The organism is Enterococcus sp. S53 (assembly GCF_016516865.1).
Taxonomy (GTDB): domain Bacteria; phylum Bacillota; class Bacilli; order Lactobacillales; family Enterococcaceae; genus Enterococcus_D; species Enterococcus_D innesii.
Genome location: NZ_JACVUH010000005.1, coordinates 1 through 115,343 on the forward strand (window position 1 = coordinate 1; position 115,343 = coordinate 115,343).

Genomic DNA, 115,343 nt, shown 5'->3' on the forward strand with positions numbered 1-115,343 from the left:
TTCTCGTCATTTCTTGCGGTTTTCTTCTATGGACTTATGTCACAGTCCCTTTAAGATTTTAGTGGAAGAAATGACTTTCTTTGGAAATGTCACTTAGTTTCTTCGTAGAGTTGACTAGATAAGGATACGCGTACGTACCGACGATCCCAAAGACTAGGAACAAAATCGTTAAAATGATCAACTGCGGGATAGCATTTGGCCAATAGATCCCACCGGCTGATTCTCTTAACAGATTGACCGCATGGGTAAATGGCAGTAGCGGATTAATGAATTGGAAGAACTTCCCAGAGACTTGGATTGGGTAGTTTCCTCCCCCACCTGAAATGGAGAGAACCAAAATAATGATGGCGATCCCTTTCCCGAGGTTGCCGAACAGTCCCGCCAGTACGTAGACGATCATCATAAAGGCGAGTCCAACGAGTAATGCGAAGAAGACACTGTACACTGGATTGTGGACATCAACGCCTAATAAAAACATATTTCCTAGGGTCACGATCAAACTTTGGGCGACTGCCATCGTCAAGAACGTCAGCATTCGTGCCACAAAGGTTTCACGTTGTGTAAAGCGTTTTTTGTCTTTCTTCTCTAAATGATACTCCGTTGTAGCGACACTTGACAACAATAATGCCCCTACCCACAAACACAATGCGGTATAAAATGGCGTGCTAGCTGAACCATTGTTGGCGATTGGATAGATTTCATTGCTTTTTAATTCCACTGGTTGTTTGAAGAAGTCAGCTTCATCCGTAGCATCAAGTTTCAATAATTTGATGACTTCCCCGAGATCGACTTCATTTTCTCCTGCTCGGATCGCATCAGCGGCTTTGTGGATACCTGCTTTGATACTTGGCCAATCGTTATTGATCAAATCAACGGCCGCATCCAAGGCTTTTTCAACTTCTGGCAGTTTTTCATCCACCATCGCCATCGTAGAACTGATTTCTGATTTGATGGTTGGCCAATCGTTTTGCAAGAAGTCTACGGCCAGCCCTAATTTTTCTTCGACAACTGGCAATTCGTTGTTGTAAAGGTCGGCTCCTTTGTTGATGGCATTGACGATCTCATCCATATGGCCATTCAGCATCGTATTGGCATCGTGCAATTCTTGTTTGATGGCAGGCAATTCTTTTTGGTATTTTTCCAAAATCGTCACGGCATTGCTGACCACTGATTTGGTGGAAGACAGCAACGAGTCAAAATCGATCTCTTGGGCTTTTTTCAAGACATCTTCGGCGGTGGTGATGGTTTTGATTAGTTCAGTTAGAATGTTGTTGATGGTTGCAGTGATTGAATCAACATTGATGCTGTTCATAAGATCAGCGATGTTTTGAGCAGCTGCGGTAACTTGATCGAGATACGCTGTAATTTCATCAACAGACCCATTTTGAACAAGGTTATTCAATTGCGATAAGCGGTCAGATAAAACTCCTAGCGATGTTTTAGCATTGCTTAGTTGCGTAATGATACCTTCTAAATCGGCGTTACTACCGGAATTCTGAATATTGGTTAAAAAGGCAATCAAGGAATCCAAGGCTGCTTGTTGTTGCTGGATGTTCTTTTGAAAGTCAGTGATCGTTGCACTGATCGCTTGACGCTCTTCATCCGTTAGTTCATTGTCAGCGAGTGCTTGACGAATCGTACTTGTCAGCCCAGCAGTGGTGGTTGCCACTTGACTGATCGACTGAATCGTCACCTTCACACTGCTAGAAATACTTGGCAGGGCATCTTGCAACTGTTGCGCCCCATCTTTGGTCGCTGTGGCGAAGCTAGCGGCTTGGTCGCCTAGTTGTTCGATCTGTGGTAACGCGGCTTGAACTTGTTCGATGACTTGCAGTCCTTGTTTGGCGGTATCGATACCGTCCGTCATGGTGCTGGCAATGTCATCAAAATCATCATCGATCATCTTCAATTGTTTGCCGGCATTTTGGATCTCTGGGATCTTTTCTTGCAAGGTCAAAATGATGCTGGCTTCTTTCTTCAATGTCGGTAGCTTATCGTTTAGGCCAATCAGTTTTTCCCCCATGGCATCCACTTGCGGGATATAATCGGTAAATTCTTCGGCTTTTGCGATCTTTTCTTTGATTTCTGGAAACTTATCGTGCAAGGTGACGATCTCTTTCGTATAACCGTCGATCGTAGCCAAATTGTCATCGGTATCTAAGATCATGGATTTGACTTTGTTGATGCTAACTAAGTTGGAATCAATGTCATAGCCGATTTCATTGAAGACTTTTATTAACGTGGAGCTGGCAGTCTCAATAAAGTTTTGTGAGATTTCTTCTTGAAGACTGCTGGCTCCTTTTTCGGTGATTTTTGGTGCGATGGCGTTGATTTTTTGGTTACTGTAATACTCGATCGTCGGTTTTTCAATTGTCCCGCTGGTAAAGCTGATCAGATCATCTGAAAAATCAGCTGGCAGATAAATACCGGCGTAATATTTTCCTGATTTGACCCCTTCTACCAAGTCCTCTTTTGAATCCACGAAACGCCAGCCTAACTGTTTGTTATCATGGAGGGTGTCGATGACTTCATCACCGATATCGATATGCTTGCCTTGAAATTCTGCCCCTTTATCCGCACTATACACGGCGATTGGCAATTCACTGGTGTTGCCATATGGATCCCAAAGTGCTTTGATATTGAACCACGCATAAAGCGAGGGCAAGATCATTAAGGCAATGATCAAAAATGCAGAGATTGGATTGCTGAAAATTCGTTTCCAGTCCAGTTTATATAAATAGAAAACATCCTTTAGTTTATTCATTTTTTTCTTCCCCCACTAGTTCTTCGTCGAAGGATAATTTACCATGTTTTTCCCCCGCCGCCAACGGCTACGATCGACCAAGAAAAGTCCTTTTGACAAATGGACGTTTTTGTCAAAATGAAACCCCTTTACTTTTTGTTTTTTTTCGCTTATTGTTAAACTTTCTTTAACTTTACCATGATGGCGAAAAACAAACCACTCATATCCTTTGAACTGTTTTTTTACCGGTCTTTTCTTCACAAAAAAAACTTCCTTTTTCTGCAACGAAAAAGGAAGCTTTTTTAGGTGTTATTTCAGTTGATCCTTTGCCAATAAATCATACACATACTTCAATGAGGTGGCTTCGCCATATAACTGAAGTCCGGCCTTCTCTTCTGGGGAGTAGACTTGATCAAAGCTTTGATCGGGAATCAGCACAACATCGATCTCCGCACGTGTCGCAGCTGTTGCTCCCACAAGAGAATCTTCCATGACTAATGCTTTTTCTGCTGCGACTTGCGCTTTTTCTAAAGTCAGCAAGTAAGGTGCTGGATCAGGTTTATGGGCGGAGACATCATCGCCAAAGGTCTGATAGTCAAAGGCCTGCAACAAATCGAAATGCGCCAACAATTCAGAGGCTCTTTTTTTCATCGTCGAGGTGGCTAGTGCCGTTTGGAAGCCTTTCTCCCGAGCCAATGCGATGGTTTCTTTCGCATAGGGTTTTGTTTTGAAGGTGCCATCGGTTATTTGCTGGGCAATATAGACTTCCCGTTCTGCTCGTAATTCCTGCACCCGCTGCTGACCACCTACGAGGTCGGCTAGTTTACTAGCCGTCTGTTGCCAACTTTGACCACGCCAACCAAAAATATCAGCGGCTGTAATCGGAAGCTGATACTTTTTAAATAGCGCCAACCACCCATCAAAATAGACTCTTTCAGTATCGACTAACAATCCATCAAAATCAAAAATCAAAAGTTCTTTCATAAACGCTCCTTCGTTTTGCTAAGATTTTCCCCTCACTCACTGGGGATCAAGACATTTCCCGACTTTTGTCAGCAGCTGCTTGCACTGCTTTGATGACAGCCGCACGAAAGCCATTTTCCTCTAAGGCTTTGACTGCTTGGATCGTTGTGCCCCCAGGCGAGCTGACACGATCTTTTAAGACACCTGGGTGTTCCTTCGTCTCTAGTACCATCTTCGCTGCGCCTAATACCGCTTGAGCAGCAAATTCATACGCCATCGGCCGCGGCATACCTTCTGCCACTGCTCCATCTGCCAAAGCTTCAATGAATAAATACGTGTAGGCTGGCGAAGAACCACTGACACCAATGACTGCATCGATCATGCTTTCTGGTACTTGCTCGGCTTTCCCAAGGCTTTCAAAAAGTTGTTTGACTTCGTTGGCTTCGGCTTCCGTTACTTGACCGTTGGGGCTGATAGAAGACATCCCTTCGCCGACAAGTGCGGGGGTATTTGGCATGACCCGCACGATTTTGTGCGCACCGATGATTTCTTCCATTTGCGCAATCGTCACACCCGCGGCAATGGAAACTAGCAAGTGTTCCTCAGTCAATCCTGCTTTTAAATCAGCAAGCAAGCGGGGAAAGACAAAAGGTTTGACTGCTAAGACGAAGATCTCTGCTTTTTCTGTGACATCCGCCAGCTTAGTTGTCCCAGTGATCCCGGTTTCTTTTTCTAATTGTGCCAAAGTCGGCTCGTAGCGATGGTTATAAACCAAGATCTCTGCTGGTTCATACAGCTTTGCTGCAATCAAGCCGTTGATGATGGCTTTTGCCATGTTACCGGCTCCTAAAAAGGCGATTTTTCTCATGTATTTCACGCTCCACTTCTGATTTTGGTACCACTTTTTGCTAAAAAAGCCTAATCAATGACTAGGCTTCAAATTCGATCATATACGGATGCAAGGCAGTGTTATAGATCCCTTCTGTATATTCTACCACTTCTCCTTGTAGATCATACGAATAACGGGTTCGTTTCAAGGCAGCGACCTCCGGCGTGATCATAAACTTCTGTTGCTCTTCAGTCAACGTCGTTGCCACAAACGCATCTTGAAAGCGATCGATGATCATTCGATGTTCATCCAATAGGCGATACAATGATTTTTCTTCAAAGACCTCGATGGAGGTTCCCTTTAGTTGCTTTGGCAAATGGTACTCATAGTAAATAAAAGGTTGGTGGTCAAAATAGTACATGCGACGTAAACGCATGACTTCTTTGCCCATTAAAGAATACGCAGGGTGTTCAGGCGCAAGTTCGACTAATTCATAGCTGAGGTTTTTCTTTGTGTATTCCTTGCCGGTCTTTTCAAGCAATTGGCTAAACGTCGTGCCTTTTGACAGCTTGTTGTAGGGGCGATTGCTTAAAACCGTCGTCCCACGTCCGCTGCGTTTTTCCACATACTCATCTGCCGCTAACAATTCGATGGCTTTGCGGACAGTGATCTTGCTGACATTGAAGGTAGCTTCCAATTCTGTTTCCGTCGGTAAAAATGAACCAATCGGGTAGCGACCCGACATGATGTCTTCTTTGAGCTTATCGGCAACATCACGGTAAAGAATGTGTTTGCGTTTCATTGCTATCTCGCCTTTCTCTCATTGGATTGATCTGGTGTTCTCCTTATTCATCAAAGGTAGGAATGTCTTCTGGTTGCGGCTCAATCAAGACTTTCCGTGGCTTGCTGCCTTCAGAAGGTCCTACGACGCCTTGATCTTCTAATTCATCCACTAACCGAGCTGCTCGGTTATAGCCGATACGAAAACGTCGCTGCAAGAGAGAAACGCTGGCGGTCTGCATTTCCACCACAAGAGCTTTGGCATCTTCGAATAGCTCATCTTGCGGTTGTCCGCTGCTGCCAGCACTCGTTTCTTCCTCAGTGACCATCATTTTTTCTTCATAATTGGCTTCTTGCTGATCTGTCACGAATTCAACCACTCGTTCGACTTCTTGGTCGGAAATAAAGGCCCCTTGGACCCGAATCGGTTTGTTCTCACCCATCGGCAGATACAGCATGTCGCCGCGTCCCAGCAGTTTTTCGGCTCCGTTCCCATCAATGATGGTCCGCGAATCAACACCGCTGGAAACAGCAAAGGCCATCCGTGATGGAACATTGGCTTTGATGATCCCTGTAATGACATCCACACTTGGTCGTTGCGTTGCTAAGATCATATGGATACCAGCTGCCCGCGCCATTTGCGCCAAACGAATGATGGCATCTTCGACTTCGTTGCTAGCAACCATCATCAAGTCAGCTAACTCATCGACGATCACCACAATGAATGGCAAGATCGGACGATTTTCGCCATCTTCTAAATTCTTATTGATTACTAAATCATTGTAGCCAGTAATGTTTCGGACCCCAGTTGCCGCAAATTTTTCGTAGCGTTCTTCCATTTCTTTGACCACTTTTTGCAACGCTTGCGCCGCTTTGCGGGGATTGGTCACAACGGGTGTCAAGAGATGGGGAATCCCATTGTAAACATTTAATTCAACCATTTTCGGGTCGATCATCATCAATTTGACTTCATGGGGTTTTGCCCGCATCAAAATACTGGTGATGATGCCGTTGATGGCTACGGACTTCCCGCTCCCAGTCGATCCGGCAATCAAGAGATGGGGCATTTTCGTTAAGTCTGCCGTTTGGACACGGCCAGAAATATCGCGTCCTAAAGGTACTTCTAATAGTTTATCTGGATGATCTGGTTGGGCTTCGATCACTTCTCGGAATGAAACCATGCTGACTGCGCTGTTTGGAACTTCGATCCCAATCAATGATTTCCCTGGGATCGGCGCTTCCATCCGGACGTCTTTGGCGGCCAAGGCTAAGGCGATATCATCGGTCAACCCGACGATTTTGCTGACTTTGACCCCTACTGCTGGTTGAACTTCGAATTTGGTTACTGCTGGTCCTAAGCTGGCTTTGACGACTTTTGCGTCAACACCGAAGCTTTGGAAGGTAGTTTCTAACACACCGATATTTTGTTCGATCTTTTTGTACTCGCTGCTTTGATCCGTTGAAGGGATCGAATCGAGTAATTGCGCTGAAGGCAATTCATAATCACGATTTTCAGCTTCTTCCGAAATCTCAAATTCCAATACTTCACCATCATCATCGAGGATCTCCCCGTCTTCATTGACCTTTTTGCTTGGTGCCGGTTTGTTTCCTGCTGGATGTGGTGCTTGAGCGGCCTCTGGTCCCGCCGCTTGCGGCAATTCCTGGAAGTGGTCGATGGGTACAAAGCTCAGCTGCTCTGGTTCAAAATCAGCTGGGGCTTGCATCTGCTGTTCTTTTGCTGATTTTTCGTCTTCTGTCATTGGTCGGACTTGATTCTTTTCTTTGATTTCCGCCATGACTGCTGCTCGCTCGGCTTCTTTTTTGGCTTCTTTCGCCGCTTGTTTCTCTGCTGCTCGTTCCGCTTTGCGGGCTTCTCGTTCGGCTTGCTTTTCTGGAGAGCCTTCTAACAACCGCTGTAGCTTGTCACCAGCTGCTTGCAGGTGCTCGACTAACTCGTGGCTGCTCATTTGGCTGAACAAGAACGCCCCGATCAGCATGAGTAAAACAGCGATGATGTAGCTGCCGATCTGGGAAACAAGAAAATAGGTCGCCCCATAAAGCATGGCGCCAATCATTCCGCCCCCGACATTTTGGGTCACTTGGCTGCGCCGAATATCGCCTAACAGCGTCATCCACGTCGTTTGGAAGATATTGGCTGGTTCTCCCACCACATTACTAAAGATTTGCGCATGGAGGATAATTAGTAAACCAAAATACACCAATACACAGCCAATCACTCGCCGAATACTCTTAAAGCGAGCATCGGTCGTTTTGATCGCTAACCAGACACCATAAGCGGCTAGGGCAACACTCAAAAATTGGTACGTGTTTCCGCCAACGATCCGAAACCCGTTGGCAATCAAGGTTCCTAAAAAACCTAAATGGAAAAAGCCAAATATCGAAAACAAGACAAAGAGCAGGCCGACGCCGACCAGCATTAATTTCTCTTGCTGTTTTTGTTGTTTTTTTGTTTTGCGTTTCTTTGCGCGTTTTTTTTGCGCCATTTCTATCCCTCTTTTCATCTTTCCCTATTATAACGAAAAAAGAAGGCGAACAAAAGTTTTCCTGTGAGAAATTTTGGTTAGGTGCTGGAATTTAAGCGAAAATTTCTTAAATGATGAAAAAAACACCAGCCGCTAAGCAGCCAGTGCCTCTTGTTGACTTGTTTTAGTTTGGTGTGACGTCTTCGCCAAACCACTTTTCAGAGATTTCAGCAAAGGTACCATTGTCTTGCAATTCTTTCAAACCATCATTGATTTTATCTGCCATGGCTTGATCGTCTTTCCGCACACCTACAGCAAAATCTTCTGCTTCAAAGGGGCTTTCGATTTCGTTGAAGTCATCGGTTTTGCCTGTTTGAGTCAAATAATATTCTGCGTAGACGCGGTCGATCAAAAGACCGTCGATCCGACCGTTTTCTAGATCGATAAAGGCTTCATTAAAGCTGGCATACAAGGTTGCGTCATTGCCGTCTACGAGATCCTTCAAAACTTCCGGTTGGTTATTGAAGGTCTCATAACCAGAAGAACCTTCTTGGGCACCTAAGACTTTGCCCTCCATATCATCAAAGCTAGTAATGCCGCTGGCTTTTGCTGTGACCAAGACTTGTTTGTTTTCCATATAAGTATCTGTAAACAATACTTTTTCTTCACGAGCTGCGGTTTTGGTATACCCGTTCCAGATCATATCGATGGTGCCATTGCTTAGTTCGGTTTCTTTCATGGACCAATCGATTGGTTGAAATTTGACTTTGGTTCCTGTTAGATCCAAGATCGCTGTGGCTAAATCCACATCAAACCCAACGATGTTGCCTTGGTCGTCTTTAAAGCCCATCGGTACGAAGGTATCGTCTAGGCCGACGATCACTTCTTCTTTGTCAGCGGCACTGGTTGTGGTGTCATTGCTGCTGCCACACGCCCCTAATAAAAATACACTTGCTGCTGCGATTCCCGTCAATAGTAATTTTTTCATTTTGTTCTCCCCCTTATTCTCCTGCTACTTTTAATAATTGATCGCCGATATTTTCGGCAAAAACCAAATCATGGGTCACCACGATCTGGGTCACTCCTTCTTTTTTCAGATCCAAGATCAGCTGTTCGACTTGCTGTCTCAAGCCTGGATCTAAGGCACTGGTAGGCTCGTCATAGGCCAACACTTTGGGATTCATCGCCATCGCTCGTGCGATAGCCACTCGTTGCCGCTGTCCCCCGGACAATTGGAAGGGATATTGGGCTAGTAGGTCACTTAACCCTAGTTTTTCTGCCAACTGTTCGGCTTTTGCTGTATACGCGGCCTTGTCTTGTTTTAGCACCATTTTTGGTGCCAAAGTGATGTTTTCAAAAACTGACAAGTGGGGAAACAATTGGAAGTCTTGGAAGACGACACCGACGACTTGTTCTTGTTCCTTTGTGTCGGTGGGATCAAAAGCTTTGCCATCCAGTAAAAAGCTTCCAGAATCGATCGTTTCTAACCCAGCCAGTGTCCGAAGCAAAGTGGTTTTCCCGCCACCGGAAGGACCGACCACCGCTAAGATACTGCCGTCTTCGATCGTCAAGTCTAGCTGATCGATGACTTTTTTAGCGCCAAATGATTTTGATACTTGTTTTAGTTCTAACATACGTGGTTCCTCCTAACGGTAATAGTCCAGTTTGGTCTCGATTTGTTTTAACAATAACGTGAAGACGCCCGTCATCACCAAGTAGATCAAGCCGACCCCAACTAACGGAAGTAAGGTACTGTCTCGCTCCATGGCGATTTTCCCGATTCGCATCACGTCTGACAAGCCTAAGATGTAAACGAGGGATGTGTCTTTGACAAGATTGATGACTTCATTGCCGACAGATGGCAGGGTGATCTTGACGACTTGTGGGATGATGATTTTTTGGATCGTTTGGATCGGGGACAAACGCAAGACTTTCGCGGCTTCGTACTGTCCGGCTGGAATCGATTGGATCCCCCCACGGAAAATCTCAGCAAAATAAGCAGCGTAATTGATAATAAAGGCGATCAAGGCTGCTTCAAAGCGGTCAAAGACGATCCCTAAGATCGGCAGACCGTAGAATACGAAGATCAACTGTAGCAATAAAGGCGTTCCTCGCATCAACCAAACGTAGACTTGCACGATCAATTTCAAAATACGCAGGCGACTGGCTAAAACAAAGGCCAACAAAATGCCTAAGGGAATGGACCCGATTAAGGTCAGTGCGAACAATTTAACGGTGATTCCAGTTCCTGAAATCAGTTGGGGCATAACATTGACTAAATACTCAAACATGGTGACTTCCTCCTTGATAGGTTTCAATTTCGATTAGCAGCGATACAGCTTAGCGACGGCTTCTCCGACGCTTATGTGGCGCTGTGCGTTGGCTGGTGAGGGGCAACTGGCAAGTTTCATTTTTCTAAAAAAGAAAAACAAAAAAAGCGCACACTGGCATTTGCCAGAGGACGCTAGATACGTGGTTCCACCTCAATTTGCCTTTCCTTCACAGGAAAAGGCCTCGTGCAGTCCTTGTGACCCTTCCACTTTCGGTTTTCGGTGAGCCGCAAAAAAAGAGAAAAAAAACGTCCCCTAGCCATTACAGCTAAAGGACGTTATCAACGCGGTTCCACCTTTGTTTATCAGTGCTTCACAGCAACTGAACTCAGAAAGTCATCAATCAATGACTGCTGCTGTAACGGGCAAACCCGGTCTCTCCTACTTTTCTTTCGGAAAAACGACTCCAAGATGTGTTTCACAACCATGCGTTATCTCTTTGCACCAACCAGAGACTCTCTTCAAACAGCAAGCCTTGCTACTCTTCTTTTCGATGTCTGTTTCATTAAGTTGTGTCTTACTTTACTCGCTCTTAAAGAAAATGTCAAACATTTTTTCTGAAATTTTCGAAACTTTGTCGCATGCACCGATTTCGAGGGGAAGATTTAGGGAAAAGAAGACGCAGCAGCTTAACCGAAGTACGCTTCAGCTAAGGCTTGTCCTTGCTTGATTTTTGCCCATTGCTGTTCAGTCGAAAGCTCATTGCCGCAGTCACAAGAGGCAAAGCCGCATTGATGAGAAAGATAAAGCCGCTCCTTAGGAATGATTTGACTAGCTTTATCTAATAAAGCGATCACTCGCTCTTCATCGTCTAATGTGGCGGTTTTGCTGGATAATAAGCCTAAGACAACCTCCACTTCTGGACGATCTTTCAGCGCTTCTAAAGCCGAGATATCACCGGCACGGTCATCGTCCCACTCTAGGAAAAAGCGGTCATAATGCTGATCACGCAAGAATTTTTCGGCGATCGCTTTGTAGGTACCACTGGCTGCCGCGCGGCTTTGGTAATTGCCGCGACAATTGTGGGTCCAGACTTTTAATCCTAATTCGTGGGCGTAATCAGCGACTTCGTTGTTGATCGCCACGAATTCATCAGCTAACGCTTCTAAGCCGTCATTGCCTTGGGTGAAGAAGCTCTTGTCATTGTCTTCGGCAAATAGTTCCCATAAACAATCATCGAACTGAACGATCTCACCACCGGCTTCTCGGTATTCCTGTAAGAATTCCTTGTAGGCGTTAAGCAGCCCTTTCCGCAAGGCCTCTTTCGTTGGATACACCTGACCTTCACCAACGAGGTCGTTAAAGACAGTCAGCTCGGTAAAGGCGTGGGCAGCCCCCCAGACGGTGATTTTGACTGGCAGGTCGCCAGCTTGGCGTTTGGTTTCTTTAAACAACGTCAAGTAATGATGGTTTTTGCCAGATAATGGTTCTGTGATTCGGATGCCGATGTCTTTACGCGTTTCAAAATGTCCACCGTCCAAATCTTCAAAGGCATACCCATGATCGGAGATATAGCGCTCAACGCCTTTTAATCCCCAGAGAAAATCCAGGTGCCACATCGAACGGCCGTGTTCGCCGTCTGTGATGACTGTGATGCCGTGTTCTTTTTGCGCTGCAATGATGTCAGCGATCGCTTTTGCTTCCGTTTCTTGGTAGCCAGGAAACGCATCATAAAACGGGTAGCGGATATCCTCCCGATGCTCGATTTGATTTTTGTAGTCCAATAAATCTTGTGGTCGTAACAATGACCCCACAAGTTGAAATTTGTCTGTTGCCATATCCATTCCTCCTATACAAAGTTTTCAAAATTGTTAGATTTATTCTAGCAAACATCTTATACTATAGATAATACTTATAAACTTATATATTCCATAGGCAATACCTATAACATAAAAAGGAGGTTGCATCCCATGCGTATCCAGCAGCTTGAATATTTGGAAAAAATCGTAGAAACTGGCTCTTTCAATGAAGCCGCTAAACAGCTTTTCATCAGTCAGCCCTCCCTCTCTCAAGCCATGAAAGAGTTGGAAAAAGAGTATGATCTGCAGCTGTTTTACCGCAGTAAATTAGGGGTGACCTTGACCGATGATGGCCGTTCCTTTCTCAACTATGCTCGAAATGTTTTAGACCAAGTCAATCTCTTGGACGAACGCTTTCGCAAAGACAGCCATCGCAAGCATGTTTTCAGTGTTTCCGCACAACACTATGCCTTCGTCGTCCACGCCTTCGTGGAGCTGGTCAAACAGTTAGGGGAAGATGAATTTCAATTCACCTTGCGAGAGACCCAGACTCAAAATGTACTGGATGATATCCAGACGTTTAAGAGCGAATTGGGGGTCATTTATCTGAATGATTTCAACACGACAGTCTTGACCCGTTTGATCCACGAAAAAGACCTGCAATTCATCCCTTTATTTGAAGCCAAACCCCACGTCTTCATCGGCCGAGAAAATCCCCTGACTCAGAAGAAAAGCATCACATTAGCTGATTTGGAACCATATACCTATTTGTCGTACGAACAAGGGGAAACCAATTCCTTCTACTTTTCTGAAGAGATCTTAAGCACTTTACAGCGCAAAAAACACATTCGCATCAGCGATCGTGCCACGATTTTCAATTTGATGGTGGGTCTCAACGGCTATACCATCAGCTCTGGGATCATCAGCAGTGAGCTGAATGATGAAAAAATCGTTGCGATTCCTTTGGAAGTCGATGATGCGATGACACTAGGTTACCTCAAACACAAGAAAATGGAACTGAGCGAGATGGCTTTGGACTATCTCGCCTTGTTGAAACAGCATATCAAAAATTACGGTTTCGACGTCTTTTAAAAAAAACGATCCGCAGACAGTCGATCGGGCTTCCTTAGGTAGGCGTCCCGACCCTGTTGCGGATCGTTTTGTTTCTTTTGTGCTTTTTTGTTCTTAAATTATCTTTCGCTGATGTTGTGGAGAATAAATCAACGCAATGGTTTCCATTCCCACTCTTCGACTTCGGCGATATCATAGCCGTTTTCTCGAATAAAGTCATGGTGATACGCAACGGTGTCTGCCATTTTTTTGGCAAAGTCCGCTGCTTTTTCTCCATAGACCCATTCGGCGGCGTCTTTGGCTAAGTGGAAGCGATCCAATTCAGAAAGGATCCGCATATCAAACGGTGTCGTGATGTCGCCATTTTCTCGGTACCCATGAATATGAAGCTGTTGGTTGCGACGGCCAAAGAAGATGTCGCGAATCAGTCCTTCATACCCGTGGAAAGCAAACACGATCGGTTTGTCTTTCGTAAAGTAGGCTTCGAATGCTTCATCGCTCAATCCACGAGGATCGACTTCTGGACGACGCAATTTCAATAGATCGACCACATTGATGAAGCGGACCTTCAACTCTGGGAAGGCTTCAATCAGCAACGAAACAGCAGCTAAAGCTTCCAAATTCGGTTCCGTCCCAGCAGCTGCGATCACAATATCGGGTTCTTGTCCTTCATCTGTCGATGCCCAGTCGATGACTTTCAAGCCATCTTTGACAAGCACTTTCGCTTCATCCGCCGAATAAAACTGCGGACGTGGGTGTTTTGAAGAGACCACTAGATTGATCTTTTCTTCAGAAGCGAGCGTTTCTGCCATGACAGCCATCAAGCTATTGGCATCGGCTGGCAAGTAGACCCGCACAAAGTCGGCTTTTTTCTCTGCAATATGGGTCATGATCCCTGGATCTTGGTGGGTGTACCCATTATGGTCTTGTTGGAAGACCGTTGATGAAGCAATCAAATTCAATGAGGGGTACGGGTTGCGCCAGTCCAGATCATGGGCTTTTCGTAACCATTTGAAGTGTTGCGTGATCATAGAATCAACGACTCTTAAGAATGACTCGTAGCTGGCAAAGAAGCCATGACGACCCGTCAGCACATAGCCTTCCAAGAAGCCTTCTGCTTGATGTTCTGATAATTGTGAATCAATCACACGGCCCACTGAAGACAGCCATTCATCATAATCAGGATGTTTTGGCTCCAACCATTGGCGGTCCGTGACTTCAAACACATGGTTCAACCGATTGGATTTGGCTTCATCTGGGCCAAAGATGCGGAAGTTGTCGGGATTTTCTTTGATGATGTCACGGGCAAATTTCCCAAAGACCATCATATCTTGGGCCGTCGTTTCCCCTGGTGTCTCAATCGCAATGGCATGTGCTTGCCAATCTGGTAAGCTTAGCGGTTGCGGATCGATCCCCCCGTTAGTGATTGGGTTGACAGCCATCCGCTGCTCCCCTTTTGGCGCCAATTCTTGAATCTCAGCTTTGATGCGGCCGTTTTCGTCAAAAAGCTCTTCTGGACGATAAGACTGCAGCCAATCCGTCAAAGCATCCACGTGTTCCATATGTTTCGCATTGACCGGGATCGGCACTTGGTGGGCACGGAAGCCCCCTTCAATCGGCTCGCCATCCCAGACTTTCGGTCCAGTCCACCCTTTTGGTGTGCGAACGATCAAAACAGGCCAATGAAGCATAGCGGCTTCTTCAGCAGAACCTTTGCGGGCTTCTGCTTGGATCGCGTGGATCTGTTCGATGGCTTGATCCATCTTCTGTGCCAATTGCGGATGAACGGCTTCTGGATCGTCCCCTTCTACGAAATAAGGGGTCCAACCCATGCCTTCAAAATATTTCGTGAGATCTTGGTCGCTTTTACGAGCCAAAATCGTTGGGTTGGCAATTTTGGCGCCATTCAAATGCAAGATAGGCAAAATTGCGCCATCATTGACTGGATTGATAAAGGTGTTTGAAAACCAGCTGCCCGCTAATGGTCCGGTTTCGGCTTCGCCATCACCGACCACTACTGCTGCAATGACATCGGGATTGTCTAAAATAGCTCCGGTAGCGTGGGCGATGGAATAGCCTAACTCGCCGCCTTCATGGATCGAACCTGGCGTTTCAGGTGCCGCATGAGAAGCGATCCCACCTGGGAAAGAGAAAGTTTTGAATAAATGTTTCATCCCTGCTTCGTCTTGGGTGGCTTTTGGATAGATCTCGCTGTAGCTGCCGTCTAAATAAGCATTCGCAACCATGACTTGTCCGCCATGGCCCGGTCCTTCGATATAAAACATGTTTAAGTCGTACTTATTGATGACGCGATTAAGATGGGTGTAAATAAAATTTTGTCCGGCGATCGTTCCCCAGTGACCAATTGGATTCACTTTCAAATCTTTTTCTTCGATGGGGCGGCGCAATAAGGGATTGTCTTTCAAATAGATCTGACCAACGGAAAGGTAGTTGGCTGCTCGCCACCAAGCGTTCATTTTCTGATAATACTCTGGTGTATCGTAGGTTGTCTTCATTGTTCTCCTCCTTTTAGTCCATTGTTCCACTCTTACATAAAAGTCTATGCCCCCTATATTTAAAAGTCAATTTTGCTGATTGCTGGTGCTTTCAGGGGTCTGCTTATCCGCACTTTGCAGCCAGAAGGCAAGAAAGCTTAAGAAAAACGCAAAGAAACCGCCGACTATCGCCAACGATTTCTTTTGTGATCGGGTACTTATTTGATCGTTACGTATTCTAATCCTACAAGCTTCGCCCATGTTTCGATCTGATCAGAATTTAAGACAAGTGAGACAACGGTGTGATGGCCACCGCCTGTTTCGATCCATTGTTTGACGCCATCGTGGAAGTTTGGTTTTGGTGTCCACATTACTCGTGCAACCGGTAGTTTTGGTGCTTCTTCAGTTGGCTCAAAGGCATCGACTTCATTGATCAATAATTTGTAGTGGGTGCCAAAGTCGGCCATCGAAACCACGACACCTTCGCCGCCTTGGCCGTCAAAGACGAGGCGAGCCGGGTCTTCACGATCCCCCATTGACAGTGGTGAAACCACGATTTTTGGTTTATTGGCTGCTAATACTGGATCGACTTCCATCATATGGGATTGCAAGATGGCTTCTTTTCCTGGTGTCAGCTCATAGGTATAGTCTTCCATAAAACCAGTCGCTTTATTGTGAGCCATGATTTTCATCAAGCGATCAATAGCGGCGGTTTTCCAGTCCCCTTCACCGGCAAACCCGTAGCCTTCTGCCATCAAGCGTTGTACAGCTAAACCAGGCAACTGCTGCATACCATACAGGTCTTCAAAGTTCGTGGTAAATGCCGTATAGCCGCCTGCTTCAAGGAAGCGGCGCAGACCGATTTCTTGTTTGGCTTGGGCTTTGACATGACGTCCCCACTCTTCTTTGTCGTAATCGCCATAATCGAAATCATACAGCTGGCTGTATTCTTCAAAGAGTGCATCGATTTCTTCGTCAGTCACCGCATCGACAACTTGTACCAAATCGCCGATCCCAAAATAATCAACGGTCCAACCAAATTGGATCTGTGCTTCGACTTTGTCGCCTTCCGTCACCCCAACGTTACGCATGTTGTCGCCAAAACGAGCGACTTTGATTTGGAAGCTTTCATTGTAACCAACTGCCACGTCCATCCAAGCAGCGATTTCTTTTTGGATGGCTTCATTTTTCCAATAACCGACAACGATTTTGTTTTGTTTTTTCAAACGGGCATTGATAAATCCATATTCTCGGTCACCATGAGCCGCTTGGTTCAAGTTCATAAAGTCCATATCGATGGTTTCCCATGGAATTTGTTCATTGTATTGAGTGGCAAGGTGCAGCAATGGTTTTTGTAATAATTTCGTGCCGCGAATCCACATTTTTGCTGGTGAGAAGGTGTGCATCCAGGTGATCACCCCAGCGACTTCATCCCGATAGTTGACTTCTTTCATGATTTTCGTAATCGTATCGGCAGTAACAGCGAGTTCTTGTAAAACGACTGGATAAGGCAGCTTTGAGCTGTCATTTAAGCTTTTGACCATTTCTTCTGCATGGTCCCGTACTTCTTGTAATGCTTCTTCTCCATATAAGTGCTGTGATCCTACGACGAACCAAAATTCTTTTTTCCCGATTTCTAACATTCTGCTTGCTCCTTTTTCGTTATTTTTGCCCGTAATAGGCATTTTCTCCATGTTTGCGTAAATAATGTTTGTCTAAGACCCGCTGCGGCAATTCGGGTGCGTAACTGTTCAGCTGGCGCGTGATAAAATTCATCTTGGCGACTTCTTCTAAGACCACTGCGTTCATCACCGCCGCATCCGCCGTTTTGCCCCAGGTAAACGGTCCATGACCGTGAAGCAAGACACCAGGAATTTCTTCTGGCGTGATGCCGCGTTCCTTAAAGGTTTCGACGATCACCTGTCCTGTTTGTGCTTCATAGCCTTCATCGATCTCGGCTTGCGTCAAAAAGCGGGCACAGGGGACTGCTCCATAAAACGTATCGGCATGGGTCGTGCCCATCGCTGGCAGATCGAGTCCTGCCTGAGCCCAGCTCGTCGCCCAAGTAGAATGGGTATGGACGATCCCACCAATTTCTGGAAATGCTTTGTATAAAACGGCATGCGTTGGCGTATCGGAGGAAGGATTTTTCGCTCCTTCCACTACGTTGCCCTCAAAATCACAAACCACCATATCACTGGCTTGCATGGTTTCATAGTCAACACCGCTAGGTTTGATGACAAACAACTGCTGTTGGCGATCCACTGCTGACACATTGCCCCAGGTGTATTTGATCAATCCTTGCTTCGGCAATGCCAAATTGGCCTGAAAGACTTCTTCTTTTAATCCTTCTAACACAAAATTCCCTTCTTTCTTTTTAAATCAACGCATCGATTGCCGCTTGCTCGATCGGCAACCCTGCTTGGTAACGTTGAGTAAAGACGGTGAACCCCTGAATGTCGGCTTCTGTCGGGGCTAACGTCACGCCGTGGTCATTTTTAAATACTTGATCTGCTAAGAATGCTGCCAAGGATTGTTCTGGCGTGTGACGGCGAAGGTATGCTGCTAAAAGGGCGATCCCCCAGGCGCCGCCTTCACCAGCCGTTTCCATGACCGTGACTGGGGCTTCCATGACAGCTGCCAAGACACGTTGGGCAACTTCTGGCGTTTTGAAGATCCCCCCGTGACCAACGATTCGATCAATGGCGACGTCTTCGGCTTCCAGAATCTTCATCCCGATCTTCATCGCACCAAAGGCACTAAACAGATGTAAGCGCATGAAATTTGCTAAAGTAAAAGAACTCTCTGGCGATCGGACGAAAAGCGGCCGTCCTTCAGGGATCTTAGTGATATTTTCACCAGAATAATAGCCATAAGAAAGCATCCCGCCACATTCTGAATCCCCTTTCAATGCTTCGTTGAATAAGGTCGCAAACAATTCTTCCGTGGAAAGTTTCATTCCAGCTGCGTCGGCAAATTCGCGGAAAATTTTGACCCAGGCATTGATCTCCGAGGTACAGTTATTCGTATGGACCATCCCCACCAAATCTCCAGAAGGCGTCGTGACCAAATCGATCTCTGGATACACTTTAGTTAAGGGTTCTTCTAAGACGATCATGGCAAAAGCCGACGTCCCGGCTGAAACATTCCCGCTTCGCTGTGCCACACTATTCGTGGCAACCATGCCAGTGCCCGCATCGCCTTCTGGCGGACATAACGGGATGCCAGCTTGCAAAGTACCAGTTGGGTCGAGTTTTTTTGCGCCTTCTGCCGTCAATGTGCCGGCTGGTTCGCCTGCTGTCAACACTTGTGGCAAAAGGTCTTTGATCTGCCAAGGATACCCCTGACTGCTGATTTGTGCATCAAATTGCTGCAGCATATTCGCATCATAGTTTTTTGTCGTACTGTCGATTGGGAACATCCCAGATGCATCGCCGATTCCGATAACTTTTTCCCCTGTCAGCTGCCAATGGACATAGCCGGCTAAGGTAGTGAAAAAAGCGACCTCTGGGACGTGGGCTTCTTGATTCAAAATCGCTTGATACAAGTGCGCGATACTCCACCGCTGTGGGATGTTGTATTGGAACAATGCCGTCAAGGCTTTTTCTGCTTCTTCCGTGATCGCATTGCGCCACGTCCGAAAAGGTACCAACAGCGTGCCTTGTTGATCAAAAGCCATATAGCCGTGCATCATTGCAGAAAAACCGATACTGCCGATCGTCGTCAAAGGTACCTCGAATTGCTGCTGGATGTTGTGCGCTAACTCTTGATAGCTGGCTTGCAGTCCTTGCCAAATCGCCTCTAGCGAGTAGGTCCAAATCCCTTGTTCCAATTGATTTTCCCATTCAAAGCTGCCGGAAGCGATCGTCTGAAACTGCTCATCGATCAAGACAGCTTTGATCCGTGTCGAGCCTAGCTCGATCCCAAGAGACGTGCGCCCGTCAATAATTGCTTGCCTTACTTGTTGCGTCATCTTCTTACTCTCCTTTTTGGTTATTGACTGAACCGCGAACGATCAGCTCCGGTTCAAAATAAAAGCGTTGCGCTTCTGTTGCCTTACCTGTAGTGATCCATTGTGCTGCCAATTCCCCCATCGCTTCTTTCGGGTGAGTCAGTGTGGTGATCGCCGGTGTGGACAAGGTGCTAAGGGGCGAGTCATCGTTACCCACGATCGAAAAATCAGTAGGAACGTTCTTCCCCGAAGCCGTCAATGCTTGAATCAAGCGATGCGCGATCTCATCGTTGTAACAAACGATGCCTGTGACTTGATTATCGGCAGCCGTCAAGCGCTGGATCGCTTGTTCAATAACGGCTTCTTTTGACTCCGTCGTATACGTCAAGACGTCTTCTGCTGCAAACGTCCGCTTGGCTTGGGTCAACGCTTTGACAAACCCTTTCATCCGATATTTCCCTTGTAAGTCATCGATTTTCGTGATCATCATCAACTGCTGATGCTGTTGCTCTAATAGATAATTGGTTGCTAAAAACCCAGAACGTGTATCGTTGACACAAATATGCGGCAAGTCTAGTTCTTCGTAATAGGCATTGATCATGACGAGAGGAATCCCAGCTTCTTGAAGGGCGACATAATAGGCAAGATTCGGGTTGTACTGGCTGCTCTTCGTTGGTTCAACGATCAACCCGTCTACCCCTTGATCCATCATTTGCTGCAAGCACGCTCTTTCTTGCTCATGATCATTGTTGGTTGAGCCTAAAAGCAGTGAGTAGCCTTGCTCCCGCAATGTCTGCTCTACGCCGCGCATGATCGAAGGGAAAATATAATCAGACAAATAGGTCATGATGATCCCGATTGTTTTGCGGTTTTTATGATTGACAGTCTCAGGTTTTGAAACGTAGGTGCCTGAGCCCCGTTCTTTTCTTAAATAGCCTTCATTGACCAAAACAGCGATCGCTTGGCGCACCGTGTGGCGGCTATAATGAAATTCTTCCTGTAAGGTTGCTTCTGAAGGGATCGCATCGCCTTCTTGATAGGTGCCTAAGCGGATCTTTTCTCTTAAGATATCCGCAAGTTGTTCGTACTTATTCGCCATTTTAATCCCATCTTTCAAAAGTTGTCCGTACATCTAAGATACCAAGAAACCGCTTCCGTGTCAATTGCTGCTATGGCTTTTTTTCTAAAAAAACCTAACGAAAAGAAGGTAAATGATAAATTCTCCTTATTTTCATCAGAATAAAACGAATCAAAACACTATTTGTTGTATAATTGAATAAAATGTTGCTTATTACGTTTAAGGAGGTAAGTATTTTGACGAGAACACCTAATGAAACCTACGAGGAACCCATTATTTTGTATTCAAAAAAATATCGAGAAAATCGCAGACATGATGCCAGCTGTCGTTGGCTTATTACGAAAAAAGGCGTCTGGATAAACAACACCCATCCAAAAATCCCAGATGAAAAAATCCCCATGGCAAAAATTGCCGATGTGGAATTACATATAGGCAAAGGTCTCTTAGTGGACTACCTCCGACTGCAGATACCAGGTAATTCTCAATTGCTCTATTTCACCAATCGAATCGATGCCCAAAAAGCCTATGAATTTTTAACCACTCGCCTTGCAGCACTTGGCGGGCAATCAGCCAAAAGTTACGTGGATGAAGAGGCTGGAAAAATCAAATTACTTTCCTATCATTATCGTGAGGCTTGGGTCATTTCAGAAGATACCCTCACAATCATCGATTACAAGAAGAAAGCGAAACAGGTTCTGCAGATTCCCCAAATTACCAGTGTCAATTTGAAAGAAGTTGCCGAATCTGGTCTTTGGAAAGGCAATGGCTTCTTGGAACTGTATATTGGCGGCGGGGCAATCAGAGAAACCCATTCTCGCAGAAGGACGGAACCAAACCACTCCCTTTGCTTTGCCGAAAAAGACCTGCTGATTGCTCGGATCATACAGCGCTATCTCACTAACTTCCCCCGTGAGCATGCGATACTGCCCCCGCAACCAACTGTAAACCCGACGGCACAGGTCATTGCTGAACTACGTGAACTAAAAGTATTGGTTGACGAAGGAATTCTGACTGAAGAAGAATTTGTGTTGAAGAAAAAGCAACGATTAGGATTATAGAAGCAATCGCTTCGGGAAAAAAGCCGCCCTCCTGCCATGCGAAGGCAGAGATTTCGGTGAAGGGCTGTGTTTTTTTCCTGAGAAAATTTTGAACGGTTTTTTTAGAACATGCTATACTAAATGAAGAATACGTAGAGCATCTCAAAGGAGGTCTTTCTCATTTTTTCTTTTAATGACATCAAAGCGCGTTTCCCCCAGGCAACGCTGCATGACAAAGTATCCACAACGAAGGACATCGAATCCATCGCTTTCGGCAAAAAATATATTTGGCTGCCAACTGACCAATTAAGTGACAGTGAAAAACTGCTGATCCAACTGGGAAACGGCTCTTTGCAACCAGAAATCGATAACCGAAACCATCCATGGTATTCGATTTTATTTGAACATCAGCCCGTTCAAGAGCCAGAGTGGATTCGCCTGCTGCAAGTTCATTTCACCCGAACCATCGACTCCTTACAATCCGAATGGCTCACAGAGATCCAGCAAATGCTCCCTAGCGTAGTGGATCTTTTTTTCCTCACCGAAAACCATGCGGTGATCGTAGAAAAACAAGATAGTGCCAATTTGCCCATCGAAGATCTTGACGGCTTATTCGTGGCTTTGGATATGGATTTCGACTGCTATTCTCAGCTATTCGTCGGTCCCTTCCATCACCCACGCCACGACTTCACTACCTTATGGACGAGTGAATCTACCCTGTTCAAAAATGAGTTAAAAACGAAAACTACCAGTAAAAGTATGGATCTGCCCAAAGTGGTCTTCTCTCTTTTTCGCAATGGCTTTTCCGAGTATATTTCCTTGTTCCGTACCTTGTATCTAGATTGGTTTGAAGAAGAGACCGAAACGATCATTCAATCCCTGTGGCGCAATCAAGGCAATGCGAGTTCTACTGCCAAAGAACTGTTTATGCATCGGAATTCTCTCCTATATAAGATCGATAAGTTTCAAACACTGACGCGCTTGAATTTAAAAAATATGGATGATCTTTTGCTTTGCTATTTACTGATCGACCAATTCACCCATCAGAGCAATTAAACAACCTGCACAAGAAAACGTTTTTTTCTTGTGCAGGTTTCCGTTGCGCATTCGAAGCGTTTTCATTTATGCTATTCATGTAAACTAAATGGAAAGAGGTAATCCCAATGGTAGAAATGGCCTTAAAAAATATCCACAAAAAATATGACAATAATGATGCATATTCGGTAACTGATTTTAATTTAGATATCGCTGATCGCGAATTCATCGTTTTCGTCGGACCTTCTGGTTGCGGAAAATCCACAACCCTTCGAATGATCGCTGGTTTAGAAGATATTTCTGAAGGCGAATTGAGCATCGGTGGAAAAGTAATGAACGATGTGGCACCAAAAGACCGCGACATCGCAATGGTTTTCCAGAACTACGCATTGTATCCCCATATGACTGTTTTCAACAACATGGCATTTGGTTTGAAATTGCGTAAATACGACAAAGAAGAAATCAAAAAACGGGTAGAAAATGCCGCTGAGATCTTAGGATTAACAGAATACTTAGATCGTAAACCAGCTGCCCTTTCAGGTGGTCAGCGTCAACGGGTTGCCTTAGGCCGTGCCATCGTTCGTGATGCCAAAGTCTTCTTGATGGATGAGCCGTTGTCAAACTTAGATGCGAAATTGCGGGTTGCCATGCGTGCGGAAATCGCAAAATTACACCAACGTTTAGAAACAACGACGATCTATGTAACCCATGACCAAACAGAAGCGATGACCATGGCTGACCGGATCGTTATCATGAAAGATGGCTTCATTCAACAAATTGGTTCACCAAAAGAAGTCTACAACACGCCGAAAAATATTTTCGTTGCCGGCTTTATCGGTTCACCAGCAATGAACTTCTTCAATGTTACGTTGAAAAACGGCATGATCTCTGATGGACAAAGCTTGAACTTACGTATTCCTGAAGGCAAGAACAAGGTTCTTGTGGAAAAAGGCTACGAAGGCAAACAATTAGTCTTTGGTATTCGTCCAGAAGATATCCACAGTGAACAAATCGCATTGGAAGCTTCTCCTGAAGCAACTGTACGTGCTGAAGTGGTCGTATCTGAACTATTAGGTGCAGAAACAATGCTTTATACACGTGTAGGTGCGACTGAATTTATCTCGAAAGTTGATGCCCGCGACTTCCATCGTCCAGGTGAAACAGTTGATTTGGCTTTCAACATCAACAAAGCACACTTCTTCGATAAAGATTCAGAAAATGTCATCACACTTCCTTAATTTGTAGTTACCATGCACTGTTCTCGGATTTGCCCCCTAGGCAGTCGCATTTAACTAATATCCACTTTTATTCCTTATTTGTATCCCCCAAAAACAGACAGTCAGCCGACTGTCTGTTTTTGGGTTGCTTTTTTATTCTTCCTGAGGCACATAACGAGCGGCCATGGTTTGAATGATCGGTGTTTGCCGAACTTGAGTAAAAACGATTTTGACAGCAGACACGCCGACTGCTTCAAAGCTGATGATTTTTTGATAGCCGATCGTCACTATTTCGGTCAGCAACTGTTGTCCTTCTGCCGTTTGCAGAAAAATTTTTGCTTTTTCTACCCGTTGCCCATATTGAATCGCTTCTTTCAGTACAAGTGTATTGATGACGACCGGTTCTGCAAAATGTAGGGTCAGCCATGGCCGTTTGTCTTCCAAGTCCGGTTTCCAATACTGGCCAAACGCTTGAGATAGTTGGAGCTTATCCATTCTGCTGGACACACTGGTTGAAGAGCTCGCAAACGTGCCGTTCCTTTCAGTCGTCACCTCTTTCAATTGTTTAATCGAGTGACCTAATTGCTGCAATGCCTTTTGATCCATTGGATGGATCATACCATCCGGCATCGGCGGCACATTAAGTAGAAAAGAACTATTGCCCCCAACGCTCTGCTTGTAAAAGGACCAGAGCTCAGCGCCGCTTTTTACTTGTTGGTCTTCTGATGGATGATAAAACCAGCCGGGGCGAATTGATAAGTTGACCTCAGCAGGGTACCAAGCCAATTCAGCAGCTTCTTTAATGCCGTACTTTTTCAGCGCTTGTCGGCTTCCTAAATCCATTTCCATACTGGAGATTGATTGCCGAAACGCTGCGCTATCGGCTTTTTGCGAATGACTCGCTGTTTTTTCAGCATCCTTTAATGCTGCTGGCACCACACTCCATTCTTGAAGCCTGGTTTGCCCCGCTTCGTTTCCTACCCAACGGACATCCGGTCCGCAAATCGCAATCACCGCATTGGGTTGCAGCTCTCGAATCACTTGATAATACCGTTCCCAATCATAGTTTTGGCGTTTTCCATTGGGCCCTTCACCATTGGCGCCATCTAACCATATTTCGAATATATCACCATAATTGGTTAAAAGTTCTGTCAACTGCGCTGTATAAAAATCATCATAGGCTTGCCCCATTCCATAACAAGCTTCATGCTGATCCCAAGGCGATAAATAAATGCCGAATTTCAGGTCTGCTTGACGGCAAGCATCAGAAAGTTCTTTCACTAAATCACCTTGACCATTGCGCCAGGGCGTTGAAGCGACTGTGAAAGCAGTGTGCTGGCTTGGCCATAAGCAAAAGCCATCATGGTGTTTGCAGGTCAAAATGATTCCCTGCATACCGCTTTGCTTCATTGTGGAAACCCATTGATGACAGTCTAAATTTTGCGGGTCAAATACCGTTGGCGACTCATTGCCGAGCCCCCATTCACGATTGGTCATCGTATTGAGACCAAAGTGGATAAAGCCATAAAATTCCAACTGCTGCCACTGTAGTTGTCGTTTACTGGGGCGAATCTGGGTAAGGTCTGCTGGTTTGATAATCTGTTCCTCCATTCTATGAGTTGTTTGCTGCTTTAAGGAAACAGATACAAGATCGATTCTTGACTATTTCCTTATTGGAAAAGATCCGCCGCCTTTACTGTACTTTTGCCACCTGTCCACTCACTGGCAAACGAAGTACAAGAACTGACCGAAGCAGCATTCAATCGGCGGTTCTTCCCTATCAGGTGATCAAACTACTTTACGATAAAAAGAGTAGTGCTTGCTTGGGGGATTCGCAAGGCACTACTCTAAACAACATATTCAAACGCTGAAACACATAGCTCTTTTTTGAGCCTAGCGATCGTTTTGTAAGAGGGTCAGGCTGTCTGTAAGGACAGCTTCGCCATCTAACAGCTCATAATCTGTTTCTTTGATTAATTTATATGGCACCGCTTTGACCATGAGAAAGTCTTTTAATCGATTGACTTCGTACTTCGACTGCGGACCGATCAGCAAGGCATCGACTGTTTGTTGCTGCAGGATCTGTTCAGCAATGATGGCTGGTGCCGAATAGATATGCACAGCTAGCCCTTTTTCATCTGCGGCCCGCTGCATATTTTTTACTAAGAGTCCCGTAGTGATGCCGGCGGTACAAATCAATAAAATCGTCTTTTGTGCTTGGTCCTCCATAAACAGGCCCTCCTACGAAATTTTCTTTTTCTTATTGTAGATATCCAACACGACAGCCAGCAGCAAAATCAACCCTTTGATGGCTTGCTGCCAATCGACACCGACTCCTAAGATCGACATCCCATTGTTTAAGACACCCATCACGAGACCACCGACGATCGCCCCCATCACGGTACCAATACCGCCTGAGGTGGAAGCACCGCCGAAATACACTGCGGCCATCGCATCTAATTCCATTGACGTTCCCGCTTGCGGTGTGGCTGCATTCAACCGAGCGGCTAAAACCAAGCCCGCCAAAGCTGCCATCATCCCCATGTTCACGAAGACCCAGAAGGTGATTTTCTTCGTCTTGATCCCAGAAAGTTCGGCTGCTTTTTTGTTGCCGCCGGTTGCATAGATTTGACGACCAGCGACGGTTTTGTTAGTCAAAAAGCCATAGGCAGCCACGATCACTCCTAAGACGATCAAAATGATCGGATACCCTTGATAAGAGGCAAAGATATAGGTAGCACCGAGAAATACGACCGCAGTAAAGACGGCTTTAAAGGCAAAGGCTGCCATTGATTCCACTTCAAAAAGATTTTTTTTGTGACGCTCACGGGTCCGCCATTGGCCTAAAATCAGGACGCCCGTGATCACTACACCTAAAATCATGGAAAGTAAATGGATCTGACCGCCTGCAATATCTGGCAAATACCCAGTAGAAATTTGTTGGAATGCCTTGGGAAAAGGCGCCAAGGACTGACCGCCTAAGACGACTTGGGTCAGTCCTCGAAACATCAGTAAACCAGACAAGGTCACAATAAATGCTGGGATACCGACATACGCGACCCAGAAGCCTTGCCAGGCACCGATCACTGCCCCCATCAGTAAGCAAAGAGGCACTGCCAGCCAAGGACTGATGCCGTTATTGACCATTAAAACGCCTGCAATCGCACCGACAAACGCCATCACGGACCCTACGGATAGATCGACGTGTCCTAACAAGACGACCAAAAGCATACCAGCTGCCAAAACGAGAATATGACTGTTTTGCAACACGAGGTTGGTGATATTCAGCGGCCGCCAGAAAATCCCATCGGTCATGAGCTGAAAGGCCACCAATAATACTGCTAAGATAATGATCATACTGTATTTACTAAAGATTTCCAGTGCCTTTTCTTTCAGCGAATGGCTGCGTTCTTTTTTTAATTTATTGGTTGTTTCCATCTCAAACCCCACTCTCTTCTAATGTCATTAGATTCATCAATCGTTCTTGATCCGCCTCTTCCCGCAGGACCTCGCCAGTGAAGCGTCCTTCGTTCATCGTATAGATTCGGTCACACATGCCTAATAGTTCTGGCAGCTCCGAGGAGATGATGCAAATGGCTTTGCCAGCTGCTGCCATCTCTTCGATGATCGTATAGATTTCGTATTTCGCCCCGACATCGATCCCACGGGTCGGTTCATCTAAAAATAAGATGTCTGGTGTGGTCATCAGCCATTTTGCCAAAACAACTTTTTGCTGATTCCCACCACTCAAACTGCCGACGTTTTGATAGATTGAATTGGTTTTGGTCCGCATTTTTTTGCGGAATTCTTCTGCCATCGTGACTTCTTTTTCTTTATCGATGACCCCTTGGCGGCTGATTTTGGCAAGACTAGCAATGGTGGTATTCTCGCGAATATCCATCAGCAGATTCAAGCCCAGCGCTTTTCTGTCTTCCGACACATAGGCTAGCCCATTTTTGATGGCGGTTGGCACGTCTTTGACAGAAATCGGTTGGCCGTCTTTATAGACTTCCCCCGAAATCGAACTGCCGTAGGAATGACCGAAGACGCTCATGGCAAACTCAGTCCGTCCCGCACCCATCAAACCGGCGATACCGATGATCTCTCCTTTGCGGATCATCAAGTTCAAATTTTCATTCACCACACGGGTATGGTCGATTGGATGATGGACCGTCCAATTTTTGACTTCAAAAAACGGTTCACCAATAGTGGGGTTCCGCTCTGGGTAGCGATTGGTCAAGTCTCGCCCAACCATGCCGCGAATGATGCGCTCTTCAGAGATTTCGGTGCCGCTCAGCGTCTCGATCGTTTGCCCGTCTCGTAAAATCGTGATGCGATCCGCCACATTGACAATTTCATTCAGCTTGTGGGAGATGATGATCGAAGTGATCCCTTGGTTGCGAAACTCTTTGATCAGCTCTAACAGATTGGCACTTTCTTCTTCATTCAACGCCGCAGTTGGTTCATCTAAAATCAACAATCGGACGGATTTTGAAAATGCTTTGGCAATTTCCACCAGCTGTTGATGCCCGACACCGATTTGTGAAACCAGCGTATTCGGGTCTAATTTTAAGCCAACGATCTTTAAGAGGTTGTCTGTTTTCTTTTCGGTTAGATCCCAATCAATGATGCCGTGTTTGGCTTGTTCATTTCCTAGAAAGATATTTTCTTTGATCGACAGGTAAGGACTTAAGGCTAACTCTTGATGAATAATAACGATTCCTTTGTCCTCACTGTCCCGCAAATCTTTGAACTTGCATAACTCCCCTTCATAATAGATCTCTCCGTCATAGCTGCCGTAAGGATAGAGTCCGCTTAAGACATTCATCAGCGTGGACTTGCCGGCGCCATTTTCTCCACACAGTGCGTGGATCTCTCCTCGCTCGATCGAGAGGTTGACGTTATCAAGGGCGCGAACCCCTGAAAACTCTTTGACGATGCCTTTCATCATCAAAATATTATCTGCCATGTTCTTTCACCCTTTTCCTTTTTATGTAAAAGTGAAGCGATCCGTTTGTAAGAAAAGCGGAAAGAACGAATACTGGGGATGATTCGTTCTTCCCTGCTGCTTTCGGGGAAACTAGCATCTTTTCTCGCTGGATCTGTACTTCTTGCTTAAATGCCTAGCTCTTCTTCTGTATAGTAATCGGTATCGATCAATTCTTCTTTGTAGTTGTCGCTATCCACAGAAACGGGATTTGACAAATAGGTTGGTACGACTTTGACGCCATTGTCATAGGTTTCCGTATCGTTGACCGGGACTTCCTCGCCATTGGTGATGGCTTCGATCATTTCGATCGTGTTTTTCGCTAACACCCGTGTATCTTTGAAAATCGTTTGGGTTTGTTCACCCGCGATGATTGATTTCACTCCTGCCACCGTCGCATCTTGACCAGTAATCACAGGTAGTGGTTTATCGGAAGAACCATAGCCAACACCTTTAAGCGATGAAATGATTCCTAGGCTGATTGGATCATAAGGTGAAAGAACGGCATCCAATGTTTGATCCGTATAGTTGGCACTCAACAAGTTGTCCATCCGAGCTTGTGCAGTCGAACCATCCCAACGCAAGGTAGCGATTTGGTTGAAGTTGGTTTGACCAGAAGGAACGACTAGCTGTCCGCTGTCAAAGTATTGTTGGAAGACCGAAAGGACCCCATTATAATTGATCAGTGCATTGTTATCATCTGGAGAGCCGCCGAATAATTCAATATTAAATGGTCCTTCACCGTCTTTGAGACCTAATTTGTCTTCAATATAAGACGCTTGCAGCACGCCGACCCCAAAATTATCAAAGGTGGCATAATAATCGACGTATTCCGAGTTCATCAGTAAACGGTCATAGGCGATGACTGTGATGTCTTCGTTATGGGCTTTTTCCAACACGTCCGTCAGTGCCGAACCATCGATCGAGGCGATCACTAAAGTATCAACGCCTTTGGTGATCATGTTCTCAATTTGTGCCACTTGGTTTTCTACTTTGTCTTCTCCATATTGCAGGTCAGTTTTATAGCCAAGCTTCTCTAATTCCTCTACCATATTGTCGCCATCTGCGATCCATCGTTCTGCTGATTTGGTCGGCATCGCAATCCCAACAAATCCTTTGTCTCCGTCACCGTTTGCCCCGCTATCTGATCCATTCCCACAAGCTGCTAACAATCCACCAACCAATAAGGTGGATGCTAGGACGACCAATTTACCAAAAGTACCTTTCATTGTGATCCCTCCATGTCTTTTTCTTACATATTCAGTATAGCTAGTTAAGGAATCGCTTACATTTAGATTTTTTCGAGGTTTCTTGGATTTCTTGAGAAAAAACGGCCCAGTTGCCCCCTTTTCTCTTTGGAATCTTGGATTTTTTAAGATTCCCTTGGTTTTTATTTGATTTGATATTTTGTGTAAAGCGCTTCCGTATTTTTTAGTAGAATAGACTATAGAGGTGAAAAAAATGAGGAATATAAAAATTGGGTTGTTCGTCTGTTTGTTTCTAGCTTGCTTGTCTGGTTGCCAAGCAAACAAAGAAACAACCACTGAAACATCGGAAGAAAGTATCGTGATCGGTTTTTCTCAATCGGGAACAGAAAGCAGCTGGCGCAAGCGCCACACCGAATCGATTCGCACTGAATTAGAGAAGGAAGGCTATGAAGTGCTCTATCGTAACGGCTATATGAATCAAGAACGTCAGATTCAAGATATCCGCAGTTTTATCGTGTATCAAGTCGATGCCATCGTCTTTACCCCGATTCAGGAAAACAATTGGGAACCGATTTTGGAAGAAGCGGCGCAAGCGGGGATTCCCATTTTCGTGGTAGATCGTCATGTCAATGTCAGTGACCCCTCTTTATTTTTGACCCATATCGGGCCAAGCTTCAAAGCCGAGGGCAATCGTGCGGGTCTCTACGTAAGCAATTATTATAAAGAACATCAAAATGAAACGATCAATGTTTTAGAATTGACGGGACTGGATGCTACGTCTCCGACGTATTTGCGCTCAGAAGGGTTCCGAGAAACCATCAAGCGTGATTATGCCCACAACAATGTAACGATCCAAGTCAAAGATGAGCTAAATGGTGACTTCATTCGCCGCAAAGGCAAAGAAGTCATTGAACAATACATCGCAGAAGGCAAAATGGAGCAGATCGATGTCTTGTTCAGTCACAATGACGAGATGACTCTCGGTGCTCTTGAAGCCCTCGAAAAAACCGATATTGAGCCAGGGAAGGATTTAGTGATCGTATCGATCGATGCCCAAAAAGAAATGATCGATAAATTGAAGCAAGGAGTGGTCAATTGTGTCGTTGAGTGCAACCCAGATGCTGGTGTGTTCGTCAAAAATGCCATCTCGCGCTACTTGGCTCGCGGCGCTGATGCCATTCCTCGTGAAATCTATGTCCATGAAACGGTTTTTTCCAGTGACATGGATTTCGATCAGATTCCGCCGAGAAATTATTGAGGGGATGAAGATGAAAACAAAAAGTATCAAGGGCATCTTTCAACAGACGAATAAACTGATGATCCTCGTCGCCTTTATCCCCCTCGTAGTAAGCAGTGTCTTTTACTCGCGGCAGATTTTCATTTACCAAAATACCATCAACAATATTGAAGAAGCCAATCAACTATCGGAAAAAGTCGATGCCATTGTCTTGGAAGAAATGTGGGATTTAGTCTTTGGTCAAAAAACCGTCGCACAAGTCCAAGAAACCAATGTGATCGATGAACTAAGGAGCGATCTGCAACACATCCAAGAAAATACCAGCACTGCCAAAGAGCTCAATATTTTAGCGGTCGCCTTTCGGACGCTCGATTCTTTAGAAACCTATCAGCAACAGTTGATCGATAATATTCTCAAGGATGAGCCGGTGGAAAAAAACCAATACGTCATGATCCAAGTGGATTCGGTGATCGATTTGCTATCCGAAATTTTGCAGCAATTCGTCGGGGTAGAGATCAGCTTAGCCAGCCAAACCAATCACGAACTAGTCCAATCCGTGTTGCTGCTGATCCTTTTTCAAGTCGTGTTGCTTTTGATCATCTTTGCGATCATCAATAAAAACCGGCGCTTTGTTCGAGATAATTTGCAATACCCGCTGGATCGGTTGTTAGACCTTTCCAATGAACTATCCCAAGGACATTTGAGCTACCGAGCAGAACTGCCCGAGACCCCAGAGCTGCGGACTCTGACGAGTAGCTTGAATCGAATGGCAGATGACTTGACTCGGCTCTTGGAAGAAAATGCCTTGAAGCAGTATCACTTAGCCCAAAGTGAGGTGCGGGTCTTACAAGCCCAGATTACCCCACATTTCATCTATAATAGTTTAGATGCGATCGTTTCTTTGATTGAAGCTGCCCGTTACGAGCAAGCAACGGAAATGACCTATGCGTTGTCGGATTTTTTCCGTATCTCCTTAAGCAAAGGGCAAGACTGGATTCCTTTGGAAAAAGAATTGCGGCATGTGGACGATTACTTGAAGATTTTACAGATCCGCTATGGCAGGATGCTGTCTTACACCATTGAAGATCAAACCGTCAGTCCAGAACTACAGGTCCTGAAAATGGTCTTGCAGCCCCTTGTTGAAAACGCCGTTTATCATGGCACCAAGTTTGTCCGCCGTGTCGGTATGATTCGAATCACAGTGTCAGAACTGCCCCACCAGATTCAAATGACCATCAGTGACAACGGCGTTGGGATCGACCCTGACCGTTTGCAGGAGATTCGTCGTAACCTTAAGGAAACCACCGACCCCGACTCTGAGAGCGGTTATGGCCTTTACAACGTCTATCGCCGCCTCCAGCTGAACTACGGCAGCGAAGCGCAACTGACGATCCACAGTCAATACCAAGAAGGCACCACGATTACCGTCACAGTACCAAAAAGGGAGGAACCCAACCATGTACAAAGTGTTCATAGTTGAAGATGAACATCTGATTCGCGATAGTTTGCGTCACCAAATCATGACTCTTGCCAAACAATACCCGATCGTTTATAGCGATGAAGCCGCCGATGGCGAATTGGCGCTGGCTTCGATCCTTGATCTGCGTCCGGATATTATTATCAGCGATATCAAAATGCCGTTTATGGATGGTTTGGTCTTTGCGAAAGAAGCCAAAAAATTATTGCCGCAAGTTCGCATTATTTTTGTTAGCGGCTTTGATGATTTTGACTATGCAAAAACGGCACTGCAGTTGCAAGCAGATGATTACTTGCTCAAGCCCATCAAAAACGAAGAATTAGAACAAGCCATCAAAACCGTCGTTCAACACTTAGATGAACAACAAACCACTCATCAGCAATTATCCAAAGAAGACGATTTATTCGAAATGGAAATCAAAAAAAATCACTTTCTGAATCACCTCTTTAAACAAAAGATCACGATCTCAGAAGCCTTTTTGCAAGCAGAAGAACTGGGCCGGCGCTTTTCAGGCAAACAGTTTTGTGTGCTGTTAGCAAAAACCCCCTTCAATCAAAGCTTTTCTGACTACACTCGCTTTAGCCAGCAGCTGACCAAAGCCTATGAGCAAGATGATGCCGTCTTGTTCTCCAGTGTGTCCAGCCGCTTCATCAAGTTTTTACTTTTTGACCACGACCGAGAACAAGTTTTAGAAAAAGCCTATCAGATCGCTCAAAGCCTCGTTCATGGTTCTGGGGAAGAAGTAGCAGTGGCGATTGGACCGGTAGCAGATCGCTTCTCGGGTATCTCTCTTTCTTATCAGAAAGCTCGTGATATGCTAAAAACCTATGGCAGCATCCGCAAGGAAAAAATCATCAGCTATGAAGACGACATTCGCGAAGGGGAACTGTCCCCCACCAATCCCTTCAAAACCGACCTTGCTTCACGGCTGGCAAATGCTGGGAAACAGACGATCCCTGAGCTGATCGCTGAATTGATGGCGCCTCAAGGAACCGTTGAGCGAACGCAAATGTACCGTTTGTTCGTCTTAGTCGAACTGCTGGCATTATTGAAGAAAAAAGACAGTCATTCGCTGCCCCAGATCGTTCAGCACGCCCATGACTTAGACTATCTAGCGGCATTGACCCATGAGCCAGAGAACTATCAAACGACTCTGGCAGAACTGTTGCCATTATTGACCAAACAACCCATCAATCCTGCAATGGCGAAATATCAAAGCGTCATCAATCAAGCCAAAGCCTTTATTAGTGAGCACTTTTCTGATCCCAATATTTCCTTAAATGTAGTTGCTGAAAAAGTTCATTTGAGTCCAGCACATTTCAGCACCATCTTCTCGCAAGCCACTGATTCTACGTTTATCGAATACTTGACCGAGCAACGGTTGACCTTAGCTAAGGAACTGCTGTTAACGACCAATCTGCGGCTATCTGAGATCGCCTTTGATGTTGGCTACAATGACCCAAATTATTTTTCCTTTTTGTTCAAAAAGAAAGAAAAAATCTCACCGAAAGAATACCGTCAAAAAAATGCCTAGATGAGTGAATGAATGGGTGCAAAAAAAGAGTGAAGGACAGCAAAATCGTCCTCACTCTTTTTCATTTTCTACCTCATGCGGTTATTTCTTCTCCATAGCAGCTTTTAAAGCAGCTGCTAATGGGCTTTCTTGCGGTTCTTCTTGATTGATTTTGTTCATCAAGCGGCGTTCTTCGTGTTTCGACAGCTTTTTGCTGCGTTCCTTTTTATCCGCCATTTTTTCGGTGGTCCCATCGAATTTACAGCGGAAATAGGCGCCGTTTTTGCCCTCAATGATCTCCATCTTTCGGTGGCATTGCGGGCAGCGTCGGTTTGAAACTTTCGGGTCTTTCCGACGACGGTACTTGCAGGTGCCACTGGAGCAAACATAGATCTTGCCATCACGGGTATTTTTCTCCCGCAATGGTTCGCCGCATTCAGGACACCGTTTTTGGGTCAATGAGAAATCTTGGTACTTGCTTTCACTTTGCTTGATTTCTTTGACCAGTTGTTTGGTGTCCGCTTCGATTTGTGCGAGGAAGGTTTGGGCAGAATAGGTGCCTTTCGCGATGGCTTCCAGTTCCTTCTCCCATTTTTCCGTCAATTCTGGTGTCACCAAGGATGGATTGACTAAGACTAACAGCTGCTTGCCTTTTGGCGATACTTGCAAGCCGCTTGGGGTCCGCTCCATCAGCTCAGATTTGATCAGCTTTTCAATGATCTCCGCACGGGTTGCTGGCGTGCCAAGACTGTGTTTTTCCATTTTGCCTAAAAGAGTTCCTTCATTCAACGGTTTCGGTGGTGTGGTCAACTCTTTTTGGATGGTGAACTCAGGCTTGACGGTACTGCCTTTTTGCCAAGCCACATCACTGGTTTCTTCTTCAGAAGTCGTTTTCCATCCCGCTTCTAACACGGTATTGCGGTTGAATACAAAGGTTTCTGAACCAAAGGTCACGGTCACTTTCTGCTGCTGCTTTTTATGGGGTTTCGCAAAGAGCATCAAGAAACGACTAACGATCATTTGATAGATCCGTTGTTCATCGGTAGTTAATTTTTCATACCGTGCCCGCTGTTCCGTTGGCAATAAGGCATGGTGATCGGTAACTTTTTTATCATTGAAGACAGCTTGCTGCACCACTTGTCCACCATTTTTCAAGTATCCTTTGACTTCTGGGGCAAAATCCGCAACTGCCTGCAGGCGTTCCTTCATGGTTGCCTTCATATCATTGGTCAAATACTTGGAATCCGTCCTTGGATAAGTGACGATCTTGTGGGTTTCATACAAGCTTTGAACAAGCGACAAGGTCTTCTTGGCTGAAAACCCATAACGCTGATTGGCTTCTCGTTGGATCTCGGTCAAATCGTAGGGCAGTGGTGCACTTTCTGTTTTGACCTTTTCTTCGATCGCTGTCACGCGACCATTTTGTTGACTCATCTGTTTGACCAATGCTTCGGCATCGCTGCGTTCTTTTAATTGATAAGGATTTTTTTGCTGCAGGCGAGCCTTGGCATCGCCTACGTTTAGGGTAATCACATGATAGGTTTGCGGACGGAAACTTTCGATCTGCATTTCCTGACTGCGCACCAAAGCTAAGGTAGGGGTTTGGACCCGACCCGCACTAAGATTGTCTTGATATTTGACCGTCAATGCCCGAGTGACATTCAATCCTACCAGCCAGTCGGCTTTTGCCCGCGCAAGGGCGGAGTAGTAAAGATTGTCGTAGTGCTTGGCTGACTGCAATTTTGCAAAACCTTCTTTGATGGCTTTGGGGGTTTGCGAAGAAATCCACAAACGTTTGACTGGTTTGTCAAAACGAACCCACTCCAAAATCCAGCGAGCGACTAGCTCCCCTTCTCTTCCCGCATCAGTAGCGATCACAACTTCCCCGACATCTTTTCTTTGAGCCAATTGTTTGATGGCTTTTAGTTGATGACCGGTTTTTGGCAACGGCTTGATCCCAATGGACTTAGGGATCATCGGTAATGTTTCCATCTGCCATGATGCCCAGTCTTTATTTAGATCTTCAGGCATTTTCAAGCCCAATAAATGACCAAGGGCCCAAGTAACGATCGCCTTGGGTCCTTCGTAATAATTTTTATGTTTTTGCTCACAGCCCAAAACTTTGCTGAGGTCTTTGGCAACGCTTGGCTTTTCCGCTAGAATTAGTTGTTTCATAAAAATCTTTCCTGCTTTCATCGACGACTTGCTGATATTCTTTAAGCAATGCCAGTCCAATATATTGTTGGAGGTAATCGTCGCATTCTTCGCACCAGCGTTCGTCTTCTTCATTCCAAAAAGCCGTCATAAAGTTTGATTTTGCATTTATGTACGAATACTCTTCTCTGATTTCTTGCCATTTTTGTTCATAAAATGACTGCGCCTCGCTGAAAGTTGCAAATGTGAACGCCTCTTGAATATCTGACTGCCATCCCTCAAAAAACCACCACGGTTCATTGTCCCCATACATGACTACTACTTGATACATTCCATTGCTCCTTTCACGATTCCTTCCTCATATTAGTCACTTTTACTTAAACTTGCAAGGAATAAGTTTCAGCATTTAAACATCGCTTAAAGAATTCATTAAACCTTCGTTTTTTTGTACGTTTTATCAGTTGCTTAAGATTACATCATTTCTATGCCCTTATAGTCTAGCACAGAAGTTTCCTGTTGTGAATATAACAGTAAAAGATTAAAAAAATAGCAAACAAGATTTATTTTAACCTCGCAAAAAAATTTTTATCTGTGATGGATATGCTACAATAATGGCAACCACGAAACTGCTAGGAGGTGCCCCATGTATCTCGAACAAATCACTTTTCCCGATCAAGAAACCGAGTTTGATTTTTTCCTTTCTATCCAACGGACTGTCTATGATTCTTACTACCCTTTTCAGATTCTCAGTGCCCGCCGTTTTCAGCAGATCGATTTTGAACCAATCACGATTTTATATGGCGGTAATGGTTCTGGCAAAACCACTGCATTGAACGTGATTGCCGAAAAGATCCACGCGCAGCGCTTTGCTGCGTATAATCGGTCGAATTTTTTCGAGGACTATTTATCCTACTGTGCTGCTCGTAGCAACGACGAACCGCAAGAAAAAGTGCTTTTGACCAGCGATGACGTCTTTGACTTCATGCTGGATATTCGAAACTTAAATCAAGGGATCGATCATCGCCGAGAAGAAGTGTTTCAAGAATACTACCAAGCAAAGTATGCGGACTTTCGTTTCACAGGTTTTGACGATTACCATGAATTGAAGAAAATCAATCTCGCACGATCCAACACACAGTCCAAATTCACCCGCAAGCACTTGATCGACAACGTCCAAGAATATTCCAATGGTGAAAGTGCCTTTCGCTTCTTTCAAGAAAAAATTCGTCCCAACAGTCTTTACTTATTAGATGAACCAGAAAATTCCCTTTCTGCTGATCGTCAGTTGGAACTAGTGCAGTTACTGGAAGATTTCGTCCGCTATGAACAGTGCCAATTCATTATTGCTACCCATAGTCCTTTCGTTTTATCTTTAAAGGAAGCCAAAATCTATGATTTGGATCAAACGCCCGTCGATGTGCGGAAGTGGACGCAGTTAGCTAGTGTCCAGCAGTATTACCATTTTTTTCAAGCACATCAAGCCGAATTTGATGATCGATCATGACCAAAGTAAACCATTTTCCGCCAAAGATTTCTTTTGGTGGCTTTTTTCCGTCGCACTCACACAAAGACCAAAATCAAATTGATCAGCGCAATAAAGAAGGCGACACCCCCCGCAATTTTGTCCCACTTGACTTCTGCTTGGTTATACTGATCGGAATGCCCCGCAATCTGAGAGGACAAAAAGTAGAACTTTTTACAACAATCAAATACCCGGCTAAACCAAATAGTACGGCTAAGGCAAGTTGGTTGATTTGGCTTGAAATGACCTGATTCTGATGAAGCATTACCACCCCTACGACACTAACGTCCCTCATTTCATGAGGTTGGATCTTGTACGATTCATGCACCTCCCCCTTTCTTTTAAAAATGCCAATACATCAAAAACATTCATTTTCTGACTAAATTATAGCATATTTTGAATAAAAAAATAAAATCCAAGAACTCGTAAACGAATGTTCTTGGATTTTTATCAATCAAAAAAGATGATTACTTGCTGGCTAATCACCACCAGCAAAAATTTCTTCTTTATTATAAATCGGTGTATGTTTTTTCAAGTCTTCAAGGGTTCCTACTTGTCTCCCTTTGGAGTAAAAACCATCTAACAAGCCTAAAGATTGAAAAATCGTTTGCTTATAGGCAATTTCCGCGTTCCATTCCGTGGTATCTAGTATTTGCAAAGCTTTATGGATTGCTTCGATGCCAGATGCTCCTGGCGCACTGATCAGTACCCCATGACTGTTGAGGAGTAACATATTCGGTAAGGCGAGTTGTTCTTTTTTCATATAATCAGAAACTAATTCTGCTAATTCTGGTGAGCAATTAGGTTCAAAGTCTAGTACAGGAATATAGCCAATTTTTTGGGTCGCTTCCGTTAAGTTAGGCATATCCAATCCGGCGGTTGCCCAGAACATCGAGTGAGGAGAATGGGCATGTAAGACTGCTTTTATCGCTGGATTCGTATCATAAACCGCTTCGTGTAAGTTGATTTCTCGTGTCAGCTGACCTACCCCATCAATCACCTTTCTCGTATGAGGCTCAACAACTAAAATCTGGGCTGGTGAGACTTCTCCTAAATAGGCTTCTGACATCATAGTTGGTGTCATAATAATGTATTCTTTTCCAGTTTCATCGGTTGTTTTAAAAGAAAAATTACCGCCTGCAACATTTGTATTCTTCCTGGTAAAAATCAATTTTACGATTCGTGCTAAATCTTCCCGTTCTCTTTCAAAAATCATCCGTCCATCTGACATATTCAAGACCACCTTTTTTATTTTTCAAACGTTTTGTTGCGTAAGATTGTTTGAACAGCTTCTCTTACTTTGGCTGCTTCTTCCTCTTTTTTCTTTTTCCGTTCATCGTATTCTTTAAAAAGTACTGGACTGCCATAGTTATACACACAGACTGCTAGACCAATCGCTACGACATTAAATAGGTACTGTTGTGTCACCAAAGCTAAGAGATAGCAGCCAATTGCTAGAAAAAGAAGCAATTGCCATTTTATTTTTTCGCTCTTTCCCATTCCTGTCGCCCTTTTCTTTTTGAAAATATTAGCCATTCGTCGCACGCACTTGCGTCGATTGGGTCCCTTGTTCTTCATATCTTTGACTTGGTACTTTTACCTTGCTCATATATTTATACAACCAGACAAACATTGCGATAAACACAACGGAACCGACGATACCCAAGATATTTCCTTTAAACGCTTCTGCAAATAAAATTCGAAATTCTGGTCCTTCGATCGAAGACCAAGTGATTTGCTGCCCTTTTTGTATTCCTTCTACTGCGCCGGTTCGATCTGCTAAGCCCGTTAAGATCGGCGTCAAATACGTAGCTGCATATAGATAGATTGGCATCGAAATAACCCCCATGATCAGCATACGAACCAAGTTTCCGCCAGTAAGCAATAATCCACCTACTGCGATCGAATAGTTAATGATTCCTGCTAAAGGCAACACAGCATTTCCTGGCAAGATGATGGCATAGCCAATAAAGACAGGTACCAACAAGATAGCAGTGACCCAAATCTCAGAGCGACCAGCTAATACAGGCCAATCTAACCCAATGTAAACTTCCCGATCTTTAAAGCGTTTTTTCATCATTTCCGACATTGCATCAGCAAGTGGTGAAAGGGACTGCATAAACATTTTTGAGATCATTGGGAACAAAGCCATTGCAGTCGCGATTTGAATAGCTAAGTTCAGTGAGCCTGACACGCCATAAGCTGCAGCTAATCCCAAGCCCAAACCAATGAGAAAGCCCATCACCGAATTTTCAGAGAAGATACCGATTTTCTTTTTTAAGGCTTTGGTATCTGCCCGTCGATTAAAGAAAGGAATTTTATCCATAATCACATTGATCGGTAATAAAAGCACTGCTGAAATATTCATCAAGTGGGTCACTGTTACTAAAGGAATACCAGTCAAATCCTCAATGTGGCGTTGGAACATATCCCCCATTTTAAGTTCCAAGATAACCTGTACGATGGCGGTGATAAACCCAGCAAGTAAACTTCCACTGATAAAGTAGACCAGATAGGCAGTCAGCGCTTTGCCCCATACATTCCACATATCGACATTCAACGTCTTGGTCCAGTTCAAAATCAACATGACAAAATTCACACCAAGAACGACGGCAAAGAAAACAAAGGCATAGGACCATGACCAGGTGATACTTGCCGCTCCTGTCCACCCTAAATCTAGCGCAGGCAAGTTCAAGCCAGTATTTTTTGCCAATGCTTCGGAAGCTGGACTAACTGCATTTGACATAAAACCAATGACCATCGACATCCCAGTAAAAGCAATACCTAACGTGATTGCAGACATAAAGGCTTTTTTGAATTTCATCCCTGCAACCAAGCCTAGGATTAAAATGATTAGCGGCACAAAAATAGCGGAACCTAAACCTAAGATATAATTGATAATGTCTTGAAATACTTGCATTTTTTTCACTTCTTTCTTTTGATAGGATGTTTTGTACTAGCCAATCAATTCTTTGATTTCTTCATAAATCGTATCCATACCCATACCGGTAAGAAACGGAATCCCAGCAAAAACGTGTACACCTAGCTCAGCGGCTTTTTCCAATACTTCATCATCTGGCTGAGCAACATACACATAAATTCCTGTCGACGGCAATTCATTTTGGATCGACTTGTAATCAACTGCTTCAACGGGGAAATCGATTCCGTCATCTTCAAGCATTCCGGCAATTTTACTTGCGATCGTTTGACTTGTTGCAACGCCACTTCCACATGCTACGATCAATCTTCTTTTCATCTTAAATTCCTCCAAAAATTTTATTTTGTATACTGAGTAACTAGCTGATAAATTTCCTGCACTTCTTGTGTTTCAATGAATGCCTTTACAAATCCTTCATCCATAAATAATGCCATTAACGATTGCAGTAAGCCGACTTGCTCTTTTGGTTCTTTGATCCCTAGAAAAAAGAGATCCTTGACCTGCATTTCTTGACTGTCCCCCATTTGCTTCATCTTCACCTCGTTTTTCAGACGCACGATCGCAATAAAAGGCTTTTCGACATACGCTGGTTCTGAATGAGGCAAGCCAATATTCAAATACTGTGTAATTAGTCCAGTTGGAAAGGCTTGTTCTCTTGCTAGTAATCCTTCTACATACTGTTCATTCACAAAACCTTGTTGCTGTAATCGTTTGGCTATTTCTTCAAATAGTTCTTTCAACTCCTCTCCTTCCACATCGAGAAAAATTAGCCTTTCATCAAACATGCTCGTATAGCCCACCTATTCTTCCTCCTTGTTCAACCCAAATGATAAACATTGTTAAAGTTTGTTACAATATGTTTTACAATGTAAATATACAATAGTTAATTTTTCTTGTCAACGCTTTCTTTTGGTATTTTTTTCAAACTGATTCCTTTCACCAATACACGAAACTATCAAACTTTAACAAAGATGAACATTTTCCCTTGCTTTTTCCAAAAGTAAATGCTATTAATTAATGTATAAAGAACATCGATAAAAAAGAAACTTAAAAAAATCGTTAATCAACCAGAGGTGAAACTATGTTAAAGAAAGAACGGCAAGAAAAAATTCTAGCGCTAGTGAATCAGCACGATTACTTATCCATTGCAGAAATAGCCAAAACATTAGACGTTTCCGATATGACCATTCGTAGAGATATTACAGAGTTAGCGAATCAATCTTTATTGGTAAAAATCTATGGTGGCGCCCAAAAACTCGAAAAAATCGAACACGAGCTTTCTACTCAAGAAAAAATCGATACGAACGTTGCCGAAAAGAAATTCATCGGAAAAGTAATGAACAGTATCATATCAGACAACGATACTATCTATATCGGTGCGGGAACTACGATGCTCCACGCTTTACCTGAACTAAAAAAAGCAAACTTATTCGTGATCACAAATAGTTTACTTGCTTTTAATTATTTGATTTACAACACAGACTATCGTGTCTTATTGACCGGTGGAGAATTTTCCCGCACGACGGAAGAATTTTATGGGGAAACAGCAGAGAAGAGTTTTGAAAATTTAAATATCGATATCGCTTTTGCTGCTACAAATGGGATTTTTGAAAATAATATTACCACTGCAAATCTTGTTGAAGGTTCGATTCAACGAGTCGCATTCAAACATTCCCGCAAAAAATGCATCGTTGCAGATAGTTCCAAGTTTAATCGCTCTGACGTTTATACCTTCTACTCGCTTTCAGATATCGACTATTTGATCACTGATGATAAACTTTCTGAGACTACTTTTGACTATTATCGTTCCTTTACAGAGATCCTCAAGGAGGAACAAAAATGATTTTAACCATCACAATGAACCCTTCCATGGACTACAACTATCTTGTTCCTTCGCTAAAATTGGATCAAGTAAATCGGGTAGATAACCCACATACATCAATTGGAGGAAAAGGCATCAATGCTGGCAGAGTCATCGCACAATCTGGGGAAGCCGTTTTATTGACAGGTATTTTAGGTGGACCTGTAGGCAAAACGATCCTTGATTCTTTACTAGCTGAAGAACGTTATGTATTGGATTTCCTCACCATCGACGGCAATTCTCGCAATGCGATCACGATCATGCATGACGGTAACACTCATACTGAGCTAGTAGAAAAAGGACTTTATCTGTCGGAGGAAAACGAACAACTTTTTTACCAACACCTTGCAGCAATAATTAAACAACACCCCATCACGGTCGTCTGTATTTCTGGATCAGTAAATTCTGATAATGGACACTTTCACGATCAGTTGCTTCAATTCATCCGTCAATCATTAGGTGAACAAGTCCCGATCCTCATGGATATAGCTGGGGAACAACTAAAAAATTGTTTGACTCAAACGAATGCTCGTCCGAGTTTTATTAAACCAAATCAACAGGAATTAGAAGAACTAATGGGTCAAAAATTGCATTCATCGCAAGACATTTTCTCTGTCTTAGAGAGCACTCTTTTCGAAGGGATCGACACCGTCATGGTTTCTCAAGGCGGCGATGGGGCAATCGTTAAACACCAGTCGACTTTTTTTAAGATCGAGATCCCTAAAATCGCCATCGTTAATACGACTGGCTGTGGCGATTCAACCGTTGGTGGTATGGCTGTTGCAATGAATAAACAGTATCCAATGGAACAAGCATTGACCTATTCGATGGCTTGTGGCATGTCTAATGCGCTTTCGAAAACAAACGGTACGATCGATCCTGCACAAGTCGCTGCATTTAGCGAACAGATCCACCTTTTCAAGATCAAAGAATAATCGGCTACCTATTTTTGGTTCTCTTGATTACGCAAAACATTCGTTGGTACAAATAAAAAAAGCCCTAGCTAAGTGCAACTGATTGGTTCAGTGTTCTTAGCTAGGACTGATTGTGTTAGTGGTTAAACATATTGTAATTCTTTGGCTTCTTTGTAGGCTGCATCGATTAAACCGCCGCCCAAGCATTCCATGCCGTCATAAAAAACGACTGCTTGTCCCGGAGTGATGGCGCGTACTGGTTCGTCAAAAATCACTTCTGCCCGATCTCCATCTAATAGACGCACCGTTACCGGTACATCTTGTTGACGGTAGCGGAATTTTGCTGTGCATGAAAATTCCGTTCCGCGATCTTGGTCTGTGGTAAAGTGGATTTGGCTTGCTTCCAAGCGATCTGCATACAATGCGGGGTGATGGAATCCTTGCCCCACATACAAAGTGTTGGTTGCTAAGTCTTTTCCAACTACAAACCATGGTTCTTGAGTGGCACCGCCGCCGCCAATGCCTAAGCCTTGACGTTGTCCGATGGTGTAGTACATCAAGCCATCGTGTTGTCCTTTGACTTCGCCATCTAATGTAACCATGTTGCCTTTTTTCGCTGGCAAGTAATTACTCAAAAATTGTTTGAAATTCTTTTCTCCGATAAAGCAAACACCCGTGGAATCTTTTTTCTTGGCTGTTGCTAGACCGGCCCGTTCAGCGATCGCTCGTACTTCTGATTTTTCCATACCGCCTAGTGGGAACATGGTTTTGCTCAATTGTTCTTGTGACAATTGGCTTAAGAAATACGTTTGATCTTTGTTGTTATCCACGCCTCGCAACATATGGGTCACGCCGTTCTCATCAACGGTCACTTGTGCATAATGGCCAGTGGCTACATAATCGGCACCAAGATCCATCGCATAATCCAAGAAGGCTTTGAACTTGATTTCCTTGTTACACATGACATCTGGATTAGGTGTCCGTCCGGCACGGTATTCTGCAAGGAAATATTCAAATACACGGTCCCAATATTCTTTTTCGAAATTCACTGAATAATAAGGAATCCCGATTTGCGCAGCCACTTTGGCTACGTCTTTGTAGTCTTCTGTTGCGGTACAAACACCGTTTTCATCGGTATCATCCCAATTTTTCATAAAGATCCCGACAACATCATACCCTTGTTCTTTCAGCAAAAGTGCTGTTACTGACGAGTCTACCCCGCCACTCATTCCAACCACCACCCGGGTGTTTTCGTTAGACATGATTGTTTCACCATCATTTCAATTATAGATTCTGAAATCATCTACGATTTGAAGGTCGCAACTTTTCAGTAATTTGCATTATACAACAAAACACAAAAAACTTCACTGTTTGCTGTCTTTTCTTAAAAATTCCTTTTTTAGAAAAGACATCTGGAGAGAAGTGGCTGTTCGTTATTCCACCCACTCAGCCAAATAGAGGAAGCGCTGCTTTTGTGTCTGTCATCGACAGCTGTCCAAACAGCAAAAACTTACTTTTCAAATGTTGGTTGTCATAAAATCGTATGAAATTCTTCAGGAAATGCAGAAATGCTCTTATTAGAAAAAGACTATACTTCTCTTAGATACTACTTTACGAGGAGGGGCATTTCATGCGATCGCACACAAGGACATCAAAAACTAGGAGAAACGATGGGAAGAAAAAGAAGAGCCTTGCACTGCTGCTTTTTCTCATCGGTGGTGTGTTTGTCATTCATTACGTGATTGATCAGGTCAGGGATGCTACGTTTGATCAGACAGCGCTTGTCTCAAAACAGTTCACTCGCCAAGCCAATCAAGCGATTCAACAAGCGATGGCAGACACGCAGCAACTGCCGTTGATTGTACAAACCGATCAACGCTGGGGTAATAGCCCATATGGATATGGAGAAGAGCAAAATACGTTTGCGGCAAACGGGTGCGCTATTGCTTCTTTAGCCATGATCGATGCTTTTTGGACGGATCATCCGCCGAATCCTGACAAACTATTAAAGTGGGCTGGCGATCAATTTTATCTTCCCAAACAAGGAACCAGTTGGCAAATCTTTCCTCAGTTTGCCGAAGCTTTTGGTTACCAATTTGCCGATTTAGGGGATTCATTTGAGGCTGCCTATGAGAAAATGACACAAGGCATCCCCGTTGTGGTCTCGGTTCAAGCAGGAACCTTTACGACATCCGGACATATCATGGTATTGGCTTTGAACAAAGAAGGAAATATCCAAGTATTCGATCCTAATGATTCCCCCGAAAAAGCCCATTATGAGAAAAGCTATCCTAACGATGTCTTTCAAGCAGAAGGAATCCATTATTGGAGCTTTTGGCTTTGATGTTCTGATCGGCTGAAACTGCAAAAATACACCTTTTGTGGGACAAAAAAAGACTAGCCGAAGCTAGTCTTTTGCTTATCTTGCTATTATTGAACGCGTGGTTCGTTGTTTTCTTGAATACGCGTCGTTGTCCGGTTGAAGGCACCTTTGGCTTTACGTGTTTGTTTTGACGCAAAGTCGCCAGTTGTTTCTGCCGCACTGCTTACTTTGTCTTGAACTGTTTCAGAGTCTTTTTCGAATTGTTCACGTGTTTTGACATCTGCTACATTCACGTTTACTTCGATGACTTCTAAATTCGTCATTTTGTTGACTTGTGTTGAAACAACCTCTTTGATTTGGTCGTAGATCGTGGTCATGTCGCTGCCATATTCTGCAACGATATCAAGATCGACTGCCACTTGTTTTTTCCCAACTTCAACGTTGATCCCTGAAGTCACATCATCGGTGTTGACTAATTTACCTGCAATATTTGAGAAGAAACCGCCATCGACTGTTAAGAGTCCGTCTACAGATTCTAATGCAATGCCTACGATTTTTTGAATCACTTTATCTTCGTAAGTTAATTCTCCTTTAACACCTGTTGTTGGTTTTGTTTGGTTTTCCATCGTACATTCCTCCTACTATAATCTTGATATAAATTAAACTAATAATGTTACCAAAGTTAACGGCGCGGTCTTTGAAATTGTTCAAAGAATCCGACTTCTTTGAGATAAAATCCCAGATACGTACCTAGTGCCGTAAACAGCACCAGCAGTATGGTTTTCAAAAAGCCGATCGTTAGAAACAGGATCGCTAGGATCAAACCGAAACCTGCAAAGATAAGCGGGATCTTATAGTGGTAGAACCATTCACTCATACCTGTTCCTCCTAAACTACACGCGGTTGGTCATGGGCTGCTGGCGTTTCTTGCGTATCTTTTAAAACAACTTCCGTTTGGATATTGCTTTCGATACCGAAAAGCTGCTGCAGACTGCTGCTGATCTCACCAACCAAAGCTTCTTGTTTTTGCGGGATGGCTGCTGTTTGTTTCATTTCTCCATCGATTTTTACCGCTACTTTATTCTTGACGATTTTGATTTTTACCGATGGCTGATGGATGAAATCTGCTTGTTTCACCCGCTCGAGCACAAAATGCTCTAAGGCCTTCTTCTGAATCACTAAATCGCCTGTCTTATGGGGAATGATCAAGCGGTCTGAGCGTTTTGGATAAAACAAAACGACAAAGAGTGCGATCACTGTAAAAATAGCAAAGCCAACAGATAACCAAAAGAGCAGCATACTCATGGAAGATCCGACCCAAGGATATTCATCCAAAGGAATCAAGTAAACAGGCAATGAAGCCGCTTGCTGATTGGCGATGATCCCAAAATAAAAGACAAGTAAGAGTAAAAGTAATCCGATGATAAAAATCACTTTAGAAATCTTACGCATTGGCAACCTCCTTTACTGCTTTCTACTTAAAGCATACACATTTCTTAAATATCCATCAAATAATAACTCTTGGAATCGATTATTTTTTACATATAAAGTTTATTTTTATCAAAAAAATTTCCTTAATCAAAGCTTGCTGTCAAAGTCATCACAAAAAAAGCAAACCGTCCGACGTTGTCTTGACGCTTGCTTTTCTTGTTATCTGTTAACGAGCTAGCTTGGCAAGTTCTTGTTGTTTGGCATGGTACAGCACCGCCAGTTCATTTTCGGAAACTGGTCGACCGAAGGGACGCGGCTGCGGCAGAAACGCCAATTCCGGCGCATCGACTCCTACGTTGAGATTCTCAGCGATTGGTACACTGTGATGATGGATATGCCCATGCAGATTGCGACTGTTTTTGGTGATCCCCAGCAGCATAGGATAATGGGTCAGTATAAATTGCTGATGAGCAAACTTCAGCAAGACACCGACATCTTCAAACGCATACTTTTGGGCTCCCAAACATCCAGGATCATGCTTGCGCAAGTACGCAAAGAAAGCCCGGGTATCATGATTGCCTTTGATAAAAACGATTTTGCCCTGCAGCTGTGCTAACAGCGCCGCAATTTCTGGAAAGCCCGCTTCGTAATCAGGGTGCATCGCGACATCCCCTAAATGATAGACGACATCTTTATCCGCAACGACCTCATTCCAGCTGGCGATCATCGTTTCATGCATTTGCGTCACTGTCTCAAAGGGGCGTGGGGCAAAGTCATTGTCCCCGAGCAAGGCTGCATGAAAATAATGGGTATCAGACGTAAAAAATTTCATAGTCGCTCCTTACCTTGGTGCTTTTTCTGTGATCAGCGTCTTTAAATCATCGCTAACGGCTGCTTTTTCGTCGGTGCAGGAAAACGCGCATCGATTGTCGCCAATTCGCTTTTGGAAAAAACGATTTTGGTAGCTTCAATGTTCTGCAGCATATGCAGCGAGTCACTGGTTTGGGGGATCGCTAAGACGTGGGGTTGTCGAAGGGTCCATGCCAAAAGTAGCTGAAAAACCGTGCAGCCTTTGGCTTCTGCCAGCTCTTTCAAGACTTCATCATTTTTGAAGTGATGCCCTAGCCGATCGCCTTGGGCAATGGGTGAGTAGGCAATCACCGGAATCTCAGTCTCTGCCTGCCAAGGCAAAAGATCGTATTCGATCCCCCGGGCACCTAAATTATAGAGTACTTGGTTGGCGGCACATTGATCGCCGTTTTCTAACCGCAACAGCTCCTCCATATCTGCCACGTCAAAATTAGAGACGCCCCATGCACGAATCTTTCCAGAGGCTTTGGCAGCTTCTAGTGCGTCAACTGTTTCTGCTAACGGCACATCTCCTCGCCAGTGGAGCAGATACAGATCAAGATAGTCGGTGCCTAAACGCGCTAAGCTACGGTCTAAAGCTTTCGGCAATTCATCTGCGGAGGCATTCCAGGGATAAACTTTTGAAATCAAATAAAGATCCCCTCGTGTAAAGGGCTGGATCGCCTTGCCAACTAGCGTTTCTGCGTTTCCCTCGCCGTACATTTCTGCGGTATCGATGACAGCCGCTCCGGCTTTGATGCCCGCTTGCAGCGCATCGATCTCGGCTTTTTCCTTAGCTGGGTCATCCCCCATATGCCAAGTCCCCATTCCAACGGCTAACACTGATTGCTTGTTTAAGGTTCGTTTCATCTGGATTCCTTCTTTCTCGTCTCAACGTATCCACTTTCTGAGAACGGCTTAGGTTTGTTTTCTTTAGTATAAAAAGAAACCGGCAAAGATACAAAAGAAGTGTATCAATCCCTTGCCTGTTTGGCGGAGTGACACACTTCTTGCCCTTTGAACGGTATAGCTGCTTTTGACAAAAGCTTACGCTTTGACAAACAACCCGCGGCTGATAAAACCATCCATTAAAAAGTAAAATTTTTCTTGCAGCATTTTGTGCTGTTCATCTTTGAAAATATTGACTGCTTTTAATCCATTGGCTGTCGTGATCGACATCTTGAAGGTTTGCAGATCTTTTGCAACAGTGATTTTTAATTTAAAGCCTTCTTTGCTTTGGGGTGTTGCTTCAAGGCCACGAATCAATTGGAAGTTGCCGCCGTTCGTTTCTGTAAAGCCATTGTCCCGCAACGTATATTTTTTTGCTTCAGGAGCAATGCGGTATTGGGTTGCTGCGCCTAAAACGGTTGCTGTTGTTTCAAATGCCATGTTCTTCACCTCTTTAACATCATTTCTTTCATTATAAATAGTTTTCAGCGAGATTGCTAGCTGTTCTCCTACTTTTTCGTTGCTAAGACAGTTTCTGCTAATAGCTGAGCAAATGCTTCGATTTCCGCCAATGTGTTGCCATAGCCAAAGCTGACTCTGACTGATTCCCGGATAGCTGGATGCTCTTTGCCCACCATCGCTTCTAGCACATGGGAGGGTTCCACATTGCCCGCCGTACAAGCGCTGCCTGTGGAGATGGCGGCCCCTTTTAAGTCCAATTTCATCAGCAGCAAGTCACTGCTGACACCTGGGAAACGCAGATTCAAAATATGCGGCAATTTGTGTGCTGGATCACCATTCAACTGAACATCGACGCCTTGTGCTGCTAAGGTATCCATCAGTACATCGGCAAACGTTTGATATTGTTCCGCTGCTGCTTGCTGTGCTTCGGGGGTATGCAAAGACGCTGCTTTGGCCATTCCCATGATGGCTGCTAAGTTTTCCGTCCCTGCTCGCCGTTTTTCTTCTTGCTCGCCGCCATGGAGTAGCGCAGGCAGCGACAAGCCATCTCGTTTATACAAAAAGCCGATCCCTTTTGGTCCGTTGATTTTGTGAGCCGAAATGCTTAGAAGATCAATACTGTTTTCATTGATTTCAAGCGGGATCTTGCCATAAGCTTGCACAGCATCGGTATGAAACACGGCGGGATGCTCCCGTAAAAGGGCCCCAATTTCTGCAATCGGCAGCAAATTGCCCGTTTCATTGTTTGCCGTCATTATGGATACTAAAATCGTATCGGGACGTAAGGCAGCCTCAACTTCACTGACGGCCAATTGCCCCTTTTGATCTACGGGCAAATAGGTCACCTCAAAGCCTAAGCCTTCTAAATAGCGCATACTCTCAATGACCGCCGGATGTTCGATCTGGGTCGTAATGATATGTTTGCCTTGTGCTTGTTTGCTAAGGGCTGTACCGATGATCGCTGTATTGTCGCTTTCGGTACCTCCACTGTTAAAAATGACCTCATGTTCCTTGACCCCTAGCTGCTGAGCGATCGCTTGACGAGCCAATTCTAATTGAGTGTGGGCATCTCGCCCATAATGATGAATGCTTGATGGATTGCCAAAAAATGTCTGCATCGTCTCACTCATCACTTTGATCACTTCTGGGTGCAGCGGTGTCGTTGCTGCATGATCTAAGTAAACCATTCTTTTCACCTATCCTTCATTACTGCCATTATAACAAATCTTCCTCAGACGTCTATCGTGAGTGTCCATACGAAAAATCAGGAACGTATGCTGTTTTGCTTGTGCGAATCACGTCACTTACTGATCGTTTTATTTTTTCCAGGTTCAGAGGCAATGACAGTCAATTCACCAACCAATTCCCATTTCTTGATCGGGTTTGGCAAAATGCAGCTCGTGCCCATTTTTAGTTCATAGGAATGACCGTCGATCATCAAATGCCCATACCCATCAATCACGGTCATCAAGGTATAATCAGCCTTTTGTGCCAACGATAATTTTCCACGTACTTCCCACTCATACACATTGAAAAATGGCGTTTCAAGATAGGTAACGACTGCTGATTGTCCTTGTTTGACTTCACGGATCGATAATTCTGGCGTCCGTGCAGGAATCGTCGTCACATCGATCGATTGTTGGATATGCAGCTCCCGAGTTTGTCCTTGATCATCGGTACGATCATAGTCGTACACCCGATAAGTCGTATCCGAGCTTTGTTGGGTTTCTAAGATCATGATCCCTTTCCCAATGGCATGGATCGTCCCACTTGGCACGTAGAAGAAATCCCCTTTTTTCACCGGGACTTTTGTTAACAAATCATCCCAACGACCCGCTTCGATCATTTCCGCAAGTTCTTCTTTGGTTTGTGCGTGGTGGCCATAAATGATTTCCGCACCTGGTTCGGCATCAATAATGTACCAGCATTCCGTTTTCCCTAATTCCCCTTCATGGGCTAGCCCATACGTGTCATCAGGATGGACCTGAACGGATAGATCATCTTCCGCGTCTAGAATTTTAATTAATAATGGAAAGACTGGTTCGTCTGAATGTCCAAACAGTTCTTGATGGTCTTGCCAAAGATCCGCCAATGTTTTGCCTTTAAACGGACCATTTTCAATGACGCTCACCCCATGAGGATGCGCACTGATCGCCCAATCTTCACCGATTTTGTCACTCGGTAAATCAAAACCAAAAACAGAATGCAGGCGACTGCCGCCCCAAATTTTTTCTTGAAAAACAGGTTTCATAAACAATGGTTCCATAATTGTTCCCCTCTCTAGTTGTTCGTGCATATTATAGCATGAATCCGCTTATTCGGCAGATTCTTTTAAGTAACATTGCAGGATTTCGTCACGATGACCCAAGTAGCTTTCTCGATGATCCACTGGATGGACCCGATTCGATAAGAAAATAAACGCTTTTTTGTTAGGGATATCTACTGCGAGAAACGTGCCTGTATAGCCTGTATGAAATAATTGGTATGGTGCACCCAATAAGTCCCAGCCATAGGTGCGGGGCTTCGTGCTTTCAGGCGTCTGCCTCTGAGCCAGCGCCTGCATCACTTTTTCTGAGAAAAACGGCGCCCCTTGCTGCTGACCATTTGCCAGTAACAGTTGAACGAACAGCGTCAAATCATCCACGGTAGAAAACAACCCGGCGTTGCCGGCATGGTTTCCCAGCACTCGTGCTTTTGGGTCATGGGTGATTCCTCTAAGGATACTGCCGTCTGGCTGCTGCTGGGTAGGCACGATCAATGGCAGCTGTGAAGGAGGAAAAGGCGGAAAGCCGCTGTTCTTCATGCCTAAAGGCGTCAAGACTTCTTCTTGAAAAATCTCGGTCACTGGTTTTTGATACAGCTCCTCCAATAAAAAGCCCAGCAAAATCGTACCAGTATCCGTGTAGTTGACCGTTTGACCGATCGTATCACTGCTTTCAAGCTGCAAATACGCCTTACGCAAGGCAGCAGCACCCAACTGGTCTCGATGAGGAATCCACGTGTTGATGGCTGCCGTATGCGTCAGCAAGTGCTTGATCGTTACCCGATCGTCTTTAAACGCTGGCAACCAACGAGTAAGCGGTACCTCCATCTCGATTTTCCCTTGATCCCAAAGTCTTAGCAGGACGGTGGTTGTACAAATGACTTTCGTCAATGAGGCTAAATCAAACAAATGATCTTTTGTCATAGGTTCGGTTTTAGGAAGAAGCGCTGCCTGTCCGAATACATGGGTCTCTTGGGTTTCACCGGCGATAAAACGCAGCACCGCTCCTGGGAAAACCGTCGGCATTTTTTCTTGTATGAACTGTACTGTTTCTGGGTACATTGTCATCGTTCCATACTCGCTCCTTTCAGGCTTGTCTTGCTTCTAACTTTAGCACTTTTCGCCAATGAAAAAAACTACCCATTAAGGATAGTTTTCAGATTTTTTTCTAATCAGTATTACATAGATTACTCATCGGCTGATGCGGCTTTTGCTTGCGCCTTTTGAATAATTCTCAAATAACTGTAACAAGCACATTGGCTGCCTAGTCCCCCTACGATCAATCCAGCGAGTAAGGGATGGATCAAGACAAGCAGTAAAGCGAGTCCACTCAACATTCCTAGCAACATCAGCGTCTGGAACGGTGCCCAAAAGATGATGAAAAAGCTTTTGATCAACGCAGTCCGCAAGGGTGCCGCCAAATGCACACTGTCGCAGATAAAATACAGTAACCACAGGAGCAAGATGATACTTAAAAACAAATAGCCGACAGCCAATAAGGGGAGCTGAAAGGAATCGATTTGCCGAAAAGAACCTAACAGCAGCAAAGCGAGACTACCGAAAAAGAGGCCTGCGGCAACACTGCGCCGATAATTTTCCCGATAGAGCCGCCAAAAGGTCCCTCCGATGGCCTGTCGTGTTTCTTGATAGTACAACCAGCGCCGCATGACGCCAAATAAAGCAAAGGTCGCTGGCAAAAGAATGCTAGGAAAACTAATGATCAAACCAATCAAAGAGAAAAGAAACTGACGAGGAGAGCTGGGGAAAATCAGCCCCAAAGCTAGCAATAGAACGGGCAGATTGAACAGTAACCAGTAGCCATTCACAAGCAACATACTAGCTATCGCTTGACTGGCACCATACCAACGATACCATCGTTCATTTCCCATCAGTCCGGCTCCTTTCTCTAATCAGCTGATTTATCCTCTAGCGGGCTAAGTTTTGTAGATTTTGCTGCCATTTCGCAGTTTGATAATCCAGCAACTCTTGGTAGCCGGCTGCTTGTGCTTGTTCTTCTGCCTCAGCAAAGATCGCTCGCACTTCTTCATCGCTATCAGCAAAGATCGCTGAAGCATTGGCTTCTTCAAAAATATCATTGATCCGTTGCTGAATAATTCCTTCTGGTGAGTCTGGCATCGGGTTGATCGCCGCAAATTCTGTGTCATCTTTTTGCGTGTCCCAAGTAATGGCATGCTGCCATTTCGTTGCCCAGTTCATTTGATCTTCGGGAAGATTTAATTCAAATTTTGTTTTAGTATTGTCTAAAAAGGCGGAGTTGCCGTTCCATTGGAAACTTGATGTTGCTTGCTCGATTTCTGAAACACCGGCAGCATCTTCTGCGTAGGCATCTGTGAACTTTGTATAACCTTCTTCATCGAAGCCATCCCAATACTGCCCTTCTGGTCCAAACATCAGGATCGACTGACCCAATGGCCCTGTTAACCAATCTAAGAAGGCAAAGACTTTTTCTGGGTCTTCTGCATTTCTAGTAATGACACTGACATTCCACCCTAGCATTTCATAGGAACCTGGGAAGATATTGTCAGGATCCAGTCCTGGTTTAGCAATTGGTTCGATATAGAAATACCCCGCATCTGGGTTTTGCTCTTGCAAGATGTAGTGGGCATCGCGGGCATGATTCGATGGACTGGCAGCAGCATAAACTGCTACGCGACCGCTGGTTACTTTTTCTGCCACCATATCTGCATCTTGCGTTAAGGTATCTTGGGTCATTAAGCGCTCACGGTACAATCTTGACGCATATTCAATCGATTCTACGTAGTTTTCATTGGCAAAGATCGAGGTCAAAGCATCGCCTTGAGGGACAGCCCGAATGCGGATATCTGCTGGTGAACGCCCTTCCGCAAAGGCAGAGTACAAGACATTGATCCCTTGTCCGCTGACATCTGTTTCAAATGGAATGACATCAGGAAACTCTGTTTGAACTTCTTTCAAATACTCATAAAGATCATCGGTTGTTTTCAATTCTGGCGCTCCTAAAGCATCATGAATCTCTTTATTGACGACATAACCCGCATTGCCAAAAGGCTCAGAGCTATACCAGTTTGGAAATTGATAAAGCTTACCATCTTCTGAACGCAACATGTTGAGGATTTCTTCGCCGGCCCATTCTTTCAAGTTCGGGTATTTATCCAAGTAATCATCAAACGGTACTAAGGCCCCCGCTTCTCGCAACCGTTCCACATCTGACCCACGATCAAGCCAGATAAAATCAGGCAGATCATCACCGGCGATCATTGTACTTAGCCGCTGTGCCGCATTCCCGCCGCCGTCGATCGCCCGGATATCCACATTGGTCAGCTCTTTGATGGCAGCAGTTGCAGGATCATCTCCCCAGCGATCCATCGTATACCAATCATAATTACCAAACATCGTGATTTCCAGCGGTTCACTACCAAGCTCAAATACTTCCGAGCTGTCACGTTCGCTCGGTGCCGCTGCATCACTTTCTCTTGTTCCGGACTCATTGCCGCAAGCTGCCAGCAAAAGACTCATTGCAGTCACTGACAGTACTCCTTTTAATAGCCTTGCTTTCATTCTTTTATCCCCTTTCAACTCTTACTGCTCTCCCCTTCTATCAAAAGGGGCCACCTGCTATGCTAATCTTTCAATGAACCAATCAAAACACCTTTTACAAAATACTTTTGAACAAACGGATAAACCATTACGATCGGCAAGGTCGCCACCATCATAATTGCCATTGATAAGGATTTTCCGGTAACACCAGTCATATCTGCCAAACGAGCAGCTGAGCCAGAATCGATTTGACTCATTTGCGAACTCACCGTGTTCGAATTCAAGACTCGCTGCAAAAACGTCTGCAAGGGAATCAGATGATCCGAAGTGATATAGATACTTGGCATAAACCAATCATTCCAGTGTCCAACTGCGGTAAACAGCGAGAGTGTGGCAATAACTGGACCTGATAGTGGCAAAATGATCCGGAAAAATGTCCCCCAATACCCGCAACCATCAATTTTCGCTGAATCCTCCAATCCTTTCGGCAGTTGCTGGAAAAACGTTCGGAAGATGATCATATTCCAAACACTGATCAATCCAGGAATGATCATTACCCAAAAAGAATCCATTAATCCTAGTGAACGTACCACCAAGAAGGTTGGGATCAAGCCGCCACTGAAGAACATCGTGAGGATGAAGAAGATCGTAATGTATTTCCGTCCAATCAATTCTCTTTTTGACATCCCATAAGCCGCCATCGCTGTCAGCATGATCGATGAAAATGTCCCGATCACGGTCCGCAAGACACTGATGAAAAAGGCATTCATCAAGCGCTGGTCTTGAAAGACGATTTGATAGTTCTCCAACGTAAATTCTCTTGGCCAAAAAGTGATGCCGCCAGTTACCGTATCACGACCAGAATTAAAGGAAATCACCAGCGAATTCCAGAAGGGATAAAACGTTAGAAATGCAAGCGTTATCAAAAATACGTAGATGAATACCATCATCGCTTGGTCGCCCCAATTTTTCCTCATTGCTCATTTCCTCCTCTGCTACTCACCATAGACTGTGACCGACTTTGCGTGCGAAAAAGTTTGCTCCGCTCAAAAGCGTGACACTAATGACTGCTTTGAACAAACCAACAGCTGTTGCATATGAATATTGAGAATTGCTGATCCCTACCCGATACACATAGGTATCAATGACATCCGCCACATTCCTAAGAGCTGGATTGCTCCCCAGTAAAAGCAAATCTTCAAAGCCCGCATTTAACAAGTTGCCGATTTCTAAGATCAAGAAGATCGTAATGATTGGAATGATCGAAGGCAACGTGATCAAAAAAACTTGCTGAAATTTTGTCGCACCATCTAAGGATGCTGCTTCATACAACTGCGGATCGATCCCAGCAATGGCTGCCATATAGACGATCGAGCCAAAGCCAATCGATTTCCAAAGATTTGTCGTAACGATGATCGTCCAGAAATAACGGGGGATCGATAAAAAGTTGATTGGTTCATCGATCAGGTTTAAACTCTCCAAAGCAATATTTAAGCTACCGTTATCCATCGATAAAATCGACATCGTAAACCCTGCCACGATCACCCATGATAAAAAGTGTGGGAGATAAGTAATCGTCTGCACCACACGCTTGAAGGCAACATTCTTGACCTCGTTAAGCATCAATACCAGCAAAATCGGTGCCGGGAAACAAATGACGATCTTTAACACACTGATCATAATGGTATTGCGTAAGATTTCCCAAAAGCGTGGTTCACTAAAAAAGCGACGAAAATTGTCAAAACCGATCCAAGGGCTTCCTGCCATTCCCTCAAAAATATTGTACTGTTGAAACGCCATCAAAATCCCGTACATTGGGATATAACTAAAGATACCTACCAGTAAGATCGCCGGCAGCACCATAAGCTGAAGATCCCATTGAGCAAAATACCGCTGTATCCCCTTTTTTTTCATCACATCTACTCCTTGTCTTCCCGTTACTGCTCACCACCAAAAGAAACCGCATACATTAAAACAACAAACAACCTCTGCGTCCAGAGTCCATCGAATCTCGATTCTTTTTTATTATAAATTAAGAATAACCACAATTCAATATAATGTTTTCTTTTTTTGAATCATAATGGCTATTATATTAAGTTTTAAAATAAGTCACCCAATCAATAAATAACAAAAAAAGAAAATCCAAATAGATTGGACCTGCTCTGCTAATACAGATAAACTACCGTTTTTTCAATGATTGGTCTTCAAATCGATGTAACAGGTTTTTGCACTCTTTCGTGCGAAATAAAAACAAAAGTTTCTTTTTTTGACAAAAAAAAGAAAAAGCAGAGAATCGACCTCTCTGCTTTTTCTTTCATAATCTATTATTTTTTAACGATAAACCACCATTCGATACCGATCGCATCGTAGGTCGTCAACAATTTCCGTTTTTTGTCGATGAAAAACGCTTGATTCTTCTCAGACAAGTGTTTTTCCAATGTATCGATATCTTCTTGACTGATAGAGATTTTCAAGAAGTCTAAGCCAAGCACCTCATGGCTCGGTAAGTCGATCGTACCACCTTGTGCTTCAGTCAAGCCAACTTGGAAGTCACCATCATTGAGGATAAATTCCTTTGTTTCGGCTTCTTTTGTTTTCAATCCTAAGCTTTCTTCTAAGAAAAGCTGCTCTTTGGCTAGATCACTGACGTTTAAATACAGCTTGCCAAAATGAGCCTCTTTTGATAAGCCAGCCGCTTTTGCAGGTGCCGCTTTGATCAATTCTGCTTCGTCTTTTGGTAACGCAGTTCCTGCGGGTGCTGTAAATAAGACTTCAATTTTGTTCCCTTCTGGATCAGCTATCAGGAAGCCTAATTGATTCGCTTCATAACGAGCTTCTTCGAAAGCAATCGCTTTTTGTTGGGCATTGCTCGCGATAGTTGCCGCTTCTTCTAGCGAGGATACAGCTAAGACGATGCGCTGCATCTTTTTGATCTCACCGAAATGATCGTTGGCACGTGGGCTTTCTTCCAACCATAAAACTTCTCTATCTAATCCTTTTAGACCAAAAATGGCCAACTCATTTTCTTCTCTTTTCAGCTCAAAGCCAAGTACATCTCGATAAAAGGCAATCGCTTGATCGCGGTCTTTTACCCGAATTGCAACAGTCAGCAACTTCGTACTGCTCCCCAATAAGAAATCTGTCATTGTTTCTCCCCCTACTTACATATGTACTCATTGTACTGATAAAACGAAATTCTAGCAAATGAAATCCCTACCTCTTTTATTCTTTTTTTGGAGAAAACAAGAAGAAAAGCGCAGAAAAGTCAGAATTTTGCAATCTTACGAGGGGAAGACAGGCGTTGGATTGCCGCTAAAGGCTTTAACCGCAAACAGCTGCTGCTGGAGTTGCAGCTAAGATCTGAGTGCCCAAACGGTCGACACGATCCGTGATACAAACAGAGGCGACCCCTGCTTTCAACGCTTTTTCGGCGCTTTTTAGTTTGGGCAACATGCCGCCTGTGACTACTTCTTCGGTGATCAGTTGGGGGATCTCTTCAAAAGGAACAACTGATAACCACTTGCTTTCTTGTTTGATGCCAGGAACATCCGTCAACAAATACAGCTTTTCGGCTTGCAAGCTAGCAGCAACCTGACACGCTACTTCATCGGCATTGATGTTCAGCCATTGACCCTCTGGGGTAATTCCTAGCGGTGCCAAGATCGGAACATGTTTTTTCTCTGTCAAGAGCTGCAGGAAAGCAGCGTTGATTTGTTGAACTTTCCCTACTTGCCCTAATTTCTCCTCATCGATAACTTCTCCTTGAATCAGTTGATCACAGCCGGCATTCAGTCCTACGGCATGGAAGCCGGCTTGCTGGAAAGCGGTCGTGATCAGCGGTTGAACTTGTCCCAGAAGGACCATTCTAGTTACTTCAAGCGTCTTGGGATCGGTCACCCGCAGGCCGTCTTTGATCGTGACTGTCAACGCCATTTTCTCCATCATTTCTGAGATGTAGTGACCACCGCCATGGACGATGACCACTTTTTTGCCCGCAGCTTGCCAATCTGCTATAGTCTCAAAGAATGACGGGGTTAAATTGTCTGAGGCGACACCGCCGATTTTTACTACGATCGTTTCCATCTACTCGCTCCTTTTTGTCTAGTACCTGATTTGTATTAGGTATGATATAGTGCGTTGATTTTCACATAGTCATACGTCAGATCACAGCCCCAAGCGGTGCCAACACCAGCCCCTTCTTTCAGCTCAACAGCGACTTTGACTTCATTTTCCGCCAACTGTTCTTGCATGATGGTTTCGTCAAAAGCTACCGGTGTCCCTTGGACAAAGACGGGAATGTCGGCTAATGCGATCGATACCGTTGCTGGATCGATGGGTTGCCCACTATAACCTACTGCACATAAGATACGCCCCCAGTTTGGGTCTTTGCCAAAGAGGGCTGTTTTGACCAGCGGGGAACCGACGATGGTTTTGCTGATCATTCGGGCTGCTTCATCCGTCACCGCTCCACTCGTGTGAGCTTCGATCAATTTGCTGGCGCCTTCTCCATCCTTCGCAATTGCTTTGGCTAGTGTGGTCAGAACTGCTTTGAGCATCCCTTTAAACTCCTGATAAGCTGGCGTATCGGCTTCGATCGTTGGATTTTTGGCTAACCCGTTGGCTAAAACTAACACCATATCATTGGTGGATGTATCGCCATCGACCGTGATTTGATTGAAGGTAACGTCGGTCAATTCTTTCAGCAGTGCTTGCAAGAGTGCTGGAGCGATCGCCGCATCGGTCGTAACAAATGCCAGCATCGTGGCCATATTGGGATGGATCATACCAGACCCTTTGGCACAGCCCGCAACAGTCACCGTTTTGTCAGCGATCGTTGATTGGATAACACTGCTTTTTTCAGTCAGATCCGTCGTCAAAATCGCTCTTTGAAATCGGTGGGCATCCCCTTGCCTGTTTAGTTGCTGAATCCCTGCAGTGATTTTTTCCATCGGTAAGCTCTTACCAATGATCCCGGTGGAGGCTACCGCAAAGGCTTCGGGACTCGTATGCAGCTGGGCTGCTGCCAATTCTGCCATCTCTTGTGCATCTTTTAAACCTTGCTCCCCGGTACAAGCATTGGCATTGCCCGCATTGACGATCACGCCTTGCAAGGTGCCTGCTTGCATTTTTTCCTTTGTAACGAGAATGGGTGCCGCTTGTACTTGATTGGTGGTAAAGACTGCCGCAGCACTGGCTGGCACTTCAGAGACGATCCAACCAAGATCGACTTTCTCTTTCTTCAGACCGCAATGCAGACCGTCGGCAAAAAAACCTTTGGGGGTTGCGATCGTTCCTTCGATTTCTTTCATTTTCTTTCCTCCTACTGCCACCTTTTTGCGGATTGTCCACTGGCTGACACGAGTATCCTCACGCGTCTGTTGGCTATTTTATGGATATAACGGTGCTTGCATAAGACCAGTCGTTTCTGGTATCTTTGCCCATCGATTGAAGTTTTGGATCGCTTGGCCAGCAGCCCCTTTGCCTAAATTATCGATCACTGCGACAACGGTCAACACTTGGGTCAGCGGATTGAAACATATGCCAATGTCACAAAAATTCGTTCCCGTCACTTGCCGCAGCTCGGGCAGCTTTCCTAACGGTTGCACTCGGACAAATGGATGGTCTTGATACGTTTTTATGTACTGCTCACAGATGTCCTCTTGCGAAATCGCGTCTTTGATAGGCGCATAAAGCGTCATAAAGATCCCTCTTTTGACAGGCAGTAAGCTGGTAGAAAATTGGATCGGCGGCATTGCTTGATCCCATTGCTGAAACTGCTGCATGATCTCTGGAATATGCTGATGCTGATTTGGCTTATACATCGTCATGTTATCCGCAGCGGTTGCAAAGTGACTGCTGTCCGTCAATTTCTTACCAGCACCCGACAAACCCGACTTGCCATCAAAAATCAACGTACCGCTGAATAGTTTTTGCTGAACCAACGGCGCAGCCGCTAAAATGGCAGCAGTCGCATAACAGCCTGGATTGGCGATCAAATTGCCAGGAGTCGGTGCAAACTCAGGCAGCGAATAGGTCGCTTGTGCCAACAACTCGGCAGGTGCAGCTTCTTGGTGATACCATTTTTGATAGCTATCCCGATCCTTCAATCGCAGATCACCAGAAAGGTCAATCACTGGAAAGTCATTTGCGACAAGAGTCGCTGCGAGTTCTTTGCTGATTCCAGCAGGAGTCGCAAAAAACACGAGTTGATTTTCCTTTTGGATTTTTTCTGCATCAAAAGGTTCGATCAGCTGCTCTGTCAGTCCAATTAAATGAGGATACAAAACTGATGAATTTTCATGCATAGAATGACTATGCAAGGTGCCCACCTCCAATTGGGGATGCTGCTGGATCAAACGAATCAATTCAATTCCGGTATACCCTGTTACACCAACGATTGCTGCCTTCAAACACGTCACTCCTCAAAAGAATTTACTTAAGATTATAAGAAACTCCCATCGCTCTGTCAATGGTTATTTATAAAGATATTCAAAATAAATTCCCTGTTATTCGGTTTTTATAAGGAAAAATGCCCAAAAAATCTATTTTTATACAATTATGCTAAGATCGCTTGTAAAATCGCCAATGCTGCTTTCGTTTCCTCTTGCGAGATCGTTAAGGGTGGCAGCAAGCGCAAAACCTTGGTACCCGCCTTTAATGCAAGGAGGCCTTGGTTCCGCAGTTGGGTCAACACGGATTGCAAGCTTTCCGAATCGGCTAATTCGATACCGATCATCAGTCCTTTCCCACGTATCTCCTGCACCTTAGATAGTCCTTGCAATCCGTCGAAAAACTGCTGCTGACGCAAGTGAACATTGACTTGAATGTCCTCTTCTTTCAACACACTACAAACGGCACTAGCAGCGGCCATCGCTAATTTATTGCCACCAAAGGTCGAACCGTGACTACCGGGTCCAAAAGCCGTTTGCAAGTGGCTTTTGCCTAGCATCGCTCCGACAGGGATCCCGTTACCAAGCCCTTTTGCTACAGTAAAAAGATCAGGTTCAATGCCATATCCTTCAAAAGCAAACAGTGTTCCTGTCCGTCCCATCCCGGTTTGGATCTCATCCACCACTAGCAGTGCTCCCTGCTCCTGACAAAGGGCTGCCACCGCTTGGACCCATGCCACCTCAGCAGGGATCACGCCGCCTTCGCCTTGGATCAATTCTAAAAACACGGCTGCCGTCTGCTCATCTAATACGGATTGCAATGCCTCAAGGTCATTAAAGGGTACATACACCATCTCTGGTACTAACGGTCCAAACCCATCATGGATACTACTTTGCCCAGTCAAAGACATCGCCCCAAAGGTCCGACCATGGAAAGATTGTTCAAAACTAATAACCTTACTACGTCCCGTCGCTTTGCGAGCCAGCTTTAAAGCAGCTTCGTTCGCCTCAGCACCGCTATTACAAAAATAAGCCAGATACGGCTCGTCTGATGCGTTCTTTTGATTTTGGGTCAGCTTTTGAGCAACTTCTTCTTGCAGCTGGCTATCATACAAATTCGGCACATGCCAAATCTGCTCTGCTTGTGCCATCAAAGCAGCTTGCACTTTGGGATGTCCATAACCGAGATTGACGACCCCGATGCCGCTTGTTAAATCTAAATATTGGTTACCTTGCGAATCTACCACATAGCTGCCGCTGCCTTGCTGGATATCGATGGGCAAACGGCTGTAATTAGGAAAAAGATGACTCATTGGTTTCACTCCTTGTCTTGGTTCATTCGAAATTATGTATTAATATACATTTTAATCCAGATAATTGCAATAAATATTTAAAATAAAGCGGGAAAAATTCATAAAAAAAAGAAAGCAGTGACAATCACTGCTTTCTTTCAGTCAACCTTTGGCGGTCTGTTTATTATCATTTGAGGAAGAATTTCTTTCATTACAAACAGTGGATCACGCCACTTCTTCTGAAAATTGACTGTTATACAGGTCTGCATAGAAACCGTTTTGTGCCATCAATTCTTCATGATTTCCAGTCTCAACAATAGACCCGTGATTCATCACGATAATATTGTCAGCATCACGAATCGTAGATAGACGGTGAGCAACCACAAAGCTGGTCCGATTTTCTAACAAACGACCCATTGCTTTTTGGATCAAAATCTCTGTCCGCGTATCGACACTGGAAGTTGCCTCATCCAAAATCAAGACATCTGGATCCGCTAAGAAGGCACGAGCGATTGTGATCAGCTGACGTTGACCTTGGGAGATATTGCTGGCTTCTTCATTCAAGACCGTATCATAGCCTTCTGGCAATTTGCGAACAAAATCATCCACATGGGCAGCTTTCGCCGCAGCAATCACTTGTTCTTTGGTCGCTTTTTCATTTCCATAATGAATGTTGTCATAGATGGAGCCGGTAAACAACCACGTATCTTGCAGCACCATCGAGATATTACTACGCAACTCATCACGAGTCAAGTCTCGGGTATCTTTGCCATCGTAACGAATGCTGCCGCCAGAAACATCATAAAAACGTTCCAAGAGATTGATCAGCGTGGTTTTCCCAGCGCCAGTTGGTCCTACGATAGCCACCATCTCACCAGCTTTGACATCCAGATTAAAATCAGTCATCAATAATTTATCTGGAGAATAACCAAATTGAACATGATCGAAACGAACTTTGTATTCACTGTCTTCCACTGGTAAACCAGAAGGCTCATCATTCATTTCTTCTTCATCCAAGACTTCAAAGACCCGTTCGGCAGATGCAACGGTTGATTGGATGGTGTTTAGCAAGCTAGCGATTTGAGTGATCGGTTGGGAGAATTGATTGGTGTATTGCAAGAATGCTTGCACATCCCCTAACGTCATGTTCCCATTCGCCACTTTGATCCCACCAAGGACAGCCACGAAGACATAGCCCAAGTTTTTAATGAAGTTCATCAAAGGCATAATGATCGCTGAAATAAATTGGGCTTTCCAACCAGCAGAATACAGACGGTCATTTTCTTCTTCAAAAACGACTTGATCGGCGGCTTCATGGTTGAAAGTTTTGACAACTGTGTGACCGCCGTAAGTTTCTTCGACTTGGTCATTGAGCAATCCTAAACTTTTTTGTTGTGCCGCAAAGAATTTTTGCGATTTTGGTGCGACGATCATCACGACGATCAAGCTTAAAGGAACCGTTGCTAAAGCAACCAAAGTCAGTTGCCAACTGATCGTCAGCATCATCCACAAAACCCCGATAAAGGTCACGACACTCGTAATAAATTGGGTCAAGTTTTGTTGCAAGGTACTTGCGATATTATCCATATCATTGATCGCCCGTGACATGATATCCCCATTTGAGTGAGTATCATAGTAAGAGATCGGCAAGCGGTTCATTTTTTCATCTAAGTCACGACGCAGCTCATAAACCGTTCGTTGCGAGACACGAGTCATAATAAACTGTTGTAGAAAGTTGAAGACGGCTGAAATCACATACATGCCGATCGCAATCAAAATGATTTGACCAACTTTCTCAAAATCGATAGGAAATTCTGTCACCTGTTGGCCGGCTTGCATCTGTTGTGCACCGATCATGACACCTTTAAAAATTTCAGTGGTCGCTTCCCCTAAAATTTTCGGTGTTTGGATTTGGAAGATCACGGCTGCGATCGCTAAAACGAAGACGGCAATGATAGCGATAGAGCGTTTCGACATGTACCCGAAAAGCCGTTTGACCGTTCCCCAAAAGTTTTTGGCTTTTGGTCCTTTGGCACCGATGTTACGGCCCGGACCGCCACCCATTGGTCCGCCACGGTGTTGTGTTGTTGTTTTCTTTTCACTCATGCAAGATCCTCCTCTCTCAATTGTGAAGAAACGATTTCTTGGTAGGTTTCATTGTCTGCCATTAATGATTCATGGGTTCCTTTTCCTACGAGTTGTCCTTCATCCAATACTAAAATCGTATCGGCATCCATGACGGTGCTGACCCGTTGGGCAACCACGACCATAATGCTGTCTTGCATGTCGCGTTTCAGCGCTGCACGTAAGTTGGCATCGGTTTTGAAGTCCAGTGCGGAGAAGGAATCATCAAAGACATAGACATCTGCATGTTTCACTAACGCACGAGCGATCGCTAAACGTTGACGTTGTCCACCAGAGAAGTTGCCGCCGCCTTGTTCTACACGGCTATCTAAGCCATCTGCCAGTTCGGAGACAAAATCTTTGGCTTGGGCGATCTCTAAGGCTTGCCAGATTTCTTCGTCTGTCGCATCGGGTTTTCCGTATTTCATATTTTCACGAATGGTACCGGAAAACAGTACCGCTTTTTGTGGAACAAAGCCCACGACTTCTCGTAGATTGTGCTGGGTGACTTCTGCAATATTGACCCCATTGATTTTGATTGCACCAGATTCCACATCGTACAAACGAGGCAAGAGATTGACTAAGGTCGTTTTCCCTGAGCCCGTCCCACCGATGATGGCAACAAAATCACCAGATTTTGCTTGAAAATCAATATCTTCCAACGCCAATTTCTCAGCGCCTTGGTAGCGATACGCCACATGGTCAAAGGCCAAGGTTGCTTGATCCCCTTGTAAGCTCAATGTCGCTGGTGTTTTGGGATCGAGAATTTCATCTTCTTCATTTAAGACTTCGTTGATCCGGTCAGCCGAAGCTTGGGCTCTTGGCACCATCACGAAGATCATTGACAGCATCATAAAGCTGATCAAAATTTGCATTGCATAGGTCATAAACGCAATCAAGTTTCCGACTTCTAAGGTCATTTCTGCAATATAATGACCGCCAAACCACGTGATGGCAATGTTCGTCCCACTCATGATCAACGTCATCAATGGCATCATCAAGGCCACGATGGTATTTACTTTAATCGCGGTGTGGGTGTAATCTTTGTTGGCTTCATCAAAGCGGTTTGCTTCATAATCCGTTTTGTCAAATGCCCGAATGACCCGGACCCCCGTCAAGCCTTCACGAAAGACTAAGTTCAAACGGTCGGTTTTCTTTTGCATACTTTTGAATAAAGGAACGGCAAAATACATAATACCGCCGACCAATACCAGCATGATAGGAATAACGACTAAAAAGATTCTCGTTAATTGGGCATCTTTTTGATAGGCCAAGAAGCTCGCCCCAATCAGTGTGATCGGTGCATTGATCATCATACGTAAAAACATTTGCGTCACCATTTGAATTTGGTTGACGTCGTTGGTGGTCCGTGTGATCAATGATGCGGTCCCGAATTTATCGAAAGAACGAGAAGAAAAATTCTCAACTTTTTGGTAAATGTCCGAACGTAGTTTTTGTCCTAATTTTTGTGATTCTCTTGTTGCGAAATACGTATTTCCTAAAGCGGCGATGATACTGATCAATGAAAAGCCGATCATGTAAAAGCCGGTTTTCCAAATGTAATCAATGTCGCCTGTCGCCACACCATTGTTGATAATGTTGGAAGTCAATGTCGGTAGATACAAATCAGAAACGACTTGGATCACCATAAACACCACTGCCATGATGATGGAAATGACGGATACGCGTTTTATCAGCTTAATCATAGGTTTCCCCTCTTTCTTTTTTTGCGCCCTCTCTTAACCAGCGGACTTTACTGTTGAAATCAGCGATCGCTTCGGCAGGATCATAGTCTGGATCAAACGCTGATTGGCGATAGGCTTCGGCAATCGTCGAAAAGACGGTATGCATCAGCAGCTGGATCAACATTTTCAACTCATGGTCGTCTTTTACTTTCAATAAATCTTTGTCGATTTCTGACAAAAAGATGGCTTGCTGCTTCTGCCGATCGGCTTTGTGTTCTTGATGCATCTTGTGCTGCATCTCTGGCACGACTTTATGGAAGGAACGATAATCCATACTCATAAATAAATTGCGGTAAAAGTTTGCATTTTTGCCTTTAAAAACCTCGGCGATCATCCGTGAAAAGTACCATTCGAACCCCGCAAATAGATCCCCATTTTCATGTTGGATCGATTTCAGCAGGTCTCGCTGACTATTTTTTTTCAACGTATGGAAATAATAGTAGTAAAGATCTTCTTTGTTTTCGAAGTATTGGTAAAAACTCCCCCGAGGAATTTCGGCATCTTTGATGATGTTGGCGATCGAGGCGTCTTTCAAAGGCAGCCTGGAAAATTCTTTTTTCGCCGCATTTAAAATGCGCTTTTGTTTTTCCGGCGGCAAGTGAAAAAATGTATCTGTCGGCATCACAAGCATCTCCTTTCTAATTAAAATAAATCACAGCTCTCAATATGACACGATGTCATATGACACTGTGTCATTATACACCCTTCACCAGAGAATGCAAGAATTTAAATTTGACTTTTTTATGAAGGAATCGATTCTGGTCTTTTTATAAAAGGCGTTATTTGAAAAGAAATCATAAATGAAATTTCTGAAAACAAAAAACCTTCGTTTCCCTGATGGAAAACGAAGGTTGCTATTTTTTCATTCTGCCTATTATAAATAACGTTCATTTTTTCTTTCGGCGCCATAAAATCAAGAAAACGATCAGCAGCAGGATGATCCCTGCGATCAATAAGGTATAGCTTGGCGCTTCATTGGTTTTAGGTAATGTTTTTTCGCCATCGGCAGTAGCGTTGGCCTCTTTCGAAGAAGTCGTTGTCGCTGTTTCTTGAGCGGTCGTCGATGTTGCGGTCGCTTCTTCAGTCGTACTCGTTTGCGTGCCTGTAGGCAGATACATGGAATCATTTGCCGCTTGAATGATATAAGAGATCCGTCCTGGAACAAAGGCACCTGGATCGACTTGCATCTCTTGTTCCATCTGATTCAAATTGGTTAAAATCGAAATCATCCATTCGTTGGAAACGGCTTGATTCAAATGTAAAAAGACTCCGTCTGCTGGATAGACGACCCGTAAATATTCCTGCAACTGATCCACGACAGGAATCAGGTCAGCAAAACTGGCGTAGCTATTCGCATCAAAAGCCAGTTGTGGCTCAATGGCTTCCCAGGATAACGTCTGATCGACAAACAAGGCACCGATGATTTTTGCCAAGTAAGCAATATCAAAGCCCATCGCATCACTAGAATAACGTAGTGCTAGGCGATTGCCATTGATCAATTCTTCATCTGTCAACTGGTCCAACTGTTCTTGGGTAAATGCGGTCACACTGCCTTCAGTGATCCCTTGAGTTAAGGCACTACGTAGCGAACTAGGTTCATCAGCTAACGTGTTGATCTCATTGACGTTTTGCGTCCCTGTCTCTGCTTGGATCGAGGCAATAACGGCTTCGGAATCGACTGGCTCTTGATTCTCGTCAGCTGTAGTTTCTGAAGTAGCGGATTGATCCGTTTCTTGGTCTTCCGCTGTACTTTCTTGGGCAGAATTTTGGATCTGCTCACTATCTGTTTGCCCTTCTGATGAAAGCGTCTCGCTAACGGCAACCGGATTGTCACTTCCACTCGTAGCCGTTTCATCTGCATGAACCATCAATGGTGAAAATGCCAGCGTCATTAGTCCGAACCAAATTATTTTTTTCATCGTCATTGCCTCCTCGAATGGGATTTCTCCCTTTGTAACGAAACTGTAACATAAAGACCTCGTTTCCGCAATCAATTTAGTAACTTCTTAAAAAAAACCTCTATCTTTATCAGATAGAGGTTTTACCATTATTTTATCGTTGCCACATGCATGACTGCTTGACCTGCTTTTGTTTCCGCGATCGGTAACAGTTCAACGTTGGCTGCTTGGTCCATATTGGTGATAATCACGAGCATCTCAGTAGCTTTGCCTTTGGCTGTCAACTGCGCCAAATCGACTTGGGCAACTTGGGTGGCTGGTGTCACGGCTTGGCCTTCCTCCACCAGGATCTCAAAAGGTGCTCCTTGCAATTCGACGGTGTCGACCCCCATGTGCAGCAGAATCTCTAGCCCGCTGGCAGTCTTGATCCCCAATGCATGTTTCGTTGGAAAAATCGTCGTGATGGTCCCTGCTACTGGTGCAAAGATCGCCCCATTGTCTGGCAAGACAAAATACCCGTCGCCCATCATTTTTTGCGAAAATACCGGATCACTTGATGCACTGATCGATTTTGTCGTACCTGTTGCTACTGCGTATAAGGGGGTATCGATCGTTGTTGCTGATGAATTTGCTGCCGTTTCCTTTGCCGCCGTTTCACTCGTTTCTTTTGGTTGCGATTGCACGGAAGTGACGGTTGCAGCTGATTTTGCCTCCTCTGCCTCGCTTTCTTTGACTGCTTCTAAGCGATCTTTCGGAATCCCAAAGAAGTAGGTGGCAACGAAGCCGCCAGCATAGCCTGCTAACAAGCCGAAAATATAGCCCATCCAACGGCCGTTGGCAATCAATGGAATCAAAGCTAACCCTGATGGTCCAATCGCCGTTGCGCCGATATTTGTCAAAGCGCCAATGACCGCACCACCGATCCCACCACCAATACAAGCAGTGATAAATGGTCGACCTAATGGCAATGTCACTCCGTAGATCAATGGTTCGCCAATGCCTAAAATCCCAACTGGCAATGCACCTTTGATCATTTCAGAAAGCTCTTTGTCTTTACGTAGTCGTACCCATAAGGCTAAAGCTGCTCCGACTTGACCGGCACCAGCCATGGCTAAAATCGGTAATAATTGCGTGCTGCCTGTTGCCTCGATCATTTGGATGTGGATCGGGGTCAAAATTTGATGCAAACCAAACATGACCATTGGTAGGAAGGCCGCCCCTAAGACAAACCCAGAAAAAGCCCCGCCCACATTCAAGACCCAAGTGATCGAACCGACTAAGCTGTCAGAGATCAGGCCGGCCAATGGCATGATCAAAAAAATCTCCGTCAAACCGATGATCAACAAACACAACGTCGGGGTCACGATAATATCGATCGCTTCAGGAATCACTCGATGCAGCACTGCCTCTAATTTCGCCAAAAGCCATACAGCGAAGATCACACCGATGATCCCCCCTTGGTTGGCAGCTAACGCTTCGCCAGTGAACAAGTTTTGGATCGGGGCTTCTGGGTTCATACCTGTCAGCAAGATGATCGAACCGATCACTCCACCAAGGGTTGGATTGGCTTTAAAGACCTGCGCAGCATTGACCCCAGTAAAGATCGCTAAATAGGTGAACATCCCATTTCTTAGGACGTTTAAAATCATGACATAATAATTCCAAGTGTCTCCATCTAATCGGCCAGCCGTGATCATGTTGGTCAGAACGGAGGCGATCCCTGCAACGAGTCCTGCACCAACGAAGGCTGGAATCATTGGAACAAAAATATTTGAAATGTCTTTCAGCAGCGACTTCAATGGCGATGATTTTTGTTTGGCTTTTTGGGCTGCTTTCATCTCTGCCGTTTTTTCTGATAACGCCTCTTTGCCTGATTTTTGCTGCGGGATCTCTTGCCCTAAATCAACACCGGCTTTTGCCACCATTGCGTTAGCTACTTTGTTGACTTTCCCTGGTCCGATAATGACTTGCAGCTGCTCGTCATTGACGACCCCCATCACACCGGGAAGCTCTTTTAACCCTTGTTGATCGACCTTGTCGTGATCGCGGACGGTCATTCGTACGCGAGTCATACAGTGATTGACTGTTTCTACGTTGTCCATTCCGCCGGCTTCTTGAAAAATCTTCTCCGCTAACTCTTCTACCGTCAGTGTTTCTTTTGCCATTACTTTTCTCCTCCTAGCGCCGTTTTGACAAACCCTTGTGTTGTGGCAAGTTTTGCTTGCGCTTCGCCTTTCGTGCTATCAGTCAACAGCATCACGATCGCCAATTTGACATTCTGATCTGCTTCTTCAAATGCCGCGGCGGCTGTTTCATAATCAGCTTCAGTTGCCTGCATAATGATCCGTTTTGAGCGTTCTACCAATTTTTCGTTGGTCGCTTTCACGTCGACCATCAAATTATTGTAGACTTTGCCGATCCCTACCATTGATAACGTCGAGATCATATTCAAAATCAATTTTTGGGCCGTCCCAGATTTCAAACGAGTCGAACCCGTCAAAAACTCTGGGCCACAATCGACTTCGATTGGAAAGCTGGCATGTTGAGAGATCTCCGCATCTTTGTTACAAGCGATCGTAGCCGTTGTGGCACCAAGCTCATTGGCGTAATCAAGAGCCCCAATCACGTAAGGAGTTCTACCACTGGCAGCGATCCCGATCACCATGTCATTTGGATTCAACTTCAGATCGACAAGGTCTTGTTTCCCTAGCGTTAAGGAGTCTTCTGCTCCTTCGACAGCGACCGTCATCGCTTCTTCGCCACCGGCGATCAGACCAACCACCATCTCAGGTGATACCCCAAAGGTTGGGACACATTCGGCCGCATCCAAGACGCCTAATCGACCACTCGTACCAGCGCCAAGATAAATCAAGCGTCCGCCTTTTTTAAAAGCAGCGATAGTTTGTTCAATGACTTTTTCAATACTAGGAATTTCTTTTTCCACTGCATAGGCAACTTTTTGATCTTCTTGGTTCATTTTTTGGCACGCTTCTAAAATCGTCATTTCATCTAAATTGCTCGTTTCGCTATTGCGTCGTTCAGTCGTTAATTTGTCTAAATTGATTTTATTCATTGGAATCATCTCTTTCTAATTTAAATCGCATCCCTGCTTTGATTTGTTGGATCAAAGGCAGATCGGCTGGTATCACCTGAGCGGCGAGGTTGACTTTGGGGTCTGCAGGCAATGGTCGTTTGCACACTTGAATCTCTCCCATATAGCGCAAGTACTCTTGGTTATCGATCGTCACAGCACCCATTGGCCGCTCTTGACTAAGTTCAGGTTTGACTTCTGGAATGGCATTGAAACGGGCATCGGCGCTACGCAAGACATCTCGAGCTTCATCGTAACGATTTTGGTGTTTCCCTAGTACGTGTTCAAAGTAAGTCGAACCAAGATCTTTGACCCGCAAAACGATCCGCGCTTCTTGCAGATACGTCGCAAACTGCTGCGCACTTTTTGCAGAAACCATCCCATCACCAATGTAAACAGCATCAACTGAACCGGTAGCCAACAAGTCGATCGCTGCGGCAAACGGCGACCAGTTGCGGTGTCTTTCCAGTGTGGGTAATCCTTGAAATAACGGTCCGCGTTTCTTGGCATCTCCTGGAACAAAGGCTTGGACAAAAAAGCCTTGTGCTTTCAACCAGCGGTTCTTCTCCTGAAACCAGTCAGCATCCAGTCCCGTTTCTGGTCGAGGGTAATAATTGTGCCAAGCTTCCAATCGAGTAAAATCGGCTCCATAAGCTTGCAGCTCTCGAATGTCTTTTTCCGTTAATGTACTGGCATTCAAACTGATGGTCATTTCTTTTGAAAAAGCAGCGATTTGCTGATTGTCGATCGCATAGTCCATTCGTAAACCAGTGACACCGATCTCCCTTAGATCCGCCAGCTTGTCGATGGAAAAGCCCGCTTCTGCTAAGGCGTTTCCAGAAATATCTACCATTAAAGACAGCTGATGGTCTTTTGCGAAACCTCCCAAGTCCGTCAGACGCTGCCGATAGGTACTGCGATCGTCTTCTGGTATGTGCATGGAGGTGAAAATCCCTTTAAAGCCTGATGCCATCGCAGTCATCTGCTCAAGTTCTGCTGCCGTCAAGTCTTCGTTCATAAATACAGAAAAGCCGAACATCTCTTTGCCTCCTTGGTGAGTCACTTTCGTGATACCGTTTTCTATAAAAGCATTATAACTGATTCTTTTCTCGTTCGCAACTATATTTCATAATTAAATCACAAATATAGAAATATCGTTTCATTTAATAAGAAAGCTTTACCCTTTAAACTTTCTTATGCCCTTCTTTCTACAGTTATGGTACACTTTATTAGGAACGAAACTTGCTTTCGTCATTTTTACATAGTAGGAGGAATCACATCATCAATGATTACAATGGATGATATTATTCGCGAAGGCAATCCAACCTTGCGTGAAGTAGCAAAAGAAGTACCTTTTCCTTTAAGCGAAGAAGATATCGCACTGGGAAAAGAAATGATGACCTTTTTAGAAAACAGCCAAGACCCAGTCAAGGCAGAAGAACTTGAATTAAGAGGCGGCGTTGGTCTAGCAGCTCCTCAATTAGATATTTCAAAACGAATCACAGCGGTCCTCGTCCCTAGCAGCGACCCAGAAAAAACAGAACCTGATTTTAAAGATGTTCTATACAATCCCAAAATTTTAAGTCATTCCGTGCAAGAAGCTTGTTTGGGTGAAGGCGAAGGCTGTCTGTCCGTGGACCGTGAAGTCCCTGGCTACGTGGTGCGCCATGCCCGGATTACGATCAGCTATTACGACATCAACGGCAAAAAGAAAAAAGTTCGTTTGAAAAACTATCCTGCGATCGTCGTTCAGCATGAGATCGATCATTTGAACGGGGTCATGTTCTACGATCATATCAATCAACAAAATCCTTTTTCATTAAAAGAAGGCATTTTAGTCATCGACTAACAAAAAAGTCTCTACCGACATTTTGCGGCAGAGACTTTTTTTCTTCTATATTATTGAGTATCCTCTGGATATCTTCTTTCACGATTTTGGCATTAATTGCCTTTCGCTAAACTTTCTTGATGATCGGCTTTGATTTTTTCTAATAACGCCGGTTGTTCAAAAAGATCTAACGCTGTCAGGGCTAAAAGTTCAGCCGCGATAGCGATCGACTGCAAGCCTTTTTCACTCTTAGCAGCGGCTTTGAATTCTTCCGAATGCCCCGCAATGTAGTCATCTGAAATCGAAACGGTGGGTTGGATCGTCGGGATCACTTGACTGACATTGCCGACATCAGAAGAACCAAGACTTGCTTTTGCTTCCGTATCGATCTCATCGGCAGGTACGCCCGCTTCTTGGGCATGGGCGAAGAAAATCTCATCAAAACTTGGTGTCACGATCACATCATCGACGGAGTTTTGGAACAAGCCGAATTCATAGGTCGCTCCCGTGGCTAAAGCGGCTCCTTTGACGATGTTTTCGACTTTCTCGTAGACATCATTCAAGGTTGCTCGATTGGCTGCTCGTAAATAAAAACGACCGGCTGCATATTCTGGCACGACATTGGCTGCCACGCCGCCATCGGTGATCACACCATGAATATTGACGTCTTTTGGTAAATGCAGGCGCAACCCATTGATCCCGTTAAAGACTTGCAACAATGCTTCTAACGCGTTGATGCCTTTTTCTGGTGCTGCTGCCGCATGGGAAGCTCGACCATAGAACTTGATATCCACTGGATCATTGGCTAATGACGCTGTCGTTTTGCCATAGCGATGGGCTGGATGGACACAAAGAGCGGCATCGACATCATTGAAGAACCCTTCACGGACAAAACTACCTTTAGCGGAACCATTTTCTCCACCTTCTTCTCCTGGCGTCCCATAGACTCGAATCTCCCCGCCGAGCTCATCGATGAAAGGTTGTAGAGCACTGGCAGCTAAGACGGAATAAGTCCCGAAGAGATTGTGTCCGCAGGCATGACCGATGCCAGGTAACGCATCATACTCGGCTAAAAAGGCAATCGTCGGACCAGGTTTCCCACTGACATAGCGGGCATCAAAGCCGGTGCGATGGCCTGCCACATCCTTTTTGACAGCAAAGCCTTCTTTTTCTAATTGGGCGATCAGGGCATCGGCTGAGTAAAACTCATAGTTGCTGACTTCTGGGTGATTATGGATATCTAATGCCAAGGCTTGATAAGCGGCTAAACGCTCTTGGATAAATGGTTTAATCGTTGCTTTTGTAATAGTTGCTGTTGTCATAATCAAATCTCTCCTTTTTATACATGCTTTTTCAGTTTTTTATCAAATTACATGGTGCTTATTTTGCTCCAAAGGTTTCCCAAGCAGGAACACTTGATCCTTTTGACGTTTCCTCGATGACTTTTTTCGTATCCTCTGTTTGGTAAGCAGCGACCACTTTTTGGTATACTTCATTGTCTTCATCTTCTTTACGGGCGGCAATGATGTTGACATAAGGACGGGCCGTTTCATCAACAGGCTCTAAAAAGATCGCATCTTCGGTTGGTACAAATCCTGCATCTACCGCCATGCCGCTATTGATGACCGAAACATCGACATCGGAAAGTGCCCGAGCGGTTTGCGCTGCATCAAGTTCTGAAATTTCTAAGTTCAAACGGTTTTCTGTAATATCCGCGACCGTTGGTGTTTGTCCGGCTGCTTCATCCACTTTGATCAATCCAGCTGATTGTAACAAAAGCAATGCCCGACCACCATTGGTCACATCATTAGGGATCGCAACTTTAGCTCCTTCAGCCAAGTCGTTGACATCCGTCACTTTGTCGGAATAAATACCTAATGGTGCATTGACTGTATTGCCGATCGATACGAGATCAGTACCAAATTCTTCATTATAGTTGTCCAAGAAAAATTGGTGTTGGAATGAATTGAGGTCGATGGAACCATCAGCCAAGGCTGCGTTGGGTTGGTTGTAATCAGAAAATTGGACATATTCTAAATTGATGCCTTCGTCTTTCAAACGATCTTTGACATCATCCCAGACATCGGTGTCTGCACCAATCACCCCTAATTTCACCGTGACTTCTTCTTGATCATTGGCTGCGGCACTGCCATTGTTTCCGCATCCTGTAATAAATAATAATGCTGCCCCTAAGACGATTGATTGTACGAATTTTTTCATTTTTTCTTCCTCCATAGACTTGCTTGTTTTTTTATTTGTACGTAAGTGGTGGTCAGTGTGATACTCGTTTAATGAGTAGGTTGCTGACAAATTGACTGATAAAAACGAATACTAAGATGATCAAGGTCGCCATGATCGTAACATCGGTCTGGAATCGGTTGTACCCGCGGGTGATGGCTAAGTTTCCTAAACCGCCAGCGCCGACTGCTCCTGCCATGGCGGTCAATCCGATCACATTGATCACGGTCAATGCAGAGACCCGAATAATTCCCGCCACGCCTTCTGGCAAATAGACCCGAAAAATGATACCGAAAGGACTGGTGCCCATCGCTTCAGCTGCCTCCACGACACCGGGGTCAACTTCTAGCAAGGCAATCTCGATCTGCCGAGCAAAGAAAGGAATGATCCCAGCAATCAGAGGAACCAATGCTGCTGTTTCGCCGATGGTCGTTCCGACAAGGAATCTGGTAAAGGTTCCTAGTAACGTCAATAAGATAATGAAAGGGATCGAGCGCACCACATTGATGACTTTATCGAGAAATTCAAAGAGCGGTCGATTTTCTAAAATCCCATTCGGTCGAGTCACTACCAAAACGATCCCTAACAAGATGCCTAAGATGCCCGCGATCAAAGAGGTCCAAAAAACCATATACAAGGTTTGGATCGTTGCTGTCACAAATTCATCTTGGATCGCAACAACATTGGGAAAATATCTTTCTAATAAGGCAGCCATCTAAAATCCTCCTTTAATTACATTGTTTAATGGTTCTGCATGATTTTCTTTTAAAATATTGGTGTAAACCCCTTGAGACTTCAAATATTCTAAGGCATGTTTACGCTGTTGGTATTCGCCGGATAAGCTAACGACTAAGCTGCCGATCGGCACTTCTTGCAAGATCTCCACGTTGCCGTAAAGAATATTGGTGGTCACTTTGTAGCGGCTGTACAATTGGGCGATCAGTGGTTCATTGGTTTGATCCCCCACATAGGACAGCTCCACCAGCCATTCGTTCGGTGCCAAGGAAGAAAATTTCGAACTGCCAAGGATCGTTTCTAAGGCTTGGTCGATGTGTGTCGCCGTTCGGATGAAATCTTTGGTCAAAGGTTTTTCTGGTTGGCTGAAAATCTGAACGCTTGAGCCTTGCTCGATGACTTCGCCGTCTTCCATCACTGCCACTTTGTTGCAGATTTCTTTGACAACTTGCATCTCATGGGTAATAATCACGATGGTCAAGCCGAGGGTTCGATTTAATTTTTTCAACAAAGCCAATATCTGTAAGGTCGTTTTCGGATCAAGGGCGCTAGTTGCCTCATCACACAACAAGATCTCTGGATCATTTGCCAAAGCTCTGGCGATGGCGACCCGCTGTTTTTGTCCTCCAGATAGTTGGCTAGGAAACGCTTGGGCTTTTTCTTCCAATCCAACAAGCGCCAGCAGCTCGGTAACTTTTTGATGACGTTCCTGTTTGGACCGTCCCCCATATTTCAAGGAAAAATCCACGTTATCAAAAACATTGCGACTGTCCATCAAGTTGAAGTGCTGAAAGATCATTCCGATCGTTTTCCGTTTTTCTCGCAGAGCTTTCGCCGAAAGCGTGGTCAGCTCCGTGCCATTGACGACGACGCTGCCGCTGCTTGGTCGCTGCAATAAGTTGATTACACGGACGAGTGTACTTTTCCCGGCGCCTGAGTAACCCACGATGCCGTACACGTCCCCTTTGTCGATCTCGATCGATACGTTTTTGACCGCTTGGATCGCGGGTTTCTTTGGTTGATTGAATGTTACTGATATGTCTTTTAATGAAATCATCGTCTTCCCCCTAGTTCTTGTCTTTTTCAATAAAAAAGGCATCCTCAAACAAGTCACTTGTGACTTGTTTGAGGACGCCTTTTTGCGTGTTACCACCTCAGTTTAAGCTGCACTCGCATACAGCTCCTTTTCGAGTACGATCATACTCTAGCCAGATAACGGTCGCTACCGTCGTCGCCTTGCAAACTACTGCTCGGAACGAATCACTCCTTGGCCATTTTCTAAAAGTCGTTTGATGCTTCTTTTCAGCTACCGAAGCTCTCTGTTGAAAAAACGTGCTTTTGTACTTACCAATTCTTCGTGTGTGGTGCTATTTGATTTTTAGGTATAAAAAAAATCCTTTTACCAGCGTTTGCTAGTAAAAGGACGAATACTCGTGTTACCACCTTTTGTTTAGAAGGTTTCCCTTCCCTCAACCCAACGTCTAGTCGTGCTAGAGATTGGTGCACTTTGTAACGGTAGTGCGCATCCGTGATTGCCTACTTATCGACAATCAATCCTCCAAGGCCATTTTTCATCGCTTCTGACTTGACTCTTTCCACCAACCAGAGTCTCTCTTTAAAGTATCCGCGGTTACTTTCCTTCTCAACAGATTCATTATTCTTGTTGAGTTGTACTTTACTGGAAAATGAACGCCTTGTCAACAAAAAATCACAATTTTTTCATCTAAGTGTTCCCCAAGACTGCCGATAGCGTCCTTGCCAGAATGGTTTACGCCTCAATTTTGGTAGAGCATGCCTTTTTCTGCTAACTGTTGTTTGGCTTTTTCCAGAGCCGCAGGATCAGTGTAGCGCAACGTATGCAAGTGTACCCCATTGGTTAAATCTGAGAGCAAGCGGGCCTCTGCATGTTTGGTTTTGTTGATGAAATCAGTCACGTCTTGGTTTGTTTGAATCTGCAAATTGCCAGTGATCTCTCCATAGATCTCATGCTCAACGATGACATCGACCACTTCCACACCACAAGCGACAAAGATGCGCAATTCTTCTTCCGTTTGTTCAGGTCGATGCTGTACCGCTAGCTTACTGACATGTCCTGCCTCATCCAACAGCGCTTGCAGACGATAGCCGCGAGCCGTAGCCACAATTGCTTCACCAGCTGCTCGCAATAAGGCAATGTCCCCAACGATGATTTGACGGCTGACTCCGAGGGATTCTGCCAGTTTGCTGGCACTGATCGCTTTGTCCGCTTGCTTCAATGCCGCTAAAATGTTTTCTCGACGTGTTGCTCCATCCATACTCATTCCTCCAATTGATTCTCTTGATAGGTTTTTGAGTGGTTCATAATTGATTGAAACATAGCCAAAATCGTTTCTTCGTAGGCTTGATTAGAAATTGCCTGCCGAATGTTTTCCAGCACTTTCTCTTCACGATTTTCATCTAATACCGGCAGTTGACTGCTTTTCTTCAATTGCACGATTTCATTGACCGTGCTCATACGTTTTTCCAAAAGATGCGTGAGTTGCCAATCAATGTCATCGATCGCTGCCCGCTGAACAGCCAAAGGATCTTGCTGATTGTTTTCTTCTTCCAAGTCGATCGTCTTGATGACCCGTGCCGGATTTCCCGCCAGCACAACATTGTCTGGGAATGATTTTGTAACGACACTGCCAGCCCCCACCACGACATTGTTGCCTAAGCGGACCCCTGGCAAAATCGTGGCCGCACCACCGATCCATGCGTTATCGCCAATCACGATCGGGGCCCCTAATTCTAAGCCGCTGTTTCGTTTGACCGGATGTAATGGATGCGTCGCCGTAAACAACCGAACATTGGGTGCCAGCATACAGTTGTCGCCAAAGGTAATGGGACAAACATCTAATAGCACACAGTCGTAGTTAGCATAGAAGTTTTTGCCCACAGAAATATTGTAGCCATAATCAAAGCGGACATTCGGTTCGATATAGATTCGTCCAGTCACAGAGCCGAAAGTTTCTTTTAGTAACTGCTCTTTGATTGTTGTATCAGTTTCTTGGTTGATTAGGTTCATTTGTTCACGGGCATACTTTCGATCTGCCACCAATTCTGGATCTGGGGAAAAGTACAATTCGCCAGCAATCATTTTCTCTTTTTCGGTACGTTGTGTCATATCATAAACTCCTTCATTCAATTTTCTGGAAAAACGTTTCGGCTGCTGCGGTCAACATGCCATATTCATTCGGGATCGCCAATGGTTCCTTATTGATGACCAACACCTGCTGGCTGTAATCGACTAACCCTGCAAAAGGATAGACTTGCAGCGAAGTCCCCACGACCATCGTCAGGTCGGCTTGAGCAACGGCTTGAATGGCTCCTTCAATGGTTTCATCCGTAAATCCTTCCCCGTAAAGCACGATCGCTGGCCGAATCTGACCGCCACATCCTGCATGGTGCCAATCCTGCAAATATGCTTGCCAAGGTACCGGATTGCCGCATTTTCGGCAATAACAGTTGTACAAGGAGCCGTGAAAATCGATTCTTTGGTGACTGCCTGCTTTTTCATGCAAGCCATCGATGTTTTGCGAAACGACCCAGACGGTTTTCTTCGCTTGCAGCTCAGCCATTTTTTGATGAATAATATTAGGCTGTGCTTGAGGATGGTAGAGGTGCTTGACGAACTGATAAAATGTTTCCGGTTCGTTTTCTAAACAGTCATGGCTTAACAAATACTCTGGCTGGGCCACTCCTTGATAGACCCCTTTTAAGGAACGGTAATCAGGAATGCCCGATGGGGTCGAAACACCGGCACCCGTCAAAAAGGTCACCGATGATGCGGCGGTGACCGCTGCGATTGCTTGCTCAATAGATACCTTCATCGTTCTAACTTCCTTTATGGCTTTTCTCTTATTCTAACCGAAAAAGAACCGTTTTTGCGAAAAATCAGCCATTTTCTTTTTTAAAAGCAACTAATGCTTTTTCTTGCGGAATTGCTTATAATAGATGCAATAAATGCAAGGAGACTGGGAAAACCAAATGAAAATTTTGATTATCGAAGACAACAATGAGATCAGCGAAATGTTGGCTACTATTTTAGCAGCTGACTATACCGTCCAGCAAGCCTATTCAGGCACGGAAGGTCTGCTGCTTTTTCAGCAAGATGCTTTCGACTTGATTTTGCTAGATCGAATGCTCCCCGGTAAAGATGGGACACAAGTCTTGCAAGAAATTCGCCAAACCTCCACGGTCCCCGTCATTATCTTGACTGCCTTAGATGAACCAGCCGATGTTTCCACCCTTTTGCTGGCGGGTGCCAATGATTACTTGACCAAACCCTTCAATGTCGAAGAATTAAAGGCCCGTATCATTGTTCAATTGCGCACAAATAAACAAACCCCTCCAGTTGCCAGCAGCCACTCGTATAAAAACATTCAACTGTTGCCTGACTCGTTTCAGCTGCAACGAGAAGAAGCAACGGTTCAGTTAAAGAAAAAGGAGTTTGAGATTTTTTCCCTGCTCTTAACCAACCCCAAAAAAGTGTATACGAAAGAAATGCTCTATGAAGCGGTTTGGCAGGAACCTTATTACGGTGAAGAAAACACGATCAATGTCCATATCAGCCATTTACGCAGCAAAATCAAAACACTCGATCCAGATGAAGCGTATATCGATACTGTCTGGGGCATCGGCATCAAGCTAGCTTAAAAAGGAGGAACCCCATGCATATACTTCAGTTTTTCGCCGCTTTGATCGTTGTGTTATTGTTGGGCTATTGGTTTTTCTTACTATATGATCTAAAAAAGTACCACCAGCAATTAGCAAGAATCAGCGAAATCGAAACAAATCAAGAGATCCATCTGCAGACCCGCATCCCCGCTTTAAAAGCGATCGCCTTGCTAAACAATCAGATACTTAGAAAAAATAAGCAGCAACACTATCAAATGCTGCAAGAAAACCAGCAGTTGGAACAAGCCATTCAAAATATCTCTCACGACTTGCGCACACCTTTAACGGTCGCCAGCGGCTACACACAACTGCTGCAAGCCGATAAGACCCTCACCCCGCAACAACTACAGCTGCTGGATAAAGTCAGCAGCAACCTAGAAAAAGTCGAAAATCATCTGGAACAGTTATTGACCTATCAGCGTCTCAAAGACAATCAACTGGCTTTGACTTTGGAAGAATTCGATCTTTCTCGTTTATTGGAAGAAGAACTACTCCAGCTTTATCCTTCTTTTGAGGAAAACCATTTATCACTGACGGTTGCGATCCAACCCAACATCATGATCATTTCAGATAAAAAAAGCTGGCAACGAATTTTCCAAAATGTCCTTGGTAACCTGCTGGAACATGGCATTGAAACGGGGACGATCCGCTTGAATCAGCAAGGAGAGCGCATCGTTTTCCAACAGGAAAATCAGCTGAAGGCACCGATCCAGCACCCAGAAAAATTGACCCACCGCTTTTATACGGAAGACCTTTCGCGGCATAAACAGCAAGCCGGACTTGGTCTGTATATCATCGCGGCATTGACTAATGCATTAGACGGCAAAATCCAATTGGATACAACCGAAGAGACGTTTCGTTTGACTTTGTTTTGGCAGCAGTCCGTTGAATCCTACTAACTCATAGCTATACACAAAAAACACCCAATCGCTCGACCTTCACTAGTCGATACGGTTGGGCATTTTTCTGCTCTTACAATTCTTGTCTCTTAAACACCAGATGCGCAGCCAAAAGACAAAGCAGCAAACTGATTAGGCTCCCAAGAAAAATTGGTTGGACTGTTTTCCATGTTTGGAAAGTAGTCATGGTCACCATCTCTAACCCACCTTGAAAGTCCAAGTATTCTAAAAACTTCCAGTTGGGTAAGGAGATTCGGGCAATCGCAAAGGCCATCGGAATAAAAATCGTCGCCAATACGCTGACTGCTGTATTTTTGGTTAAATACAGAACTAGCACTGCAAAAGAGGACGTCGCTAATAAAATCAGTACAAAACTAACGAAATAATACAACAAGTTTTCTATCTGTGAAAGGTCATTATAACCAATCCCCCCAATAACCGTTCCCGCTACAAAGCTCACCACACAAATCGCGACGATCTGTAAGACCAGTACCAACGCATATACCAAGAATTTCCCAAAAAGATAAGCGGGTTTAGAGACACCGACGGTAATGATATTCTTCATGGTCCCTTTCGTGTACTCACTGCCTAAGACCTGCATCACCAATGGCAAGGAGTAATACAGCAACATGGAAGACAGACTGGTCTGGATCGCCAGAAAGCCAGTCATTTCCGTAAGGCTACCTGCTGTTTGCGTACTATCCCCAAGAGTGACCCCTACACTACCCTTGGAAACAACGGATAAAATCACCAACAATAAAATAATTCCTTCTGTGATCCAAAAACTTTTACTTCTTGATAAACGATACAAATCGGCTCGAATAAAATTCAACATCTTACTTTCCCCCTTCACTTGTTACTAACTCTTTGAAATACGACTCTAGATTTTCCCCTTCAAAAGAAATCCGATCAATAGCGATCCCTTCATAAACCAGCTGACGGACCAGGTCCCGAATCAACACATTCTCTTGATAAATATGAATTTTGTGGTCACTGACAACTTTATATTCAGAAATCAGCTGACTGTCCAGTAAGCGGCTAGCTGTGGCTACATCATCTACTTCTAATTGAATAAACCGTTTCGCCATCAGATCGAATTCGTGTTTGGTCATCTCTTTGATCAGACGCCCCTCACTAATGACCCCAAAACGTGTAGCCACTAAGTACAACTCTTCTAAAATATGGCTGGAAATCAAAATCGTCATGCCGCGTTCTTGATTCAATCGTAAAAGCAGCTCCCGAAACTCAACGATCGCTACAGGATCCAAGCCATTGATCGGCTCATCTAATATCAGAAAATCCGGTTGGTTCAATAAAGCGATGGCTAAGCCGAGCTTTTGTTTCATACCCAAAGAAAAATCACGGTATTTCTTGTTGCCGACATTGGTCAAACCAACAAACGACAGTGCCTTACTAACGGCATCAGGTTCCACCACCCCGCTGATTTTGCAATAATAGTTTAGATTTTGTTTAGCGGTCAATTGGTCGTAAGCGACTGGAGTCTCAATCACGTTGCCGACGCGTTTCAGCATCTGGGTGTACGCTTTGCCGCCTTCGACACCAAACAACTGTAGACTGCCACCAGTGGGTTGGATCAACTGAACGATTGCTTTTAATAAGGTCGTCTTCCCAGCACCATTTCTCCCCACCAATCCAAAAATATCTCCTTTCGCGATCGTTAGATCGACATCATGCAGCGCCTGCTGTTTGCCGTAACATTTGTTTAATCCTTTGATTGTTAGAACATTTTCCATTTTTACTTCCTCCTTGCTTGCTTCTGTGATCATTCTAGCAAGCAGATCTAAATCAGCTATTAACTAATTATTAATTGATTCTTAACTCGTAGTTTTCTGCAAAAAAAACAGTTTATTTCTATTATACACAGCTGAAAATGAACCAATCTAGAAAAATCGTCCCTTTTTCAGCAAACCCACCAATAGCAAATGTAGCAGACGATCTTTTCATTACTGCTTTTGCGCTTTGTTTTTTGCCTCACAAAGAAAGAGATTCCTTCATGACAAGGAACAAAAAACGTGGTAAACTAGTCACGAATCAAAGTGAGGTGAAATACATTGGTAGCAGCTATTATTTATTGGGCAATGATCATTATCAGTTTCGGTTGGTTGGCAGTCAGCTTATATTTCTCTATCTTCTATTTAGCACGTAAAGAAAATGGCAATCTATGGGCATTTGGCTTTTTAAATGTCATCACAGCAATCATTCAAGCCATCGTCCTTGTGGTGTACCGTACCTTAGGACAAGATTGGGGCGTTACACAATACTCAAGCCTCATCTATCTAGCACTTGGCTTATTGCTTGGTTTGACAGTCATCCAAGCTGTTTTAGGCCGTGAACCAAAAGCGAAAGTCGCTTAAGGGTTCCAATAGACACTCGTAAAAACGATCCGCTTTCTCTTTGATAAAAATAGGGAAATGGTCGTTTTTTTGTTAAAAAGAATTGACATTTGGGTGCTTTTCTTCTAAACTCTGAGAAGAATCAAATTAAATACGAGTACCCTTTAACATTTAGGTAGAGGTCGCGAGGTTCATTAATCCTGCTGAGTGAAGCAACACGTTTACAGCAGAGCTAGGGAACATCGCCGAAACAAGATCGGTTTTGCTTGCATCGATTTTGTTGGGCCGCAAATGAATAATTTGCGGACTGTCTTAGCTTGTCTAAGTTGCGCTATGTTTTGTGAAAGGTTTGTCGACGATGACTTGTCAACAGCCGTTTTCCAATCATGGAGTACGGCTGTTTTTTTGCTTTTTCATCCTTACCTGCTTGTCCAACTCGTGAAAGGAAAGAGAAAAAATGAAAAAAAATAATTGGATCTGGGCGGTCTTCGCCCTCTGTCTAACCCTCATTCAGCTGCCCTTAACTGTGCAAGCGGATGACCAAACACCTGCAGAACAATTCCGTGTCGGCATGGAGGCGGGTTATGCGCCATTTAACTGGACGCAAACCACTGACGCCAATGGTGCCGTGCCAATTTCTGGGGAAGAAGGCTCGGCATTTGCCGGCGGTTACGATGTCCAGATCGCCAAACGAATCGCTGAAGGCTTAGGCAAGGAATTAGTGATCGTTAAAACCCAATGGGACGGCCTACCGCCAGCTTTACAAGCGGGGACTATCGATGCCGTGATCGCCGGGATGTCACCAACTGCCGAACGTCGCGAGCAAATCGATTTTACCGATCCTTACTATGAATCAGATTTGGTGGTAGTGGTTCGTAAAGATGGCGAGTACGCCGATGCTAAAAGCCTCGCTGATCTTGCTGGAGCGAAAATCACTGCTCAGCTGAATACTTTCCATTATACCGTCATTGATCAAATCCCTGAGGTCCAAAAAGAACAAGCCATGCGAGACTTCTCCTCCATGCGCGTTGCTTTAGCTTCGGGAATCATTGATGGCTACGTCAGTGAACGACCAGAAGGCGTCACTGCCGTCGGTGCAAATCCTGATTTGAAGATGGTCGAGTTCGATGAAGGGGCCGGTTTTGAAACCAATCCAGAAGACGTCCAAGTAGCAGTTGGGATGCGCAAAGGCGATCCGGATGTTGAAAAAGTCAATGAGATCCTTGCAGGAATCTCTGAAGAAGAACGGGTTTCCCTGATGGATCAAGCAGTCTTGGATCAGCCTGCAGATGCCAGCGGAGAAACAGCGGATCAAGGTCTGATCGCTGATTTCAAAAAAATCATTGATGATTACGGCATGCTCTTTTTGCGAGGTGCTGGCTTGACCTTATTCATCGCGATCCTTTCAACGATCATCGGATTGATCATTGGTCTCTTAGTCGGTATCTTCCGGACATTGCCGCTTTCAGAAAATCCAGTAGGACGTTTCCTCCAACGGATCGTTAATGGCTTACTAACCATCTATATCGAAGTTTTCCGCGGGACCCCAATGATGGTTCAAGCTATGGTTATTTTCTACGGAACCGCTTTGGCTTTTGGCGTCTCAATGAATCGAACGCTGGCAGCCGTGCTGATCGTTTCTATCAATACCGGTGCCTACATGTCTGAGATCGTTCGTGGTGGGATCTTTGCTGTAGATGATGGTCAATTTGAAGCAGCTCAAGCCATCGGTATGACCCATTGGCAAACCATGATCAAAGTCGTGTTGCCGCAAGTGATGCGCAACATTTTACCTGCTACCGGGAATGAGATCATTATCAATATCAAAGATACTGCCGTCTTAAGTGTTATCAGTGTTGCGGACCTCTTTTTCCAAGGTACATCAGCCGCTGGAACGAACTTCCAATACTTCCAAACATTTGCGATCATCGGTGTGATCTACTTAGTCTTGACCATCAGTGCTACCCAGATCTTGCGCTTTGTTGAACGCAAAATGGATGGTCCCAGTGCGTATGTCAAATTAGAAGACATCAACCCGAACGAATAAGGAGGAAGAACATGTCAGCAATCATTGAAATTGACCATTTAAAAAAGAGTTTTGGCGACAACGAAGTCTTAAAAGACATCAGTTTGTCTGTTAATAAAGGAGAAGTTGTCACGATCATCGGTTCTTCTGGTTCAGGAAAATCCACACTTCTTCGCTGCATCAACTTATTAGAAAAACCAACCAGTGGACAAATCATCTACTTAGGTGAAAATGTGCTAGAAAAAGGCTATGACTTGCCGAAATACCGGACACATCTAGGGATGGTTTTCCAATCCTTTAACTTGTTCAACAATATGAATGTATTAGAAAACTGCGTGACTGGACAAGTCACTGTTTTAAAACGCGATCGCAAAGAAGCGGAAGCGACTGCCAAAGAAAATCTGGAGCAAGTCGGTATGGCTCAATATGCCAATGCCAAGCCTTCCCAGCTTTCAGGTGGACAAAAACAACGGGTAGCCATTGCCCGTGCCTTATCGATGAATCCAGATGTCATGTTGTTTGATGAGCCGACTTCTGCATTGGATCCAGAAATGGTCGGTGAAGTGTTGAAGACCATGAATACCTTAGCTCATACTGGCTTGACGATGGTGATTGTTACCCACGAAATGGGCTTTGCCAAAGAAGTATCTGATCGGGTCATCTTTATGGATCAAGGCGTCATTGCCGAGCAAGGAACACCAGAAGATATCTTTATTCATCCAAAAGAGCAGCGCACCAAAGAATTCCTTTCCCGTGTGTTGAATTAATTCTCTGTCTTGAAGCACTTAGTGTTCTTCTTCCGAGCTTTTTATCCTTTTTTCAGTAAGCTTGGAAGAATTCAATGCTAAGTGTTTTTTTATTATGGGAAACAGAATCGTCAGAATTTACCAAAAAATAACAAAAAAACATTGCTATTTGTCGGAAAATTTGTTATTTTTTTAAAAACTAAGGAATTATAGGAGCTTTCATTTATGGAAAAAAAGTTACAGTTTAAGGATTATATGTATGTTGGATCAATGCTTTTCGGTCTGTTCTTTGGTGCCGGAAATCTAATCTTCCCCGTTCACATGGGACAAGAAGCTGGTGCGAATGTCGGCTTAGCCAATCTTGGCTTTTTAGTGACTGGAATCGGCTTGCCATTTTTAGGAGTAATCGCCATTGGGGTGTCCCAAAGTAGCGGAGTTTTTGAATTAGCTTCTCGGATCAATCGACGCTATGCAATGATATTTACGATTTTGCTTTACTTAGTGATTGGGCCTTTCTTTGCTCTGCCCCGTTTGGCCACTACTTCTTATGAGATCGGGATCGCTCCCCACGTTTCATCAGATATGCAAACTTGGTTATTGGCCTTGTTTTCTGCCCTATTTTTTGGTGCTGCTTGGTGGTTTTCACGTAAACCAAGCAAAATTCTTGATTATGTCGGGAAGTTTTTAAATCCCTTGTTTCTGGTCTTACTAGGTGTTCTGCTATTTTTCGCCTTTTGGCAACCCCTAGGAACGATCAGCGATGCGCCGATCTATCCTAGCTATCAAAACGATGCCTTCTTCACTGGTTTCACCAATGGTTACAATACCCTTGATGCATTGGCATCCTTAGCATTTGGGATCATCATCGTCTCAACGATTCGCAATATGGGGGTTGAGAAACCTACGACAGTCGCAAAAGACACGATTCTTTCCGGCTCTGTCAGTATCGTGTTGATGGGGATCATCTATACCTTACTTTCTTATATGGGAACCAAAAGTTTAGGTCAGTTTCCCATCAGCGAAAACGGTGGGATCGCTTTGGCACAAATCGCCAACCACTACCTTGGCACCATCGGCAGTCTATTATTGGCATTGATCGTCATCTCTGCCTGCTTAAAAACCGCCATCGGTTTGATCACAGCCTTTTCTGAGACCTTTGCTGGGTTGTTTCCAAAACAAAGCTACGGTTTCTTTATCGCATTGACAAGTATCTTACCAGCGATCTTCGCCAACGTTGGCTTGACTAATATCATTGAATTCTCCATTCCAGTCTTGATGTTTATCTATCCACTGGCGATCACCTTGATTTTGTTGGCGATCATCAGTCCCTTGTTTCATCATCGTGCCAGTGTCTATCGAATGACGACGTATTTCACGTTGATCGCTGCAATCATCGACGGCTTAAATGCTAGTCCTGCACTGATTACCAATAATGCGTTTGTGCAAGGAATTTTGTCTTTTGCGTCTAATTATCTGCCATTTTTCCAAATCGGGATGGGTTGGGTCATACCAGCGGCGATCGGATTTTTGATTGGTTTGCTATGGTCATGGTTCAAAAAAGATCCTATTTCGGCCTAAATTAGTTAAAAAGACGAAAATAACCTACCTTTTTTTAAAAGGTAGGCTATTTTTTTGATTAAAAAGACTGACAGTTTCGTAAAAAAAAGATACAATAGAGCCACAAAGGAGGATACCTATGTTTTATGAAGAACTTATGATGGACCCGCAAACATTAATTAAATTTAAAATATTCCGGCGTATGCTAACTCTGCAAAACCCTAGCCACCCAATCGCACAATTGGCAAAGGAAATGGAGTTGAGCTACCAACAAGCTTTTATCGAGTTGACTGAGATCGACCAAGATCTAGCTGAGTTGACTCCGGATCATATGTCGATACTCGGTCGTGGCGGTAAATTACAGCCTCAGAATATCGCGGTAACGATCGATGAATACCGCTTCTATTTATTGAATAAAAGCGTTCCGTTCTTATATGTTCTTTACATGCTGAATGAAGACAATCCAACGATCACGGATTTTTGTGCAAAATACGATGTCAGTCGTTCAACGGTGTCTCGCAAATTTGAACATCTAAAAAAACATTTGAAACAATTCCAGCTTCGCTTTACTTACACTGAATCAAACTTAGTAGGCGATGAGCGTCTTGTGCGGCTCTCCTTATTCAACATTATTTGGTTAGGTACCCGTGGCATTGAATGGCCTTTTGCGATCGCGGAAAGCGAAGCAGAAAAAGTAGTGGATCGTTTCACGGAATACTTCCCAATGACTCACTCTTATCTTGGTCGACTAGAGTTGAAGTATTTTGCTGCCCTGATCCTTTTACGAATCAAAAAAGAAAATTTTGCCAAATACGACAAACGGTACAATTTCTTGATGAAAAATAATCCATACTTCGATTTTGAGCGTTTGACGCAAGTCGTTGATCCTGAAGTTTCAATGACGGACAAACAACTGAAAGGTGAATCTGGCTTTATTTATTTGATGGCGCAAATCTTCCCATTCTATTTAAGTCCGGAAGAAGAAGCCTTACAACAAACGATCCATTTCTTCTCAAACAAACAAAATCCGGTCTATCCGCTTGTGGCAGACCTTTTAGCAGAAATGAAAGCAACTTTTTTTGCTTCACAACCTGGCCTGTTAGACGAGCCATTAGTTGTGGGGAATTTGATTAATGTGACCTTCGGCAACTATGTTTTTCGTCAGCCATTTCCTAACATCTATCGCTTGCTGACACCATCGATCAATCGCGGATCTGCTGAAGAACAGTTACAACAAAAAATCGACGATTTCTTGACTAGCTACCGTGAAGAATCAGCAGTAGATTATATCAATGATGAAAATCAAGAGCAGATGGCAACGATGTATACTCATGCCCTCTTGCCATTTTATGATCAAATCCGTTACTCGAATCGTCTACGGGTTGGGGTTGCCTTAGAAGATAATTTCTTAGTTGTTCAAGGTTTAAATCAATTCTTGCATGACTTGACCTTCGTGGCAGCAGAGCCTTATGATCTGAATCAGCAAGAAAATTATGATGTTATCGTTAGTTCCAACCAATTGATGAAAAAGCTTAAACCAGAAAAAATGAGTTATATTTGGGATTATGCGGCAGATGATCGGCAATACATTGATTTGTACCGTACCTTAAAAAATCGTTTTGACGAAAAGAATCTTTCCTTGTAATCAAACCGTTACGGTTTCTTAAGAACTTCCGAAAAGATTTGTCACAGAATATTCATATTTATCTCGTATACTTTATGTATACCAACAAACAACCCTAACTAACACTTTTTCATTTTTAACTCCTTCCCGTCGGCCACCCACCGACGGGTCTTTTTTGGGGTATTTTCTTAGGTAGTAAACTTAAACACTTTCCAATCTTTTCTCCACAAAAAATTCATATTTGGGCAGTATAGTATACATAACCCAACAAACAACCCTAACTAACACTTTTCATTTTTACTCCTTGCCTGTCAGCCACCCACTGACAGGCTCCTTTTTTTCTTACGGAGTTTACCGTATACTAAAGGCAGGAGGTGTCCCATGACAAAAGACATTACGACAGTTGACCAATACATTGCAGCAGCTCCAGCAGAACGACAAGTGATTTTAAGAACTGTCCGCCAAACGATTAAGGCTGTCTTGCCAGAAGCGGTTGAAAAAATCAGTTACCAAATGCCCACCTATCATCAGGAAGAAAATATCGTGCATTTTGCCTGCGCCAAACAGCATCTCGGCTTTTATCCTACGCCTTCTGCGATCACGGCCTTCCAAGAGGCTCTACAACCCTACAAGACTAGTAAAGGTGCGGTCCAGTTCCCTTTTGCGCAACCGATCCCTTATGAACTGATCGCTATGATGACTGCTTGGCGACTCGCTGAAGTCAAAAACAAGCACGCTTAATTAGCAATTAAAAAAACCGCTATGTCTAATGACCCAGCGGTTTTTTTGCTATGCACAGGCTTGATTACAAGCCGGGTTTTGTATTCAAGGTGCTGACTTTTAGCACATGATTCAGGGGAATAATTCGCAGCTGCTGACGGTCACTTTGTAATTTCAAGACAACTTGTTCTTTTGCTACCGTTTTACCGACGATCCACCCGGTAACGGTTTCAAAACCACCCAATTTCTCTGTCTTTACTTGCAACACCACCAGATGCTTCGCAGCAGCTGCTTCTTGCAGCGTTCGCTGGATCTCTTTCACTTTTTCAGACTGATTCTTCTTGTCAGCATCATCACTGAAAAAGGTATCTAGCAAGGTTGTGGATGTCATCACAATGAGTTTACCCAACTGTTTAATGGGCGATGGTTTCTTTTCCATTGGACATTCCTTTCTGCGCGTTACAGCAGTTTATAAAACCACACATACGTTCGCATTTCATAATCCTATTTTAGCAAATTTTTGATAAAATACAAGCGAACACGTCTTATTTCTCCGAAGAAATACTCTCTAGCCAATAAGGAATTCCTTCTTGTAGCAGTTGGTAGGTCTCTTCAAAATCCCCTGTATAATAAGGATCTGGCACTTCCTCAGTCTCCTTGCCGGGAACGACACTCATATACGAACGGATCTTGGCTGTCGTATTGGCCGGTGCCAGCCCATGCAGGTTTTCAACATTGCTCTCATCCATGCCAATGATCCAATCAAATTTTGTAAAATCTGCCTCTGTGATCTGGCGGGAGATAAGACCTCCGCTTGATAAACCTACTTGACGGAGCTTTTTCTGAGTTCCTGGATGAGCTGAGTGTCCGACTTCCCAAGAGCTAGTCGCTGCCGAATCGATCTGCCAATCCAATTTGCGTTTTGCTATTTCTGCTCTATAAATGGCTTCTGCCATGGGGGAACGGCAGATATTACCTAAACAAACAAATAAAACTTTCGTCATCGCTCATTGCTCCTCTTTTTCATAGATTTGGTGGCCAAAAAATTCTACATCCTTCGCCAAACGAAACAATTGCGTTGCAATCTCTAATGGCGTCTCTGGAAAGTCGTTGCGAATCCAATTTTCCAAAATGCCTCCGCAGCCGTAGGAAAAGAACCGGCTATAAAATAGAATGTCTTGTTTCGTCAATTGCTGCTCTTGATCAACCTCCAAGAACAAGCGCTGAAAAAGCGGTTCTGTGATCTGTAAAAAACCGTTCATTAAGATCTCGCGGTCATAAGCCAGTGATTTGCGGTAAAAGGCCGGCGCTTGTTTCATTGCTTTCAGCATGCGTAAGGCGGCCTCTTCCCAATTATCAAGGGCGACATCTTCAGTCGTCAAAAAAATCAGCGCATCTTGCCGATAGATCCATTGGATCAGGGCTTTCTTATCAGGAAAATGATAGTAAAACGTCTGCCGATTGACCTGCGCTTTTTCGGCGATCTCCTGCACGCTGATCTTATTCACTTCTTTGGTCTCACAAAGGGTGATCAATGTCTGGCCAATCACAGCCTTCGTTTGTTTCCCATCCATCATAGGGCACCTCTTTTTCTTCTCTTTCTATCATACCAAATTTTCTAGCAAAAAAAAATCCTATCAAATGTTCCTTTTTCACAACCAATGAGTGATACATTACAAAGATGACCGATTCATGATTGTTCTTTTGGCAATGTGATTCTCTGCAAAAAAAACGCCTGCCTCCTTGAGAGGACAGACGACGCTTTATTATTAAAACGGCGAGATGCTCATTGTGCCGTTTTGTTTTGAAACTGTTCCCTGCGGATCGCGCTGACTTTTTCTGTGAAATTGGCCCAATCAATAGGTCTAGGAGGGGCCAACCATAAGATATGGTCGATTCCTAAGGCACCATAAAAGGGGAGGTTTGAAAGAATCAAATGCGTTTGATCATCTGGGTAACTCTGGAATTGCACATTCAAATCGAGAATTTTTTCGATATTCTTTTGGATCATCTGATTATAAGAATCACCAAAAGAAAAATCAACGCAGACATACAAGGGAACCAAAATCTCTTTTAAAGGAATCGTAGAAACTAATAAAATCAGGTATCTGAAAAACAAAAATTCCTTGTTGTTCCATAAGATTGGGCGATTGCGGTTTTCTTCTAAATAGTTGCGACAAAAGGCTGCATATTCGGGGTACGTCTCAAGAAAATACGTCACATCCATATATTGGTATTCATAGCGGGAACTAAAGGAAAACGATAAGAGCTGGTAATGGATCGTGGTCGTCTCGGTCTGAAGGAGTGTCAATGTTTCAGCCGTTAATGAGAACTGCTGTTGGACCGATTGAATAAAATCCGTGTTTAATTGCTGAATATAGATTTGTTCTTGATCAATGTAACTGTTATTGTCGATCAACCACCCTTCAACGATCAAAAAGCGTAAAATATCCCGTGCCTCACATTCTAGCACTTCTTGATCTGTGATGGCTAAAATCTCTTGTAACCAGCTTTTCAACTCATCAATAATCACCAAGTGCTTCGGCATGATCAGATCATTTTCTAGCGTATTTTGCATGTAATGCCCTTTATCCATGCGGGACAAAATAATGCCTAAATAGTGTTTCTTGCGAATTCGCATGCGAGCAGACTGTTCGTGATTAAGCCAATTACTCTCATTGAATCGCGCAAAAGACTTTTCTTTTTCGAGGATCTCTTTTGGAAAGGGAGAATGATCCAAATAATATTCCTTCATAAAAAAGAGAAAAATAAATTCTCTGATTTCACTTTCCTCCCCCACCAGCTGAAACTCTTTCGTCACATCAATGTCATATTCCTTCAAAATCAGTTTAAACTGTTTAAATTCTTTATAGACAGGATTGTGACTCAAATAATGATTGGTGGCAAATTCATATAGCGAAGACAATTGTTCAAAAAAACATTCTTTCAACATGGAAAATTTTAACGCTTGATCCAAATAATAAGTCAATAGCGTATCGGAAGTTGCCAGCCCGGACGCATTGAGTTTAATGACCGTCCCATCGGTCACGATCTCAAATTCCTCATTCAACCCTAGTTCATAAAAATCAAGATTCAATTCTTGAACGGTTTTGTTGATTAGAAATTCCGACATGGTCAATTGATCCATCAAGGTTTCTTTCGTTTCAGAAAGAGCGATGGCGTTTTCCAAATATTGTAACAGGACCAATTTTCGTTTGTCCGCTTTATTCAAAAATGTCACAAACATGCGTTTTCAAGCCTCCATTATTTTTTTGGCCATAAAGAACGTTTCCTGAAAATAAATAGCAGAGACTGGCAAGATACGAAGGTTTATCATCCCCATCGCCATCCGTATTATTTCCTGGGAGTGCTACATCCACTTTTAAACTATCCGATACGAAAACATCTTCTAGCATGACTCGTTGTCCAAAGTGTTTCTGTTTGTCCAAAAAATTACTTTCTGGAGATATGGATTGCTCCTGCTCTTTCTTCGGAACCGTTTCGGGTTCAGGAGCTGGTTGCTCTTCTGGTTCTTTTTTTTCAGCAGGTGGTTCATTCACTTTTTCTGGTACTTCTTCCGGAGGATCTGTCGGAACGATTTCTTCTGAGGGGTCCAGCGGATTATAGATGGTGGCAAAAACGACTTGTTCTGTAACAAGATCGATCAATCCAATAAACATGCAGGCACCAATGACAAAGCCAAATCTGCGTTTCATTTCTTCACCTTCCTTATCATCCGCGCACTTTCTGATGATCTTTCTATGACGCTGAACGTTCCAACAGTTTGTGAACGCTTAGCAGGCATCCACTAATTATAAATAAAATAACAAATAAAAGAAACCAATTTTTTTTAGATTGTTGTTTCCATTGCTTTTCTTGTTTTACAATCAGCCCATCCGATGATTGTGGCGTACTGCTCGACGATTTTTGCGACTGCTGGGCAGTTGTCTGCTCAACAGGAATCGCTGTCAGCACTAAGCGTTCGTCCGTTCGCGTTGGTGTTGGACAAGTGATCAAGGTCAGCCTTGGCCCTTGGTCATCCGCTAAAACCGACAAGTCTGTTTCCTCCACGATTTTTTTATCGATGATGATATACTGTTGACTTTCCTCGAGATAGCTCACTGACACTTCCATCCCCACCTGTGCTTCTAGCAATTGACCAAATAACAAACTTTGTCTACCGAGATGATGCCCTAAAACGACAAAATTGCTATTTTTTAACAAACGCTGAGGAAACATCACGACACCGCCTTTCAGCAGCTGCTGATTGGTCAAACCCACCAGCAGTGGTTGCTGGAAATCGATTGCCTCGATCGTGACAAAGCCGTACCCGGTGATCGTTGCTGGCTGTGGCGCTAAGACGTCCCCCAGAGTCGGTATCTGAATGGTTTCTTCTTCTGGAATCGTTGTCGGCAGCTGGGTCGCTATCGTCAATTCGCTTGTGCGTAATTGCCAACTGACGATGCTTTCTTTTAAAAAAGGAAGTGCCAACAAGAGGATACCTGCGATGATCAAGCCATCGATCAAGTATTTCTCAAGGTGCTCACGCTTCATCCGTTTCATTTTTTTTCTTTCGTCGGTACCATAAAAGCAGCAAGAAGGCGAGCAATAACAACAGACCGCCGATCAAGAAGTAAAGCCACGTGTAATCTGTTTCGATCGTCACATCTTTCTGGTTCAGATCACGTGCGACATCGCCAGTCACTGTGAATTCTTCCTCAAAGGTCCACTTATAAAGATAGCTTTCTTCTTCGCCTTCTTCATTTTCAACTTTGTATTGTCCTTCTTCACTTTTCCCACCATAGGCAACGGAAGTCAACACGTAGGTCCCGGCTTCTAAACGTTGCCCTTCTAATGAGATTGGGTACGAGAAGTTGGAATTAGGTGCCATTTGCATCCGGGAAGTATCCGAAGAATACAAAACATCGCTATCGCCTTTTTTCTTCACTTCATTAATCAGGCGTAATGAATTCAAGTACGCTGCTTCAGGATTTTGGAGGGTGACATTGATGGTGTTACGAGAATTGACTTGTCCCGGTCCAACATCTAGTAGTTTCAGATCCGGCGCAACTTCTGCTGTATTTTGACGCAATAAAATCGCAACGACATAGGCATACTCGTTCTTGATGGCTAAGCCTTGGTCTTCTTCACTGTCAGCCGTAGCATTTTCCTCTGTCGTTTCTTTTAAGGTCAAGCCACCTGCGATGACTCCTTCAAAGGATTCCGAAGGCATAGTGATCTTTAAAGGCAAGGTGATCTGGGATTGTTTCGGGATCGTGATTTCTTTCTCCACTTCAATCAAGTCAGCCATATCATAAGGCAATGTTTCATCTGCTTCGATGTCGTTTTCGCCATATTCCACGACTCCATTTAGGTTTGTGGTAGCTGAAGCGATCACTGGTGCGATGACTACCTCTTGATCGGTATCATTACGCAATTGGACTTCCACAGTTTGGACCGTCCCCGGCGCCATTTTCAAGTCAAAATAAGTCTTTTCTTTATCGATTTGGTTCTCTGGAATCACTGGATTGACGGCAAAGTTAAATTCAGAAGCGGTTCCTATAGTTGGTACGAAAAAGAAAATACTCGCGAATAGGAGCGCCAAAAGCTGGTTGATTTTTTTCATGATGGATGTCCCTTCTTTCTATGTATTCTCCTTGAACCTCGAAAGGGTTCAAGGAGAAAGCTGGTACTTATGGGTTGGTTGGTGTGTCTGTTAGTAACCAAGTAAACGTGGTGTTGTATTGGCTGGCATATTTCGTCGTTGAGCCTGGAACTTCCAACTCAATACTATCCATGGCTGCGGCTAAACTATCGCCCCAACTCATTAGATAGGTTCCTGCTCCTTCACCATCTTGGGCACTCATCACTAAGGATTGGGCACCGTTTGGATTCAATGTGATCGTTGTGCTCACATTTGATGGTTTTGGTGACAATGACGGTGTTACCACAGTTCCCTTTGTCAAACGAATTTGCGCAGCAGTCAATTCTTGGTCTTCCGCTGTTTTGAACTGGCCATTTTGGCGAACATTCAATGTCCAACCGCTCTCTGTTCCCCGATTGTCTGTTACTTGGACGAAGTTGGGGCCTTCTTGATTTTCATTTGCTGAATCCACGTATTTTTGGGTTTCCGCATGATAGACCTCTGTTTTCGAGGTGATTTTTTGTGTGCCAAAGTAAAGGCTTGAAGCAAAATCAATCGATAGCGGTCCGTTGGTTCCCGGATTTGGTCCATCTGGGTCTGTTGGATCAACTGGTTTGATTGGATTTTCTGGATCTGGATCCGTTGGGCTGATTGGATTGGTTGGATCCGTATTTGGTTCAAAGGTGATTTGTCCATTTGAGTTGTATTCTGCACTGTCTGCTGCTTGTGCCAGCACTGGTGCTGCTAGGCTTAAGCCTAATACTGAGAGAAATGCTAGTGTCTTTTTCATATCTATACTCCTTATCCTTCCGTTCCTGGTGTATCTGATAATACCCAAGTTAGTGTAGTCGTGTAGCTAACGGCATCTTTTGGTGTGCTGCCGGGTACAGAAAGTGCGACCGCTTTGGTAACATCTGCTTGTACTTCTTGGCCATCTTTATCTATTTCAGTGACCGTTTCAACGCTTCCCCAAGCATTGACCCATGTTCCAGCCCCCGTTTGATTTGCTGCAGTCATCACCACTGATTCAGCACCTGCTGCATCCAATGTGATCGTTGCTTCCGCCACAGGAGCTGTGACACCCACCGCATTGGATCTAACTGTCGGACTTGTTAGGGTGATGACAGAACCTGTCAATTCTTGATTCAACGTTGACTCATTTTTGAACTGCCCATTTTGTTTCACAGACAACCGCCAACCGGCATTACTACCGCGATTATCTGTAACTTGGACATAATTGGCAGTTTTTAATGTAGAAGCTGTGTCATCGTCATTCAAGTATCCTTGTGCTCGTGCATAATAGACTTCGTTTTTATTTGAGATTTTATTGACACCAAAATCTAAGCTAGAGGCATAATCGATCGATAATGGACCATTCGTTCCAGGGTTTGGTCCATCGGGATCGGTTGGATCCACAGGATTGACCGGATTTTCTGGATCTGGATTTTCTGGATTGACTGGGTTCGTCGGATCAGTATTCGGAATAAAATCAACCGCCCCATTTGATGTGTAAGAAGCAGCTTCAGCTGCTGAAACCTCGGTTGCTGCACTCGCTGCTGCCAATACGGCAAGACTTACAAAGACCCACGCTGTTTTTTTCATTAATATATAACACTCCTTTTATTTTAAAGATCGTTTCTTAATTACTACCGATATTATCTGGGACATTCTTCAAATTCCAAGTCAATGTCGTCCGATACTCTTTGGCTAATTTTACAGAACTACCTGGCACGTTTAATTTTACTGCCGTTGATCCTTCCGTTGCATCGTTCCCAAACTTGTAGATCCAAGTCCCCATTCCTTTACCAACAGGTGCGTTGACCAATGTGATTTCACTATCTGGTACAAAGGTATGACTTGCCGTAACCGTTGGTGCGTATTGCATATCGGTGACCGAAGTTGCAGCGCCAGAGGCGATCGATAATGAAGCGCCTACCAGTTCTTCGTCATCAGCCGTTTTGAATTGTCCATTTTGCACAACGCTCAATGACCAACCTTCTTGCGTTCCTCGTTTATCAGTTACTTGCACATAGTTTGGTCCAGCAGCGCCAGCTGTGAACTCTTGCAGCTGTGCGTAATAATCTTTTGTTTCAGAAGTGATCAGTTGGTTGCCAAATTGAAAACTTGAAGCAAAATCAATCGATAGTGGTCCAGCTGTTCCAGGGTTTGGTCCATCGGGATCGGTTGGATCGACAGGATCAACTGGTTTTTCTGGATCGGTCGGGTCGACTGGATTGGTTGGATTCGGGTCTGCTTCAAAAGTAATTGCCCCATTTGAGGTGTATTCAGCGGCATTAACGGCTGTTGGTAACAGTGCAGTGCTCATCAATAGAATGCCTGCCGTCAAGAAAATTTTTTTCATTTTTTGTTCTCCTTTTGATTAAAATGATTCCTACTGCCAACAAAACGACAAGACCACTGCTTTGATAGCGATTAAAGTGATCTGACCCTGTTGCTGGCAAAATATTGTTGCCTTTTTGATTAACTTGTTTATTCCCTGGTTGTTCTTTTATGGGCTCTTCTGGCTCCTCAACGGGTTCTTCATAGACGCCGAAAAAGGAAGTGACACCATTGCTATCATAGGCACCTGCTTCGGCTGCTGAAACGAGTTGAGGGAACAATAATAGATAGCCAGTAATAACACCGATCATGATTTTTTTCATTTGTTTTCCTGCCTTTATGGGTTGCCAGGTGCCGAAACCAGCTGCCAGCTCAAGGTTCCTTGATAGTCCCCAACTTTTTGCTGTTCGACTGGAACGGTAAGTTTGATGCCTTCATTTTCACTTTCGCCCCAGTGCTGATTCACGACGTAAGTGCCATTTTCTGTCAATTCCGTTTCCTCGATGATCATTTCCCCACTAGTTATCATCTGTTCTTGACCGTTTTTCACAAAGCGGAAGACATCGGTTAATTGATCTGTTCCATCCGTTAATGGCTGTTGCTCTTTGACCGTCAAGCGCCATGGACTTCGTTCGGATCCTCTCGTATCTTTCACTGCTAGTTCTCCTGTGATCGTTGGCCAATAATCTTGTGTTTCTGTGGCAACTTTTTGCTGCCCAAAATCAAAGGCTGTCGGCACACTGCTTAAAACAAGCTCGCCGGCAACTGCGACGTTGACGACTTTTTCTGCCCGTTGACTGCCTGCTTCATAATGGTAAGCCGTTGAGACATTTTTCAACAACTCATCTTCCGTTGCTTGTTGGATCGCGGTAAAAGCTTGCGGATCGACAGTCGGTGGTACATTTTCGCGATTATCTGCAAAAATCGTGGTTGCTTGGGTATAGTCTGCCAGAGCTGCTTCATCGGTCAGCGCCGTTGCTTCCGGTAAGGTCAAACGGACATCTTTTGCATAGACGGCAAATTGCCGGTCGTCAGAAATGACACTCTCATTTTTGACCACCACCAAATTAACGGTGGTTTCTGCCTGATTCTGATCGTTTTCACCTACCGAGAAAGTGATCGCTTGTTTGCGATAGACCGCTGTTTCTAACGGTTCTTGAATTGCAGCTAAGACCTCTTCTGTCAGCGTATCTTTAAAGAAAGGACGCCCACTGGCTTCGAGATAAGTCACAGCTTGTTCTTTGGTCAGCGATTGTGCCTCTTGTTCTGTAAGAATCACATTGCGGGCTTGGACTTCCGCCTTATTTGAGTAGCGTACGCTGATATCGTAACTATATTCCCCATCAGGACTCGTCCAATCAACTGGTTCTGAATCTGGTTGTTCCGTCAACTGCTGATCCGTGCTATCTAGCTTGCTGGATTTGATTTGACCGGCATATAACCATGAACCGGACGTTTGGGTTTCTGGTGTAAACGTCAATGTTGGCAATTCTGTGACCGTATAAGGAATCAATAAACGCCCTTTTTGCACTTGTGTCCCTGCTTGCTCCGTCCCCCAGGCTTGCAAGGTAAGCGGTGTATTGTTCTCTTTGACTGCTGTTACATTGTGACTAATAGCCCCGATCCCGTTCGCGACTCCCGGTGCTTCGACTTCGTAGTTAATGATCGACCCTGGTATCGCAATACCGTACCCGTTGGCTGCATTGGTCACATCGTTGTCCCCAATGAAGGTTTTCCCAGTCGCTTTTTCGATCCCACTGAAATTGATTGGGGTGATCGCTGCCGCATTAGCAGCAGTTGGATTTATGGTCAACACTTGGTAAGCACTAACCGTACCAAACCACGTTCCTTGACTATTGACTCGAGAGCCTGCATCATTGGTCGTCGTTTTCAGCCACGTTAAATGGTCTTTATCCGTATCTGGTGTTGCGAAATCTGAGAGATTGATTCGCCCCGTTCCCGGTGGTGACTCGATCGTCCCTTGGTCTTCCACCGTTAACTTCGCGCCTGAAATCAAATTCGTTGCGGAAGAAATACCGATACCGGCATTTTTAGAAAGATGGATATCACCGAACTGATGATAGGTCGTTGCGTGATTGGCAGCAGTAGCTGAACGGCCATTTTTGATGTCTCCCCCATTGGCCATTAGCTTGATGCCGTTTGTCACGTTCAATTCGGTAAAGTTGACGATCCCCAGACCCGTCACAGCGATCGGATCAGTTTGATAAGAAGCTGTCCCATCGACATTTTCACCAAAGTTCATCTTCACTTGATTACTGCTGTTGGCTACGATCGTGTTCGTAAAGTTATCTGACGCGTTTCCGCCTGAGATCCCATTGATACTTTTGGCTCCTTGAACCCGCATCTCGACATCTCTTAAAATTCGATTTGAAGAAATGTTTGAATAATTTGTTGTATACAAGTTACCGATACTTGATCCTTCTGCTTGTATATTAATATTGATTTTACCGCTTCTTGTGTTGGCGGCCGTTGAACCGCCATCACCATAGATCGTGGCCCCATTCAGCGCATCTGATCCCGGTTTTGTATATATGTTCAATGTAATCGTATTGGAACTGTCAGTTCCAACGATGTTGGTACTGTTGAAGGGATTGCCGCCTGAGATGTTTGTTCCAGAAGGAAGCTTAAATTCCCCTTCATAGTCCCTTAGGTCGATCGTTAATTGGGCATCTCCTAGCAGCGAACCTGCATTCGTGATTCCTCCAGAAAAAGCACTTGGACCTGTCCGAGGTGCTCCAGAAAAATCTCCGCCGTAAATTCGATTATCAGAATTTCCATTGATCGTGTGTCCTGAAAAATATCCATATGAGGCCCCCATGGAGGCGTTGATGATACCATCATGAACAGTCACTGAAACGTCCCCAGTAATTTTGGCATCCCCCCAACCGCCGCCACTGAGAAACCAGTCGACTTGACCGTAATTTACTTCAGCATGTGAATCACCGAATACACGTTTACCGGTATATCCTGCACCTTCCAACGTATCAACGATCCCGCCATTCAAGATGTTTGCCGTGTTTCCCTCGATGATTCCTGAAAAACCACCACCATAGGTCCAACGAGCGACTACATTGTTTAGGACTGTTTTGGTATCTCCATAAATATAAAGGTTGGTTGCTTGCACACCATTGGTACCGCCTCCGCCTACGATATCAAACGTTCCGACACCATTTGCTCGTGAATTCAAGCTATTTGAATAGGGAATACCATCTTTATAAGATCGTCCCCCATAACTGTAGACGAAACCAGAACCACCGACCGTGCGAGAATCATTTAATACGCCGACCTCGACAGTTGTGCTACCGTCAATAAAGCCACCATACCCAGCTGCCCGCGTATAGGATAAGTTGTCTCCTCCATAACTGACACAGCCTTCTAGGATTTTCGTCGTAATATCGCCGTATACTTTAAAGCGAGCAGTGGTTTCAGCGTAAGCTCGGCGATCAGCCGGTGTCATCGCATCATACACACTATCGGATCCAGTTTGCAGACTTGTAACACTCACGTCCATTCCTGCTCCGCCATCGACACGATTGAATGACCCTTGATTGTAGTCACCTGCTTTAATCGTATTTTCAATACTCCCAGTAATCGTTCCATTGGTTCGATTGGCACCAATAAAATAGGCTGCTCCTGTAGAATAGGCGCTAGTGTCTACTTGGTTCGTAATCGCTGTTTGCTCTCGTGTCTGTCCAATATTTCCTTCTCTGGAACCACCATAATAATTCAATCCTGTGCCGGTCCAACCACCCACTCCTGTGAGAGTATTGTGGACTGTTCCACCAATGTTCCCGTATTGAACACCGCCATAATAGGTTCCTAAACGGAAATTGGTGTTCGTTGTTTGAAAGACTGTTGCGACATTACCGGTAACATTGGCTGTATTTGAAGTAGTGGTTCCGACACCGCCCCCATAATAATCGGTCAATGTGCCATTTAGTCGATTGATGGTAACATTGGTATTCCCATCAATCGTACCGATACTGGCACCTCCTGCAATCGTACTGATGCCGCCCACCGTATTATTTACGACAATCGCTGTATTCCCAGTCAATGTACCACCGCTTTGATTCCCACCATAGATGCTCCAAGTTCCTGAACCTGTCGCATTTACAGTGATCGTCGGATTTCCAGTAAGGTCGCCATTGTTGCTTCCCCCATAAATAGCAAGGCCATCCCCGGTGGAACCACCGTTCAAGGAAAGACTATGCCCATTCATGTACATTCTCGTCCCCGTATAGTTGAGGTTTCGAATCACTACATCAGAACCGAAGTAGATGTCCGTGCCAAGTGCGACTGCTCGACTACCCGAAGTCACCGTTGTTGCATCTGTGATGGGATCATCACTATGTCCTGTGATGATCAAGCGACTGATTTTTCCTTGTAGTGCATAAAAAGTCATGTTTGTATTATCGACTGTGGCTGGAATCGTTTTTGAAGTCAGATTTGTTGGCAAAGTCGCTAAAGCTGAGCCAGAGCCGACATACAAAGCAAATTCTTGGCCATTGCCGTTTTGATACATATCAAACAACGCTTGACGAATCCCTTCAGCACTATTGGTATATTCCGCATATGCTAAACCATCTCCAGCTGGACTTGGTACAGCGATCACTTTCGTTTTATCGGCTTCTGCAATGATCTCTTTGATCGATTGTTCTGCTAACGTGATGTTCGCTGCTCTTGCCTTAACAGTCGGTTTAAAAACAGCAGTTAAGGTTTGATTCTCCGTGAAAATCAATTCAGTCAACGCTTGGCTCGTATAAACTGTCCCGTCTAACGCCCATCCTTCAAAATCAGTATCATCCTCAAAAACTGGTAGTTCACTTTTTTCTATTGCTTCCCCTTTGTTTTTGCTGATCTGGATGCGGGTTTCTCCGGTAGCAAATACATGCTCAGTATCTGTCAAAAAAGTCAATTGTACTTCTTCTACGGCTTCAGATGACTCTTCGGTCTCTGACGAAGATGTCTTCGCAGTTGCTTCTGTAGAATCTGTCGAAGCAGGTTCGCTAGATGCTTGCATTTCCGTTCCGTTCGTCTCTTCCAGACTGTCGATCGATGAAATGACAGAGTCAGCAGAAGACGTACTTTGTTCTTCACTTGTTTTTGTAACACTTTCGGCTTGTGCCACTACCATTGCATATGAAAAACACGGACCTGATGTTAGTAGAAAAACAAGTAAAGATGTTAAAAACCGTTTCACTTTATCCCTCCTATCTTAAAAAATTAACGTATCGCGCAGTGCACGCCATGTGTTACAACTCTTAGTTTAGCGATTTGAAGGAAGAGAATTGTAATTCTTTTTTTCTCCCGTTCAAAATTATGATTATAATTGTTTTTTCATAATTCCAATTTTAGTAACTTCCACATCTTACAGCTATCTGTTACTCATCGATTGAAAAAATCGCAAATTATCAGGATGAATCATCGATTCTTTTCGAAAAACTGCTTTTCTCCTTCATAAATAATACAAAAAACGAGGGATAAATCAACACCAACAATTAAATTAAGATGAGAAAAATAAATAAAAAGATAAAATATTTGACAAAATCCCGTGAAGAAAAAAGCTTTTCTATCTCCCAAAAATGATAAGTTAAAAGAACGCTTCCCATCTTCTCTCTGTAGATAATGATAATGTTATAATCAAAAAATGAATAAAAAACGTTATTTAAAAAAATCAGTACATATAAAATAACAAAATAAAAAATATTATTTTTTTTATAAATCACTGATTTCGATAAAATAAGTAAAGTTATTTTTGAAATAACGCAAAAAAGAGACTGTGACAAAAGCCCATAAAAGAAAGCCGCAAGAAAGGCTCTATAATTTATGGGACTGATGAATCAGAATTGATTCTTCAGCCCCATTTTCGTTTTAGATATTAAAAAACATATCGTTCTCTAATATGATTAAATCAGGACAAAATAAACAAACTAAGAGGACGATAAGTGGTATGAATGATTCTATCAAATATGAATACAAAACAAGGAAAGTAATATTCAAAAAAATCTGAGCTAGAATGAGTTTCATCCTGCTCAGATTTATCTTTTTGCATATTAGCCTCTATTGAAAATAGCTATTATTCTCCAATGACTTGTGCGTATACATCGTTGCAAGATGTTGCCTCTCCATTAGCAAATGATACTGAATAGATGATGCCTCGGCTTCATTTGTTGCAGTAAAGTTTGTTGCTCTTATTCTAATTCCATCAAGTTCCTTTTCCATAATCTAATCTGGTGGAATTGACGTATAATTCGCAATAAATAAATCAATTTTTTCACTTAGATCTGATACTTTTGGAGAATCAATTGATGATGTCGTTTCTGATGAATGAGTTTCATTAAGCATAGAACTGTAAAAAGTTTCTGTTTCACTTGCTATTAGACTTTGTGAGGTTGACTCTTCGGTTTTGTTATACGAATCTTCAAAGGATGTTTTATGTAGTTTTACATTATTCAAAAAACCATCTATAGCCACAAAGTACTCAATTGATTCTTCATCATCATTCAGGAAAAATGTCATATTGTTTTTATACTTAAAGTTTATTAATTCGGGAAAAATATTTTTTAGCTCATCATCAGACACTTCAATATAAAATCCATTTCCAGACTTTTTCACTATGTAAGGAGAACCAGGTGAATTATAATCATCATTTCCATAATCGATTATTTTTTTCTTTATCTATTCTAAAAGAAAACTCTCCTCCCCCTCGTTAGCAACACCATACCAATCACCATAGAAGTCTTTAGCTGGATCTACAGATAGAAAATAGCCCCCTACAAATCCAATTATAACCAACAAGATAAACCCTAATATTTTTATACTTTTTTCATAAATACCCTATTATGTTCCTTTTTTAATAATACAGAATAACGAATATTATGCATTGAAAATCAAGTTTGTGCCGCAAAGAACGAAGATTTACTTGCATATTATTGTATTCAACTTTGTTCAATTTTACATCCTTTCCTATATATTACAAAATTGTCAGGATATAAATATAACTTAAAATGTTTTTTATATATTATATTATGGTATATTAAATTTGTTAGTAAAATAATAATTAAAAAGGAGATTAAAACAATGAAGAAGTTTTTAATTAGTGTAGTGTTTGGTATATCAGTTTTAAGTTTTGGTCAAATAAATGGTTATGCAGATGAGAATGGTTTTGAGATAGATGAAACTAATCAATCATTAATTAATGAGGCAATATCCAATGAAGAGTCCAATAGAGATTATATTGATGGTGTAATTAGAATGTTTGAAGATTCTGATAGTGCGGAAGAGTTCAACGCATCTTTAAATGAGAGTTTAACAGTTTTAAATTCCTATGATGCCGAACAAGATGCATTGTTGGAAGAGTATAAAGCGGACGTTGCCGAATCAGTTGATCCTTTTTATGTTGAACCAAAGTCTAAGATAGGTGCTAGATCATCGGTAACTCCTGCAAATCCAGTTTATGCGGCTGCAATTGCTGCATACAATAAAGGTATATCAATGGTTAAGAAAAAAGGTCACAATCAGACTGCTGCTTATATGAAGCACGCCATTATTTCTGCTGAGAATTACTATTGGAATCCAACATGGAAACCTTCGACATATGTTAATAAAAACGATAGCTGGGCAAAGACTGTAGACGGCGAGGAGTTAATGACCGCTTATTATTCTAGACTTAAAAAAGAAGCATTTTCTACAGGTAAAAAATCTGGTTCTTTCTCAGGAAGTTATACATTTCTAAGCGGCCAACTTCACACAGCATTACGTGGAGTTAGTTACACAGTAACTTATATGAAACAAGCCAATGGAAATTATTGGACTCAAGTAAAGGTTACGGATATATTTGATTTCAAATGGGAGCTAAATGGTTATGATGGCAACTTCGAGGTGGGATTTGGAAACAATTATTGTTACGCAATGCAAAGAGCAGGATTCATCATTCCTTATAAAATCGAAGTGATCCACGAAGTTTCTAGATAGTATAAAAAGAGATGAGCTTTACGCTTATCTCTTTTTGTTTAAGATATATATAATGGATTTTACTAGTGCACCTAAGAAAAGTATCAGGGCTAATACCTTAAAAACTACACCAAGTTCCCAGTTGATTGATCCTTCTCTTAAAAGCTCCTGTTTTTGGGATTTGCTTAGTCCTTCAACGCTTACAGGAATCCAATTTACACTTAAATAGACACCTATAAGTAGCGAAATCATTGAATATATATATAGGATTCTTATTTTTAAGCCTTTTAAAAAGTTAATCATCTTAGCACTCCTTTACAAACTATTATATCAGAAAGGCAGCTTTAAATAATTATCGCTAATATAATTTAATAATTTGTGAGTACTTTTTATAAGAGGTTACTTTTGTCCGACCACTTGGTTATGTTAGCTATTTTAATATTCCTAATTTTATCATAGCCAACCTTATTACCACCAACATATATTTCTAGTTCATCATGCCCCCTAAATATGGCCAACTATATCAGGAAAGTAATTCCCATCTCGATCATGCGCTTCAATTTAGATAGCTACTGATTTGTTCTTGAGTGTTGCCTGATTTAAAGTTTCGGCGATCTCATTAACATCCATCTGGAACTTTTGAATTGGTTTACTTCTTTCAATAGTTCTTTCTCCATCAATTGCTTTGGTATGTTCTGTAAGATAAAATCCTCCCCATTTCACCATTCATTTTTCAACTATTTTTCCTTTAGTGGATCAATTAAATAAATGATCCACCATCCACAAAAGTGGTATAAATATGCTCGTCCGCCACTGGTTCCCCTTGGATCGATTGGACTATTTTCTCAGCTGCCACCATGCCCCATCGATGTTTCGAATAGGAGATCGTCGCTAAGCGCGGCTGCACAAAAGCGCCTAATTCCGTATTATCAAACCCGATGATGCGGATCTCTTTTCCGATGCGATAGTCGGTCTCGCGGACATATTTGTAGACTCCGATTGCCATTTCATCATTGAAGGCAAAGATATCAATGGGAAACTGAGGATCATTTGCTAAGAGCTGTTTTGCTGCGCGATAGCCAGAAGGTTCCGTGAAGTCACCAGGAATCACTTCATAAGGAATACCAAAGCGCGTCAATTCTTTCGTACTAGCGTCTAGCCGCTCCCGACTGTCGTAGCCTTTTTCTGGCCCTGCTAAGAGAAACACTTTTTGGCTTTGTCCAGCGATCAAGCGATCGATCGCCAGCGCCGCCCCTCCTTTATTGTCCAACAAGACTTGATGGATGTTTTCATGAGACAAGACACGGTCTAACACGACGATTTGATGCCCTCGTTGGGCGTATTGCTCGATTTCCTTTGCTGGAAACGTCCAATCCAAAATGATGGCACCGTCCACCATCCGCTCAGGAATAAACAAGTGTGATTTCTTGCCGCTGCAGACGATCATTTCATAGCCGAAAAGTTCCAACCCTTTCTTGATGCCATCTAGCAATTCCCCATAAAAACTTCCGGCATAATCGGCGAGATAAACACCGATGATGTTGGTTTGTCTGCGTTTCAGTGTGCGAGCAGCCATGTTCGGAACATAGTTCAATTCGTTTGCGATCGCTTGAATCCGCGCGCGGGTTTCCTCGGTCACTTTTGGACTGCCATTCAATGCATACGAAACGGTGGATATGGAGACACCCGCTTTTTGGGCAATATCTTTGATTCCTACCATGGCTTCTCCTTTCTTAACGATAGATATCGATCGTATTGGTTTGGTTTTCGTTTAATTGGGCGCAAAGCGCTGCTTTCTTCAGGACAAACGCACCTTGACGGTAGCGGTTTTCCGCAAACTCAGTGGACATTTCTTCCCCGTTGATCAATACTTTCGGCGTACTTGCCGAATGATAGACGATTTCGACCGGCCGATCAAAGAGTCGATATGTCAGAGTCAATCCTGCTAATTCCGCTGGCAAGACAGGATCAAGTTCAACATGATCAACAAAGGTACGAATGCCTAACACATTGCTGATCAACTGATTCATATAGATCCCTGGACCACTAGAATAGATGCGCCAGCCGCCTTTGACGCCGACTGCTGCCTCCTTAAGTTTACCAAAATTTTCTTGGGCTTCAACCCTTGTTTTGAAATCGCCATCAGAACTGCTGAAATACGCATTTGCTTGACGGATCTCCGCGTTTTCGACCCGTTGAGCGATCTGGATCGGATTGATGACCCCAAGCGCTTGCCAAGTCTCTTCTTCACGACCTAATTTCGCCATCGCTTCGGTAAAGCGGATGTGGGCGTGAACGTACTGCAAACCGATTTCTCGCCCAAAGTTGGCTGCTTGTTCTGCTCGCTTGAAATTGGTGCTGACACCACCCGCATAAGTCGCTGGACGATTCATCAAACGCACCCCATCTGGAAATTGCAAATGCTCCTTGATGATCGCCACATGATGATCGGCTTGTTCGGGAGATAACAGCTCACCGATCATGCTTTGCTGCATCGGCAGCAAGCGGTATTGGATACCGGTTTTCTTGTCAGTCGGATGGACCATCAGTTCCACGTGCTCGCTATCTTCCATATAGACAAATCCTGGCAAAGTACCATCAGCTAACATGTATTTTTCAAAGTCGTGTTTGATGCCCTTAGACAGTTCTGTTAAATGTTTGGCATACTCTGGGTCAACTGACTGCAACTGGCTGGCCAATTTTTTCAATACTTCATAGGTCAAGGCAACGGTCCAGCTGCTGGCCATTTGTTTCTTCAACTTACTGTTATTTGGCTGCAAGGTGTCATCCCAATCGCCATCACCATAACAAGACAGGTACGTTCCTTCCAAGAAGTTCGCTTCGATATACGCCACTTCTTTTTTCAAATGATCAAACAACGAAGCTTTGGTCTTGGTTTTCAAGAAGGTTGCGCGATCCGTATAAGGCAGTTCTTTTTCCAAAATCGCGAAATCTTTAGTTTTTTCGAGATATTCACTAACGACTTTCATTGGCCAGACGATCACATCTCCGTGGCTCTCATCGGCTTTTTGTTTCTCATAGCGATCAAACATAAACCATTGTGGCCAGTTGCCGTCATCTGCAAATTGATTTTCAAACAAATGCTCGATGATGGACGCCACCATCTCAGGACGATTAAGTGCTAAGAAATACTCAGTCGGTCCTTGGGAAACGTCTCGAGTCCCCCAAGCAGCACCACCGTACTGTTCAAGACCATGAGGAGACAAGTAATGAACAAGCATATTGTGGGTGTACCAACGTGCCAAGTGATTGAAGGATGCAACGTCTGCCTGCGAATGTTTCAATTCAAACTGATTCAACAAATCATCGACAAAGGCCGTATAGGCAGTGTCTTCTTGCTGGCGATCTAACGTTTCGGAAACAAAGGGTTCACCAGTCAGTGTGCCTTGGATCACGAAGGAAACCGTCGCCTGTTCTGCAAAGGTCAATACGGTCGTGCTATCGTCGGCTGCCACATTGAAAATCGTTTCATCGGTCAGTTCAAAAGGTTGAGCCGCATGGAGATAATACGTCAATTCTGGATAAGTTTCCGCAATCGGTGAATCCGCTGTTCCTTTGATGGTGAGCAATTGTTGATCTTGCGAAATGGTAGCAGTCGGTACCGCTTCATCGATCCCCATCACAAATTGATTAGTGATGGCCCAGGTGTAGGCACGACCTTGTTCACTAGTGATGGTGGTTGCAATCGTGCGTCCATTTGCTTTCGTGAAGGTCGTTACTTGAATGACATCATCGGCTGTTTTGTAGTACCACGTCGCCGAATTCAAGCCCATTTCAAAGACAGATGGCATCGTTAAAATCCGCCATTGATCGCCGTCTTTCAAATAGATCCGCTGACCGGAACGTTTGAAAAGATTCAATGAGTTGCGGCTATTGCTAAACAATTTGTTCATGTTCGTATTGCCTAATACGATTTGGGAGTTAAACATCCCCGTCATGTAAACGGTCGTGCTCAAAATGGGTTGATCGACGATCAGATCTTGTCCGCTCATCAAAATATGTCCATGGGAGCGTTCCATCTGTCCTTCCTTTTCCTTCAACACGACATGGTGATAGTCAGGGGTAAAAAAGGAATACAGCTGTTCGTCAACGCTTTCCACTGCTTCTTGCTGAGGAAATCGCTCGTTGATTTCTTCTGTGGTAAATATCAGCCCTGTGAGCGGTTGACCAAAGTTTTTTCGTGGCTGCGCCGTTGCTTGCAACGAGTCGAAGGACAAGGCTTGATACGTTTCTTTCAACGTTTCAAGTGCAAACTGCGGTTCATTGACTGCCGTCGCTTGATTGGCTTTGACCGCTGCGTAAAAAACGATTTCCGTAGGCGTCTCACTTACCGTCAACCATTGCGTTTGTAGTGCCGTATAGGCAAATTCGTATTGATACACTTCATTGGCTAACGTTTCTTGGCTAAGTGCAGCTGGTTGATTTGTTTCTTTGTAGCTGCGACCGAAAAATTGATAGCCATCCGTCGAGAAGCCTTTTAAGGCTTGGAAGCTGCCCTGTTCCACCAATGGAAATTGACCATTTTGTGGTTGATTTTGACGCGAAGAAAGCACGATGCGATCCTTATCATGGCTAACATGATGGTCGATATATTGCGAAACATAGGCTTCATTGGATTGAACAGCCCCTTTGGCGGCATTACCAAGATCTTGTCCGTAAACCAGTTCCGCTTCCCCAGAACCACTCAATTGAACCCGCCAGAACCAGCAATCTTGTGCCAATTGGAAATCAACTTGGTAATTGATGGACTGATACGTCCCGGTCCAGGTCAGCTGTTTGTCTGAGTAGGCAAAGGCACTGTCGGCATTTGAACCGATCAAGGGAATAAAGGACAATTCCCCCGCTTCACGCAGTCGTAGATAGATTTGATTTAAACTGCCATCTAGCGCATTTCCGTTCAACTGATTGATCATCACACCGTGACTTTGGATCTCATATAAATCACCGTTTGGTAAAAACGTCACGGTCGTATTTGCATTATTCATCACTATTTTTTTCGTCATAGAAACCTTCCTATCTTACCTAACTAATTGCAGGGTTGTTTGTTGGGTGTCTCGGCTGTTCCCACCAATCATGATGTGGAATTTCCCTGGATCACTGCTTGCTTGTTGGTTGCTGTGAACATAGCGCAGCAGTTCTTCCGTGATCTCAAATTGAACGGTTGCTGATTCGCCAGCCTCTAGCCAAATTTTCTTAAAGCCTTTCAGTTCTTTCACTGGGCGAACCACTTCACCGACTAAATCGCGAATGTAGCATTGGACCGTTTCCCAGACCGCTGCCGTTCCTTGGTTCGTAACCGTGATGGAAGCTGTGACCGTTTGATCTTTGGTCATAGTCGGCTGATCCAACGTCACCGCAGAATATGCAACTGGGCTATAACTCAAGCCAAACCCAAATGGATATTTGGCATAATTGGAGACATCCAAATATTTTGAGACATATTTTTCATCCGGTGCACTTTCATAAGGACGACCGGTATTGTCAACGTTGTAATACACAGGAACTTGTCCAACAGTTTCTGGGAATGACATGCTCAAGCGACCGCTTGGATTGTATTCTCCCCACAGGATCTGAGCAAGTGCGTTTCCGCCTTCGGTTCCAGGGAACCAAGCCTCGACGATCGCTTTGGCTGCATCCACACCTTGCAAATCAAGAGGACGACCGTTATAAAGAGTTACGATCAATTGCTCGTTGTATTCTTTCAAGGTTTCAACCAAGGACAATTGGGCTTGCGGCAAGCGAATGTCGCTGCGGCTGGCAGCTTCGCCGCTCATCCATTCCTGCTCTCCTAGTGCTAGGACCACTTTATCGGCTGCCTTCACTAATTCGATCGCTTCTTGGATCGCCGCTTCAGACGGTGCAAAATAATCAAAGGGCTCTTGACCGATCAACAGATCCGCACCCAATGCTTGAGCACCCTCCACTAAAGTCACTACTTCTTCTTGTTTCCCTTGCCAAGACCAAGCCCCTAATAGATCACGGGAGTGAGCACCTGGGCCCACGATCGCCACTTTTTCGGTTTTCTGCAACGGCAGGACACCTTCATTTTTCAACAACACCATTGATTTCTTTGCGATATCGCTAGCGATCTCACGGTGTTCTTGAGACAAAACAGTGGCTGCTTCAGCGGCTTCATCAGCGCCGCGGTATGGATTTTCAAATAGCCCCAGCTCATTTTTCAAGGTCAAGATTCTTAGCACCGCTTCATCGACTAAGGCTTCCTCAACGGTGCCTTCTGCGATCAGCTCTTTCAAGTTATCAGTGTAGCAAGTCGTCATCATCTCGATATCGACCCCAGCCTTGATGGCTAGTTCAGCGGCATGTTTTTCATCCTCCGCTGCGCCATGAGCGATCACTTCTTTGATTGCAGCCCAGTCAGAGATCACAACGCCTTCAAATCCGAATTCTTCTCGCAAAACATCGCGGAAGAGCCAGCGATTGGCCGTTGCTGGAATGCCGTCTACTGTATTGAAGGAAGTCATCACCAGTTTGGCACCGGCATCAAGGGCTGCTTTATAGCCTGGTAAATAACTTTCTCGCAGTTGGCGCTCTGACATATTGACCGTGTTGTAATCGCGACCGCCGATAGCCGCACCGTAAGCCGCAAAATGTTTGACGCACGCAGCCACGCGGTTGAAATCCGTTCGCAGATCATCCCCTTGATAGCCTTTGACAAAGGCTTCAGCGAAGCGACTGTTCAAGTAAGGATCTTCCCCTGTCGATTCCATGACACGGCCCCAGCGTGGGTCTCTTACTAAGTCCACCATCGGTGAAAAGGTCACATGCAAGCCAGAAACAGCTGCTTCTTTGGCAGATACTTCCGCCATCTTCTCCGCTGCTGCCAAATCCCATGAACTGCCTAATCCTAATGGAATCGGGAAAATCGTCCGAAAGCCGTGAATGATATCCGCCATCAATATCGTCGGGATATTCAAGCGGTTATTGGCGATATACTCTTTTTGGACGCGGATCGCTTCTTTCGCACCAGAAACACCTAGCGTTGTTCCCGCATTGTTGATGTTCTCTTGTGTCAGTCCTAAGTCGCCCATTGGGCCGGTTTTCTCTTCTGCTTTATCTGAATAAAAAGCCGCTGCCAGTTGCAGCAACTGATCGATTTTTTCATCTAAGGTCATTTCTGAAAGTAGTTCGGTTAATTTCTGCTGTTCCATTTTTATTCATCCTTTGCTTTCTTCAAATTGGACTTCTGCTTCTAAAGGGAAATGATCGGAGGGAAAACGACGATCACAAGAATCCGTTAGACAGGCGGTTTTGACCACCGTGAAGCCTTTCGTATAGATATAATCAATTTCTTCTAATTCTTGCCATGGTAACGTATAAATAAAATTTTGATAGGAGCCTTTGGGTCCGTGATGAGGCTTTTGCCCATGTTCTTTGGCATTTTGAAAATGCTGCTCTAAATACCGATGCACCCGCTCCGTTGGCTCCGCATTCAAGTCGCCCATTAGTAATACTGGATAACGTTCGATCTGATCTGCCAGTTGCTCAAAGATCACTTTCATCCCTTCAAAACGAGCCATTTCTGAAATATTATCTAAATGGGTCGTGATGACAAGAAACGGCGGATTCTTTTTTTCCTGTAAGACTGCCCAAACACATAATCGTGAATACGCAGCTTCTGGATGAATACTTGGTTCAGTCGGTTTCAATGACAACCAAAACGAACCTGAAGCTAATAACTCGAAAGCCTCTTTTTGATAATACAGTCCGATGCCTTCGCCTAAGCCATCACCGTCACGTTCAGCAGTGACGGAAGCATACTGCGCTAGCTTTGCTAAATCTGCAAATTGACTAGGTCGGGCTTCTTGGATCGCCAGAACATCCCAGTCGTAGTAATCGATCAAGGAGCAAACCGCCTCCGATCGATAGTGCCATTGCCATTCTTGGTCATAGTCGGTATCGACTCGTAGATTGTAGGTTGCTACTTTCATCTTCATTCATTTCCTTTGAGTAATTTTGTGATTTGCTGCATTTCACGACGGATTTGTTTCGCTTCGCCGCCCCCA

104 protein-coding genes, 1 riboswitch and 2 other annotated features (1 of these 107 running past the window's edge) are annotated in these 115,343 nt (G+C 44.1%); of the genes, 22 read left to right on the plus strand and 82 right to left on the minus strand.

Translation table 11 applies throughout. From position 1 onward, the window contains the following. Nucleotides 1-58 precede the first annotated feature (58 nt). The 10 genes from IAE45_RS08170 to IAE45_RS08215 form a co-directional block, all read right to left on the minus strand. Entirely contained in the window at nt 59-2,764 is a 2,706-nt protein-coding gene (locus IAE45_RS08170; RefSeq protein WP_200125915.1) for a YhgE/Pip domain-containing protein, read from the minus strand. 15 nt (nt 2,765-2,779) lie between these two features. Beyond that, the gene (locus tag IAE45_RS08175) at nt 2,780-3,004 is read right to left on the minus strand and encodes a hypothetical protein (RefSeq protein WP_223347157.1); all 225 of its coding nucleotides are present in this window, start codon (nt 3,002-3,004) and stop codon (nt 2,780-2,782) included. A gap of 48 nt (nt 3,005-3,052) precedes the next feature. Further along, nucleotides 3,053-3,727: an HAD family hydrolase gene (locus tag IAE45_RS08180; RefSeq protein ID WP_086293902.1), complete on the minus strand. Its 675-nt coding sequence runs from the start codon at nt 3,725-3,727 to the stop codon at nt 3,053-3,055. Between the two features lie 46 nt (nt 3,728-3,773). Beyond that, on the minus strand, nt 3,774-4,574 hold the full coding sequence (gene proC, locus IAE45_RS08185) for a pyrroline-5-carboxylate reductase (RefSeq protein WP_200125913.1): 801 nt from the start codon (nt 4,572-4,574) through the stop codon (nt 3,774-3,776). 61 nt (nt 4,575-4,635) lie between these two features. Beyond that, nucleotides 4,636-5,337: a GntR family transcriptional regulator gene (locus tag IAE45_RS08190; protein WP_005232219.1), complete on the minus strand. Its 702-nt coding sequence runs from the start codon at nt 5,335-5,337 to the stop codon at nt 4,636-4,638. Nucleotides 5,338-5,380: 43 nt separating this feature from the next. Further along, a complete protein-coding gene (locus IAE45_RS08195; protein ID WP_200125911.1) occupies nt 5,381-7,819 on the minus strand; it encodes an FtsK/SpoIIIE family DNA translocase in 2,439 nt (812 codons plus the stop codon). Between the two features lie 163 nt (nt 7,820-7,982). Further along, nucleotides 7,983-8,786, minus strand: coding sequence for an amino acid ABC transporter substrate-binding protein (locus IAE45_RS08200; protein ID WP_005227273.1), 804 nt, complete (start codon nt 8,784-8,786; stop codon nt 7,983-7,985). 13 nt (nt 8,787-8,799) lie between these two features. Next, entirely contained in the window at nt 8,800-9,432 is a 633-nt protein-coding gene (locus IAE45_RS08205; protein ID WP_005227272.1) for an amino acid ABC transporter ATP-binding protein, read from the minus strand. A gap of 12 nt (nt 9,433-9,444) precedes the next feature. Continuing rightward, nucleotides 9,445-10,089, minus strand: a complete 645-nt coding sequence (locus tag IAE45_RS08210) for an amino acid ABC transporter permease (RefSeq protein WP_010748717.1) — start codon at nt 10,087-10,089, stop codon at nt 9,445-9,447. 307 nt (nt 10,090-10,396) lie between these two features. After that, nucleotides 10,397-10,631: a binding site (T-box leader), on the minus strand. Between the two features lie 126 nt (nt 10,632-10,757). Beyond that, complete coding sequence (locus IAE45_RS08215; RefSeq protein ID WP_200125909.1) at nt 10,758-11,912, minus strand: cobalamin-independent methionine synthase II family protein; 1,155 nt, start codon at nt 11,910-11,912, stop codon at nt 10,758-10,760. A 126-nt stretch (nt 11,913-12,038) separates the two neighbouring features. Between IAE45_RS08215 and IAE45_RS08220 the strand changes: the two genes are divergently transcribed. Further along, on the plus strand, nt 12,039-12,959 hold the full coding sequence (locus IAE45_RS08220) for a LysR family transcriptional regulator (RefSeq protein WP_005227268.1): 921 nt from the start codon (nt 12,039-12,041) through the stop codon (nt 12,957-12,959). A 128-nt stretch (nt 12,960-13,087) separates the two neighbouring features. On the opposite strand, the gene IAE45_RS08225 is transcribed toward IAE45_RS08220, so the two are convergent. From IAE45_RS08225 to IAE45_RS08245, 5 genes are all read right to left on the minus strand, one after another. Next, nucleotides 13,088-15,454, minus strand: coding sequence for a phosphoketolase family protein (locus IAE45_RS08225; RefSeq protein ID WP_200125907.1), 2,367 nt, complete (start codon nt 15,452-15,454; stop codon nt 13,088-13,090). A gap of 197 nt (nt 15,455-15,651) precedes the next feature. Next, nucleotides 15,652-17,076 carry an L-arabinose isomerase gene (gene araA / locus IAE45_RS08230; RefSeq protein ID WP_081118304.1) on the minus strand — a complete coding sequence of 475 codons (1,425 nt, stop codon included), beginning with the start codon at nt 17,074-17,076 and terminating at the stop codon, nt 15,652-15,654. Nucleotides 17,077-17,095: 19 nt separating this feature from the next. Beyond that, nucleotides 17,096-17,791 (minus strand): L-ribulose-5-phosphate 4-epimerase, encoded by a 696-nt coding sequence (locus IAE45_RS08235; protein WP_008376133.1) that lies wholly within the window; start codon nt 17,789-17,791, stop codon nt 17,096-17,098. Nucleotides 17,792-17,810: 19 nt separating this feature from the next. Further along, nucleotides 17,811-19,406: a xylulokinase gene (locus IAE45_RS08240; protein ID WP_200125905.1), complete on the minus strand. Its 1,596-nt coding sequence runs from the start codon at nt 19,404-19,406 to the stop codon at nt 17,811-17,813. 4 nt (nt 19,407-19,410) lie between these two features. After that, on the minus strand, nt 19,411-20,517 hold the full coding sequence (locus tag IAE45_RS08245; protein ID WP_375349985.1) for a GntR family transcriptional regulator: 1,107 nt from the start codon (nt 20,515-20,517) through the stop codon (nt 19,411-19,413). Nucleotides 20,518-20,666: 149 nt separating this feature from the next. On the opposite strand from IAE45_RS08245, the gene IAE45_RS08250 reads away from it, so the two are divergent. The 3 genes from IAE45_RS08250 to IAE45_RS08260 all read left to right on the plus strand — a co-directional run bounded on the left by IAE45_RS08250 (nt 20,667) and on the right by IAE45_RS08260 (nt 23,773). Further along, nucleotides 20,667-21,521, plus strand: a complete 855-nt coding sequence (locus IAE45_RS08250) for an SHOCT domain-containing protein (RefSeq protein WP_200125901.1) — start codon at nt 20,667-20,669, stop codon at nt 21,519-21,521. Between the two features lie 330 nt (nt 21,522-21,851). After that, complete coding sequence (locus tag IAE45_RS08255; protein ID WP_233618987.1) at nt 21,852-22,556, plus strand: helix-turn-helix domain-containing protein; 705 nt, start codon at nt 21,852-21,854, stop codon at nt 22,554-22,556. A 107-nt stretch (nt 22,557-22,663) separates the two neighbouring features. Then, on the plus strand, nt 22,664-23,773 hold the full coding sequence (locus tag IAE45_RS08260) for an ABC transporter ATP-binding protein (RefSeq protein WP_077453935.1): 1,110 nt from the start codon (nt 22,664-22,666) through the stop codon (nt 23,771-23,773). A gap of 132 nt (nt 23,774-23,905) precedes the next feature. Here IAE45_RS08260 and IAE45_RS08265 read toward each other — a convergent pair whose 3' ends face one another. The 5 genes from IAE45_RS08265 to chvE form a co-directional block, all read right to left on the minus strand. Beyond that, a complete protein-coding gene (locus IAE45_RS08265; RefSeq protein WP_233618988.1) occupies nt 23,906-25,363 on the minus strand; it encodes an alpha-L-fucosidase in 1,458 nt (485 codons plus the stop codon). A 282-nt stretch (nt 25,364-25,645) separates the two neighbouring features. Further along, nucleotides 25,646-25,981 (minus strand): PTS sugar transporter subunit IIB, encoded by a 336-nt coding sequence (locus IAE45_RS08270; protein WP_008376144.1) that lies wholly within the window; start codon nt 25,979-25,981, stop codon nt 25,646-25,648. A gap of 12 nt (nt 25,982-25,993) precedes the next feature. Then, a complete protein-coding gene (mmsB, locus tag IAE45_RS08275) occupies nt 25,994-27,190 on the minus strand; it encodes a multiple monosaccharide ABC transporter permease (protein WP_200125899.1) in 1,197 nt (398 codons plus the stop codon). Nucleotide 27,191: 1 nt separating this feature from the next. Continuing rightward, nucleotides 27,192-28,721 carry a multiple monosaccharide ABC transporter ATP-binding protein gene (gene mmsA, locus IAE45_RS08280; protein WP_077453937.1) on the minus strand — a complete coding sequence of 510 codons (1,530 nt, stop codon included), beginning with the start codon at nt 28,719-28,721 and terminating at the stop codon, nt 27,192-27,194. Between the two features lie 146 nt (nt 28,722-28,867). Next, nucleotides 28,868-29,968, minus strand: coding sequence for a multiple monosaccharide ABC transporter substrate-binding protein (chvE, locus tag IAE45_RS08285; RefSeq protein ID WP_005231478.1), 1,101 nt, complete (start codon nt 29,966-29,968; stop codon nt 28,868-28,870). Nucleotides 29,969-30,200: 232 nt separating this feature from the next. Between chvE and IAE45_RS08290 the strand changes: the two genes are divergently transcribed. From IAE45_RS08290 to IAE45_RS08300, 3 genes are read left to right on the plus strand one after another with little or no spacing between them, the layout of a single operon-like run. Beyond that, nucleotides 30,201-31,205, plus strand: coding sequence for an ABC transporter substrate-binding protein (locus IAE45_RS08290; RefSeq protein WP_200125897.1), 1,005 nt, complete (start codon nt 30,201-30,203; stop codon nt 31,203-31,205). Nucleotides 31,206-31,215: 10 nt separating this feature from the next. Continuing rightward, a complete protein-coding gene (locus IAE45_RS08295) occupies nt 31,216-32,664 on the plus strand; it encodes a sensor histidine kinase (RefSeq protein WP_200125895.1) in 1,449 nt (482 codons plus the stop codon). Next, nucleotides 32,642-34,195: a response regulator gene (locus IAE45_RS08300; RefSeq protein WP_081118297.1), complete on the plus strand. Its 1,554-nt coding sequence runs from the start codon at nt 32,642-32,644 to the stop codon at nt 34,193-34,195. Before IAE45_RS08295 ends, IAE45_RS08300 begins: the two co-directional genes overlap by 23 nt. Nucleotides 34,196-34,276: 81 nt before the next feature. Here IAE45_RS08300 and IAE45_RS08305 read toward each other — a convergent pair whose 3' ends face one another. Then, nucleotides 34,277-36,349, minus strand: coding sequence for a DNA topoisomerase III (locus IAE45_RS08305; protein WP_005227252.1), 2,073 nt, complete (start codon nt 36,347-36,349; stop codon nt 34,277-34,279). Then, nucleotides 36,282-36,659 (minus strand): DUF1033 family protein, encoded by a 378-nt coding sequence (locus IAE45_RS08310; RefSeq protein WP_005227251.1) that lies wholly within the window; start codon nt 36,657-36,659, stop codon nt 36,282-36,284. The genes IAE45_RS08305 and IAE45_RS08310 overlap by 68 nt, the downstream gene beginning before the upstream one ends. Nucleotides 36,660-36,971: 312 nt before the next feature. Here IAE45_RS08310 and IAE45_RS08315 point away from each other — a divergent pair, with 312 nt between their 5' ends. Together IAE45_RS08315 and IAE45_RS08320 are read left to right on the plus strand one after the other, a co-directional pair. Continuing rightward, entirely contained in the window at nt 36,972-37,832 is an 861-nt protein-coding gene (locus IAE45_RS08315; protein WP_200125893.1) for an AAA family ATPase, read from the plus strand. Further along, the gene (locus IAE45_RS08320; protein ID WP_189372222.1) at nt 37,829-38,101 is read left to right on the plus strand and encodes a hypothetical protein; all 273 of its coding nucleotides are present in this window, start codon (nt 37,829-37,831) and stop codon (nt 38,099-38,101) included. The genes IAE45_RS08315 and IAE45_RS08320 overlap by 4 nt, the downstream gene beginning before the upstream one ends. A gap of 227 nt (nt 38,102-38,328) precedes the next feature. Here IAE45_RS08320 and IAE45_RS08325 read toward each other — a convergent pair whose 3' ends face one another. From IAE45_RS08325 to IAE45_RS08345, 5 genes are read right to left on the minus strand one after another with little or no spacing between them, the layout of a single operon-like run. Then, nucleotides 38,329-39,081 (minus strand): class II aldolase/adducin family protein, encoded by a 753-nt coding sequence (locus tag IAE45_RS08325; RefSeq protein WP_010748701.1) that lies wholly within the window; start codon nt 39,079-39,081, stop codon nt 38,329-38,331. Nucleotides 39,082-39,098: 17 nt separating this feature from the next. Further along, on the minus strand, nt 39,099-39,350 hold the full coding sequence (locus IAE45_RS08330) for a hypothetical protein (protein ID WP_142424155.1): 252 nt from the start codon (nt 39,348-39,350) through the stop codon (nt 39,099-39,101). A gap of 28 nt (nt 39,351-39,378) precedes the next feature. Then, the gene (locus tag IAE45_RS08335; RefSeq protein ID WP_140965105.1) at nt 39,379-40,770 is read right to left on the minus strand and encodes a PTS galactitol transporter subunit IIC; all 1,392 of its coding nucleotides are present in this window, start codon (nt 40,768-40,770) and stop codon (nt 39,379-39,381) included. A gap of 36 nt (nt 40,771-40,806) precedes the next feature. Next, nucleotides 40,807-41,106 (minus strand): PTS sugar transporter subunit IIB, encoded by a 300-nt coding sequence (locus IAE45_RS08340; RefSeq protein ID WP_005227245.1) that lies wholly within the window; start codon nt 41,104-41,106, stop codon nt 40,807-40,809. 20 nt (nt 41,107-41,126) lie between these two features. Continuing rightward, nucleotides 41,127-41,588 (minus strand): PTS sugar transporter subunit IIA, encoded by a 462-nt coding sequence (locus IAE45_RS08345; RefSeq protein WP_142424156.1) that lies wholly within the window; start codon nt 41,586-41,588, stop codon nt 41,127-41,129. A 281-nt stretch (nt 41,589-41,869) separates the two neighbouring features. Between IAE45_RS08345 and IAE45_RS08350 the strand changes: the two genes are divergently transcribed. Both IAE45_RS08350 and IAE45_RS08355 read left to right on the plus strand, forming a co-directional pair. Continuing rightward, nucleotides 41,870-42,631 (plus strand): DeoR/GlpR family DNA-binding transcription regulator, encoded by a 762-nt coding sequence (locus IAE45_RS08350; RefSeq protein ID WP_008376158.1) that lies wholly within the window; start codon nt 41,870-41,872, stop codon nt 42,629-42,631. Continuing rightward, on the plus strand, nt 42,628-43,584 hold the full coding sequence (locus IAE45_RS08355) for a 1-phosphofructokinase family hexose kinase (protein WP_200125891.1): 957 nt from the start codon (nt 42,628-42,630) through the stop codon (nt 43,582-43,584). Before IAE45_RS08350 ends, IAE45_RS08355 begins: the two co-directional genes overlap by 4 nt. Before the next feature lie 122 nt (nt 43,585-43,706). Here IAE45_RS08355 and mnmA read toward each other — a convergent pair whose 3' ends face one another. Then, the gene (gene mnmA / locus IAE45_RS08360) at nt 43,707-44,825 is read right to left on the minus strand and encodes a tRNA 2-thiouridine(34) synthase MnmA (RefSeq protein ID WP_077453943.1); all 1,119 of its coding nucleotides are present in this window, start codon (nt 44,823-44,825) and stop codon (nt 43,707-43,709) included. A 368-nt stretch (nt 44,826-45,193) separates the two neighbouring features. On the opposite strand from mnmA, the gene IAE45_RS08365 reads away from it, so the two are divergent. Continuing rightward, on the plus strand, nt 45,194-45,907 hold the full coding sequence (locus tag IAE45_RS08365; RefSeq protein ID WP_140965108.1) for a C39 family peptidase: 714 nt from the start codon (nt 45,194-45,196) through the stop codon (nt 45,905-45,907). Between the two features lie 86 nt (nt 45,908-45,993). Here the strand turns inward: IAE45_RS08365 and IAE45_RS08370 are convergent, their stop codons facing one another. The 25 genes from IAE45_RS08370 to IAE45_RS08490 form a co-directional block, all read right to left on the minus strand. Then, nucleotides 45,994-46,512 (minus strand): Asp23/Gls24 family envelope stress response protein, encoded by a 519-nt coding sequence (locus IAE45_RS08370; protein ID WP_005232258.1) that lies wholly within the window; start codon nt 46,510-46,512, stop codon nt 45,994-45,996. Nucleotides 46,513-46,568: 56 nt separating this feature from the next. Then, a complete protein-coding gene (locus IAE45_RS08375; RefSeq protein WP_005232259.1) occupies nt 46,569-46,763 on the minus strand; it encodes a DUF2273 domain-containing protein in 195 nt (64 codons plus the stop codon). An 11-nt stretch (nt 46,764-46,774) separates the two neighbouring features. Further along, a complete protein-coding gene (gene amaP, locus IAE45_RS08380) occupies nt 46,775-47,338 on the minus strand; it encodes an alkaline shock response membrane anchor protein AmaP (protein WP_005232260.1) in 564 nt (187 codons plus the stop codon). A gap of 205 nt (nt 47,339-47,543) precedes the next feature. After that, on the minus strand, nt 47,544-48,149 hold the full coding sequence (locus IAE45_RS08385) for a metallophosphoesterase (protein ID WP_081118289.1): 606 nt from the start codon (nt 48,147-48,149) through the stop codon (nt 47,544-47,546). 41 nt (nt 48,150-48,190) lie between these two features. Then, nucleotides 48,191-49,036 (minus strand): aldo/keto reductase, encoded by an 846-nt coding sequence (locus tag IAE45_RS08390; protein WP_200125889.1) that lies wholly within the window; start codon nt 49,034-49,036, stop codon nt 48,191-48,193. A gap of 177 nt (nt 49,037-49,213) precedes the next feature. After that, nucleotides 49,214-49,555, minus strand: coding sequence for a DUF1831 domain-containing protein (locus tag IAE45_RS08395; protein ID WP_005232263.1), 342 nt, complete (start codon nt 49,553-49,555; stop codon nt 49,214-49,216). Between the two features lie 68 nt (nt 49,556-49,623). Then, complete coding sequence (locus IAE45_RS08400) at nt 49,624-50,763, minus strand: cysteine desulfurase family protein (RefSeq protein WP_200125926.1); 1,140 nt, start codon at nt 50,761-50,763, stop codon at nt 49,624-49,626. A 113-nt stretch (nt 50,764-50,876) separates the two neighbouring features. Beyond that, the gene (gene manA, locus IAE45_RS08405) at nt 50,877-51,845 is read right to left on the minus strand and encodes a mannose-6-phosphate isomerase, class I (RefSeq protein ID WP_200125924.1); all 969 of its coding nucleotides are present in this window, start codon (nt 51,843-51,845) and stop codon (nt 50,877-50,879) included. 45 nt (nt 51,846-51,890) lie between these two features. Next, nucleotides 51,891-52,907 carry a serine hydrolase domain-containing protein gene (locus tag IAE45_RS08410; protein WP_200125887.1) on the minus strand — a complete coding sequence of 339 codons (1,017 nt, stop codon included), beginning with the start codon at nt 52,905-52,907 and terminating at the stop codon, nt 51,891-51,893. A gap of 119 nt (nt 52,908-53,026) precedes the next feature. Beyond that, nucleotides 53,027-53,728 (minus strand): YesL family protein, encoded by a 702-nt coding sequence (locus IAE45_RS08415; protein ID WP_200125885.1) that lies wholly within the window; start codon nt 53,726-53,728, stop codon nt 53,027-53,029. Between the two features lie 37 nt (nt 53,729-53,765). Further along, entirely contained in the window at nt 53,766-55,397 is a 1,632-nt protein-coding gene (locus IAE45_RS08420; protein WP_096742161.1) for an extracellular solute-binding protein, read from the minus strand. Nucleotides 55,398-55,459: 62 nt separating this feature from the next. Then, nucleotides 55,460-56,353 carry a carbohydrate ABC transporter permease gene (locus IAE45_RS08425; RefSeq protein WP_081118283.1) on the minus strand — a complete coding sequence of 298 codons (894 nt, stop codon included), beginning with the start codon at nt 56,351-56,353 and terminating at the stop codon, nt 55,460-55,462. A gap of 22 nt (nt 56,354-56,375) precedes the next feature. Further along, nucleotides 56,376-57,290 carry an ABC transporter permease gene (locus IAE45_RS08430; protein WP_200125883.1) on the minus strand — a complete coding sequence of 305 codons (915 nt, stop codon included), beginning with the start codon at nt 57,288-57,290 and terminating at the stop codon, nt 56,376-56,378. Between the two features lie 410 nt (nt 57,291-57,700). After that, complete coding sequence (locus tag IAE45_RS08435) at nt 57,701-58,522, minus strand: VOC family protein (protein ID WP_086293878.1); 822 nt, start codon at nt 58,520-58,522, stop codon at nt 57,701-57,703. A gap of 175 nt (nt 58,523-58,697) precedes the next feature. After that, nucleotides 58,698-59,459 carry an acetylglutamate kinase gene (argB, locus tag IAE45_RS08440; protein WP_200125881.1) on the minus strand — a complete coding sequence of 254 codons (762 nt, stop codon included), beginning with the start codon at nt 59,457-59,459 and terminating at the stop codon, nt 58,698-58,700. A gap of 35 nt (nt 59,460-59,494) precedes the next feature. After that, a complete protein-coding gene (gene argJ / locus IAE45_RS08445; protein WP_200125880.1) occupies nt 59,495-60,685 on the minus strand; it encodes a bifunctional glutamate N-acetyltransferase/amino-acid acetyltransferase ArgJ in 1,191 nt (396 codons plus the stop codon). A gap of 78 nt (nt 60,686-60,763) precedes the next feature. After that, nucleotides 60,764-61,786 (minus strand): N-acetyl-gamma-glutamyl-phosphate reductase, encoded by a 1,023-nt coding sequence (gene argC, locus IAE45_RS08450; RefSeq protein ID WP_200125878.1) that lies wholly within the window; start codon nt 61,784-61,786, stop codon nt 60,764-60,766. A gap of 146 nt (nt 61,787-61,932) precedes the next feature. Next, nucleotides 61,933-63,078 carry an acetylornithine transaminase gene (locus IAE45_RS08455; protein WP_200125877.1) on the minus strand — a complete coding sequence of 382 codons (1,146 nt, stop codon included), beginning with the start codon at nt 63,076-63,078 and terminating at the stop codon, nt 61,933-61,935. 204 nt (nt 63,079-63,282) lie between these two features. Beyond that, the gene (locus IAE45_RS08460) at nt 63,283-65,163 is read right to left on the minus strand and encodes an ABC transporter ATP-binding protein (RefSeq protein ID WP_200125875.1); all 1,881 of its coding nucleotides are present in this window, start codon (nt 65,161-65,163) and stop codon (nt 63,283-63,285) included. Further along, on the minus strand, nt 65,160-66,887 hold the full coding sequence (locus tag IAE45_RS08465; RefSeq protein WP_200125873.1) for an ABC transporter ATP-binding protein: 1,728 nt from the start codon (nt 66,885-66,887) through the stop codon (nt 65,160-65,162). The genes IAE45_RS08460 and IAE45_RS08465 overlap by 4 nt, the downstream gene beginning before the upstream one ends. Next, complete coding sequence (locus IAE45_RS08470; RefSeq protein ID WP_077453958.1) at nt 66,880-67,548, minus strand: TetR/AcrR family transcriptional regulator; 669 nt, start codon at nt 67,546-67,548, stop codon at nt 66,880-66,882. The genes IAE45_RS08465 and IAE45_RS08470 overlap by 8 nt, the downstream gene beginning before the upstream one ends. 265 nt (nt 67,549-67,813) lie before the next feature. Beyond that, on the minus strand, nt 67,814-68,845 hold the full coding sequence (locus tag IAE45_RS08475; protein ID WP_077453959.1) for an LPXTG cell wall anchor domain-containing protein: 1,032 nt from the start codon (nt 68,843-68,845) through the stop codon (nt 67,814-67,816). A 128-nt stretch (nt 68,846-68,973) separates the two neighbouring features. Further along, nucleotides 68,974-70,989: a glucose PTS transporter subunit IIA gene (locus tag IAE45_RS08480; RefSeq protein ID WP_200125872.1), complete on the minus strand. Its 2,016-nt coding sequence runs from the start codon at nt 70,987-70,989 to the stop codon at nt 68,974-68,976. Beyond that, complete coding sequence (gene murQ / locus IAE45_RS08485; protein ID WP_200125870.1) at nt 70,989-71,897, minus strand: N-acetylmuramic acid 6-phosphate etherase; 909 nt, start codon at nt 71,895-71,897, stop codon at nt 70,989-70,991. The genes IAE45_RS08480 and murQ overlap by 1 nt, the downstream gene beginning before the upstream one ends. Further along, on the minus strand, nt 71,890-72,954 hold the full coding sequence (locus IAE45_RS08490) for a DUF871 domain-containing protein (RefSeq protein WP_200125868.1): 1,065 nt from the start codon (nt 72,952-72,954) through the stop codon (nt 71,890-71,892). Before IAE45_RS08490 ends, murQ begins: the two co-directional genes overlap by 8 nt. Nucleotides 72,955-73,200: 246 nt before the next feature. Here IAE45_RS08490 and def point away from each other — a divergent pair, with 246 nt between their 5' ends. Beyond that, entirely contained in the window at nt 73,201-73,764 is a 564-nt protein-coding gene (gene def / locus IAE45_RS08495) for a peptide deformylase (RefSeq protein WP_005227211.1), read from the plus strand. A gap of 92 nt (nt 73,765-73,856) precedes the next feature. Here def and IAE45_RS08500 read toward each other — a convergent pair whose 3' ends face one another. From IAE45_RS08500 to IAE45_RS08530, 7 genes are all read right to left on the minus strand, one after another. Then, entirely contained in the window at nt 73,857-75,065 is a 1,209-nt protein-coding gene (locus IAE45_RS08500) for a M20 family metallopeptidase (RefSeq protein WP_081118270.1), read from the minus strand. 58 nt (nt 75,066-75,123) lie between these two features. Next, nucleotides 75,124-75,963, minus strand: a complete 840-nt coding sequence (locus IAE45_RS08505; protein ID WP_081118269.1) for a MetQ/NlpA family ABC transporter substrate-binding protein — start codon at nt 75,961-75,963, stop codon at nt 75,124-75,126. Between the two features lie 52 nt (nt 75,964-76,015). After that, on the minus strand, nt 76,016-76,696 hold the full coding sequence (locus IAE45_RS08510; protein WP_010748680.1) for a methionine ABC transporter permease: 681 nt from the start codon (nt 76,694-76,696) through the stop codon (nt 76,016-76,018). Continuing rightward, entirely contained in the window at nt 76,697-77,773 is a 1,077-nt protein-coding gene (locus tag IAE45_RS08515) for a methionine ABC transporter ATP-binding protein (protein ID WP_086293864.1), read from the minus strand. Nucleotides 77,774-78,132: 359 nt separating this feature from the next. Further along, nucleotides 78,133-78,371, minus strand: a binding site (T-box leader). Between the two features lie 120 nt (nt 78,372-78,491). Beyond that, a complete protein-coding gene (locus IAE45_RS08520) occupies nt 78,492-79,016 on the minus strand; it encodes a transcription repressor NadR (protein ID WP_200125866.1) in 525 nt (174 codons plus the stop codon). Further along, complete coding sequence (locus IAE45_RS08525) at nt 79,013-79,861, minus strand: chorismate mutase (RefSeq protein ID WP_081118266.1); 849 nt, start codon at nt 79,859-79,861, stop codon at nt 79,013-79,015. The genes IAE45_RS08520 and IAE45_RS08525 overlap by 4 nt, the downstream gene beginning before the upstream one ends. Nucleotides 79,862-79,874: 13 nt before the next feature. Then, nucleotides 79,875-80,567, minus strand: a complete 693-nt coding sequence (locus tag IAE45_RS08530) for an NAD-dependent protein deacylase (protein WP_140965120.1) — start codon at nt 80,565-80,567, stop codon at nt 79,875-79,877. 157 nt (nt 80,568-80,724) lie between these two features. Between IAE45_RS08530 and IAE45_RS08535 the strand changes: the two genes are divergently transcribed. Together IAE45_RS08535 and IAE45_RS08540 are read left to right on the plus strand one after the other, a co-directional pair. Next, nucleotides 80,725-81,393: a response regulator transcription factor gene (locus IAE45_RS08535; protein WP_200125864.1), complete on the plus strand. Its 669-nt coding sequence runs from the start codon at nt 80,725-80,727 to the stop codon at nt 81,391-81,393. A 14-nt stretch (nt 81,394-81,407) separates the two neighbouring features. Further along, nucleotides 81,408-82,313 carry a sensor histidine kinase gene (locus tag IAE45_RS08540; protein WP_200125862.1) on the plus strand — a complete coding sequence of 302 codons (906 nt, stop codon included), beginning with the start codon at nt 81,408-81,410 and terminating at the stop codon, nt 82,311-82,313. Between the two features lie 73 nt (nt 82,314-82,386). Here the strand turns inward: IAE45_RS08540 and IAE45_RS08545 are convergent, their stop codons facing one another. Continuing rightward, nucleotides 82,387-83,148, minus strand: a complete 762-nt coding sequence (locus IAE45_RS08545) for an ABC transporter permease (protein WP_200125861.1) — start codon at nt 83,146-83,148, stop codon at nt 82,387-82,389. 1 nt (nt 83,149) lies between these two features. Beyond that, nucleotides 83,150-84,067 (minus strand): ABC transporter ATP-binding protein, encoded by a 918-nt coding sequence (locus IAE45_RS08550; protein ID WP_200125859.1) that lies wholly within the window; start codon nt 84,065-84,067, stop codon nt 83,150-83,152. 318 nt (nt 84,068-84,385) lie between these two features. Here IAE45_RS08550 and IAE45_RS08555 point away from each other — a divergent pair, with 318 nt between their 5' ends. From IAE45_RS08555 to IAE45_RS08580, 6 genes are all read left to right on the plus strand, one after another. Next, nucleotides 84,386-84,688: a hypothetical protein gene (locus tag IAE45_RS08555; RefSeq protein ID WP_005227198.1), complete on the plus strand. Its 303-nt coding sequence runs from the start codon at nt 84,386-84,388 to the stop codon at nt 84,686-84,688. A 147-nt stretch (nt 84,689-84,835) separates the two neighbouring features. Continuing rightward, nucleotides 84,836-85,009, plus strand: a riboswitch (Lysine riboswitch). Between the two features lie 115 nt (nt 85,010-85,124). Next, nucleotides 85,125-86,714 (plus strand): ABC transporter permease subunit, encoded by a 1,590-nt coding sequence (locus IAE45_RS08560; RefSeq protein ID WP_077453979.1) that lies wholly within the window; start codon nt 85,125-85,127, stop codon nt 86,712-86,714. 11 nt (nt 86,715-86,725) lie between these two features. Then, complete coding sequence (locus tag IAE45_RS08565) at nt 86,726-87,460, plus strand: amino acid ABC transporter ATP-binding protein (RefSeq protein ID WP_005227196.1); 735 nt, start codon at nt 86,726-86,728, stop codon at nt 87,458-87,460. Between the two features lie 204 nt (nt 87,461-87,664). Next, complete coding sequence (brnQ, locus tag IAE45_RS08570) at nt 87,665-89,017, plus strand: branched-chain amino acid transport system II carrier protein (protein ID WP_200125857.1); 1,353 nt, start codon at nt 87,665-87,667, stop codon at nt 89,015-89,017. A 118-nt stretch (nt 89,018-89,135) separates the two neighbouring features. Continuing rightward, the gene (locus IAE45_RS08575; protein ID WP_140965123.1) at nt 89,136-90,641 is read left to right on the plus strand and encodes a helix-turn-helix domain-containing protein; all 1,506 of its coding nucleotides are present in this window, start codon (nt 89,136-89,138) and stop codon (nt 90,639-90,641) included. A gap of 360 nt (nt 90,642-91,001) precedes the next feature. Then, the gene (locus tag IAE45_RS08580) at nt 91,002-91,361 is read left to right on the plus strand and encodes an iron chaperone (RefSeq protein ID WP_200125855.1); all 360 of its coding nucleotides are present in this window, start codon (nt 91,002-91,004) and stop codon (nt 91,359-91,361) included. A 64-nt stretch (nt 91,362-91,425) separates the two neighbouring features. On the opposite strand, the gene IAE45_RS08585 is transcribed toward IAE45_RS08580, so the two are convergent. The 13 genes from IAE45_RS08585 to IAE45_RS08645 form a co-directional block, all read right to left on the minus strand. Continuing rightward, on the minus strand, nt 91,426-91,779 hold the full coding sequence (locus IAE45_RS08585; RefSeq protein WP_077453983.1) for a hypothetical protein: 354 nt from the start codon (nt 91,777-91,779) through the stop codon (nt 91,426-91,428). 106 nt (nt 91,780-91,885) lie between these two features. Next, nucleotides 91,886-92,344 carry a low molecular weight protein-tyrosine-phosphatase gene (locus IAE45_RS08590; RefSeq protein WP_200125853.1) on the minus strand — a complete coding sequence of 153 codons (459 nt, stop codon included), beginning with the start codon at nt 92,342-92,344 and terminating at the stop codon, nt 91,886-91,888. A gap of 3 nt (nt 92,345-92,347) precedes the next feature. Next, the gene (locus IAE45_RS08595) at nt 92,348-92,917 is read right to left on the minus strand and encodes a TetR/AcrR family transcriptional regulator (RefSeq protein WP_200125851.1); all 570 of its coding nucleotides are present in this window, start codon (nt 92,915-92,917) and stop codon (nt 92,348-92,350) included. Nucleotides 92,918-93,126: 209 nt separating this feature from the next. Next, entirely contained in the window at nt 93,127-94,587 is a 1,461-nt protein-coding gene (locus IAE45_RS08600; RefSeq protein ID WP_140965126.1) for a helix-turn-helix domain-containing protein, read from the minus strand. Next, nucleotides 94,565-95,056, minus strand: coding sequence for a hypothetical protein (locus IAE45_RS08605; RefSeq protein WP_077453987.1), 492 nt, complete (start codon nt 95,054-95,056; stop codon nt 94,565-94,567). Before IAE45_RS08605 ends, IAE45_RS08600 begins: the two co-directional genes overlap by 23 nt. A gap of 43 nt (nt 95,057-95,099) precedes the next feature. Continuing rightward, nucleotides 95,100-95,894, minus strand: coding sequence for a class A sortase (locus IAE45_RS08610; protein ID WP_077453993.1), 795 nt, complete (start codon nt 95,892-95,894; stop codon nt 95,100-95,102). After that, nucleotides 95,884-96,966: a DUF916 and DUF3324 domain-containing protein gene (locus IAE45_RS08615; protein ID WP_200125849.1), complete on the minus strand. Its 1,083-nt coding sequence runs from the start codon at nt 96,964-96,966 to the stop codon at nt 95,884-95,886. Before IAE45_RS08615 ends, IAE45_RS08610 begins: the two co-directional genes overlap by 11 nt. Before the next feature lie 67 nt (nt 96,967-97,033). Beyond that, the gene (locus IAE45_RS08620; RefSeq protein WP_077453989.1) at nt 97,034-97,774 is read right to left on the minus strand and encodes a WxL domain-containing protein; all 741 of its coding nucleotides are present in this window, start codon (nt 97,772-97,774) and stop codon (nt 97,034-97,036) included. An 11-nt stretch (nt 97,775-97,785) separates the two neighbouring features. Continuing rightward, nucleotides 97,786-98,586: a WxL domain-containing protein gene (locus tag IAE45_RS08625; protein WP_096742140.1), complete on the minus strand. Its 801-nt coding sequence runs from the start codon at nt 98,584-98,586 to the stop codon at nt 97,786-97,788. Between the two features lie 37 nt (nt 98,587-98,623). Beyond that, complete coding sequence (locus IAE45_RS08630) at nt 98,624-99,346, minus strand: WxL domain-containing protein (RefSeq protein WP_442784172.1); 723 nt, start codon at nt 99,344-99,346, stop codon at nt 98,624-98,626. Then, complete coding sequence (locus tag IAE45_RS08635) at nt 99,279-99,647, minus strand: LPXTG cell wall anchor domain-containing protein (protein ID WP_200125847.1); 369 nt, start codon at nt 99,645-99,647, stop codon at nt 99,279-99,281. Before IAE45_RS08635 ends, IAE45_RS08630 begins: the two co-directional genes overlap by 68 nt. A gap of 14 nt (nt 99,648-99,661) precedes the next feature. Continuing rightward, nucleotides 99,662-104,545: a hypothetical protein gene (locus IAE45_RS08640; protein ID WP_325123416.1), complete on the minus strand. Its 4,884-nt coding sequence runs from the start codon at nt 104,543-104,545 to the stop codon at nt 99,662-99,664. A 1,025-nt stretch (nt 104,546-105,570) separates the two neighbouring features. Next, on the minus strand, nt 105,571-105,927 hold the full coding sequence (locus tag IAE45_RS08645) for a hypothetical protein (protein ID WP_200125845.1): 357 nt from the start codon (nt 105,925-105,927) through the stop codon (nt 105,571-105,573). Nucleotides 105,928-106,425: 498 nt separating this feature from the next. On the opposite strand from IAE45_RS08645, the gene IAE45_RS08650 reads away from it, so the two are divergent. Next, nucleotides 106,426-107,319 (plus strand): hypothetical protein, encoded by an 894-nt coding sequence (locus IAE45_RS08650; protein WP_200125843.1) that lies wholly within the window; start codon nt 106,426-106,428, stop codon nt 107,317-107,319. 24 nt (nt 107,320-107,343) lie between these two features. Here IAE45_RS08650 and IAE45_RS08655 read toward each other — a convergent pair whose 3' ends face one another. The 7 genes from IAE45_RS08655 to IAE45_RS08685 all read right to left on the minus strand — a co-directional run. Further along, a complete protein-coding gene (locus tag IAE45_RS08655; RefSeq protein WP_008376271.1) occupies nt 107,344-107,601 on the minus strand; it encodes a hypothetical protein in 258 nt (85 codons plus the stop codon). Nucleotides 107,602-107,859: 258 nt separating this feature from the next. After that, nucleotides 107,860-108,024, minus strand: coding sequence for a hypothetical protein (locus IAE45_RS18875; RefSeq protein ID WP_016609543.1), 165 nt, complete (start codon nt 108,022-108,024; stop codon nt 107,860-107,862). A 34-nt stretch (nt 108,025-108,058) separates the two neighbouring features. Beyond that, nucleotides 108,059-109,018 carry a LacI family DNA-binding transcriptional regulator gene (locus tag IAE45_RS08665; protein WP_081118872.1) on the minus strand — a complete coding sequence of 320 codons (960 nt, stop codon included), beginning with the start codon at nt 109,016-109,018 and terminating at the stop codon, nt 108,059-108,061. 13 nt (nt 109,019-109,031) lie between these two features. After that, on the minus strand, nt 109,032-112,322 hold the full coding sequence (locus IAE45_RS08670; RefSeq protein ID WP_200125841.1) for a GH36-type glycosyl hydrolase domain-containing protein: 3,291 nt from the start codon (nt 112,320-112,322) through the stop codon (nt 109,032-109,034). Nucleotides 112,323-112,337: 15 nt separating this feature from the next. After that, entirely contained in the window at nt 112,338-114,488 is a 2,151-nt protein-coding gene (locus IAE45_RS08675) for a glycoside hydrolase family 3 N-terminal domain-containing protein (protein ID WP_140965131.1), read from the minus strand. Nucleotides 114,489-114,494: 6 nt separating this feature from the next. Next, nucleotides 114,495-115,274 carry an endonuclease/exonuclease/phosphatase family protein gene (locus tag IAE45_RS08680; protein ID WP_194194947.1) on the minus strand — a complete coding sequence of 260 codons (780 nt, stop codon included), beginning with the start codon at nt 115,272-115,274 and terminating at the stop codon, nt 114,495-114,497. Beyond that, nucleotides 115,271-115,343, minus strand: the 3' portion of a protein-coding gene (locus tag IAE45_RS08685; RefSeq protein ID WP_194194948.1) for an acetylxylan esterase. Its footprint extends 842 nt past the window's final position; the window shows 73 of its 915 coding nt (coding positions 843-915); the start codon falls outside the window, past its right edge; its stop codon occupies nt 115,271-115,273. The genes IAE45_RS08680 and IAE45_RS08685 overlap by 4 nt, the downstream gene beginning before the upstream one ends.

Bases quoted from the DNA above. Each gene is read 5' to 3' on its own strand.
- IAE45_RS08220 (WP_005227268.1), top strand. From the start codon at position 12,039: ATGCGTATCCAGCAGCTTGAATATTTGGAAAAAATCGTAGAAACTGGC.
- IAE45_RS08580 (WP_200125855.1), top strand. From the start codon at position 91,002: ATGACAAAAGACATTACGACAGTTGACCAATACATTGCAGCAGCTCCA.
- IAE45_RS08365 (WP_140965108.1), top strand. From the start codon at position 45,194: ATGCGATCGCACACAAGGACATCAAAAACTAGGAGAAACGATGGGAAG.
- IAE45_RS08505 (WP_081118269.1), bottom strand. From the start codon at position 75,963: ATGAAAAAATTCGTACAATCAATCGTCTTAGGGGCAGCATTATTATTT.
- IAE45_RS08435 (WP_086293878.1), bottom strand. From the start codon at position 58,522: ATGACAGATTTCTTATTGGGGAGCAGTACGAAGTTGCTGACTGTTGCA.
- IAE45_RS08540 (WP_200125862.1), top strand. From the start codon at position 81,408: ATGCATATACTTCAGTTTTTCGCCGCTTTGATCGTTGTGTTATTGTTG.
- IAE45_RS08530 (WP_140965120.1), bottom strand. From the start codon at position 80,567: ATGAAGGTATCTATTGAGCAAGCAATCGCAGCGGTCACCGCCGCATCA.
- IAE45_RS08460 (WP_200125875.1), bottom strand. From the start codon at position 65,163: ATGAGTGAAAAGAAAACAACAACACAACACCGTGGCGGACCAATGGGT.
- IAE45_RS08625 (WP_096742140.1), bottom strand. From the start codon at position 98,586: ATGAAAAAAACAGCGTGGGTCTTTGTAAGTCTTGCCGTATTGGCAGCA.
- IAE45_RS08180 (WP_086293902.1), bottom strand. From the start codon at position 3,727: ATGAAAGAACTTTTGATTTTTGATTTTGATGGATTGTTAGTCGATACT.
- IAE45_RS08320 (WP_189372222.1), top strand. From the start codon at position 37,829: ATGACCAAAGTAAACCATTTTCCGCCAAAGATTTCTTTTGGTGGCTTT.
- IAE45_RS08355 (WP_200125891.1), top strand. From the start codon at position 42,628: ATGATTTTAACCATCACAATGAACCCTTCCATGGACTACAACTATCTT.
- IAE45_RS08410 (WP_200125887.1), bottom strand. From the start codon at position 52,907: ATGACAATGTACCCAGAAACAGTACAGTTCATACAAGAAAAAATGCCG.
- IAE45_RS08330 (WP_142424155.1), bottom strand. From the start codon at position 39,350: ATGGGAAAGAGCGAAAAAATAAAATGGCAATTGCTTCTTTTTCTAGCA.
- IAE45_RS08195 (WP_200125911.1), bottom strand. From the start codon at position 7,819: ATGGCGCAAAAAAAACGCGCAAAGAAACGCAAAACAAAAAAACAACAA.
- IAE45_RS08270 (WP_008376144.1), bottom strand. From the start codon at position 25,981: ATGGAGGACCAAGCACAAAAGACGATTTTATTGATTTGTACCGCCGGC.
- IAE45_RS08655 (WP_008376271.1), bottom strand. From the start codon at position 107,601: ATGATTAACTTTTTAAAAGGCTTAAAAATAAGAATCCTATATATATAT.
- IAE45_RS08210 (WP_010748717.1), bottom strand. From the start codon at position 10,089: ATGTTTGAGTATTTAGTCAATGTTATGCCCCAACTGATTTCAGGAACT.
- IAE45_RS08590 (WP_200125853.1), bottom strand. From the start codon at position 92,344: ATGACGAAAGTTTTATTTGTTTGTTTAGGTAATATCTGCCGTTCCCCC.
- IAE45_RS08585 (WP_077453983.1), bottom strand. From the start codon at position 91,779: ATGGAAAAGAAACCATCGCCCATTAAACAGTTGGGTAAACTCATTGTG.
- IAE45_RS08245 (WP_375349985.1), bottom strand. From the start codon at position 20,517: ATGTACGGACAACTTTTGAAAGATGGGATTAAAATGGCGAATAAGTAC.
- mmsA (WP_077453937.1), bottom strand. From the start codon at position 28,721: ATGGCAGATAATATTTTGATGATGAAAGGCATCGTCAAAGAGTTTTCA.
- IAE45_RS08520 (WP_200125866.1), bottom strand. From the start codon at position 79,016: ATGAGTATGGATGGAGCAACACGTCGAGAAAACATTTTAGCGGCATTG.
- IAE45_RS08525 (WP_081118266.1), bottom strand. From the start codon at position 79,861: ATGACACAACGTACCGAAAAAGAGAAAATGATTGCTGGCGAATTGTAC.
- IAE45_RS08395 (WP_005232263.1), bottom strand. From the start codon at position 49,555: ATGGCATTTGAAACAACAGCAACCGTTTTAGGCGCAGCAACCCAATAC.
- IAE45_RS08620 (WP_077453989.1), bottom strand. From the start codon at position 97,774: ATGAAAAAGACACTAGCATTTCTCTCAGTATTAGGCTTAAGCCTAGCA.
- chvE (WP_005231478.1), bottom strand. From the start codon at position 29,968: ATGAAAGGTACTTTTGGTAAATTGGTCGTCCTAGCATCCACCTTATTG.
- IAE45_RS08170 (WP_200125915.1), bottom strand. From the start codon at position 2,764: ATGAATAAACTAAAGGATGTTTTCTATTTATATAAACTGGACTGGAAA.
- IAE45_RS08415 (WP_200125885.1), bottom strand. From the start codon at position 53,728: ATGGGAAATGAACGATGGTATCGTTGGTATGGTGCCAGTCAAGCGATA.
- IAE45_RS18875 (WP_016609543.1), bottom strand. From the start codon at position 108,024: ATGGTGAAATGGGGAGGATTTTATCTTACAGAACATACCAAAGCAATT.
- mmsB (WP_200125899.1), bottom strand. From the start codon at position 27,190: ATGGAAACAACCAATAAATTAAAAAAAGAACGCAGCCATTCGCTGAAA.
- IAE45_RS08545 (WP_200125861.1), bottom strand. From the start codon at position 83,148: ATGTTGAATTTTATTCGAGCCGATTTGTATCGTTTATCAAGAAGTAAA.
- IAE45_RS08215 (WP_200125909.1), bottom strand. From the start codon at position 11,912: ATGGATATGGCAACAGACAAATTTCAACTTGTGGGGTCATTGTTACGA.
- IAE45_RS08510 (WP_010748680.1), bottom strand. From the start codon at position 76,696: ATGGCTGCCTTATTAGAAAGATATTTTCCCAATGTTGTTGCGATCCAA.
- def (WP_005227211.1), top strand. From the start codon at position 73,201: ATGATTACAATGGATGATATTATTCGCGAAGGCAATCCAACCTTGCGT.
- IAE45_RS08455 (WP_200125877.1), bottom strand. From the start codon at position 63,078: ATGAGTCATCTTTTTCCTAATTACAGCCGTTTGCCCATCGATATCCAG.
- IAE45_RS08470 (WP_077453958.1), bottom strand. From the start codon at position 67,548: ATGCCGACAGATACATTTTTTCACTTGCCGCCGGAAAAACAAAAGCGC.
- IAE45_RS08430 (WP_200125883.1), bottom strand. From the start codon at position 57,290: ATGAAAAAAAAGGGGATACAGCGGTATTTTGCTCAATGGGATCTTCAG.
- IAE45_RS08200 (WP_005227273.1), bottom strand. From the start codon at position 8,786: ATGAAAAAATTACTATTGACGGGAATCGCAGCAGCAAGTGTATTTTTA.
- IAE45_RS08290 (WP_200125897.1), top strand. From the start codon at position 30,201: ATGAGGAATATAAAAATTGGGTTGTTCGTCTGTTTGTTTCTAGCTTGC.
- amaP (WP_005232260.1), bottom strand. From the start codon at position 47,338: ATGCGTAAGATTTCTAAAGTGATTTTTATCATCGGATTACTTTTACTC.
- IAE45_RS08425 (WP_081118283.1), bottom strand. From the start codon at position 56,353: ATGAGGAAAAATTGGGGCGACCAAGCGATGATGGTATTCATCTACGTA.
- IAE45_RS08350 (WP_008376158.1), top strand. From the start codon at position 41,870: ATGTTAAAGAAAGAACGGCAAGAAAAAATTCTAGCGCTAGTGAATCAG.
- IAE45_RS08630 (WP_442784172.1), bottom strand. From the start codon at position 99,346: ATGAAAAAAATTTTCTTGACGGCAGGCATTCTATTGATGAGCACTGCA.
- IAE45_RS08240 (WP_200125905.1), bottom strand. From the start codon at position 19,406: ATGACGCAACAAGTAAGGCAAGCAATTATTGACGGGCGCACGTCTCTT.
- IAE45_RS08340 (WP_005227245.1), bottom strand. From the start codon at position 41,106: ATGAAAAGAAGATTGATCGTAGCATGTGGAAGTGGCGTTGCAACAAGT.
- IAE45_RS08680 (WP_194194947.1), bottom strand. From the start codon at position 115,274: ATGAAGATGAAAGTAGCAACCTACAATCTACGAGTCGATACCGACTAT.
- IAE45_RS08575 (WP_140965123.1), top strand. From the start codon at position 89,136: ATGTTTTATGAAGAACTTATGATGGACCCGCAAACATTAATTAAATTT.
- IAE45_RS08335 (WP_140965105.1), bottom strand. From the start codon at position 40,770: ATGCAAGTATTTCAAGACATTATCAATTATATCTTAGGTTTAGGTTCC.
- IAE45_RS08600 (WP_140965126.1), bottom strand. From the start codon at position 94,587: ATGTTTGTGACATTTTTGAATAAAGCGGACAAACGAAAATTGGTCCTG.
- IAE45_RS08670 (WP_200125841.1), bottom strand. From the start codon at position 112,322: ATGACGAAAAAAATAGTGATGAATAATGCAAATACGACCGTGACGTTT.
- IAE45_RS08310 (WP_005227251.1), bottom strand. From the start codon at position 36,659: ATGTATCAAGTAGTAGTCATGTATGGGGACAATGAACCGTGGTGGTTT.
- IAE45_RS08295 (WP_200125895.1), top strand. From the start codon at position 31,216: ATGAAAACAAAAAGTATCAAGGGCATCTTTCAACAGACGAATAAACTG.
- IAE45_RS08565 (WP_005227196.1), top strand. From the start codon at position 86,726: ATGTCAGCAATCATTGAAATTGACCATTTAAAAAAGAGTTTTGGCGAC.
- IAE45_RS08480 (WP_200125872.1), bottom strand. From the start codon at position 70,989: ATGGCAAAAGAAACACTGACGGTAGAAGAGTTAGCGGAGAAGATTTTT.
- IAE45_RS08665 (WP_081118872.1), bottom strand. From the start codon at position 109,018: ATGGTAGGAATCAAAGATATTGCCCAAAAAGCGGGTGTCTCCATATCC.
- IAE45_RS08535 (WP_200125864.1), top strand. From the start codon at position 80,725: ATGAAAATTTTGATTATCGAAGACAACAATGAGATCAGCGAAATGTTG.
- IAE45_RS08490 (WP_200125868.1), bottom strand. From the start codon at position 72,954: ATGTTCGGCTTTTCTGTATTTATGAACGAAGACTTGACGGCAGCAGAA.
- IAE45_RS08260 (WP_077453935.1), top strand. From the start codon at position 22,664: ATGGTAGAAATGGCCTTAAAAAATATCCACAAAAAATATGACAATAAT.
- argB (WP_200125881.1), bottom strand. From the start codon at position 59,459: ATGGAAACGATCGTAGTAAAAATCGGCGGTGTCGCCTCAGACAATTTA.
- IAE45_RS08615 (WP_200125849.1), bottom strand. From the start codon at position 96,966: ATGAAAAAAATCAACCAGCTTTTGGCGCTCCTATTCGCGAGTATTTTC.
- IAE45_RS08300 (WP_081118297.1), top strand. From the start codon at position 32,642: ATGTACAAAGTGTTCATAGTTGAAGATGAACATCTGATTCGCGATAGT.
- araA (WP_081118304.1), bottom strand. From the start codon at position 17,076: ATGTTAGAAATCGGGAAAAAAGAATTTTGGTTCGTCGTAGGATCACAG.
- IAE45_RS08605 (WP_077453987.1), bottom strand. From the start codon at position 95,056: ATGAAACGCAGATTTGGCTTTGTCATTGGTGCCTGCATGTTTATTGGA.
- IAE45_RS08500 (WP_081118270.1), bottom strand. From the start codon at position 75,065: ATGACAACAGCAACTATTACAAAAGCAACGATTAAACCATTTATCCAA.
- IAE45_RS08325 (WP_010748701.1), bottom strand. From the start codon at position 39,081: ATGTCAGATGGACGGATGATTTTTGAAAGAGAACGGGAAGATTTAGCA.
- IAE45_RS08515 (WP_086293864.1), bottom strand. From the start codon at position 77,773: ATGATTTCATTAAAAGACATATCAGTAACATTCAATCAACCAAAGAAA.
- IAE45_RS08225 (WP_200125907.1), bottom strand. From the start codon at position 15,454: ATGAAGACAACCTACGATACACCAGAGTATTATCAGAAAATGAACGCT.
- IAE45_RS08675 (WP_140965131.1), bottom strand. From the start codon at position 114,488: ATGGAACAGCAGAAATTAACCGAACTACTTTCAGAAATGACCTTAGAT.
- IAE45_RS08250 (WP_200125901.1), top strand. From the start codon at position 20,667: ATGTTGCTTATTACGTTTAAGGAGGTAAGTATTTTGACGAGAACACCT.
- IAE45_RS08635 (WP_200125847.1), bottom strand. From the start codon at position 99,647: ATGAAAAAAATCATGATCGGTGTTATTACTGGCTATCTATTATTGTTC.
- IAE45_RS08385 (WP_081118289.1), bottom strand. From the start codon at position 48,149: ATGAAATTTTTTACGTCTGATACCCATTATTTTCATGCAGCCTTGCTC.
- IAE45_RS08390 (WP_200125889.1), bottom strand. From the start codon at position 49,036: ATGAAACGAACCTTAAACAAGCAATCAGTGTTAGCCGTTGGAATGGGG.
- IAE45_RS08550 (WP_200125859.1), bottom strand. From the start codon at position 84,067: ATGGAAAATGTTCTAACAATCAAAGGATTAAACAAATGTTACGGCAAA.
- brnQ (WP_200125857.1), top strand. From the start codon at position 87,665: ATGGAAAAAAAGTTACAGTTTAAGGATTATATGTATGTTGGATCAATG.
- IAE45_RS08465 (WP_200125873.1), bottom strand. From the start codon at position 66,887: ATGATTAAGCTGATAAAACGCGTATCCGTCATTTCCATCATCATGGCA.
- IAE45_RS08265 (WP_233618988.1), bottom strand. From the start codon at position 25,363: ATGGAGGAACAGATTATCAAACCAGCAGACCTTACCCAGATTCGCCCC.
- mnmA (WP_077453943.1), bottom strand. From the start codon at position 44,825: ATGTCTAACGAAAACACCCGGGTGGTGGTTGGAATGAGTGGCGGGGTA.
- IAE45_RS08400 (WP_200125926.1), bottom strand. From the start codon at position 50,763: ATGGTTTACTTAGATCATGCAGCAACGACACCGCTGCACCCAGAAGTG.
- IAE45_RS08305 (WP_005227252.1), bottom strand. From the start codon at position 36,349: ATGAAACAACTAATTCTAGCGGAAAAGCCAAGCGTTGCCAAAGACCTC.
- IAE45_RS08420 (WP_096742161.1), bottom strand. From the start codon at position 55,397: ATGAAAGCAAGGCTATTAAAAGGAGTACTGTCAGTGACTGCAATGAGT.
- IAE45_RS08190 (WP_005232219.1), bottom strand. From the start codon at position 5,337: ATGAAACGCAAACACATTCTTTACCGTGATGTTGCCGATAAGCTCAAA.
- IAE45_RS08375 (WP_005232259.1), bottom strand. From the start codon at position 46,763: ATGAGTGAATGGTTCTACCACTATAAGATCCCGCTTATCTTTGCAGGT.
- IAE45_RS08595 (WP_200125851.1), bottom strand. From the start codon at position 92,917: ATGATGGATGGGAAACAAACGAAGGCTGTGATTGGCCAGACATTGATC.
- IAE45_RS08315 (WP_200125893.1), top strand. From the start codon at position 36,972: ATGTATCTCGAACAAATCACTTTTCCCGATCAAGAAACCGAGTTTGAT.
- IAE45_RS08205 (WP_005227272.1), bottom strand. From the start codon at position 9,432: ATGTTAGAACTAAAACAAGTATCAAAATCATTTGGCGCTAAAAAAGTC.
- proC (WP_200125913.1), bottom strand. From the start codon at position 4,574: ATGAGAAAAATCGCCTTTTTAGGAGCCGGTAACATGGCAAAAGCCATC.
- murQ (WP_200125870.1), bottom strand. From the start codon at position 71,897: ATGAATAAAATCAATTTAGACAAATTAACGACTGAACGACGCAATAGC.
- IAE45_RS08610 (WP_077453993.1), bottom strand. From the start codon at position 95,894: ATGAAGCGTGAGCACCTTGAGAAATACTTGATCGATGGCTTGATCATC.
- IAE45_RS08370 (WP_005232258.1), bottom strand. From the start codon at position 46,512: ATGGAAAACCAAACAAAACCAACAACAGGTGTTAAAGGAGAATTAACT.
- argJ (WP_200125880.1), bottom strand. From the start codon at position 60,685: ATGAAAGAAATCGAAGGAACGATCGCAACCCCCAAAGGTTTTTTTGCC.
- IAE45_RS08560 (WP_077453979.1), top strand. From the start codon at position 85,125: ATGAAAAAAAATAATTGGATCTGGGCGGTCTTCGCCCTCTGTCTAACC.
- IAE45_RS08475 (WP_077453959.1), bottom strand. From the start codon at position 68,845: ATGAAAAAAATAATTTGGTTCGGACTAATGACGCTGGCATTTTCACCA.
- IAE45_RS08650 (WP_200125843.1), top strand. From the start codon at position 106,426: ATGAAGAAGTTTTTAATTAGTGTAGTGTTTGGTATATCAGTTTTAAGT.